General features: G+C 66.6%; 101 protein-coding genes, 2 tRNA genes and 4 pseudogenes (2 of these 107 only partly in view). 51 read left to right on the top strand and 56 right to left on the bottom strand.

The features are described 5' to 3' along the window. The 3 genes from dcd to APZ15_RS17450 all read left to right on the top strand — a co-directional run. On the top strand, positions 1 to 541 hold the 3' portion of the coding sequence (dcd, locus tag APZ15_RS17460) for a dCTP deaminase (protein WP_006398615.1). Its footprint begins 29 nt before the window's first position; 541 of the gene's 570 nt are visible here — the last part of the coding sequence; the start codon falls outside the window, past its left edge; its stop codon occupies positions 539 to 541. 81 nt (positions 542 to 622) lie between these two features. Beyond that, the gene (locus APZ15_RS17455; RefSeq protein WP_021163792.1) at positions 623 to 2,902 is read left to right on the top strand and encodes an arginine/lysine/ornithine decarboxylase; all 2,280 of its coding nucleotides are present in this window, start codon (positions 623 to 625) and stop codon (positions 2,900 to 2,902) included. Next, positions 2,902 to 3,729, top strand: coding sequence for a lysozyme inhibitor LprI family protein (locus tag APZ15_RS17450; RefSeq protein WP_027786737.1), 828 nt, complete (start codon positions 2,902 to 2,904; stop codon positions 3,727 to 3,729). Before APZ15_RS17455 ends, APZ15_RS17450 begins: the two co-directional genes overlap by 1 nt. An 82-nt stretch (positions 3,730 to 3,811) precedes the next feature. On the opposite strand, the gene APZ15_RS17445 is transcribed toward APZ15_RS17450, so the two are convergent. The 3 genes from APZ15_RS17445 to APZ15_RS17435 all read right to left on the bottom strand — a co-directional run bounded on the left by APZ15_RS17445 (position 3,812) and on the right by APZ15_RS17435 (position 6,947). Then, the gene (locus APZ15_RS17445) at positions 3,812 to 4,495 is read right to left on the bottom strand and encodes an HAD family hydrolase (protein WP_027786738.1); all 684 of its coding nucleotides are present in this window, start codon (positions 4,493 to 4,495) and stop codon (positions 3,812 to 3,814) included. Between the two features lie 94 nt (positions 4,496 to 4,589). Then, positions 4,590 to 5,999, bottom strand: coding sequence for an argininosuccinate lyase (argH, locus tag APZ15_RS17440; RefSeq protein ID WP_027786739.1), 1,410 nt, complete (start codon positions 5,997 to 5,999; stop codon positions 4,590 to 4,592). 138 nt (positions 6,000 to 6,137) lie between these two features. Further along, the gene (locus tag APZ15_RS17435) at positions 6,138 to 6,947 is read right to left on the bottom strand and encodes a helix-turn-helix transcriptional regulator (RefSeq protein WP_027786740.1); all 810 of its coding nucleotides are present in this window, start codon (positions 6,945 to 6,947) and stop codon (positions 6,138 to 6,140) included. Positions 6,948 to 7,165: 218 nt separating this feature from the next. Between APZ15_RS17435 and APZ15_RS17430 the strand changes: the two genes are divergently transcribed. Then, positions 7,166 to 7,918, top strand: coding sequence for a class I SAM-dependent methyltransferase (locus APZ15_RS17430; protein ID WP_027786741.1), 753 nt, complete (start codon positions 7,166 to 7,168; stop codon positions 7,916 to 7,918). A 135-nt stretch (positions 7,919 to 8,053) separates the two neighbouring features. Here APZ15_RS17430 and ppc read toward each other — a convergent pair whose 3' ends face one another. Further along, positions 8,054 to 11,068, bottom strand: a complete 3,015-nt coding sequence (gene ppc / locus APZ15_RS17425) for a phosphoenolpyruvate carboxylase (RefSeq protein WP_027786742.1) — start codon at positions 11,066 to 11,068, stop codon at positions 8,054 to 8,056. Between the two features lie 207 nt (positions 11,069 to 11,275). Here ppc and hemC point away from each other — a divergent pair, with 207 nt between their 5' ends. Genes hemC through APZ15_RS17410 form a run of 3 tightly spaced genes read left to right on the top strand, consistent with a single transcriptional unit; the run spans position 11,276 to position 15,440 of the window. Further along, positions 11,276 to 12,280 (top strand): hydroxymethylbilane synthase, encoded by a 1,005-nt coding sequence (hemC, locus tag APZ15_RS17420; protein ID WP_027786743.1) that lies wholly within the window; start codon positions 11,276 to 11,278, stop codon positions 12,278 to 12,280. Further along, on the top strand, positions 12,280 to 14,250 hold the full coding sequence (hemDX, locus tag APZ15_RS17415; protein ID WP_027786744.1) for a fused uroporphyrinogen-III synthase HemD/membrane protein HemX: 1,971 nt from the start codon (positions 12,280 to 12,282) through the stop codon (positions 14,248 to 14,250). Before hemC ends, hemDX begins: the two co-directional genes overlap by 1 nt. A gap of 2 nt (positions 14,251 to 14,252) precedes the next feature. After that, positions 14,253 to 15,440: a heme biosynthesis protein HemY gene (locus tag APZ15_RS17410; protein ID WP_027786745.1), complete on the top strand. Its 1,188-nt coding sequence runs from the start codon at positions 14,253 to 14,255 to the stop codon at positions 15,438 to 15,440. Between the two features lie 114 nt (positions 15,441 to 15,554). Here APZ15_RS17410 and APZ15_RS17405 read toward each other — a convergent pair whose 3' ends face one another. The 5 genes from APZ15_RS17405 to APZ15_RS17385 all read right to left on the bottom strand — a co-directional run bounded on the left by APZ15_RS17405 (position 15,555) and on the right by APZ15_RS17385 (position 21,136). Then, complete coding sequence (locus tag APZ15_RS17405) at positions 15,555 to 16,781, bottom strand: alpha/beta fold hydrolase (protein WP_027786746.1); 1,227 nt, start codon at positions 16,779 to 16,781, stop codon at positions 15,555 to 15,557. Then, the gene (locus APZ15_RS17400) at positions 16,778 to 17,191 is read right to left on the bottom strand and encodes a helix-turn-helix domain-containing protein (RefSeq protein ID WP_027786747.1); all 414 of its coding nucleotides are present in this window, start codon (positions 17,189 to 17,191) and stop codon (positions 16,778 to 16,780) included. The genes APZ15_RS17405 and APZ15_RS17400 overlap by 4 nt, the downstream gene beginning before the upstream one ends. A gap of 225 nt (positions 17,192 to 17,416) precedes the next feature. Continuing rightward, entirely contained in the window at positions 17,417 to 18,721 is a 1,305-nt protein-coding gene (locus APZ15_RS17395) for an MFS transporter (RefSeq protein ID WP_027786748.1), read from the bottom strand. Between the two features lie 125 nt (positions 18,722 to 18,846). Further along, positions 18,847 to 19,605 carry an SDR family oxidoreductase gene (locus APZ15_RS17390; RefSeq protein ID WP_027786749.1) on the bottom strand — a complete coding sequence of 253 codons (759 nt, stop codon included), beginning with the start codon at positions 19,603 to 19,605 and terminating at the stop codon, positions 18,847 to 18,849. Positions 19,606 to 19,696: 91 nt separating this feature from the next. Further along, positions 19,697 to 21,136, bottom strand: coding sequence for an aldehyde dehydrogenase family protein (locus APZ15_RS17385; protein WP_027786750.1), 1,440 nt, complete (start codon positions 21,134 to 21,136; stop codon positions 19,697 to 19,699). 233 nt (positions 21,137 to 21,369) lie between these two features. Between APZ15_RS17385 and ppa the strand changes: the two genes are divergently transcribed. Continuing rightward, positions 21,370 to 21,897: an inorganic diphosphatase gene (ppa, locus tag APZ15_RS17380; protein WP_027786751.1), complete on the top strand. Its 528-nt coding sequence runs from the start codon at positions 21,370 to 21,372 to the stop codon at positions 21,895 to 21,897. Between the two features lie 56 nt (positions 21,898 to 21,953). Here ppa and APZ15_RS17375 read toward each other — a convergent pair whose 3' ends face one another. Both APZ15_RS17375 and APZ15_RS17370 read right to left on the bottom strand, forming a co-directional pair. Continuing rightward, a complete protein-coding gene (locus APZ15_RS17375; protein ID WP_027786752.1) occupies positions 21,954 to 22,817 on the bottom strand; it encodes a GIY-YIG nuclease family protein in 864 nt (287 codons plus the stop codon). Between the two features lie 49 nt (positions 22,818 to 22,866). Next, a complete protein-coding gene (locus APZ15_RS17370; RefSeq protein ID WP_027786753.1) occupies positions 22,867 to 23,901 on the bottom strand; it encodes a helix-turn-helix transcriptional regulator in 1,035 nt (344 codons plus the stop codon). Positions 23,902 to 24,050: 149 nt separating this feature from the next. Between APZ15_RS17370 and APZ15_RS17365 the strand changes: the two genes are divergently transcribed. Next, positions 24,051 to 26,309: a glycoside hydrolase family 3 C-terminal domain-containing protein gene (locus tag APZ15_RS17365; RefSeq protein ID WP_027786754.1), complete on the top strand. Its 2,259-nt coding sequence runs from the start codon at positions 24,051 to 24,053 to the stop codon at positions 26,307 to 26,309. An 85-nt stretch (positions 26,310 to 26,394) separates the two neighbouring features. Here the strand turns inward: APZ15_RS17365 and APZ15_RS17360 are convergent, their stop codons facing one another. After that, on the bottom strand, positions 26,395 to 27,573 hold the full coding sequence (locus APZ15_RS17360; protein ID WP_027786755.1) for a GNAT family N-acetyltransferase: 1,179 nt from the start codon (positions 27,571 to 27,573) through the stop codon (positions 26,395 to 26,397). Between the two features lie 111 nt (positions 27,574 to 27,684). Between APZ15_RS17360 and APZ15_RS17355 the strand changes: the two genes are divergently transcribed. Both APZ15_RS17355 and APZ15_RS17350 read left to right on the top strand, forming a co-directional pair. Then, on the top strand, positions 27,685 to 29,394 hold the full coding sequence (locus tag APZ15_RS17355) for an NAD+ synthase (protein WP_027786756.1): 1,710 nt from the start codon (positions 27,685 to 27,687) through the stop codon (positions 29,392 to 29,394). 83 nt (positions 29,395 to 29,477) lie between these two features. After that, on the top strand, positions 29,478 to 29,816 hold the full coding sequence (locus APZ15_RS17350; RefSeq protein ID WP_006398637.1) for a P-II family nitrogen regulator: 339 nt from the start codon (positions 29,478 to 29,480) through the stop codon (positions 29,814 to 29,816). Positions 29,817 to 29,952: 136 nt separating this feature from the next. On the opposite strand, the gene APZ15_RS17345 is transcribed toward APZ15_RS17350, so the two are convergent. Further along, positions 29,953 to 31,032, bottom strand: coding sequence for a porin (locus APZ15_RS17345; protein WP_034195856.1), 1,080 nt, complete (start codon positions 31,030 to 31,032; stop codon positions 29,953 to 29,955). Positions 31,033 to 31,595: 563 nt separating this feature from the next. Beyond that, positions 31,596 to 32,522, bottom strand: coding sequence for a LysR family transcriptional regulator (locus APZ15_RS17340; RefSeq protein ID WP_027786758.1), 927 nt, complete (start codon positions 32,520 to 32,522; stop codon positions 31,596 to 31,598). Positions 32,523 to 32,655: 133 nt separating this feature from the next. On the opposite strand from APZ15_RS17340, the gene APZ15_RS17335 reads away from it, so the two are divergent. Continuing rightward, positions 32,656 to 33,153 (top strand): GNAT family N-acetyltransferase, encoded by a 498-nt coding sequence (locus tag APZ15_RS17335; RefSeq protein WP_021158490.1) that lies wholly within the window; start codon positions 32,656 to 32,658, stop codon positions 33,151 to 33,153. Positions 33,154 to 33,229: 76 nt separating this feature from the next. Here APZ15_RS17335 and APZ15_RS17330 read toward each other — a convergent pair whose 3' ends face one another. The 4 genes from APZ15_RS17330 to APZ15_RS17315 all read right to left on the bottom strand — a co-directional run bounded on the left by APZ15_RS17330 (position 33,230) and on the right by APZ15_RS17315 (position 36,451). Continuing rightward, entirely contained in the window at positions 33,230 to 34,009 is a 780-nt protein-coding gene (locus APZ15_RS17330; RefSeq protein ID WP_027786759.1) for an ABC transporter ATP-binding protein, read from the bottom strand. Positions 34,010 to 34,027: 18 nt separating this feature from the next. Then, entirely contained in the window at positions 34,028 to 34,741 is a 714-nt protein-coding gene (locus APZ15_RS17325; protein WP_027786760.1) for an ABC transporter permease, read from the bottom strand. After that, complete coding sequence (locus tag APZ15_RS17320) at positions 34,738 to 35,427, bottom strand: ABC transporter permease (RefSeq protein WP_027786761.1); 690 nt, start codon at positions 35,425 to 35,427, stop codon at positions 34,738 to 34,740. Before APZ15_RS17320 ends, APZ15_RS17325 begins: the two co-directional genes overlap by 4 nt. 241 nt (positions 35,428 to 35,668) lie before the next feature. Then, entirely contained in the window at positions 35,669 to 36,451 is a 783-nt protein-coding gene (locus tag APZ15_RS17315) for an ABC transporter substrate-binding protein (RefSeq protein WP_021158492.1), read from the bottom strand. Positions 36,452 to 36,820: 369 nt separating this feature from the next. Between APZ15_RS17315 and APZ15_RS17310 the strand changes: the two genes are divergently transcribed. Further along, positions 36,821 to 37,516 carry a pirin family protein gene (locus APZ15_RS17310; protein ID WP_027786762.1) on the top strand — a complete coding sequence of 232 codons (696 nt, stop codon included), beginning with the start codon at positions 36,821 to 36,823 and terminating at the stop codon, positions 37,514 to 37,516. A gap of 73 nt (positions 37,517 to 37,589) precedes the next feature. Here the strand turns inward: APZ15_RS17310 and APZ15_RS17305 are convergent, their stop codons facing one another. Beyond that, entirely contained in the window at positions 37,590 to 38,141 is a 552-nt protein-coding gene (locus APZ15_RS17305; protein ID WP_027786763.1) for a Spy/CpxP family protein refolding chaperone, read from the bottom strand. A 224-nt stretch (positions 38,142 to 38,365) separates the two neighbouring features. Here APZ15_RS17305 and APZ15_RS17300 point away from each other — a divergent pair, with 224 nt between their 5' ends. Then, entirely contained in the window at positions 38,366 to 39,091 is a 726-nt protein-coding gene (locus tag APZ15_RS17300) for a response regulator (RefSeq protein WP_021158495.1), read from the top strand. Next, positions 39,075 to 40,391 carry an ATP-binding protein gene (locus tag APZ15_RS17295; protein ID WP_027786764.1) on the top strand — a complete coding sequence of 439 codons (1,317 nt, stop codon included), beginning with the start codon at positions 39,075 to 39,077 and terminating at the stop codon, positions 40,389 to 40,391. The genes APZ15_RS17300 and APZ15_RS17295 overlap by 17 nt, the downstream gene beginning before the upstream one ends. A 42-nt stretch (positions 40,392 to 40,433) precedes the next feature. Here the strand turns inward: APZ15_RS17295 and APZ15_RS17290 are convergent, their stop codons facing one another. Beyond that, positions 40,434 to 40,700 (bottom strand): double-stranded DNA-specific endonuclease, encoded by a 267-nt coding sequence (locus tag APZ15_RS17290; RefSeq protein ID WP_027786765.1) that lies wholly within the window; start codon positions 40,698 to 40,700, stop codon positions 40,434 to 40,436. A 509-nt stretch (positions 40,701 to 41,209) separates the two neighbouring features. On the opposite strand from APZ15_RS17290, the gene APZ15_RS17285 reads away from it, so the two are divergent. The 9 genes from APZ15_RS17285 to APZ15_RS17245 all read left to right on the top strand — a co-directional run bounded on the left by APZ15_RS17285 (position 41,210) and on the right by APZ15_RS17245 (position 52,667). Further along, positions 41,210 to 42,967, top strand: a complete 1,758-nt coding sequence (locus tag APZ15_RS17285; protein ID WP_027786766.1) for an ABC transporter permease — start codon at positions 41,210 to 41,212, stop codon at positions 42,965 to 42,967. A gap of 22 nt (positions 42,968 to 42,989) precedes the next feature. Then, a complete protein-coding gene (locus tag APZ15_RS17280) occupies positions 42,990 to 44,327 on the top strand; it encodes an ABC transporter ATP-binding protein (protein ID WP_027786767.1) in 1,338 nt (445 codons plus the stop codon). 510 nt (positions 44,328 to 44,837) lie between these two features. Continuing rightward, positions 44,838 to 47,837, top strand: coding sequence for a type VI secretion system tip protein TssI/VgrG (locus APZ15_RS17275; protein ID WP_027786768.1), 3,000 nt, complete (start codon positions 44,838 to 44,840; stop codon positions 47,835 to 47,837). Between the two features lie 95 nt (positions 47,838 to 47,932). Next, positions 47,933 to 48,619 (top strand): ankyrin repeat domain-containing protein, encoded by a 687-nt coding sequence (locus APZ15_RS17270; protein ID WP_226127849.1) that lies wholly within the window; start codon positions 47,933 to 47,935, stop codon positions 48,617 to 48,619. Positions 48,620 to 48,716: 97 nt separating this feature from the next. After that, positions 48,717 to 49,532: a DcrB-related protein gene (locus APZ15_RS17265; RefSeq protein WP_027786769.1), complete on the top strand. Its 816-nt coding sequence runs from the start codon at positions 48,717 to 48,719 to the stop codon at positions 49,530 to 49,532. A gap of 12 nt (positions 49,533 to 49,544) precedes the next feature. Continuing rightward, positions 49,545 to 50,888, top strand: coding sequence for a PAAR domain-containing protein (locus tag APZ15_RS39430; RefSeq protein WP_196487810.1), 1,344 nt, complete (start codon positions 49,545 to 49,547; stop codon positions 50,886 to 50,888). 5 nt (positions 50,889 to 50,893) lie between these two features. After that, positions 50,894 to 51,364, top strand: coding sequence for a hypothetical protein (locus APZ15_RS17255; RefSeq protein ID WP_027786770.1), 471 nt, complete (start codon positions 50,894 to 50,896; stop codon positions 51,362 to 51,364). A 64-nt stretch (positions 51,365 to 51,428) separates the two neighbouring features. Then, positions 51,429 to 51,911, top strand: coding sequence for a tetratricopeptide repeat protein (locus APZ15_RS17250; RefSeq protein ID WP_048028495.1), 483 nt, complete (start codon positions 51,429 to 51,431; stop codon positions 51,909 to 51,911). Between the two features lie 66 nt (positions 51,912 to 51,977). After that, positions 51,978 to 52,667: a hypothetical protein gene (locus tag APZ15_RS17245; protein WP_034195742.1), complete on the top strand. Its 690-nt coding sequence runs from the start codon at positions 51,978 to 51,980 to the stop codon at positions 52,665 to 52,667. Positions 52,668 to 52,736: 69 nt separating this feature from the next. On the opposite strand, the gene APZ15_RS17240 is transcribed toward APZ15_RS17245, so the two are convergent. Both APZ15_RS17240 and APZ15_RS17235 read right to left on the bottom strand, forming a co-directional pair. Next, positions 52,737 to 53,231 (bottom strand): hypothetical protein, encoded by a 495-nt coding sequence (locus tag APZ15_RS17240; RefSeq protein WP_027786773.1) that lies wholly within the window; start codon positions 53,229 to 53,231, stop codon positions 52,737 to 52,739. Then, positions 53,228 to 53,779 (bottom strand): hypothetical protein, encoded by a 552-nt coding sequence (locus tag APZ15_RS17235; protein ID WP_027786774.1) that lies wholly within the window; start codon positions 53,777 to 53,779, stop codon positions 53,228 to 53,230. The genes APZ15_RS17240 and APZ15_RS17235 overlap by 4 nt, the downstream gene beginning before the upstream one ends. Before the next feature lie 288 nt (positions 53,780 to 54,067). Here APZ15_RS17235 and APZ15_RS39425 point away from each other — a divergent pair, with 288 nt between their 5' ends. From APZ15_RS39425 to APZ15_RS17225, 3 genes are all read left to right on the top strand, one after another. Next, on the top strand, positions 54,068 to 54,265 hold the full coding sequence (locus tag APZ15_RS39425) for a hypothetical protein (protein ID WP_060063454.1): 198 nt from the start codon (positions 54,068 to 54,070) through the stop codon (positions 54,263 to 54,265). Between the two features lie 141 nt (positions 54,266 to 54,406). Then, on the top strand, positions 54,407 to 55,828 hold the full coding sequence (gene otsA, locus APZ15_RS17230; RefSeq protein WP_027786775.1) for an alpha,alpha-trehalose-phosphate synthase (UDP-forming): 1,422 nt from the start codon (positions 54,407 to 54,409) through the stop codon (positions 55,826 to 55,828). Then, the gene (locus tag APZ15_RS17225) at positions 55,821 to 56,414 is read left to right on the top strand and encodes an AAA family ATPase (protein WP_027786776.1); all 594 of its coding nucleotides are present in this window, start codon (positions 55,821 to 55,823) and stop codon (positions 56,412 to 56,414) included. The genes otsA and APZ15_RS17225 overlap by 8 nt, the downstream gene beginning before the upstream one ends. Before the next feature lie 24 nt (positions 56,415 to 56,438). On the opposite strand, the gene APZ15_RS17220 is transcribed toward APZ15_RS17225, so the two are convergent. Further along, the gene (locus APZ15_RS17220; protein WP_034195743.1) at positions 56,439 to 57,806 is read right to left on the bottom strand and encodes an MFS transporter; all 1,368 of its coding nucleotides are present in this window, start codon (positions 57,804 to 57,806) and stop codon (positions 56,439 to 56,441) included. A 159-nt stretch (positions 57,807 to 57,965) separates the two neighbouring features. Beyond that, the gene (locus tag APZ15_RS17215) at positions 57,966 to 58,346 is read right to left on the bottom strand and encodes a DUF5594 family protein (protein WP_027786778.1); all 381 of its coding nucleotides are present in this window, start codon (positions 58,344 to 58,346) and stop codon (positions 57,966 to 57,968) included. A 117-nt stretch (positions 58,347 to 58,463) separates the two neighbouring features. Between APZ15_RS17215 and APZ15_RS17210 the strand changes: the two genes are divergently transcribed. Continuing rightward, a complete protein-coding gene (locus tag APZ15_RS17210; protein WP_021158522.1) occupies positions 58,464 to 58,865 on the top strand; it encodes a hypothetical protein in 402 nt (133 codons plus the stop codon). 215 nt (positions 58,866 to 59,080) lie between these two features. Here APZ15_RS17210 and APZ15_RS17205 read toward each other — a convergent pair whose 3' ends face one another. Continuing rightward, positions 59,081 to 59,386, bottom strand: a complete 306-nt coding sequence (locus tag APZ15_RS17205) for a hypothetical protein (RefSeq protein ID WP_021158523.1) — start codon at positions 59,384 to 59,386, stop codon at positions 59,081 to 59,083. A 143-nt stretch (positions 59,387 to 59,529) separates the two neighbouring features. Here APZ15_RS17205 and eco point away from each other — a divergent pair, with 143 nt between their 5' ends. Then, positions 59,530 to 60,030 (top strand): serine protease inhibitor ecotin, encoded by a 501-nt coding sequence (gene eco, locus APZ15_RS17200; RefSeq protein ID WP_021158524.1) that lies wholly within the window; start codon positions 59,530 to 59,532, stop codon positions 60,028 to 60,030. A gap of 36 nt (positions 60,031 to 60,066) precedes the next feature. Here eco and APZ15_RS17195 read toward each other — a convergent pair whose 3' ends face one another. Beyond that, entirely contained in the window at positions 60,067 to 60,681 is a 615-nt protein-coding gene (locus tag APZ15_RS17195) for a TetR/AcrR family transcriptional regulator (RefSeq protein WP_021158525.1), read from the bottom strand. A gap of 115 nt (positions 60,682 to 60,796) precedes the next feature. On the opposite strand from APZ15_RS17195, the gene APZ15_RS17190 reads away from it, so the two are divergent. Further along, positions 60,797 to 61,537 (top strand): SDR family NAD(P)-dependent oxidoreductase, encoded by a 741-nt coding sequence (locus APZ15_RS17190; RefSeq protein WP_027786779.1) that lies wholly within the window; start codon positions 60,797 to 60,799, stop codon positions 61,535 to 61,537. 52 nt (positions 61,538 to 61,589) lie between these two features. On the opposite strand, the gene APZ15_RS17185 is transcribed toward APZ15_RS17190, so the two are convergent. After that, entirely contained in the window at positions 61,590 to 61,922 is a 333-nt protein-coding gene (locus APZ15_RS17185; RefSeq protein WP_027786780.1) for a hypothetical protein, read from the bottom strand. Between the two features lie 213 nt (positions 61,923 to 62,135). After that, positions 62,136 to 62,212: transfer RNA gene (locus tag APZ15_RS17180), tRNA-Met, on the bottom strand. 240 nt (positions 62,213 to 62,452) lie between these two features. Here APZ15_RS17180 and APZ15_RS17175 point away from each other — a divergent pair. Next, positions 62,453 to 62,788 (top strand): hypothetical protein, encoded by a 336-nt coding sequence (locus tag APZ15_RS17175; protein ID WP_048025383.1) that lies wholly within the window; start codon positions 62,453 to 62,455, stop codon positions 62,786 to 62,788. A gap of 255 nt (positions 62,789 to 63,043) precedes the next feature. On the opposite strand, the gene APZ15_RS17170 is transcribed toward APZ15_RS17175, so the two are convergent. Further along, positions 63,044 to 63,118 (bottom strand) — tRNA-Arg (locus tag APZ15_RS17170). Between the two features lie 150 nt (positions 63,119 to 63,268). Next, a complete protein-coding gene (locus APZ15_RS17165; protein ID WP_006398668.1) occupies positions 63,269 to 63,451 on the bottom strand; it encodes a rubredoxin in 183 nt (60 codons plus the stop codon). 200 nt (positions 63,452 to 63,651) lie between these two features. On the opposite strand from APZ15_RS17165, the gene APZ15_RS17160 reads away from it, so the two are divergent. From APZ15_RS17160 to APZ15_RS17140, 5 genes are all read left to right on the top strand, one after another. After that, a complete protein-coding gene (locus APZ15_RS17160) occupies positions 63,652 to 64,056 on the top strand; it encodes a DUF4399 domain-containing protein (protein WP_027786782.1) in 405 nt (134 codons plus the stop codon). A gap of 209 nt (positions 64,057 to 64,265) precedes the next feature. Then, a complete protein-coding gene (locus APZ15_RS17155) occupies positions 64,266 to 66,215 on the top strand; it encodes an ATP-binding cassette domain-containing protein (RefSeq protein ID WP_027786783.1) in 1,950 nt (649 codons plus the stop codon). Between the two features lie 242 nt (positions 66,216 to 66,457). Then, positions 66,458 to 68,440 (top strand): DNA topoisomerase IV subunit B, encoded by a 1,983-nt coding sequence (gene parE, locus APZ15_RS17150; protein ID WP_027786784.1) that lies wholly within the window; start codon positions 66,458 to 66,460, stop codon positions 68,438 to 68,440. A gap of 69 nt (positions 68,441 to 68,509) precedes the next feature. Beyond that, positions 68,510 to 70,831: a DNA topoisomerase IV subunit A gene (gene parC / locus APZ15_RS17145; protein WP_021158533.1), complete on the top strand. Its 2,322-nt coding sequence runs from the start codon at positions 68,510 to 68,512 to the stop codon at positions 70,829 to 70,831. A gap of 250 nt (positions 70,832 to 71,081) precedes the next feature. Beyond that, positions 71,082 to 71,540: a CopD family protein gene (locus APZ15_RS17140; RefSeq protein ID WP_021158534.1), complete on the top strand. Its 459-nt coding sequence runs from the start codon at positions 71,082 to 71,084 to the stop codon at positions 71,538 to 71,540. A gap of 49 nt (positions 71,541 to 71,589) precedes the next feature. Here the strand turns inward: APZ15_RS17140 and APZ15_RS17135 are convergent, their stop codons facing one another. Continuing rightward, the gene (locus tag APZ15_RS17135) at positions 71,590 to 72,474 is read right to left on the bottom strand and encodes a LysR family transcriptional regulator (protein ID WP_027786785.1); all 885 of its coding nucleotides are present in this window, start codon (positions 72,472 to 72,474) and stop codon (positions 71,590 to 71,592) included. A 113-nt stretch (positions 72,475 to 72,587) separates the two neighbouring features. On the opposite strand from APZ15_RS17135, the gene APZ15_RS17130 reads away from it, so the two are divergent. After that, entirely contained in the window at positions 72,588 to 73,034 is a 447-nt protein-coding gene (locus APZ15_RS17130; protein WP_027786786.1) for a multidrug/biocide efflux PACE transporter, read from the top strand. A 48-nt stretch (positions 73,035 to 73,082) separates the two neighbouring features. On the opposite strand, the gene APZ15_RS17125 is transcribed toward APZ15_RS17130, so the two are convergent. The 7 genes from APZ15_RS17125 to APZ15_RS17095 form a co-directional block, all read right to left on the bottom strand. After that, entirely contained in the window at positions 73,083 to 74,291 is a 1,209-nt protein-coding gene (locus APZ15_RS17125; protein ID WP_027786787.1) for a chromate transporter, read from the bottom strand. Between the two features lie 196 nt (positions 74,292 to 74,487). Then, entirely contained in the window at positions 74,488 to 76,827 is a 2,340-nt protein-coding gene (locus tag APZ15_RS17120) for a bifunctional diguanylate cyclase/phosphodiesterase (RefSeq protein ID WP_027786788.1), read from the bottom strand. Positions 76,828 to 77,045: 218 nt separating this feature from the next. Next, positions 77,046 to 77,927, bottom strand: a complete 882-nt coding sequence (locus APZ15_RS17115) for a PhzF family phenazine biosynthesis protein (protein ID WP_027786789.1) — start codon at positions 77,925 to 77,927, stop codon at positions 77,046 to 77,048. Positions 77,928 to 77,940: 13 nt separating this feature from the next. After that, a complete protein-coding gene (locus APZ15_RS17110) occupies positions 77,941 to 78,399 on the bottom strand; it encodes a RidA family protein (RefSeq protein WP_006478174.1) in 459 nt (152 codons plus the stop codon). 42 nt (positions 78,400 to 78,441) lie between these two features. After that, positions 78,442 to 79,623 carry an aminotransferase-like domain-containing protein gene (locus tag APZ15_RS17105; protein ID WP_021158541.1) on the bottom strand — a complete coding sequence of 394 codons (1,182 nt, stop codon included), beginning with the start codon at positions 79,621 to 79,623 and terminating at the stop codon, positions 78,442 to 78,444. Positions 79,624 to 79,775: 152 nt separating this feature from the next. Next, positions 79,776 to 80,684 carry a DMT family transporter gene (locus tag APZ15_RS17100; RefSeq protein WP_027786790.1) on the bottom strand — a complete coding sequence of 303 codons (909 nt, stop codon included), beginning with the start codon at positions 80,682 to 80,684 and terminating at the stop codon, positions 79,776 to 79,778. 54 nt (positions 80,685 to 80,738) lie between these two features. Continuing rightward, positions 80,739 to 81,431, bottom strand: coding sequence for a VOC family protein (locus APZ15_RS17095; RefSeq protein ID WP_027786791.1), 693 nt, complete (start codon positions 81,429 to 81,431; stop codon positions 80,739 to 80,741). A 230-nt stretch (positions 81,432 to 81,661) separates the two neighbouring features. Between APZ15_RS17095 and APZ15_RS17090 the strand changes: the two genes are divergently transcribed. The 4 genes from APZ15_RS17090 (at position 81,662) to APZ15_RS17075 (ending at position 86,262) form a co-directional block, all read left to right on the top strand. Next, a complete protein-coding gene (locus APZ15_RS17090) occupies positions 81,662 to 83,122 on the top strand; it encodes an aminotransferase-like domain-containing protein (protein ID WP_027786792.1) in 1,461 nt (486 codons plus the stop codon). A 157-nt stretch (positions 83,123 to 83,279) separates the two neighbouring features. After that, positions 83,280 to 85,178 (top strand): molecular chaperone HtpG, encoded by a 1,899-nt coding sequence (gene htpG, locus APZ15_RS17085; RefSeq protein ID WP_027786793.1) that lies wholly within the window; start codon positions 83,280 to 83,282, stop codon positions 85,176 to 85,178. Between the two features lie 8 nt (positions 85,179 to 85,186). Beyond that, a complete protein-coding gene (locus APZ15_RS17080; RefSeq protein ID WP_027786794.1) occupies positions 85,187 to 85,786 on the top strand; it encodes a chorismate--pyruvate lyase family protein in 600 nt (199 codons plus the stop codon). Continuing rightward, entirely contained in the window at positions 85,786 to 86,262 is a 477-nt protein-coding gene (locus tag APZ15_RS17075; protein WP_027786795.1) for a DNA-deoxyinosine glycosylase, read from the top strand. Before APZ15_RS17080 ends, APZ15_RS17075 begins: the two co-directional genes overlap by 1 nt. Before the next feature lie 10 nt (positions 86,263 to 86,272). Here the strand turns inward: APZ15_RS17075 and APZ15_RS17070 are convergent. From APZ15_RS17070 to APZ15_RS17060, 3 genes and pseudogenes are all read right to left on the bottom strand, one after another. Then, a pseudogene (locus APZ15_RS17070) lies at positions 86,273 to 87,168 on the bottom strand (DDE-type integrase/transposase/recombinase). A gap of 144 nt (positions 87,169 to 87,312) precedes the next feature. Next, entirely contained in the window at positions 87,313 to 88,137 is an 825-nt protein-coding gene (locus tag APZ15_RS40990; RefSeq protein ID WP_134256331.1) for a hypothetical protein, read from the bottom strand. After that, on the bottom strand, positions 88,134 to 89,084 hold the full coding sequence (locus APZ15_RS17060; protein ID WP_080981913.1) for a toll/interleukin-1 receptor domain-containing protein: 951 nt from the start codon (positions 89,082 to 89,084) through the stop codon (positions 88,134 to 88,136). The genes APZ15_RS40990 and APZ15_RS17060 overlap by 4 nt, the downstream gene beginning before the upstream one ends. Before the next feature lie 302 nt (positions 89,085 to 89,386). Between APZ15_RS17060 and APZ15_RS17055 the strand changes: the two are divergent. Beyond that, positions 89,387 to 89,742: pseudogene (locus tag APZ15_RS17055) on the top strand (DNA-deoxyinosine glycosylase); the annotation flags it as partial. Positions 89,743 to 89,790: 48 nt separating this feature from the next. Here the strand turns inward: APZ15_RS17055 and APZ15_RS39410 are convergent. The 3 genes and pseudogenes from APZ15_RS39410 to APZ15_RS39400 form a co-directional block, all read right to left on the bottom strand. Beyond that, on the bottom strand, positions 89,791 to 91,305 hold the full coding sequence (locus APZ15_RS39410) for a patatin-like phospholipase family protein (protein WP_080981912.1): 1,515 nt from the start codon (positions 91,303 to 91,305) through the stop codon (positions 89,791 to 89,793). A 149-nt stretch (positions 91,306 to 91,454) separates the two neighbouring features. Continuing rightward, positions 91,455 to 91,709 (bottom strand): annotated as a pseudogene (locus tag APZ15_RS39405) (hypothetical protein). Between the two features lie 89 nt (positions 91,710 to 91,798). Further along, positions 91,799 to 92,017 carry a YlcI/YnfO family protein gene (locus APZ15_RS39400; protein WP_088611344.1) on the bottom strand — a complete coding sequence of 73 codons (219 nt, stop codon included), beginning with the start codon at positions 92,015 to 92,017 and terminating at the stop codon, positions 91,799 to 91,801. Positions 92,018 to 92,170: 153 nt separating this feature from the next. Here APZ15_RS39400 and APZ15_RS17050 point away from each other — a divergent pair, with 153 nt between their 5' ends. The 3 genes from APZ15_RS17050 (at position 92,171) to mctP (ending at position 95,076) form a co-directional block, all read left to right on the top strand. Then, complete coding sequence (locus APZ15_RS17050) at positions 92,171 to 93,088, top strand: class I SAM-dependent methyltransferase (RefSeq protein ID WP_027786797.1); 918 nt, start codon at positions 92,171 to 92,173, stop codon at positions 93,086 to 93,088. Between the two features lie 198 nt (positions 93,089 to 93,286). Further along, on the top strand, positions 93,287 to 93,529 hold the full coding sequence (locus APZ15_RS17045; protein WP_027786798.1) for a DUF3311 domain-containing protein: 243 nt from the start codon (positions 93,287 to 93,289) through the stop codon (positions 93,527 to 93,529). After that, complete coding sequence (gene mctP / locus APZ15_RS17040; protein ID WP_027786799.1) at positions 93,526 to 95,076, top strand: monocarboxylate uptake permease MctP; 1,551 nt, start codon at positions 93,526 to 93,528, stop codon at positions 95,074 to 95,076. The genes APZ15_RS17045 and mctP overlap by 4 nt, the downstream gene beginning before the upstream one ends. A gap of 61 nt (positions 95,077 to 95,137) precedes the next feature. On the opposite strand, the gene APZ15_RS17035 is transcribed toward mctP, so the two are convergent. From APZ15_RS17035 to APZ15_RS17015, 5 genes are all read right to left on the bottom strand, one after another. Continuing rightward, on the bottom strand, positions 95,138 to 95,593 hold the full coding sequence (locus APZ15_RS17035) for a VOC family protein (protein WP_027786800.1): 456 nt from the start codon (positions 95,591 to 95,593) through the stop codon (positions 95,138 to 95,140). A gap of 242 nt (positions 95,594 to 95,835) precedes the next feature. Continuing rightward, the gene (tal, locus tag APZ15_RS17030) at positions 95,836 to 96,789 is read right to left on the bottom strand and encodes a transaldolase (protein ID WP_027786801.1); all 954 of its coding nucleotides are present in this window, start codon (positions 96,787 to 96,789) and stop codon (positions 95,836 to 95,838) included. A 156-nt stretch (positions 96,790 to 96,945) separates the two neighbouring features. Further along, on the bottom strand, positions 96,946 to 98,157 hold the full coding sequence (locus APZ15_RS17025) for a benzoate/H(+) symporter BenE family transporter (protein WP_027786802.1): 1,212 nt from the start codon (positions 98,155 to 98,157) through the stop codon (positions 96,946 to 96,948). 56 nt (positions 98,158 to 98,213) lie between these two features. Then, positions 98,214 to 99,389 carry a vWA domain-containing protein gene (locus APZ15_RS17020; protein ID WP_027786803.1) on the bottom strand — a complete coding sequence of 392 codons (1,176 nt, stop codon included), beginning with the start codon at positions 99,387 to 99,389 and terminating at the stop codon, positions 98,214 to 98,216. Positions 99,390 to 99,415: 26 nt separating this feature from the next. After that, positions 99,416 to 100,258 carry an AAA family ATPase gene (locus APZ15_RS17015; protein WP_021158556.1) on the bottom strand — a complete coding sequence of 281 codons (843 nt, stop codon included), beginning with the start codon at positions 100,256 to 100,258 and terminating at the stop codon, positions 99,416 to 99,418. Positions 100,259 to 100,493: 235 nt separating this feature from the next. Between APZ15_RS17015 and APZ15_RS17010 the strand changes: the two genes are divergently transcribed. Both APZ15_RS17010 and APZ15_RS17005 read left to right on the top strand, forming a co-directional pair. After that, a complete protein-coding gene (locus tag APZ15_RS17010; RefSeq protein WP_021158557.1) occupies positions 100,494 to 100,853 on the top strand; it encodes a c-type cytochrome in 360 nt (119 codons plus the stop codon). A 38-nt stretch (positions 100,854 to 100,891) separates the two neighbouring features. After that, on the top strand, positions 100,892 to 101,251 hold the full coding sequence (locus APZ15_RS17005; protein ID WP_027786804.1) for a c-type cytochrome: 360 nt from the start codon (positions 100,892 to 100,894) through the stop codon (positions 101,249 to 101,251). Between the two features lie 99 nt (positions 101,252 to 101,350). Here the strand turns inward: APZ15_RS17005 and APZ15_RS17000 are convergent, their stop codons facing one another. Continuing rightward, complete coding sequence (locus tag APZ15_RS17000) at positions 101,351 to 101,785, bottom strand: DUF1841 family protein (RefSeq protein WP_027786805.1); 435 nt, start codon at positions 101,783 to 101,785, stop codon at positions 101,351 to 101,353. Positions 101,786 to 102,068: 283 nt separating this feature from the next. On the opposite strand from APZ15_RS17000, the gene APZ15_RS16995 reads away from it, so the two are divergent. Further along, positions 102,069 to 102,998 (top strand): DMT family transporter, encoded by a 930-nt coding sequence (locus APZ15_RS16995; protein ID WP_027786806.1) that lies wholly within the window; start codon positions 102,069 to 102,071, stop codon positions 102,996 to 102,998. Between the two features lie 143 nt (positions 102,999 to 103,141). On the opposite strand, the gene nth is transcribed toward APZ15_RS16995, so the two are convergent. After that, the gene (gene nth, locus APZ15_RS16990; RefSeq protein WP_027786807.1) at positions 103,142 to 103,786 is read right to left on the bottom strand and encodes an endonuclease III; all 645 of its coding nucleotides are present in this window, start codon (positions 103,784 to 103,786) and stop codon (positions 103,142 to 103,144) included. After that, entirely contained in the window at positions 103,783 to 104,766 is a 984-nt protein-coding gene (rsxB, locus tag APZ15_RS16985) for an electron transport complex subunit RsxB (protein WP_027786808.1), read from the bottom strand. Before rsxB ends, nth begins: the two co-directional genes overlap by 4 nt. A 156-nt stretch (positions 104,767 to 104,922) precedes the next feature. Between rsxB and APZ15_RS16980 the strand changes: the two genes are divergently transcribed. Next, the gene (locus APZ15_RS16980; RefSeq protein ID WP_021161256.1) at positions 104,923 to 105,555 is read left to right on the top strand and encodes a TetR/AcrR family transcriptional regulator; all 633 of its coding nucleotides are present in this window, start codon (positions 104,923 to 104,925) and stop codon (positions 105,553 to 105,555) included. 87 nt (positions 105,556 to 105,642) lie between these two features. On the opposite strand, the gene APZ15_RS16975 is transcribed toward APZ15_RS16980, so the two are convergent. After that, the gene (locus APZ15_RS16975; protein ID WP_027786809.1) at positions 105,643 to 107,121 is read right to left on the bottom strand and encodes a polyhydroxyalkanoate depolymerase; all 1,479 of its coding nucleotides are present in this window, start codon (positions 107,119 to 107,121) and stop codon (positions 105,643 to 105,645) included. 211 nt (positions 107,122 to 107,332) lie between these two features. After that, positions 107,333 to 109,162 carry a glycoside hydrolase family 15 protein gene (locus APZ15_RS16970; protein WP_027786810.1) on the bottom strand — a complete coding sequence of 610 codons (1,830 nt, stop codon included), beginning with the start codon at positions 109,160 to 109,162 and terminating at the stop codon, positions 107,333 to 107,335. Between the two features lie 166 nt (positions 109,163 to 109,328). On the opposite strand from APZ15_RS16970, the gene APZ15_RS16965 reads away from it, so the two are divergent. After that, positions 109,329 to 110,573: a lactonase family protein gene (locus tag APZ15_RS16965; RefSeq protein ID WP_027786811.1), complete on the top strand. Its 1,245-nt coding sequence runs from the start codon at positions 109,329 to 109,331 to the stop codon at positions 110,571 to 110,573. Between the two features lie 94 nt (positions 110,574 to 110,667). Here APZ15_RS16965 and APZ15_RS42705 read toward each other — a convergent pair. Further along, a pseudogene (locus tag APZ15_RS42705) lies at positions 110,668 to 112,299 on the bottom strand (DNA translocase FtsK); the annotation flags it as partial. Positions 112,300 to 112,423: 124 nt separating this feature from the next. Here APZ15_RS42705 and APZ15_RS42700 point away from each other — a divergent pair. Beyond that, entirely contained in the window at positions 112,424 to 112,870 is a 447-nt protein-coding gene (locus APZ15_RS42700) for a hypothetical protein (RefSeq protein WP_254696079.1), read from the top strand. 15 nt (positions 112,871 to 112,885) lie between these two features. Here APZ15_RS42700 and APZ15_RS42695 read toward each other — a convergent pair whose 3' ends face one another. Beyond that, positions 112,886 to 113,099: the 3' end of a hypothetical protein gene (locus APZ15_RS42695; protein WP_138976509.1), read on the bottom strand. Its footprint extends 611 nt past the window's final position; only the last 214 of its 825 coding nucleotides appear in the window; the start codon falls outside the window, past its right edge — the gene reads right to left on this strand; its stop codon occupies positions 112,886 to 112,888.

Raw genomic sequence — 113,099 nt, 5'->3', positions numbered from 1 at the left:
GCGCATGGCCGAAGAGCACAAGATGATCGAGCCGTTCGTGCCCGATCAGGTTCGCGCGTCCGAGGACGGCCGCCGGATCGTCAGCTACGGCACGTCGAGCTACGGCTACGACATCCGCTGCGCGGACGAATTCAAGATCTTCACGAACATCAACTCGACGATCGTCGATCCGAAGAACTTCGACGAGGGTTCGTTTGTCGATTTCAAGGGCGACGTGTGCATCATCCCGCCGAACTCGTTCGCGCTGGCCCGCACCGTCGAATATTTCCGCATCCCGCGCACCGTGCTCACCGTCTGCCTCGGCAAGTCGACCTATGCGCGCTGCGGGATCATCGTCAACGTGACGCCGTTCGAACCCGAGTGGGAAGGCTACGTCACGCTGGAATTCTCGAACACCACGCCGTTGCCCGCGAAGATCTACGCGAACGAAGGCGTCGCGCAGGTGCTCTTCTTCGAAAGCGACGAAGTGTGCGACGTGTCGTACGCGGATCGCGGCGGCAAGTATCAGGGGCAGCGCGGTGTCACGCTGCCGAAAACCTGATCTGGTTGCATAACGTCTCACCAGTTTCCGGGTGACCGCTGCGCGTGACGCGCCGCGGTCGTTCTTTTTGGAGAATCGCCCATGAAGTTTCGTTTCCCCGTCGTCATCATCGACGAAGATTTCCGCTCCGAGAACATCTCGGGCTCCGGCATCCGGGCGTTGGCCGAAGCGATCGAGAAGGAGGGCGTCGAAGTCCTCGGCCTCACGAGCTACGGCGATCTGACGTCGTTCGCGCAGCAGTCGAGCCGCGCGTCGTGCTTCATCCTGTCGATCGACGACGACGAACTCATGCTCGGCGAAACCGGCCCGGACGGCGAACTGCCCGAACTCGCGACCGCGATCATCGAGCTGCGCGCGTTCGTCACCGAAGTGCGCCGCCGCAACGCGGACATCCCGATCTTCCTGTACGGCGAAACGCGCACGTCGCGCCACCTGCCGAACGACATCCTGCGCGAGCTGCACGGCTTCATCCACATGTTCGAGGACACGCCGGAGTTCGTCGCGCGCCACATCATCCGCGAGGCGAAGGTCTATCTCGACTCGCTCGCGCCGCCGTTCTTCAAGGAACTGGTGAAGTACGCGGACGAAGGCTCGTACTCGTGGCACTGCCCGGGCCACTCGGGCGGCGTCGCGTTCCTGAAGAACCCGCTCGGCCAGATGTTCCACCAGTTCTTCGGCGAGAACATGCTGCGCGCCGACGTCTGCAACGCGGTGGACGAACTCGGCCAGCTGCTCGACCACACGGGCCCGGTCGCCGCGTCCGAGCGCAATGCGGCGCGCATCTTCAGCGCGGACCACCTGTTCTTCGTGACCAACGGCACGTCGACGTCGAACAAGATCGTCTGGCACGCGACGGTCGCGCCCGGCGACATCGTGCTGGTCGACCGCAACTGCCACAAGTCGATCCTGCACGCGATCACGATGACGGGCGCGATTCCGGTGTTCCTCACGCCGACGCGCAACCACTTCGGCATCATCGGGCCGATCCCGCGCGACGAGTTCAAGCCGGAGAACATCCGCAAGAAGATCGAGGCGAACCCGTTCGCGCGCGAGGCGATGCGCCAGAACCCGGACATGAAGCCGCGCATCCTGACGATCACGCAGAGCACGTACGACGGCGTCGTCTACAACGTCGAGATGATCAAGGACCTGCTCGGCGACCTGCTCGACACGCTGCACTTCGACGAAGCGTGGCTGCCGCACGCGACGTTCCACGACTTCTATCGCGACATGCACGCGATCGGCGATGGGCGTCCGCGCACGGGCGCGCTCGTGTTCGCGACGCACTCGACGCACAAGCTGCTCGCGGGCATCTCGCAGGCATCGCAGATCGTCGTGCAGGATTCGGAGAACCGCACGTTCGACAAGCACCGCTTCAACGAGGCGTACCTGATGCACACGTCGACGAGCCCGCAGTACGCGATCATCGCGTCGTGCGACGTCGCGGCCGCGATGATGGAGCCGCCGGGCGGCACCGCGCTCGTCGAGGAATCGATCGCCGAGGCGATCGATTTCCGCCGCGCGATGCGCAAGGTCGACGCCGAATACGGCGACGACTGGTTCTTCAGCGTGTGGGGCCCGGACGAGCTGTCGGCAGAAGGCATCGGTTCGCGCGACGACTGGATGCTGAAGCCGAACGACCACTGGCACGGCTTCGGCCCGCTGGCGGAAGGCTTCAACATGCTCGACCCGATCAAGGCGACGATCATCACGCCGGGGCTCGACGTCGACGGCGAGTTCGGCGAGACGGGCATCCCCGCCGCGATCGTCACGAAGTACCTGGCCGAGCACGGGATCATCGTCGAGAAGACCGGCCTGTACTCGTTCTTCATCATGTTCACGATCGGCATCACGAAGGGCCGCTGGAACTCGATGGTGACCGAGCTGCAGCAGTTCAAGGACGACTACGACAACAACCAGCCGCTGTGGCGCGTGCTGCCGGAATTCGTCGCGCAGCATCCGCGCTACGAGCGTGTCGGCCTGCGTGACCTGTGCACGCAGATCCACGACGTGTACCGCGCGAACGACATCGCCCGCCTGACGACCGAGATGTACCTGTCGGACATGGAACCGGCGATGAAGCCGTCGGACGCGTTCGCGAAGCTCGCGCACCGCAAGATCGACCGCGTGCCGCTCGACGAGCTCGAAGGCCGCGTGACGAGCATCCTGCTCACGCCGTACCCGCCGGGCATTCCGCTGCTGATTCCGGGCGAGCGTTTCAACAAGACGATCGTGAACTACCTGCGGTTCGCGCGCGACTTCAACGAGCGCTTCCCGGGCTTCCACACCGACATCCACGGCCTCGTCGCGGAAGAGGTGAACGGCCGCGTCGAGTACTTCGTCGACTGCGTGCGCGACTGATGGCGACGCACGGACGAATCCAGGCGATGCGTGCGGCGGTGGCCGCGCTCGTCGTCTGGGCGGCAGGCGCGTCGGGGCTGGCGGGCATGGGTGTCGCGCACGCGGAAGTCGCGGCGGCCGACCCGATCGACGTCGCGATGCGGCAATGCCTCGCGCGGCGCGACCGGTCTTCGCCGGCCGGCCAGATCCAGTGCATGGGCGAAGCGCAGCAGCAGTGGCAGGCCGTGATGGACGGCGCATACCAGCGCCTGTTGAAGGATGCGCCGGCCGACGCGAAGCGCGGCTGGCAGGACAGCCAGCGCCGCTGGCTCACGTGGCGCAAGGATGAAGTGCATCTGCTGAAGGCCGTGTACGACACCACGCGCGGCACGTCGTACGCGATGTCGAGTGCCGACCTGCAGCTGCAGCCCGTGCGCGATCGCGCGCTGGCGCTGCGCGGCGCGGCCGATCGCTATGCACCGCCGCCCGCCGCCGTGCCAGTGGCGGCCACGAGCGGCGCGCAGGGCGGCACGAGCGCGGCCCAGGGTGGGGCCCGGCCGAACGGCAAGCCGGCGAACGCGCCGCGCGATCCGGCCGTGCGCCGCGTGCGCCCGTGCGAACAGGACGCCGCGTGCGAGCACGCGCTGTTCGACCTGAACCGCTATTACCAGAAGCTGCGCCGCAAGATGCCTGCGCATTCGGCCGCGACGCTCGTACGCGCGCAGCGCGCGTGGGTCGGGTTCCGCGATGCGACGGCGCCGCTCGTCGGCGAGGACGGCCGCGTCGACCTGATCGGCGCGCGCATCGCGACGATGAAACGGCTGTCGGAGACGGCGGGCAACAAGTAAGCGCAACCGCGATGCCGGTTGTTCGGCGATAGGGCAAAACGGGCACCTTCGGGTGCCCGTTTTGCATTGGGTGGCACGCGATCTAAGCGGGCCGTCGCGTATCGTGCCCGCCGAACCACGACGGCACGAGCGCAAGCGCATCGTCGAGCGAGGCCAGCACGTGCAGGCTCAGCGCGACGATCTCGGGCGTCGGCGCCTTCAGGTCGGGCACGGTGACGACCGATGCGCCCGCGCCGGCGGCCGACTGCGCACCGAAATCGCTGTCCTCGAACGCGACGCATGCGTGTGCCGGCACGCCGAGGCGTTCGGCCGCGAGCCGGTAGACGGCCGGGTCGGGCTTGCCGCGCGCGACTTCGTCGCCGCCCGCGATCGCGCGGAAGAACGGCAGCACGCCGACCGCGTCGAGCCGCGCGCGGATCACCTCGCTCGCGGACGACGACGCGACCGCGCAAGGAATGCCGGCTTGCGCGAGCGCGTCGAGCAGCGCGAACGCGCCGGGCTTCAGCGGAAACTTCGGATGCGGTTCGGGCGCCGCGAGCTGCTCGCGCACGCGGGTGCGCACCGCGTCGAACGTATCGGGGTTGCCGATCAGCCGCGCCAGGATCACCTGGCCTTCGGCGAACGAGCGACCGACGATCTGCAGGTAGTCGGCGGTGGTCAGCGTGACGCCGTGCGCATTCGACACGTCGATCCACGTGTTCATGATGGTCCGCTCGGAATCGACGAGCAGGCCGTCCATGTCGAAGAGTGCGGCGGAAAAGGTCATCGGCGGCATTCGGGAAGCGGGGAAGGCGATGGGCGGCGCGACGGCCGCCCGAATGAAAAACGGACGCCGATGGCGTCCGTCCGGAACAGCGGGCTTACCGGCCGAGCGCGGCGCGGGCTGCCTTGACCGCCGCACGCACCTGGTCGGGTGCGGTGCCGCCAGGGTGATTGCGGCTGGCGACCGAACCTTCGAGCGTCAGGTAGCCGAACACGTCTTCGCCGATCAGGTGCGCGACGTTCGGCAGTTCCTGCTTCATCTCGTCGAGCGTCAGGTCGGCCAGGTCGATGCCACGGTCGTCGCAGATCTTCACGGCGTGCGCGACGGCTTCGTGCGCATCGCGGAACGGCAGGCCGCGCTTCACCAGGTAGTCGGCGAGGTCGGTGGCGGTCGAGAAGCCCTGCAGGGCGGCCGCGCGCATCGCGTCCGGCTTCACGGTGATGCCGGCCACCATCTCGGCGAAGATCCGCAGCGTGTCGGCGACGGTGTCGACCGTGTCGAACAGCGGTTCCTTGTCTTCCTGGTTGTCCTTGTTGTACGCGAGCGGCTGGCCTTTCATCAGCGTCAGCAGCGCCATCAGGTGGCCGTTCACGCGGCCCGTCTTGCCGCGCGCGAGCTCGGGCACGTCCGGGTTCTTCTTCTGCGGCATGATCGAGCTGCCGGTGCAGAAGCGGTCGGCGATGTCGATGAAGCCGACGCGCGGGCTCATCCACAGCACGAGTTCTTCGGAGAAGCGCGACACGTGCGTCATCACGAGCGCGGAAGCCGCCGTGAATTCGATCGCGAAGTCGCGATCCGACACCGCGTCGAGCGAGTTCGCGCAGATGCCGTCGAAGCCGAGCGTCTTCGCCACGGCGTGACGGTCGATCGGGTAGCTCGTGCCGGCGAGCGCGGCCGCGCCGAGCGGCAGGCGGTTCACGCGGGTGCGGCAGTCGCGCATGCGCTCCGCGTCGCGCGAGAACATCTCGACGTACGCGAGCAGGTGGTGGCCGAACGTGACGGGTTGCGCGACCTGCAGGTGCGTGAAGCCCGGCATGATCGTGTCGGCGTTCTGTTCCGCGAGGTCGAGCAGCGCGCCGCGCAGGTCGTTCAGCAGGCCGCCGATGCGGTCGATCTCGCCGCGCAGCCACAGGCGGATGTCGGTGGCGACCTGGTCGTTGCGCGAGCGGCCCGTGTGCAGGCGCTTGCCGGCATCGCCGATCAGCGCGGTCAGGCGCGCCTCGATGTTCAGGTGGACGTCTTCCAGGTCGAGCTGCCATTCGAATTCGCCGCGCTCGATTTCTCCCTTGATCTGCGCCATTCCGCGTTCGATCGCGGCCAGGTCGTCGGCGCTGATGATCTTCTGCGCGGCGAGCATGTTCGCGTGCGCGAGCGAGCCGGCGATGTCGACGAGCGCGAGGCGCTTGTCGAAAAACACCGACGACGTGTAGCGCTTGACCAGCTCCGACATCGGTTCCGAGAAGCGGGCCGACCAGGCCTCGCCCTTTTTGTGCAGTTGGGACGTCATGGCGATTCTTCGAAGGGGATGTTGGGCGGCGTGCGCCGCCGAGGGAATCCCGCGATTCTAACATTCGCGGGCCTGCCCGCCGCGGCGCGCAGCCGTTCGCGGCGGCCCGCCGGCCGTGGTCCGCGCGGGCCGGCCCGTTCAGTCGCGCACGAGCACGACCAGCTTCAGGTCTTCGCGGTGCGCGGGTTTCAGCGTGATCTGCTGGTACACGAGGCGGCCGTCGGCCGGATGGTCGAATTCGCGCAGGCCGCCTTCGCGTTCGAACACGTCCTGCGATGCCCAGTACTGCGCGAAGGCGTCGCTGCCGGCGGTCAGTGCGTCGATCAGCGCACGCGTGGGCGCGTCGGTCAGGTGCCGGATCGAATCGGCGCGGAATTCGGCCGCGAGCCGCCGCGCCCGGGTTTCCCAGTCGACGATCAGCGTGCGCGCGGCCGGCGACATGAACGTGAAGCGCAGCAGGTTGCGGTCGTGCTCGCCGTCGAGCCAGCCGGAAAAGAGCGCGGCGGCCGGTGCGTTCCACGCGAGTGCGTTCCATTGCCGGTCGAGCACGTAGGCGGGCGTCGCGATGGCCGCGACGGTCGCGGCGAGCGTCGGCGGCAGGTCGCCGCCCGCGACGTCGGGCTCGGCCGGGTCGCGCTGCGCGGCCAGCTCGAACAGGTACACGCGCTCGGCCTTCGACAGTTGCAGCGCGACGGCGATCCGCGCGAGTGCGTCGGCCGACGCGGACACGGGGCGGCCCTGTTCGATCCACGTGTACCAGGTGGGGCTGACGCCGCAGAGCTGCGCGACTTCCTCGCGCCGCAGCCCCGGCGTGCGGCGGCGCGGGCCGGGCGGCAGGCCGACGGCCTGCGGCGACAGCCGCTCGCGGTGGGCGCGGATGAATTCGCCGAGCGCACGGGCGGGCGTGGCATCGAGCGGCGGGACGGGGACGGATGACGGCTGGTTCATGCGGAAACGGCGAAGTGGAAGCGGGGATGCGGCAACGATCAGACGGGTGTATCGAATACCAGAATAACTGCTTAACTTGTACTGGTACAGGCGCGGGCCTATTGTAGCGGCTCGCGCGCTGCCAGGGGAGCGGGCGTCCCACAAAACGTGTTGCATGGGGCCGGAATGCGCACTGACGCATCCACGCCGGCCGATTGCGCAAAAGAAAGGAGAGAACGATGAAACACCACGACCAGGTCGCCGACGCATTCGGCACGACGGCCGCCGCCTACCTGACGAGCACGGTCCACGCGACGGGCGCCGACCTGCAGACGCTCGCCGACGCGGTGCGCGCGACGCCCGATGCCGCGGTGCTCGATCTCGGCTGCGGCGCCGGCCACGCGAGCTTCGCGGTCGCGCCGCACGTGCGCGACGTGGTCGCCTACGATCTCGCCGCGCAGATGCTCGCGACGGTCGACGCCGCGGCGCGCGAGCGCGGGCTCGCGAACATCCGTACGCAGCAGGGCCCGGCCGAGAAACTGCCGTTCGAGACGGCGACGTTCGACTGGGTCGTGAGCCGGATGAGCGCACACCACTGGCACGACATGCGCGCGGCGCTCGCCGAAGTGCGCCGCGTGCTGAAGCCGGGCGGCCGCGTGCTGATGATCGACATCGCCGGCAACGACCATCCGCTCCTCGATACGTACCTGCAGGCCGCGGAAGTGCTGCGCGACGCGTCGCACGTGCGCGACTACCGCGCGGACGAATGGCTCGCGATGTTCCGCGATGCCGGCTTCGACGCGCACGTGCACAGCCGCTGGCGGCTGCCGATCGATTTCGATACGTGGGTCGCGCGCATCCGCACGCCGGCCGACAGCGTGACCGGCATTCGCGCGCTGTGGGCGCATGCGCCCGACGAGGTGCGCGGCTATTACGCGGTGCAGCCCGACGGATCGTTCGAGCACGACGCGCTGCTGATCGACGCGCACTGAGCGTGCGGTGCGCCGGCACGGTTTCGTCGACGCCCGCAAGCATGAAAAAAGCCGCGATACGCCACCGTGCATACGGTGGGTATCGCGGCTTTCACGTCGCCGGCCGGCGCGGCATCACGCCGCGCCGCATGCGGATCAGCCCGTGTTGCGCAGGCCGGCCGCGATCCCGTTGATCGTCAGGTGAATCCCGCGGCGCAGCCGCGCGTTCGTGTCGCCCGCGCGGTGGCGCTTGATCAGCTCGACCTGCAGGTGATTCAGCGGATCGAGATACGGGAAGCGGTTCTTGATCGATCGCGCGAGCAGCGGGTTGGTCGCGAGGCGGCCTTCGTGCCCGGTGATTTCCGCCAGCGCCTGCGCTGTGCGCTCCCATTCCGCGACGATCCGCTCGAACACGTGCTTGCGCAGCTTGCGGTCGGCGACCAGTTGCGCGTAGCGCGACGCGACCGCGAGGTCGGTCTTCGCCAGCACCATGTCCATGTTCGACATCAGGTTCGAGAAGAACGGCCAGGTCTTGTTCATCTTCTTCAGCAGCGCGACGCGCTTCGTGCGCTCGGTTTCATCCTGCGCGCCGTCGAGATATGCACTCACCGCGCTGCCGAAGCCGTACCAGCCCGTCAGCAGCAGCCGGCACTGGCCCCACGAGAAGCCCCACGGAATCGCGCGCAGGTCCTCGATCTTGCGCTGCTTCGGATCCTGCAGCTTGCGCGAGGCCGGGCGGCTGCCGATGTTCAGCTCGGCGATCTCGGTGATCGGCGTCGACGAGAAGAAATAGTCGGTGAAGCCCGGGGTTTCGTAGACGAGCGCGCGGTACGCGGCCATCGCCGAATCGGACAGCGTCTGCATCGCGGCCTCGAACGCCGGCAGCTGCGCGGGCGCGTTGTTCTGCGGCAGGAGCGTTGCCTCGAGCGTCGCGGCGACGACCGTCTCGAGGTTCCGGCGGCCGATCTCCGGGTTCGCGAACTTGCTCGCGATCACCTCGCCCTGTTCGGTCAGGCGGATCTGGCCGTTCACGGTGCCCGGCGGCTGCGACAGGATCGCCTGGTAGGTCGGGCCGCCGCCGCGGCCGACCGTGCCGCCGCGGCCGTGGAACAGCCGCAGCGTGATCTTGCGGTCGCGGAACAGGTCGACGAGCGCGAGTTCCGCGCGATACAGCTCCCAGTTCGACGTGAGGAAGCCGCCGTCCTTGTTGCTGTCCGAATAGCCGAGCATCACTTCCTGCTCGGCGCCCTGGTGCGCGATCAGCGCGTCGATGCCCGGCAGCGCGAAGTATTCGCGCATGATGCGCGCGGCGTCGCGCAGGTCGGGAATCGTCTCGAACAGCGGGATCACCATCAGGCTGTTGCGGGCGTTGCCGCCGGGCACGCCGAGCGCGCCTTCGAGCAGGCCCGTTTCCTTCTGGAGCAGCAGCACCTCGACGAGGTCGCTGACGGTTTCCGTATGCGAAATGATGTAGTTGCGTACCGCGCGCGGGCCGAATTGGGCGCGCACGTCGCGCGCCTTCTCGAACACGCCGAGTTCGCTCTGGGCGAGCGCGGAGTATTCGAGGTACGGCGAGCGCAGCGGACGCGGATCGGCGAGCGCGGCGAGCAGCACGCGCAGCTTGTCTTCCTCGGCGAGCGCCGCGTAGTCGGCCTCGACGCCCGCGCGCGCGAACAGCTCGGCGACCACGGCTTCGTGGATGTCGGAGCTCTGGCGCAGGTCGATGCTCGCGAGATGGAAGCCGAACACTTCGGCCGCGCGCACGAGCGGCGCGAGGCGCGGCGCGGCGAGCGACGTGCCGTGGTGTTCGTCGAGCGATGCGGTCAGCACCTTCAGGTCGGCGACGAACGCTTCGGAATCCGCATACGGGATCGCGCGCACGGGCGGCGCGCCGCGGCCCGCGCTGCGCACGGGCACCGTGCCTTCGCCGAGACGCACGCGCGCGCTTGCGGCGAGCCGCGTGTAGATGCCGATCAGCGCGCGACGATACGGCTCGTCGACGCGGTGCGGCGACTGGTCGGGCGACGCGGCCGCGAGCGCCTTCACGGCGTCGTTCGCACCGACGAGCAGGTTCGACACGGACAGTTCGGCGCCGAGCTTGTGCACCTGTTCCAGATAGTGCTCGAGGATCACCGCGGCCTGGCGGTTGATCGCTTCGTCGAGCGTCGACGCGGTCACGTTCGGGTTGCCGTCGCGGTCGCCGCCGATCCAGCTGCCCATCTGGAAGAACGCGGGTACGCGCGCGGACAGGCCGTGCTCGGCGAGCGCGGCCTCGATGTCGCCGTACAGCGCGGGCAGTTCGTCGAGGAACGTCGCGCGGTAGTACGACAGCGCGTTCTCGATTTCGTCGCCGACCGTCAGGCGCGCGTCGCGCAGCATGCGGGTCTGCCACAGCGTGGTGACGCGTGCGCGCAGCATCGATTCGTTGTACTGGCGCTCGCGGCTGGTCAGCTCCTGGTCGCGCTCGGCGAGCAGGCGTGCGATGTCGTGCTGCGCGTCGAGGATGCTCTTGCGCTGCACTTCGGTCGGGTGCGCGGTCAGCACCGGCACGATCAGCGCATCGTCGAAGAAGCGCTGCAGCAGTCGCTTCGACGCATTGCCGGTCGTTTTCAACTGCTCGAGTGCGTACGCGACGGTGCCGGGCTGCGACGCGGAGCCGGCCAGCGCGTGGATGCGGCGGCGGCGGTTGTGGTGGCGGTCTTCCGCGATGTTCGCGAGGTGCGAGAAATAGCTGAACGCGCGCACGACGCTCACCGTCTGCTCCGGCGTCAGCTTGCGCAGCTTTTTCTCGAGCGTCTGCGCGGCTTCGCTGTCGTCCTCGCGGCGGAACTTGACGGCGGTCTGGCGGATCGTCTCGACGACGTCGAACACGGTGTCGCCTTCCTGCTCGCGCACGACGTCGCCGAGCAGGCGGCCGAGAAAGCGGATGTCGTCGAACAGCGGGCCGTCCTTGTCGTCGCGCGTGCGGGTGCCAGCCTTCGTCGCCCCGGCCGTGCGGGCGGCCGGGCCGGCGGCTTTCGCCGTGCGTTTTGTCTGACGTATCGGGTCTTTCGGTTTCGTTGCCGTTTTCGCACGGCCGTTCGCGGCGGTGGCGACGGTGTCCGTCGAGGCGTCGGAGGAGGACAGGGCAGCATTGCGGCGCGCCGTACGCGCCGATCCGGAAGACTTCACGATGGGTTTCCTTGGGAAAGCTCGAGTCAAAAGGAACTGCGGAAACTGCGAAACTGCGGTCAAGCAACCAGCTACGTGCGGCACATCCGCACATCGGCGCCGCGACCCGCCCGGCGGCAGGCCGGACGCAGGCTCCGGGCCCGGGCGGGCGGGGGCGTGCGTGCTACCATTGTTCGATCTTCAATCCCGTCCTTCGATGTTCCAGCAATGAATTCCGAGACTCCTGCGGCCGGGCCGCAACAGGCACAGCCGCCCGCGACGTTGACGATTGCTTCGCGCGAGAGCCGCCTGGCGATGTGGCAAGCCGAACATGTGCGTGATGCGCTGCGCAAATTATATCCAGCTTGTGACGTGAAAATCCTCGGAATGACGACGCGCGGCGACCAGATTCTCGATCGCACGCTGTCGAAGGTCGGCGGCAAGGGCCTGTTCGTGAAGGAACTGGAGGCCGCGCTGGCCGACGGCCGCGCCGATCTCGCCGTGCATTCGCTGAAGGACGTGCCGATGGCGCTGCCGGAAGGCTTCTCGCTTGCCGCGATCATGGAGCGCGAGGACCCGCGCGATGCGTTCGTGTCGAACGACTACGCGTCGCTCGACGCGCTGCCGGCCGGTGCCGTGGTCGGCACGTCGAGCCTGCGCCGCGAGGCGATGCTGCGCTCGCGCTACCCGCACCTGGACGTGCTGCCGCTGCGCGGCAACCTCGACACGCGCCTGGCGAAGCTCGATCGCGGCGATTACGCGGCGATCATCCTGGCGGCCGCCGGCCTGAAGCGCCTCGGCCTCGAAGCGCGGATCCGCGCGCTGCTCGACGTCGACGCGAGCCCGCCCGCCGCGGGCCAGGGCGCGCTCGGCATCGAGATCGCGTCGCACCGCGACGACGTCGCCGCGTGGCTCGCACCGCTGCACGACCCGCAGACCGCGCTCGCGGTCGAGGCCGAGCGGATGGTGTCGCGCGCGCTCGGCGGCAGCTGCGAGGTGCCGCTCGCCGCGCATGCGGTGTGGCGCGCGGGCGAGCTGTACCTGACGGGCCGCGTGTCGACGACCGACGGCAAGCGCGTGCTGACCGCCGAGGAGTGCGGGGCCGTCATGAGCGTCGCCGATGCGCTCGCGCTCGGCCGCGCCGTGTCCGACGAACTCGAGGCGCAAGGCGCGCTCGAGATCGTCCAGGCGCTGCTCGCGGGCTCGCAGGCCGCCGGCAAGGGCGACGCCTGATGGCGGGCGGCGCGCGCGCGTTCACCGCTGTCCTGACGCGCCCGGACGGCCAGTCCGGCGCGCTCGCGTCACAACTGGCCGAGGCCGGTTGCGACGTGCTCGAATTCCCGTTGATCGATATTGCGCCCGTCGACGATCCGGCGCCGCTCGACGCCGCGTTCGCGGCGCTCGCCGATTACGCGCTGGTGATTTTCGTGTCGCCGAACGCGATCGACCGCGCGCTCGCGCAGTACGGCGCGATCTGGCCGAACGCGCTGCCGGTCGGCGTGGTCGGGCCCGGCAGCGTCGCGGCGCTCGAGCGTCACGGCATCGCGGCGCCCGCGCATCGCGTGATCGCGCCGCAGGCGCCGGCCGACGGCGGCGTACCCCATTACGATTCGGAAAGCCTGTTCGCGTGCATCGAGGCCGAATTCGGCGGCGCACCCGCGCTGGCGGGCAAGCGCGTGCTGATCGTACGCGGCGACGGCGGGCGCGAATGGCTCGCCGACCGGCTGCGCGAAGCCGGCGCGGACGTCACGCTCGTCGCCGCGTACCGGCGCGTCGTGCCCGAGCCGCGCGTCGGCGCGTGGGAGCGCGTGCATGCGCTGCTCGACGGCGAACCGCATGCGTGGCTCGTCACGAGCTCGGAAGGCGTGCGCAACCTGCACGAACTCGCACGGACGCATCTGAACGATGCCGAGATCGCCGCGCTGAAGCATGTGCCGCTCGTCGCGCCGCATCCGCGAATCGAGCAGACCGCGCGCGCATTGGGTTTTGATAGGATTACGCTGACCGGCGCGGGCGATGAGCGCATCGTCCGCGCGTTTCGAACGATGGCCGACGAGGCCGTCCAACCGGCGACAGCCGCACCGGTGACTAAACGCATGACAGATACCAACGATTCCAAAAGCGTCGCTTCCCAGCCGGCCGCTGCATCCGCACCGCCGTCCCGTCCCGCCTATATGGCGTCCGAACCGCCCGCGCGCCGCGGCGGCAGCGCGGTGCTGTGGTTCGTCGTCGTCGTGCTCGGCTGCGCGGCGGGCGTCGGCGGCTACGCGCTGAACCGCAAGATCGACCGGCTCGACGGCACGTTCGTCGCGCGCCAGAAGGCGCTCGACGCGCAGACGGCCGAAACGCGGATGAAGACCGAGCAGGCGCTGGCGAGTACGCACCAGGTCGACACGCAGCTCGCGCAGCTCGACGGCAAGCTCGCCGACGCGCAGAGCGCGCAGCAGGCGCTGCAGCAGCAATACCAGGACCTGTCGCGCAACCGCGATGCGTGGATGCTCGAGGAAGTCGACCAGATGCTGTCGAGCGCGAGCCAGCAGCTTCAGCTGACCGGCAACACGCAGCTCGCGCTGATCGCGCTGCAGAATGCCGACGCGCGCCTCGCCACCTCGCAGAGCGCGCAGGCCGTCACGGTGCGCAAGGCGCTCGCGCTGGATATCGAGAAGCTGAAGGCCGCACCGGCGGCCGACCTCACGGGCCTCGCGATCAAGCTCGACGACGCGATCGCGAAGATCGACGCGCTGCCGCTGTCCGGCGAGGCGATCGTCCCGCACGAAGCGCCGAAGGCCGCGCCGGCCGTGGCTGCATCGTCGGCCGTGGCCGGCGAGCCGCGCTGGAAGGTGTGGTGGCGCGACTTCTCGGCCGGCCTCGGCCAGCAGCTGAAGGGGCTCGTGCAGGTGCGCCGGATCGACAACGCGGACGCGATGCTCGCGTCGCCCGACCAGGGTTACTTCGTGCGCGAGAACGTGAAGCTGCGCCTGCTGACCGCGCGCCTGTCGCTGCTCGCGCGCAACGACGGCGCGATGAAGGCCGACCTGCACGCCGCGCAGGCGTCGCTCGGGAAGTATTTCGACCAGGCATCGAAGGACACGCAGACCGTCGAGGATCTGCTCAAGCAGGTTGACGGCGCATCGCTGACGGTCGCGGTGCCGAACCTGAACACGAGCCTGAACGCCGTTCAGCAGTTCAAGAGCCGGGGGTAACGATGACGCTTCGAGGAATCGTCTGGCTCGCGGTCCTGTTCGCGATCGCCGCTGCGCTCGCCACCGTCGGCCGTTTCGACGCGGGGCAGGTGCTGCTCGTCTATCCGCCGTACCGGATCGACGTGTCGCTGAACCTGTTCGTGATCGCCATCGTCGTGCTGTTCATCGTCGTGTATGCGCTGCTGCGCATCGTGCGCAACATCTGGCGCATGCCGCAGCGGGTCGCCGCGTATCGTGCGCGTTCGCGCAACGAGAAGGCGCAGGCATCGCTGCGCGACGCGATCGCGAACCTGTACGCGGGCCGCTTCTCGCGCGCGGAGAAGGCCGCGCGTGAAGCGCTGTCGGTCGACGCGAATCAGGGCGCGGCGAGTCTCGTCGCGGCGACTGCCGCGCACCGGATGCACGAGTACACGCGTCGCGACGACTGGCTGTCGAAGGTCGACGCACCCGAGTGGCAGGACGCACGGCTGCTCGCCGCGGCCGACATGCGCGCGGACGCGCGCGATGCCGACGGTGCGCTCGCCGCGCTGGCCGACCTGCAGGCGGGCGGCAAGCGTATCCATGCGCAGCAGGTTGCACTGCGCGCGCAGCAGCAGCTGAAGAACTGGGCCGAGGTGCTGAAGCTCGCGAAGGCGCTCGAGAAGCGCGAGGCGCTGCATCCGGCCGCAGCCGTGCGGCTGCGCCAGCAGGCTGCGGAAAACCTGCTGCGCGAACGCCGGCACGACCCGGACGCGCTGCTCGACGTGTGGCAGTCGCTGTCGCCGGTCGAGCGCCAGTCGCCGCGTCTCGCCGATCTCGCGGCCGATCTTCTCGTTCCGCTCGAGCGCCGCAACGAAGCGCGCCGCATCGTCGAGGACGCGCTTGCCCACAACTGGGATGCGCGCCTGCTGCGCCGTTACCCGGATACGGCCGGCGCCGATGCGCTGCCGCTGATCCAGAAGGCCGAAGGGTGGAAGAAGGATCACCCGGAGGATGCCGACCTGCTGTTCGCGCTCGGCCGCCTGTGCCAGCAGCAGCAGCTGTGGGGCAAGGCGCAGTCGTTCCTCGAATCGGCGCTGAAGCTCGCCGACAACGAGGCGCTGAAGGTGCGTGCGCATCGTGCGCTCGCGCGCCTGTTCGAGCATCTCGGCGAAACCGACAAGGCCGCGAAGCACTACCGCGAAAGCGCGCTCGCGATCACCGTGGTCTGACGCGGGCGGCGTGGCCGCCTGCGGCAGGCGGCCCGCGCAACCCGCGCAAGAAAGCCCCGAATGCCGGAAGGCCTTCGGGGCTTTTTTTCGTCCAGGGCGGGCCTGGACGACACGTCATGCGCCTAGCTTGCGCAGCAGGTCGTCCTCGCTGGCGACGAACCACACCGATTGCCCGCGATTCGATTCGCGCACGAGTGCGCGGAACGCTTCGCTGCGGGTGAGCCAGCGCTCGATGTCGCCGACCACGCCGAGCCTGACGCCGTAGTTGACGAGTTTCTGCAGGACGGCGCCCGCGAGGCCGCTTTCGAGCCGGTAGAAGTCGTCGTGCAGCGCGTCCGCGGGCACCGCGATCCAGTCGGCTTCGTGCTCGTGCGCGAGGGCGACGAGGTCGAGCGCATCGCTTTCCCGCTGCACGACGGCGGCGGAGGGATCACGGACCAGCACGCGGCGGCCGGCTGCCTGAACGATTCGGTGGGGCATGTCGATGGTTTCCGTCGACGCGAGAAACGCGAGTACGGTGTCGCGTTGCCCGCGGATGAAGTGGGGCTGCTCGGGAAGAAACAGGATCTGCGCGTGCGGCACGAGACGCGTCAGGCGCTCACGCGTGTCGCGCGAGTCGAGCATCACGTCGCGGCCGCCGACGATCGCCAGCGTGGGCACCGACAGCGTGCGCAGCACGTTGTCGGCGAACACCGGAATCGGCTCGATGCGCGGGCGAAACCCGCGATCGACGGCGTGCATCAGCGCGAGCGTGTCACGCTCGGCCGCCGTCGACGCGGGCGGCAGGCGGCCGAGCACGCGCCGTCGCACGCACGCGCGCCCGGCATCGCCGAGCAGCAACAGCGGCAGCGCCCACCACAGAAACCGCTTCTGCCGGCCGATGCCGGACGGGCAGAGCAGCGCGAGCCGCGTCACGCGTGCCGGCCGCCGCAACGTGAAGTCGAGCGCCGTTCGCGCCCCGAGCGAGATGCCGACGAACGCGGCACGTGACACCTGCAGGCCGTCCAGCACGTCGTCGAGCCACTGCGCATGCGCGTCGCCCTCAAGCGGCAGTCGCGACGGCGCGCTCGGTCCTGCTTCGCCGATCACGTCGATCGCATGGAGCCGGAAGTGAGTCGACCATTGCGCCGCGTAATGCTGCCAGCTCGCCGCCGTCGTCTGCGCGCCGTGGATCAGCACGACCGGCGGCGCGTGCTCGGGGCCGCAGGTGATCACGTGCGTCGCGCCATGGCGCGTCTGCACCGTGACGCGCCGATGCCCGGCCGGCCAGTGCGACAGCGCGGCGTCGTAAGCCGCGCGAATGGCGCGTGCATGGCGCGGCGACCTGAAGATCGCGCTCATGTCCCGCTTTGCTGCAGCAGCGCCTCGAGCGACGACATCAGCACGGCCGTGTCGGCCGGCGTCGCGGCGACGATGATCTTGACCTGGCTCGCGGCGGGATCGAACGTGACGTCGATCCGCACGGGGTCGACGTACGACGTGCGACCGGACGCCATCGCATGCAGCGATCGCGACAGGTACTGGTGCAGCGACTGCGACGCGTCCGGAATGTCGACGATGCTGGTGACGCGCACCGCACGCGGCACGGGCGCGGGCGGCTCGGTTTGCGCGAACGCGGCGAGGTCGGTGTCGAGGATGCGGTAGGCGCGGCCGACCCGCGTCGCACGCAGCTTGCCCTCGCGGATGAAGCGCAGGACGGTCTTCGGGTGGAGGCGCAGGCGGGCGGCGGATTCGTCGACGGTATGGAACATGATCGGCTCGTGATGCTCAATATGATCCCTATTGTTCCATGAAATTGGGATCTTTAGGGTGTATTGTGGATATTATGGCATCAGCACTGGCGGGATGCCGAGCCGGCATCGTCCGGTCGGCACGCATGTGGAAGCAGAAACGCCCCGCTGGCCGGAGGGTTCCGGCCAGCGGGGCGTTTCCGGGGCGGATCGTCCGCCGGCAGGGGGGCGCCGATGCGCCCCGCGTCATTTGTCGACCAGCCGCTTCGGCACCGACAGCGCGAGCAGCCCGCCGAGCACGAGGAACCCGGCGAGCATGTACATGCCCGAATCGTTGGCGCCCGTCGCCTGCTTGAGCCAGCCCATCAGGTACGGGCTCAGGAAGCCGGCGAGGTTGCCGATCGAGTTGATCATCGCGATGCCGGCCGCGGCCGCCGTGCCGCCGAGGAACGCGGTCGGCAGGCTCCAGAACAGCGGCAGCGTGGTCAGGATGCCGATCGTCGCGAGCGTGAGGCCGAGCATCGCGAGCGCGGTCTGGTGCGCCCAGACCACCGACAGCACGAGCCCGAGCGCGCCGATCGCGGCCGGAATCGCGACGTGCCAGCGGCGTTCGCGGTGCCGGTCCGCGCTGCGCGCGATCAGGATCATCGCGACCACCGCGGCTGCATACGGAATCGCCGACAGCAGGCCGATCATGAACGTGTCGGTCACGCCGGTGGCCTTGATGATCGTCGGCAGCCAGAAGCCGACGCCGTAGAGCCCCATCACGAACGAGAAATAGATCAGCGCCATCAGCCACACGCGCGGGCTCGACATCACGGTGCCGAGCGGCAGGTCTTCCTTGGTCGCTTCCTCCGCGTCGACGTTGCGGGTGAGCAGCGCCTTTTCCTCGTCGGTCAGCCACTTCGCCTTCGAGATCCGCTCGTCGAGCGAGAAGAACACGAGCACGCCGGCGAGCACCGACGGGATGCCTTCGAGCAGGAACAGCCATTGCCAGCCGTGCCAGCCGCTCACGCCGTCGAATGCCTTCAGGATGAAGCCCGAGATCGGCCCGCCGATCACGCCAGACAACGCGACCGCCGTCATGAAGAACGTCGTCATCCGGCCGCGCCGGTGCGCGGGATACCAGTAGGTGAGGTAGAGGATCACGCCGGGGAAGAAGCCTGCCTCGGCGACGCCGAGCAGGAAGCGCATCACGTAGAACATCGCGGGCGTCGTGACGAACATCGTCAGGATCGAGATCACGCCCCACGTCGCCATGATGCGGGCGATCCACACGCGCGCGCCGACCTTGTGCAGGATGATGTTGCTCGGCACTTCGAAGAGGAAATAGCCGAAGAAGAAGATCCCGGCGCCGAGCCCGTAGACGGTGTCGCTGAGATTCAGGTCGCTCGCCATCTGCAGCTTCGCGAAGCCGACGTTCACGCGGTCGAGATACGCGACCACGTAGCACAGCAGCAGGAGCGGCACGAGCCGCCACGACACCTTGCGATAGGTTGCTTCCTCGAATGCGCCGGACGAGCCCGGCAGCGATTGCGTCGATGTTGCCATGTTGTCTCCTGTCCTTGTAATTGGCCGGAGAAGGCGTATCGGTGCCTGGTCCGGAGTCGTGCGAAGCCATGCGCGTGTGCCGCGGCGGTTGCCGGCCGCGGCACGCCGCGGCAAGGGGGATACGGCTAGATGCAGCGCCCGCCGTCGACTTCGAGACAGACGCCCGTGATGAACTCGGCCTCGTCGGATGCCAGGTACAGCGCCGCGTTCGCGATGTCCTGCGGCGTCGAGAAGCGGCCGAGCGGGATCGTCGCGAGGAAGCGGCTGCGGTTCTCGGGGGTATCCTCGCAGCCCATGAACTCCGTCATCAACGCGGTTTCGCCGAGCACGGGGTTGATGCAGTTCACGCGGATGCGGTCGGCGCCGAGTTCGGCCGCGAGCGACTTGCTCGCGGTGATCATCGCGCCCTTCGTGCTGTTGTACCAGACGAGGCCCGGCCGCGGCCGCACGCCGGCCGTCGACGCGACGTTCACGAACACGCCGCCGCCCCGCTCGCGGAAGTACGGAACGAACGTCTGCACGCACCAGAACAGGCTTTTCATGTTGACCGCGTACACGCGGTCGAATTCGGCTTCCGACACGTCGAGCACCGGCTTGTTGCGGTGCGTGGTGCCCGCGTTGTTCACGACGATCTGCACCGCGTGGAAATCGTCGAGCGTCGCCTGCAGCAGCGCGTGCCAGTCGTCCTGCCGCGACACGTCGCCGGCCACCGCGATTGCCTTGCCGCCCGCGAGCGCGATCTCGCTCGCGACACGCTCGGCCGCTGCTCCGTTCAGGTCGTTGACGACGACGTTCGCGCCTTCGCGCGCATACGTCTTCGCGATGCCTTCGCCGAATCCCGAGCCGCCGCCCGTGACGATGGCCGTCTTGCCGCTCAACCGCATGGTGTGTCTCCTATGCTGGATTTAGTGTCGTCGTGCTTCGGCATGCGGCCGCGCGCTGCCGGCCGCATGCCGCGTCCTGCTTGCCGCGTGTTCAGCCGTGCCGGATCGCGATCGTTTTCAGCGCGGTGAAGCCGTACAGTGCCTCGAAGCCTTTCTCGCGGCCATGCCCCGAATGGCCGACACCGCCGAACGGCAGCTCGACGCCGCCGCCCGCGCCATAGTTGTTGATGAACACCTGGCCGGCCCGCAGGCGCCGCGCGATACGCATCTGGCGTGCGCCGTCGCGCGTCCAGATGCCCGCGACGAGGCCGTACGGCGTGCCGTTCGCCAGCGCGACGGCTTCGTCTTCGTCGACGAAACGCATCGCGGCGAGCACGGGGCCGAACACTTCCTCCTGCGCGAGCCGGTGCGACGGCGGCACGTCGCGCAACAGCGCGGGTGCCTGGTAGAAGCCGCTTTCGGGCGCCTCGGCGACGACCTGCCCATGCGCGGCCATCGGAATGCCGTCGTGCTGCGCGTCGGACAGGAAATCCCACACGCGCTGCTGCTGCTTCGCGTTGATCAGCGGGCCGCAGTCGAGGTCGGCGCGGCTCGGGCCGACGCGCAGCCCGTTGAACGCGGTGGCGAGCCGCTCGACGAGCGGCTCGTACACCGCGCGCTCGATCAGCACGCGGCTGCCGGCCGAGCAGGTCTGCCCGCCGTTCTGCACGATCGCCGACACGAGCACGGGCAGCGCCGCCTCGAGGTCGGCATCGGCGAACACGATCTGCGGCGACTTGCCGCCGAGTTCGAGCGTGACGGGTACGTGGTTCTCGGCCGCCATCTGCGTGACCAGCTTGCCGGTGGCCGGGGAGCCCGTGAACGAGATATGGTCGATGCCGGGATGGCGCGCGAGCGCGGCGCCGGCCTCATGGCCGTAGCCGGTGACGATGTTGAGCGCGCCGGCCGGCAGCCCGGCCTCGGCAGCCAGCTCGGCGACGCGCAGCAACGACAGGCACGCATCCTCGGCCGGCTTGACGACGCATGCATTGCCGGCCGCGAGCGCGGCGCCGACGCTGCGCCCGAAAATCTGCATCGGGTAGTTCCACGGCACGATGTGGCCCGTGACGCCGTGCGGCTCGCGCACCGTCAGCACGGTGTAGCCGGCTTGGTAGGGAAGGGTTTCGCCGTGCAGCTTGTCGGCCGCGCCTGCGTAGAACTCGAAGTAGCGCGCGAGCGCGGCGGCATCCGCGCGTGCCTGCTTGAGCGGCTTGCCGGTGTCGCGTGCCTCGATCGTGGCGAGTTCCTCGAGGGAATCGGCCACGCGCGCCGACAGCCGCATCAGCACGCGGCCGCGCTCGGCGGCGCTTTTGGCGCCCCATGGGCCCGCGAACGCGTCGCGGGCCGCGGCGACCGCACGCTCGATGTCGGGCGCCGTGCCGCGGGCAATGGCTGCGAACGGCTGGCCGTCGGACGGATCGACGACCGCGATGGTTTCCAGTTGCGCAGGCAACGTCCATTCGCCTGCGATGAAGTGCTTCGCCTCTTCCATGCGTGCTCCTGTCTTCGCGTCGACCGCCGACGGCGCTCCGGCGCCGACGCCGATTCCATGCAACGCGGCCGGTGGTACGACGGCCGGACATCGGGAACGATTATCGCGCCGATCGTCATCCGGACGCCACCGGTCGATTGGCTATAATGGCGCATTCCGTTGGGGGACGCCTGCGGCGATGCATCGGCCGCGGCGCCCTGTCCCGAATTCCCATCGACCTACAGAGAGTGCTCATGAGCTTCAACCATGTTCCGGCCGGCAAGGACCTGCCGCAAGATTTCAACGTGATCATCGAGATTCCCGCGCAAAGCGACCCGGTGAAGTACGAGGCGGACAAGGAACTGGGCCTCCTCGTCGTCGACCGTTTCATCGGCACGGGCATGCGCTATCCGGTGAACTACGGCTACATCCCGCAGACGCTGTCGGGCGACGGCGATCCGGTCGACGTGCTGGTGATCACGCCGTTCCCGCTGCTGGCCGGCTCGATCGTGCGTTCGCGCGTGCTCGGCATGCTGCAGATGACCGACGAGTCGGGCGTCGACGCGAAGCTGGTCGCGGTGCCGCACGACAAGGTCTGCCCGATGACGGCCAACCTGAAGTCGATCGACGACGTGCCCGAGTACCTGAAGGACCAGATCAAGCACTTCTTCGAGCAATACAAGGCGCTCGAGAAGGGCAAGTGGGTGAAGGTCGAAGGCTGGGCCGGCATCGAAGCCGCGCACAAGGAAATCGCCGACGGCGCAGCGAACTACAAGAAGTAAGCCGGCTGGCCGGCCTCGCGGCCGGTTCGTTCGGAACGCAAACCGCGCGTGTCTCGTCAGGAGGCCGCGCGGTTTTGTTTTGTGCGCGGGGTGGCCTTCTTTCGGGGGCGCGCGGGGGCCGGCGCAGGCAGGGCGGTGGCGTTCGATGCGCTTCTCGCACGATTCGCGCGCGTGGCGCGGCCGGTGGCGGTGACCGGATTCGCCGGGGTTTCGACCGTGTCGGTGGTGGTCTTTGTTGCCGATGCACGGCTGCGCGCCGGCGCGGCAGCAACGTCGGTGCGTGGTTTGGCGACGGACTTGCCGCCGGCTGCCGGCGCTTTCTGCTTCGGTGCGGCCTTCGTGGCCGCCTTGCCGCGAGACGATCCCTTTTTCACTTCGGCCGCGTCGTCGGTCTTCACACGCTTCGTGGCAGGCGTGGCCTTGGTCTTCTTGGGCGCCTGCGCGGCCTGTCCGCGCTTCACGGTTTTTGCGGGCACGGACGCTTTCCCGTCATTCCCGGCCTTCGCGGCTTTCTTGACGGGCTTGTCCGTTTCAGCGGCCTGCGTCGCGATGTCGACAGACTGCGCCTTCGCCTTCTTCCGCCCGCGCTTACCGGCCTTCAACCCTGCCTTCAACCCGGCCGCATCGACGTTCCCGTCGATCGGCATCCCGGCCGGCAACACCGACTCGAGCGTCCGGATCCCGGCCGCCAGTTCGCGTTTCTGCGCGGCCGTGAGCCGCTTCACCCAGTACTCGGCACGCGATGCGATCGACCGGTCGGGCAGCGGGAACGACGCGAGCACCGCGCGCGGCTTGCGCGAGCGCGTATAGCGCGCGCCCTTGCCGGACGCGTGCTCGTCGAAGCGCGCGGCGACATCGGTCGTGATGCCCGTGTAGACGCTGTCGTCGGCGCATTCGATCAGGTACAGAAACCAGGACATGGCAGGGCGGCGGGATGCGAAGCCGCCAGTGTCTCAGAAAAGGCGCGCGTCAACGCCATCGATCGCCGTGCCTGTCGCGAAAACGGCTCGGCGCCGCGCCGAGTTCGCGCGTGAAGAAGCGCGTGAACGCGCTCGTCGAACGGAAGCCGACGCGCACGCCGATCTCGCCGATCGGCAGTTGCGTATTCAGCAGCAGGTCGCGCGCCTCGCCGAGCCGCGCCTGCGCGACGAGCGCATGAAAGCCGACCGCCTCGCGATGCAGCCGCCGGCGCAGCGTCCAGCGCGACATCGCGAAGCGCGTGCACACGTGCTGCATCAGCGTGTCGGTCGGTACATCGGCTTCGTCGGCGGTACGCAGCCAGTCGCGCACGCATTGCTCGACCGACGAGCCGAACGTCGAGCGCACGCGTACACGCTCGCGCGCGGCGTCGGCCGCGTGACGCTGAATGCCGGCGAGCGGCGCGTTGTAGCGTTCGAACGGCGTGTCGAAGTGCGCGGAGCGCAGCACGATGCGGTTGTGCGCGGCATCGAACGACATCGGTGCGCCGAGCATGTCGCGCAGCGCGGCGGCGGGTGCGAATGCGCGGCCGGCGAAGGCGGCGTCGTCGACGCACACGTGCGGATCGTACAGGCGGGCGAGCGCGGCGAGGATCGCGAGGTTCGCGAACGCGCTGCCCGCGTGCCGGCCGTCGCCTTCGTTCACGTATTCGAGCGCGATCGCGTCGCCGTTCTCGTGCGCGAAGACCCAGTCGACGTTGCCGATCAGCTCGCGATAGTGCAGGTAGCCGTGCAGCGCGTCGCGCAGTGTCGCCGCGTTGCACGTGACGCCCGCGAGTTCCGGGAACGGCGCGAGCCACGGCACGACCTGCGGCGGCGGGCAATGCCACGACAGCGGCCATGCGCTCGTGAGCCGCATCGCGGCGACGTGCCGGTCGCCCGCGATGCGGCGCGTGTCGTCGGCAAGCTCGGCCGGACCGATGCCGAGCGTGTCGTAAAGCGGTGCGAGATCGATGCCGTTCGCGCGCGCGTCTTCGCACAGCCAGCGGTAGATCCGCACGGATACCGATTTCTGTTGCAACTCCATGTCTGTCCCCTTCGTCATGCCGTTCGGGTTTGTCCCCGCTGCGAGAGGTCAACGCATGCTCCTGCCGGTCAAGCGTGGTGACCGGTCAATTTTTAGACTCGGACGCTGGAGTGTGGCGACAAGTACAACAGAACGATTCAGGAGGATCAATGAAAACTTCGCTGTTCCGGTGTTCGACGATTGCGTCCGCGTGCGCGCTCACGGTGCTGCTCGCGTCGTGCGGCGGCGACGACATCCACGCGGGTCCGGCCGCGCCGCCCGACCCCGATGCCGCGGCCGACCAGCGCGCGGCCGCGCTCGTCGCGCAACTGACGACCGACGAGAAACTGCAGCTCGTGCACGGCACGGGCCTGCCGGCGCTCGACCTGGGCGGCCCGTTCCCGGCCGACGCACTCAATGGCGCGAGCTACATCCCGGGCGTGCCGCGGCTCGGCATTCCGGCCGTCAGCAGCGCCGATTCGGCGGGCGGCGTGAACGTGAAGAACGCGCGCGTGACCGCGCTGCCCGCACCGGTCGCGCTCGCGGCAACGTGGGACCCGGCGCTCGCCGGCACCTACGGCACGCGCATCGCGCTCGAACTGCGTGCGCTCGGGTTTGCGGAAGGGCTCGGCGGCGGCGTGAACCTCGCGCGCGAGCCGCGCAACGGCCGCACGTTCGAATACATGGGCGAGGATCCGGTGCTCGCGGGTACGCTGAGTGCCGCGCGCACGCAGGCGACGCAGGCGCAGAAGGTGATCGCGACGATCAAGCATTTCGCGTTCAACGACCAGGAAAGCAACCGGATGACGATCGATTCGGTCGTCGACGAGCGGACCATGCGCGAGGCCGAACTGCTCGCGTTCGAGATCGGCGTGAAGGATGGCCAGCCGGGCAACGTGATGTGCTCGTACAACAAGCTGAACGGCGTGTACGCGTGCGAGAACCCGTATCTGCTGACCACGGTGCTGAAGAACGAATGGGGCTTCAAGGGCGTCGTGCAGTCCGACTGGGGCGCGACGCATTCGACAGTCGCGGCCGTGCAGGCGGGGCTCGACGAGGAGGAGCCGGGCGCGGCGGACGACAACAACGCGCCGCTCGGCTCGTTCTTCAACACGAAGCTGCGTGCGGCGCTGCAGGCCGGCAGCGTGTCGGCCGCGCGGCTGAACGACATGGTGCAGCGCAAGCTGCGCACGCTGATCCGCATCGGCGTGATGGACGCACCGCCGAAGCCGGGCGGCGCGATCGACGAAGCGGCCGGCAACGCCGATGCGCTCGCGATCGCGCGGCAATCCGCGGTGCTGCTGAAGAACGCGGCCGCGCCCGGCGATGCGCAGCCCGTGCTGCCGCTGGCGGCCGGCGCGCTGAAGTCGGTCGTCGTGATCGGCGGGCATGCGGACGCGGGCGTGCTGTCGGGCGGCGGCTCGGGCGCGGTGCCGGCGATCGACGGCAATGCGGTGATGACTTGCCAGCAACCCGCCGACACGCTGTTCGGCGGCTGTGCGACGTGGTACAAGTCCGCGCCGCTCGCGGCGATTCGCGCGAAGGCGCCGAACGCGGCGGTCAGCTACCTCGACGGAACCGACGCGAATGCCGCGGCGAGCGCGGCCGCGCAGGCCGATGTCGCGATCGTGTTCGCGACGCAGTGGCAGACGGAAGGGCTCGACCTCGCGAGCCTGTCGCTGCCCGATGCGAAGGCTGATCCGTACAACCAGCAATACGACCAGAACGCGCTGATCGCGGCGGTCGCGGCGAAGGCGAAGCGCGTGATCGTCGTGCTCGAGAACGGCAGCCCCGTGCTGATGCCGTGGCTCGCGAACGTGCATGGCGTGCTCGAAGCGTGGTATCCCGGCGCGCAGGGCGGCCAGGCGATCGCCGATCTGCTGTTCGGCGATGCGAACCCGTCGGGCCGGCTGCCGCTGACGTTCCCGAAGCAGGAGGCCGACCTGCCGCAGCCGGCGATCGATCCGTCGCGCACGCAGACCGTCTACACGGAAGGGCTCGCGTACGGCTATCGCTGGTTCGACGCGAAGGCGATCGAGCCGCTGTTCCCGTTCGGCTACGGGCTGTCGTACACGACGTATGCGTTGTCGGCGATGTCTGCGCGGGCCGATGCGGCAGGCAACGTGACGGTCGGCGTGACGGTGACGAACACCGGCGCGCGGGCCGGCGCGCAGACGGTGCAGATCTACGCGGCACTGCCCGCGTCGCTCGGCGAACCGCCGAAGCGCCTCGTCGGCTGGACCAAGGTCGCGCTGCAGCCGGGCGAGGCGCGTACCGTCAGCGTTGCGGTCCCGGCTCAGCGCTTCGCGGTGTGGGATGCGAATGCGCATGCGTGGCGGATCGCCGCGGGCAGCTACGGGCTGTCGGCGGCGGCTTCGTCGCGTGACCCGCAGGCGCAGTCGACGACGGTGACGCTCGCCGCGCACTGAGCCGGGCGGCCGCGCGGCACGCGGCGAGGCCGGTCGTGGTCTCGCCGCATTCCGGTACGTACCGGCACGTTCCGGCGCGCAGTCGTTACCCGGCGCCGCGCCGGAACGGATCGTGTTCGCGCAATTCGTCGACGTACGCGTGGATATGCTCGGTCTCGCGTTCGAGAAAGCGCGCGACGGCGTCGGAGAATGCCGGGTGCGCGAGCCAGTGCGCGGAGTGCGTGACGGTCGGCAGGAAGCCGCGTGCGAGCTTGTGTTCGCCCTGCGCGCCGCCTTCGAACGTGTCGAGCCCGGCCTCGATGCAGAATTCGAGCAGCTGGTAGTAGGCCGTTTCGAAATGCAGGCACGGCACGTGCTCGACCGCTCCCCAGTAGCGGCCGTACAGCGTGCCGCCGCCGTTCTCGCCGCGCCGGTAGACGGCGAGTGCGCTCGCGATCGGCTGGCCGCCGGCTTCCGCGATCACGAGCAGCAGGTTCTCGGGCATCGTCGCACCGATCGTGCGGAAGAAGTCGAGGTTCAGGTACGGGCTCGAATAGTGTTCGCGATAGGTCTGCCGGTAGCAGCGCGAGAAGAAGCGCCAGTCGGCGTCGGTGATCCGGTCGCCGGTCAGCCGCCGGAACGTCACGCCCGCCTCGTGCACCTTGCGCCGCTCCGCGCGGATGTTCTTGCGCTTCTTCTGCTCGAGCGTGCCGAGGAAATCGTCGAAGTGGCGGTAGCCGTCGTTGATCCAGTGGAACTGCACGCCTTCGCGCAGCATCATGCCCATCGATTCGAGGAGCGCCGCTTCGTCGCCGGTCGGGAACAGCACGTGCAGCGACGACACGTCGCTCTGCTCGGCGAATGCGAGCAGCGTGGCCGCGAGCCGGCGGCGCGCATCGTCGTCGGCCGCGAGCAGGCGCGTGCCCTGCACGGGCGTGAACGGCACCGCGCACAGCAGCTTCGGGTAGTAGGGCAGGTCGTTGCGCTGGTACGCGTCGGCCCAGGCCCAGTCGAACACGTATTCGCCGTACGAATGCTGCTTCGCGTAGACGGGGGCGGCGGCCGCGAGGCGGCCGGTGCGCTCGTCGGTCAGCGTGACGAAATGCGGCGACCAGCCGGTATCGTCGACCGCGCAGCGCGCGACGTGCAGCGCGTCGAGGAATTCGTGGCGCAGGAAGGGCGTCGGCTGCGCGTCGCGGGCGAGCAGCGCGTTCCATTCGTCGGCCGGCACCTCCGCGGGGGACGACAGGATGCCCGTGCGATAATCGATGCGTTCGTGTTTCAAGCGTGAATCCGTACCGTTCTGTGTCGCCGGATGCGAGGGCCTGCGCGGGCCCGCACCGGGACGATTTCGTCAGCCGTTCAGGGCGCGCCGCCGGGCTGCGCCAATCCCGCCATGAAGACCCGACTCGCTCTCGCCCAGATCAACGTCACCGTTGGCGATTTCGCCGGCAACGTCGCGCGGATCGTCGCGGCCGCGCGCGCCGCGCACAACGATGGTGCGCAGCTGATGATCGCACCCGAACTTGCGCTGTCCGGCTATCCGCCGGAAGACCTGCTGCTGCGGCCGGCGTTCTACGCGGCGGCGGCGGCCGCGCTCGACGCGCTCGCCGGCGCCTTGAAGGCGTTCGACGGGCTCGCGGTGCTGGTCGGCCATCCGTTGCGCGGCGCGCCGGGCGGCGATCCGCATGCGCCAGCCGTCGATGGTAATGCAAACCGCCCGATCGAGCGCGGCGTGCCGCCCACCGATACCTACAACGCGGTATCGCTGATCGTCGGCGGCGAGATCGTCGGCACCTACCGCAAGCAGGACCTGCCCAACACCGAGGTGTTCGACGAGAAGCGCTACTTCGCGACGGACGCCGAGCCGCTCGTGTTCGAGCTGAACGGCGTGAAGTACGGCGTGATCATCTGCGAGGATGCGTGGCATGCATCGGCCGCGCAGATCGCGAAGGCGGCCGGCGCGCAGGTGCTGCTGATCCCGAACGGCTCGCCGTACCACATGAACAAGGAAGCGGTGCGCGTCGACATCCTGCGCGCGCGGATTCGCGAAACCGGGCTGCCGATGGTGTACGTGAACCTCGTCGGCGGCCAGGACGAACTCGTATTCGACGGCGGCTCGTTCGTGCTCGACGCGCAGGGCGCGCTCGTCGCGAGGATGCCGCAGTTCGACGAAGGGCACGCGATCGTCGAATTCGACGGCGCGCGGCCGCTGCCCGGTGCGATCGCGCCCGAGCTGTCGACCGACGCGCAGGTGTACCGCGCGCTCGTGACCGGCGTGCGCGACTACATCGGCAAGAACGGCTTTCCGGGCGTGCTGATCGGGCTGTCGGGCGGTGTCGATTCGGCGCTGGTGCTCGCGGTCGCATGCGATGCGCTCGGGCCCGGGCGCGTGCGCGCGGTGATGATGCCGTCGCGCTTCACGGCCGACATCTCGACCACCGACGCGGCGGACATGGCGCGGCGCGTCGGCGTGCGCTACGACGAGATCGCGATCGCGCCGATGTTCGACGCATTCCGCGCATCGCTCGCGGGCGAGTTCGCGGGCCGCGCGGAAGACGCGACGGAAGAGAACATCCAGGCGCGCATCCGCGGCACGCTGCTGATGGCGCTGTCGAACAAGTTCGGCTCGATCGTGCTGACGACCGGCAACAAGAGCGAGATGGCGGTCGGCTACTGCACGCTGTACGGCGACATGGCCGGCGGCTTCGCGGTGATCAAGGACATCGCGAAGACGCTCGTGTACCGGCTCTGCCGCTATCGCAACGCAACGGCCGACTATGCCCTGCGCGACGTGATCCCCGAGCGGATCCTCACGCGAGCGCCGTCGGCCGAGCTGCGCGAGAACCAGACCGACCAGGACAGCCTGCCGCCGTATGACGTACTCGACGCGATCATGCGGATGTACATGGAAGAGGATCGGCCGCTCGCCGAGATCGTCGCGGCCGGTTATGCGCAGGCGGACGTCGAACGCGTGACGCGGCTCATCAAGATCAACGAATACAAGCGCCGCCAGGCGCCGATCGGCATTCGCGTCACGCATCGCGCATTCGGGCGCGACTGGCGCTACCCGATCACGTCACGTTTTACCGAACGCCTCGACTGAGCCGTGCTGGGCCGCATGCGGCTCGCAGGCTTACAATCGGGGTCGCGATTTTTCATCCAAACGAGCATTGGGGGACAACCACCATGAAACGCATCACTGCCATCATCAAGCCGTTCAAGCTGGACGAAGTCCGCGAAGCGCTCGCCGAAGTGGGTCTCACGGGCCTGACCGTGACGGAAGTGAAGGGCTTCGGCCGCCAGAAGGGGCATACCGAGCTGTATCGCGGCGCCGAATACGTCGTCGACTTCCTGCCGAAGATGAAGATCGAGGTCGTCGTCGCGGAAGCGCAGGTCGACCAGGTGATCGACGCGGTGATCGGCGCGGCGCGCACCGGCAAGATCGGCGACGGCAAGATCTTCGTGTCGGATGTCGAGCGCGTGATCCGCATCCGCACCGGCGAAGAGAACGAAGCGGCCGTCTGAGCGCCGTATTCGTCAGCGGGCCGTTTCAGGCCCCGCCAATAAAAAACGGTGCGATACCCGGTTGGGTACCGCACCGATACGCGCCTCTCGCAGCAGCGTGGAAAGTGTTGCCGAATCGTTCTTTGACGGCGCCTGATCAGAACAGGTGCTGGATGCCGGCGTAGACGCCGGTCTGGCTGCCGCCCGGATTCGGGTTGCCCGTCGACACGGCCGTACCGGCGCCGTTCGCGTTCAGGCCGAAGTTGGCGTTCTTGCTGTTGCGCACCGTCGCGACCTGCAGGTCGAACAGCGTGCGCTTCGAGATGTTGTACGAGCCGCCGACGGTGTAGATGTTCGCGTTGCCGCCGCCGTGGTTCGCGTTCACGTGATACACGGCCGCGATCAGCGCCGCTGCCGGCGTTGCCTGCCACGTTACGCCGCCCCAGACCTGCTGGGTGCCCGTCACGCCGGCGTTCACTGCCGGGCCGCCGCTGCCGTCCGCGCGCGAGGCCTGGTAAGCGGCCTGAACCTTGAACTGGCCGAGGAACACGTTCACGCCCGCGAAGTATTCACGCGAGTAGTTGAACACGTCCGAGAAGCGGCCGTTGCTGTCGCGCGTTTCGTCGTAGATGCCGCGCAACTGGAACAGCGAATTCGTATAGGTGACCTGTGCGCCGGCTGCACGGCCCGGTTGGCCGGCCGTCGTGTTGCCGTTGAAGCTGGTCGAGTTGGAGAACGAGAACTGGCCGTAGAAGTCGAGGCCGTAGAACTGCGGCGACTGGTACGACACGTTGTTGCTGGTCTTGTTCCAGTTGCGGCCGCGCACCAGCGAGGCCGTCGACCAGGCCGACTGGCCGAACGGGTCGAAGTCCCACACGCCGTTGGCGATCGCGAGTTCACGACCCAGCAGCAGCGTACCGTAGCGGTCGTTCGAGATACCGACCGTCGCATAACGATCCCAGATCGAGCCGCTGAAGCCGCCCGTCATCGTGTTGAACGCACCTTCGAGGTGGAACAGGATCTTGTTGCCGCCGCCGATGTCTTCGGTGCCCTTCAAGCCCCACAGGCTGGTGCCCCAGTCGCCGCTTTCCGCGCGCACCTGGTGGCCGTTTTGCAGGCCGTTCAGGTACTCGAGGCCGGCATCCAGGCGACCATACAGCGTGACGCTGCTCTGCGCGTGCGCCGTCACCACCCCAGCAGCCATCAGCGCGGCCGCGACCAAAGCTTTCTTCATCATCTCCTCCATACCCTGTCAAAAAGTCAACCCAGACTGCACGAGATGCCCGGAGCGCGAGCGCCGGGCAAAAGCGGGATAACCAGGGAGACCTCGTGCAGGGCCGGTAAGCGCAGCACGCGGGCAAGCGGACGGAAAACCGTTGAGCGGTCCCGCGCAGCCGGGTCGGCCTGCGGGGTCTCCTTGTAGTGTCGTGAAGCTAAACTACATTTCACGAACTTCGTTTTGCTACTTTGGTTACTAATTTAGCAAAAATACAATTTTGTGGCGATGGAAATCGTTGTTTGACTAACACCTGTCGCCAAATTGCCATGCAACACGGTGGGCAACAGGTGCGCCGAGGGTTTGCAATTAACGGAAAACCCTTGTCCCACAAGGGAGACACGGCTTTCGCAAACATGGATCAAGGATTGCCACTATTGACGTTGCAGGGGGCGCGGGCGTAAGCGCCATACAAGAGGAATTGGTAAGTATTTCGTAATGATTGGGCGGGCACCGGACGTCGCCGGCCCGTGCCTGTCGCGCTGGCACGGCAACGCGCGACGCGGTGCGCCGGCGCGCTCCGGTCAGGCAGGCTCCGGCCTCGCTTCGAGCAACTGCGTGCGAATCCAGCGATGCGCATCGGTGCGCGCGTGCTTCGCGTGCGAGTAGACCTTCACGGTGTAGCGCGGGATCTCGAACGGCGCCGGAAAGATGCGGATCGGCGCCGCGTGCCGCAGCGCCTGCGCGGCGCGGTTCGGCACGGTCATCAGCAGCGCGGATTCCGCAATCACGAACGGCGCGGCCAGCACGGTCGGCAACTGCACGGCGACTTGCCGTGCGAGGCCGAGCCGGTCGAGCACGTGGTCGACGACGCCGCGCGACTCGTTCCACGGCGTGACGACCACGTGGCGTGCCGCCAAGTACTGGTCGAGCGTGAGCCGCCGGCGGACGTCCGGATGCGCGGCGCTCGCGATGACGACGTAGTCGTCGGAGAACCAGTCGAAGTCCTCGATGCCCGGCGCGTCGGCCGCCGATTCCTCGTGGTAGCCGAGCGCGAAATCGATGCGGCCGGCCGCGAGTTCGTCGACGGAAATCTTCCGGTCGGAATGCACGACGCGGATCCGCAACCGCGGCGCGACCTGCTGGATGCGCGCGAGAAACGCCGGCAGCACGGCGAATGCCGTGTAGTCGGTCGCCGCGAACACGAACGTGCGGTCGCTTTGCGCGGGATCGAAGCGGCGCGCGCGGGCAAGCCCCTTCGACATCGCGTCGAGCGCGTCGCCGGCCCAGGTGGCGATGTCGTCGGCGCGCACGGTCGGCTGCATCTCGTTGCCGAGGCGCACGAACAGGGCATCGCCGATCGCGTCGCGCAGCCGCGCGAGCGCGTGGCTCAGCGCGGACGGGCTCAATGCAAGCTCGTGCGCGGCCGCGGCGACGGACCGGTGGCGGTACAGCGCGTCGAACACGAGCAGCAGGTTCAGGTCGAGACGGCGCAGATCGGGATGCATCATGTTCAGGTCACGATGAAAAACCTGCACTTCCTGCAGGCGCCGCGTGAACGTAGCATGACGATCTGATTGGCGCCAGCGCGGCTGCGCGGCGCCGCTTTCCGTTTCAAGTCCGGGCCGGAGGAGGGCTCATCCCGTGCAAATCGACATTCGTTCCGCCACCGTCGCCGACGTGCCGCAGATCCTGCGTTTCATTACCGAACTGGCCGTCTACGAGAAGGCGGAGCACGAAGTGGTCGCGACGCCCGCGTCGCTCGAGCGCAGCCTGTTCGGCGACGGATCGCCGGCGCGCGCGCTGATCTGCGAGGTCGACGGCGAGCCGGCCGGCTTCGCCGTGTATTTCTTCTCGTATTCGACGTGGCTCGCCCGGCAGGGGCTGTATCTCGAGGACCTGTACGTGTCGCCGCGTTTTCGCGGCGCGGGCGCCGGGCTGCGGCTGCTGAAGGCGCTCGCGCGGATCGCGGTCGAGTCGGGTTGCGGGCGTTTCGAGTGGAGCGTGCTCGACTGGAACGAGCCGGCGATCCGCTTCTACGAGAGCGTCGGCGCGGCGCCGCAGAGCGAATGGGTGCGTTACCGGCTCGCGGGCGACGAACTGCGCGCGTTTGCCGACAGCGCGCCGGTGAGCGCCGCATGAACGCCACCTAAATGCCACGTAAACGCAAAACGGGCGCCGCGAGGCGCCCGTTCGAACGTCGTGCGTTTCGTGCGCGTTACTTGAGGCTGCCGGACAGGAACCCGCGCAGGCGTTCGCTCTTCGGGTTCGCAAACACCTCGGACGGCACGCCTTCTTCCTCGACGCGGCCCTGGTGCAGGAACATCACGTGGTTCGACACGTTGCGCGCGAAGCCCATCTCGTGCGTGACGACGATCATCGTGCGGCCTTCCTCGGCGAGCTTCTGCATCACCTTCAGCACTTCACCCACCAGTTCCGGGTCGAGGGCCGACGTCGGTTCGTCGAACAGCATCACGTCCGGATGCATCGCCAGCGCGCGCGCAATCGCGACACGCTGCTGCTGGCCGCCCGACAGGTGTGACGGATACTGCTTCTCGACGCGCGGCGCGAGGCCGACTTTCTCGAGATACGCGCGCGCACGTTCCTCGGCTTCCTTCTTCGGGATGCCGAGCACGTTCACGGGCGCTTCCATCACGTTCTCGATCACGTTCATGTGCGACCAGAGGTTGAAGTGCTGGAACACCATCGACAGCTTGGTGCGCACGCGCTGCAGCTGCTTCGTATCGGCCGCGCGCAGCGCGCCCGTCTTGTCGAGCGCGGTGCGCACTTCCTCGCCGTCGACGAAGATTCGGCCCGCATTCGGCTGCTCGAGGAAGTTGATGCAGCGGAGCATCGTGCTCTTGCCGGAGCCGGACGAGCCGATCACGCTGATCACGTCGCCCGAGTTCGCCTTCAGCGACACGCCCTTGAGCACTTCGTTGTCGCCGTATCGCTTGTGCAGATCGTCGACGAAAAGCTTCTGAGTCTGGGAATTCATCAATAGTCCTGCGAAAACTTACTTGCCTTGCGGGCGCAGATACGCGAGCCAGCGACGCTCGGCCTGGCGGAACAGCCACACGAGCGTGAACGAGATCACGAGGTAGAGCAGGGCGGCGATGCCGAACGCATGGAACGACATGTAGGTCGCCGAGTTCACGTCGCGGGCGATCTTCAGGATGTCCGGCACGGTCGCGGTGAAGGCGACGGTGGTCGCGTGCAGCATCAGGATCACTTCGTTGCTGTACAGCGGCAGCGCACGGCGCAGTGCCGACGGCAGGATCACGCGGCGATACATCGTGAACGTGGACATCCCGTAGGCACGCGCGGCTTCGATCTCGCCGTACGACGTCGCCTTGATCGCGCCCGCGAAGATCTCGGTGGTGTACGCGCAGGTGTTCAGCGTGAACGCGAGCAGCGTGCAGTGCATCCCGTCGCGGAAGAACGCGTCGAGCATCGGCGTGCCGCGCACGGCCTGCAGGCTGTAGAGGCCCGTGTAGCAGAGCAGCAGCTGCACGTAGAGCGGCGTGCCGCGGAACACGTACGTGTAGAGCCATACGGCGCCCGACAGCCACTTCTTCTTCGACACGCGCGCGACGGCGAGCGGCACCGACAGGCAGAAGCCGAGGCCGATCGACACGACCAGCAGCCACAGCGTGATCGCGACGCCGGTGATGCGGTAGCCGTCGGTGTAGAGGTAGTTGCGCCAGTATTCTTGGATGAGGTCGATCATAGGTCAGCCTTGCGGACGCCGGTCGAGTAGCGCTTTTCGAGCCACATCAGCACGAAGTTCGAGATCGTCGTGATCGCGAGGTAGACGGCACCCGCGATCAGCGTGAAGAAGAAGAACCGCAGCGTGCCCTTGCCGGCGTCCTGCGACGCCTTCACGACATCGGCCAGGCCGATGATCGACACGAGCGCGGTCGACTTCACGAGCACCTGCCAGTTGTTGCCGATGCCCGGCAGCGCGAAGCGCATCATCTGCGGGAACATGATCCGCGTGAACACCTGCCAGCTGGTCATCCCGTACGCGCTGCCGGCCTCGAGCTGGCCGCGCGGCACCGACAGGAACGCACCGCGGAAGGTCTCGGTGAAGTACGCGCCGTAGATGAAGCCGAGCACGAGTACGCCGGCGAGGAACGGGTCGATGTCGATCTGGTCCCAGCCGAGCGCGTCGGTCGCCATGTTCAGCCAGATCTGCAGGCTGTAGAACAGCAGCAGCATCAGCACGAGGTCGGGCACGCCGCGGATCAGCGTGGTGTAGACGGTGCCGACGCCGTTCGTGAAGCGGTTGCGCGACAGCTTCGCGCCCGCGCCGAGCAGCCCCAGCAGGAACGACAGCGCAAGCGAAAGCACCGCCAGTTTGACGGTTTGCCAGGTGCCCGCGAGGATCAGCGGGCCGTAACCTTGTAGAAACATATGTGGTCCCTGGTGTGGTCCCTAGTGGGGTCCCGTAGGGCGCACGCGGTGCGCCGCGAAAGACGCGCCCGCCAAGCTGCGCGGAACGCCCCGTGCGTATCATGACCGTCCGCCCCGGCATCGGTGCCGGGCCAGCCCGTCGCGCGAGCGGCGGGCGAGGGGGCGGGCGGCGCGTGGTCGACTGCCTGTACTGCCCGGACACGGGGCCGCCCCCGCATCCGTTGCCTCTTCTTTTCGACGCTCAGCGGGCCGAAGCCGAATAGACGCTGAACGCGAAATACTTGTGCGACAGCCGGTCGTACGTGCCGTCCTTGTGCATGTCGGCCAGCGCCTTGTTGATCTTGAGCTTCAGGTCCGTATCTTCCTTGCGCAGGCCGATCGCGGTGCCGTCGCCGATCGTTTTCGGATCCTTCACTTCCGGCCCGGCGAACGCGAAGCCCTTGCCGCGCGGCGTGCGCAGGAAGCCGTAGTCGGCTTGCAGCTCGTCCTGCAGCGTCGCGTCGAGGCGGCCCGAGCCGAGATCGGCATAGACCTGGTCCTGGTTCTGGTAAGGAATGATCGTCACGCCCTGCGGCTCCCAGTACGCCTTCGCGTAGGTTTCCTGCGTCGAGCCCTGCTCGACGCCCACGCGCTTGCCCTTCAGCGAGGCGATCGTCGGCAGCAGCGGCGAACCGGCCTTCGCGATCATCCGCGCCGGCGCGTCGTATACCTTGTCGGAGAAGTCGATCTGTTCGCGGCGCTTGTCCGTGACGGTCAGCGACGACACGATGACGTCGTACTTCTTCGCCTTCAGCGCCGGGATGATCCCGTCGAGATCCTGCGCCACCCACACGCATTTCACGTTGATCCGCTTGCAGATTTCCTTGGTGAGATCGACGTCGAACCCGACGATCTCGCCGCTCGGCGCGGTCGACTCGAACGGCGGGTAGCTGGCGTCGACGCCGATCCGCACGGTCTTCCACTCCTTCGCGAAGGCGCTGCCCGCCACGAGGGCGAGGGCGGCGCACAGGGCGGCCTTCTTCATTTCGATCCTTCTGTTGCTGACTTTCCGGGGGCGCTCGCGGCCGGTCGGACCGGGCGCCGCGGCGTATTCTAGACGGCCAAAATTCGCCGATCGGCGCTCTGGCGATGGCGGCCGCCGGAACGGCGAACGCCAAAAGGGCGGTATTTTACCCGAACGCGATACCCGGAAACCGGCAATCCGGGCCGACCGATCGATTCTTCGAGGCATTGATCCGGCTGTTGCGATAATCGTCGCATTCGCAGCGGGCATTGGGTCAATTGCATCCGCAGATGCAACGATGCAGTGCGCGAGCGGTGGATTGTGGCGCGATTGGCACACTCATACAGTGACGGCATACCAGAACAGCGCCTCTCACGGAGTGTCCGTCCCATGTTCCAGATCCGCCGCGCCGCCGATCGCGACCAGCGCAGCCATGGCTGGCACGAATTCCTTCACAGCTTTCCTTGCGCGTCCGGCCGGAGCGGGCCGCCGGTCTTCGGCGCGTTGCGCGAACTGAACGAGGAATGCATCGCGCCGACCCGCGGCTACGGGATGCGGCCGTACCGGGATGCGGAAATCGTCACCTACGTGCTCGACGGCGCGCTCGCGCACCGCGACAGCCTCGGCAACGGGGCAATCGTGCGTGCGGGCGGCGTGCAGCGCTTGAGCGCCGGCACCGGCGTCATGCTCAGCGAAGCCAACGCGTCGTGCGACCAGCCGCTGCGCCTGCTGCGGATCTGGCTCGCGCCGGCCGGGGCGGGCGGCCGGCCCGGCTACGCGCAGACGCGCTTTGCCGACGGCGAGAAGCGCGGGCGGCTGCGGCTCGTCGCGGCGCCGGACGGCGGCGGCGGCGCGCTGCCGTTGGGCGCGGACGCACGCATCTTTGCGGGACTGATCGACGGCGACGAGGCGGCGGCGTTCGACCTGCCGGCCGGGCGCCGCGCCTATGTGCACGTGGTGCGCGGCGACGTCGCGGTGAACGGCCGCGCGCTGGCCGCGGGTGACGGCGCGCGGATCGGCGGCGTGGACGCGGTGGCGTTCGCACGCGGCCGGGCGGCCGAGGTGCTGCTGTTCGACGTCGCCTGAAACGCAAAAGGGGACGCAGGGCGGTGCCCGCGTCCCCTTCGAGGATGCCGCTCCGCGGAGCGGCCCCGCCGGCTTACTGCGCCGGTGCCGACGCGGCCTTGGCCGCGCGATGCTGCTGCCAGCGCTCCTTCATCTTCTCGTGGCGCTGTTCCATCTTCGCGAACTGCTGCTTGAGCGCCGTGCTGACCGTGGTCTTCTGCTGGTCGTTCAGGCCGTTGTAGAACGCGAGCCACGCGGCGGACGTCTGCTCGCGCAGTTGCGCGTTCTGCTGCTCGGCCTGCTGGCGCGCGGCGTGCATCGCGCTGAGATCGAGGATCGGCTGGTTCTGCTGCGCCTTGAACTGCTCGCGCATCTGCTCGTGGCTCTTGCGCATCGCGTCATGGTTCTGCTTCATCGTGTTGACGGCGGCCTGCCACTGCTGTTCCTGCGATGCGTTGAGCTTCAGCTGGTCGTGCAGTTTCATGATCACGCCGAACGGGCCGCCGTCGTGCCCGCCGTGCATCTGGTGGGCGCCGGGGCCGCCCGGAGGCGGCATGTCGCCGGGTTGCGCGGCGTGCGCGGTGCCGAATGCGAGAGCGAGCACGGTGGCGGCCGCGATGGCCACGCGGGAAGTCTTCTTATACATTTCAGAAACTCCTTGTATCCAAAGGGTCCGGCGATGCGGTGCCGGGAAAGCCGTGTACCGCATCCGGTAAGACGCAGGTTAGCGAGGCAGGCCCCGGCCGATGTTACGTGGCGCGGTGGCCGGGTTACCGCGCATTACAGTTCCCTTGCGCGGTAACCCGCAGTAACCCTTTCGTCCCTTTGTTTCGTTCTTCGACTCCGCCCTCGCGCGGTAAACTTCGAGCCATGACTACCCAGATCCTCATCGTCGACGACGACCAAGAACTCCGAGACCTGCTGCGCGACTATCTCGTGCGCCAGGGGATGGAAGTGTCCGTGCTGCACGACGCGGCGACGCTCGAGAAACGCCTCGAGCGCGAGCGGCCCGACCTGATCGTGCTGGACCTGATGATGCCGGGCGTCGACGGCCTGACCGCGCTGCGCCAGTTGCGCGCGGCCGGCGACGACATCCCCGTGATCATGCTGACCGCGCGGGCGGACGACGTCGACCGCATCGTCGGGCTCGAGCTCGGCGCGGACGATTACCTCGGCAAGCCGTTCAACCCGCGCGAGCTGCTCGCGCGCGTGCAGGCCGTGCTGCGCCGCCGCCGCGCGACGCCGTCGGCGGCGGCGCCCGAGCAGCGCGAGCCGTTCGGATTCGGCCGCTTCGTGCTCGACTTCCAGGCGCGTACGCTGTCGGTCGACGGCAAGCCGGCCACGCTGTCGAGCAGCGAATTCGCGCTGCTGAAGATTTTCGTGAACCATGCGCTGCGCACGCTCACGCGCGAGCGGCTGCTCGAGCTGCTGCACGGGCCCGAGTACGACGGCACCGACCGCGGCATCGACGTCCAGGTGTGGCGCCTGCGCCGCATTCTCGAAACGGATCCGTCGACGCCGCGCTTCATCCAGACGGTGCGCGGGCGCGGCTACGTGTTCGTGCCCGACGGCGAGGCCCATGCGCAAACCCATTGATTCACTGTTCGGGCGGCTGGCGCTGCTCGTCGTGGGTGTCCTGCTCCTGTCGCACTTCGCGTGGTTTTTCGCGATGCGGCTCGAGCGCAGCCAGATGCAGACGCGCTACGCGGTCGAAGAGGCCGCGTTCCTGGTCGACGCGGTGCGCCAGCACGTCGAGCGCACGCCCGACCAGCCGTTGCCGTCGCGTGTGCGGCTCGTGGCGCCGGACAGCGCCGACGTGCCGAACGGCGATCCGTCGAGCCTGCCGGCGGCGCTCAGGCGGTTCCGCGACGACGTGAGCGAGCGGATGCCGCCCGGCACGCGCGTCGAGCTCGGCGCACCCGGCCATCCGCCGGTGCTGTGGGTGAAGGAGCCGACCGACCGCAACTGGATCGTGGTGCCGGTGCAGCCGCTGCGGCCGCCGCGCTCGCTCGACCGGATGCTGCTGTGGCTCGGCACGATCTTCTCGGCCGGCGTGATTGCCGCACTGTTCGCGGCCTGGCAGCTGCAGCAGCCGTTGCGTTCGCTTGCGCGCGCGGTCGCACGCTTCGGCCGCGGCCAGCCGGTGCCGCCGTTGCGCGAGCGCGGCCCGCGCGAGCTGCGCCAGCTCACGCACGGCTTCAACCAGATGGTGGAACAGGTGTCGCAGGCCGAGAGCGACCGTGCGGTGATGCTGGCGGGCGTGGCGCACGACCTGCGCACGCCGCTTGCGCGGATGCGGCTGCGAGCGGAAATGATGGACGACGTCCGGCTGCGCGATGGCGTCGTGCGCGACGTCGATTCGATGTCGCACATCGTCGACCAGTTTCTGGTGTTTGCCCACGGCGGGTCCGATCGCAGCGAGCCGGTGCCGGTCGATCAGGCGTGCGAGCGGATCGCACGCAGCTATCGCGCGGTCGCGCCGAACGCGCCGACGGTCCAGACCCGGCTCGACGCCGATCCGGGCTTCCGCCTGCCGACGGCGACGCTCGACCGGATCCTGTCGAACCTGCTGGACAACGCGCATGCGTACGGTGCGCCGCCCGTGCTCGTCGAGACGGCACGCACGCCGGCCGGCTATGTGCTGTCGGTCAGCGACAGCGGCGGCGGGATCGCCCCGCGCGATCTCGCGGCGGCGACGCGGCCGTTCGTGCGGCTCGATCCCGCACGCGGCGGGAACGGCCACAGCGGGCTCGGGCTCGCGATCGTCGAGCGGCTCGTACTCAGGCTGGGCGGGGCGTGCGACATCGGCAACCGCCCCGAAGGCGGCCTGCGTGTCGCGATGACGTTCCCGTTCGAGGCCGTGCCGAAGGAAGAACCCCACGCACAGGCCGCATGAGCGGCTGCGGCGCCGGCCCGGCCGGGCTGGCGCCGCGTGGCATCATTCGCCGAACAGCGTGCCGAGCGTCTCGGCCGCGTTGCTGTCGATGGTGTTGTAGGTCACGCTGGTGGCCTCGAAGATGTAGACGGTCGTATACCGGCCGAGGCGCTCCAGGATTTCTTCCTGCAGCGATTCAGGCACGACGTTCATGTTGAGGTACCATGCCGTCGACGACAGCCGCGTCTGGAACGACCCGTATTCCTGCATCAATTCGTAGAACGCGTCGGCATCCTGATCGCGGCAGACGATCACCAAGTTTCCTGCCATTCCCTTTCCTCCCGCTCGTCGATCGATCCCCAGGGCCTGCGGACACCGGGAACGCGCATGCGTTGCCATCGGTACGGCCGCAACCGACCCCAGGGGCCAGCCCCGATCATACCCGCTTAGTCGTATCGGGCTGATGACGCCCGACATGGTTTGCGCGTGCGTGCGGCGGGCGGGTTCCCGGCCGGGCCGGATCACGGCATAATTCGGGCCTGCGTGCCGGCCGAAGGAGTGCGGCCGGGCTGCTTGTACCGCGCACCCGTCATTCGCCCGCGCGCCAGGCACGATCCGTGCGCCGCCTGCGCCGTTCCCGGACGGTTGTACCTGAAATACAGGTTGGTGTAGTGTCGTGCCGTCGCGGGCCGGCACGTCCGGCGCGCGGCAGCGCGTGCACGCACGGCGCACCGCGCTCGCGCGCGATCGTCAGTCAATCGAATTACCGCACCCGTGCGCTTTGCCATGAATCAACATCGACTGCCGGCTTCGTTCGGCCTTACCGGGGAGGGCGCCTGATGAACGTCGGATTCTTCAATCCGAACCGGACCGCCAACGCGTCCGCATGGCGTGTTCTGCCGAACCGGTGGGATTTCATCGCGTTTCCGCTGATCATCTGCCTGATCGCGATGGCGGTCGTCGGTTTCCACGAAACGATGGCGCCGATCGGCACCCTGCAGACGCAGAAGATCTCGCTCGACCCGTCGAACCTGCCCGAATACGCGCTGCGCACCACGCTGCGGATGCTCGCCGCGATGGTCGCGTCGCTCGCGTTCACGCTCGTCTACGGCACGCTCGCGGCCAAGAGCCGTCGTGCCGGCATGGTGCTGATCCCGATCCTCGACATCCTGCAGTCGGTGCCGGTGCTCGGCTTCATCTCGTTCACCGTCACGTTCTTCCTCGCGCTGTTCCCGAGCCGCGTGCTCGGCGCCGAGCTCGCGGCGATCTTCGCGATCTTCACGAGCCAGGCGTGGAACATGACGTTCAGCTTCTACCAGTCGCTGCGCACGGTGCCGCGCGACCTCGACGAAGTGTCGCGAGGCTTCCACCTGACGTCCTGGCAACGCTTCTGGAAGCTCGAAGTGCCGTTCTCGATGCCCGGCCTGATCTGGAACATGATGATGTCGATGTCGGGCGGCTGGTTCTTCGTCGTCGCGTCGGAGGCGATCACCGTCGGCAACCAGACCATCACGCTGCCGGGCATCGGCGCGTATCTCGCGCAGGCGATCTCCGACAAGAACTTCGGCGCGATCGGCTGGGTGATCCTCACGATGACCGTCGTGATCCTCGCGTACGACCAGTTCCTGTTCCGCCCGCTGATCGCGTGGGCCGACAAGTTCCGGATGGAGAACACCGCGTCGGGCGACGCGCCGCAATCCTGGCTGCTCGACCTCGTCCGCCGCACGCGCCTGATTCATCAGCTGCTCGTGCCGGCCGGCTGGTTCTTCGCGAAGGCCGCGCGGATTCCGCTGCGCCTGCCGCTGTCGGGCGCGATGCGCTTCACGCTGCCGAAAGTCGAGAAGAAGGCGTCGCGCACGGTCGACATCGCATGGGCCGCGCTCGTGCTGCTCGGCACGGCCTATATCGTGTGGCGCGTCGTCAGCTTCGTGTCGACCGGCGTGACGATGGCCGAGGTCGGCCATGTGGTCATGCTCGGGCTCATCACGCTGCTGCGCGTGGTCGTGCTGATCGCGATCGCATCGGTCATCTGGGTGCCGATCGGCGTGTGGATCGGGTTGCGCCCGCGGCTCGCCGAGAAGCTGCAGCCGCTCGCGCAGTTCCTCGCCGCGTTCCCGGCGAACCTGCTGTTCCCGGTGTTCGTGATCGTGATCGCGCGCTTCCACCTGAACGCCGATATCTGGCTGTCGCCGCTGATCGTGCTCGGCACGCAGTGGTATATCCTGTTCAACGTGATCGCCGGTGCGACGTCCTACCCGAACGACTATCGCGAAGCGGCGACGAACTTCCGCATCCGCGGCTGGCAGTGGTGGCGGCAGGCGATCCTGCCCGGCATCTTCCCGTACTACGTGACCGGCGCGATCACCGCATCGGGCGGCGCGTGGAACGCGAGCATCGTGTCGGAAGCCGTGCAGTGGGGCAATACCAGGATCGAGGCGCACGGCCTCGGTGCCTATATCGCGCAGACCACCGCCGCCGGCGACTTTCCGAAGATCATCCTGGGCATCGCCGTGATGTCCCTGTTCGTTACCCTGTTCAACCGCCTGCTGTGGCGTCCGCTGTATGCCTTCGCCGAAGCGAAGCTGCGGCTCGACTGAGACCGATTGAGAGCGAAACGCGATGCACAATCCGAATGCTGTAAACGCCCCCGTCCAGACGAACCAGCCGCCGCGCCTCGGTGAGGAAATCCTGCGCGTCGACCACGTCTGTCGCGGCTTCAACAAGACGCAGGGCGAGCTGCTCGTGCTCGACGATGCGAACCTGTCGCTGCGCGAAGGCGAGATCGTCGGCCTGCTCGGCCGTTCCGGCTCGGGCAAGTCGACGCTGCTGCGCATCATCGCCGGGCTGATCGAGCCGACCGGCGGCGAGGTGACCTACCTCGGCAAGCCGCTGCGCGGCCCGGCCGAAGGCGTCGCGATGGTGTTCCAGACCTTCGCGCTGTTCCCGTGGCTCACCGTGCTGCAGAACGTGGAAGCCGGGCTGGAAGCGCTCGGCGTCGGCGCGCGCGAGCGGCGCGAGCGTGCGCTTGCCGCGATCGACCTGATCGGTCTCGACGGTTTCGAGAACGCGTACCCGCGCGAGCTGTCGGGCGGCATGCGCCAGCGCGTGGGCTTTGCGCGCGCGCTGGTCGTCGATCCGACGATCCTGCTGATGGACGAACCGTTCTCCGCGCTCGACGTGCTGACCGCCGAGACGCTGCGTACCGACCTGCTCGACCTGTGGACGCAAGGCCGCATGCCGATCAAGTCGGTGCTGATCGTTACGCACAACATCGAGGAAGCGGTGTTCATGTGTGACCGGATCCTCGTGCTGTCGTCGAACCCGGGCCGCGTGATCGCCGAGATCAAGGTGCCGTTCAAGCATCCGCGCAACCGGCTCGACCCGGCGTTCCGCAAGCTGGTCGACGACATCTACGCGAAGATGACGGCCCGCCAGACCGGCGAGGCGACGAAGAAGGGGCTGGAGCTCGGCAGCTGGCTGCCGCAGGTGTCGACCAACCTGATGGCCGGCCTGATCGAGACGCTCGCGATGGCGCCGTACCACGGTCGCGCGGACATGCCGGAAATTGCGCGCACGCTGCATCTCGAGGTCGACGACCTGTTCCCGATCGCCGAAGTGCTGCAATACCTCGGCTTCGCGGACGTGCGGGAAGGGGACGTGTTCCTGACGCCGCCGGGGCGCGTGTTCGCGGAATTCGGCACGCAGGAGCGCAAGCTGATGTTCGCGGATCACCTGTTGAAGCACGTGCCGCTGGCCGCGCGGATCAAGAAGGTGCTGAACGAGCGTCCGGGCCATCGCGCGCCGCGCGTGCGCTTCGAGCAGGAGCTGGAGGATTTCCTGTCGGACGGTGCCGCCGAGGAGACGCTCGACGCGGTGATCGACTGGGGGCGTTACGGCGAGATCTTCTCGTACAACGACCAGACGGAGATTTTCAGTCTCGAGGACGTCGAGACCTGAAGCCGGCGGGACGATTCCTGCGCATCCGGCCGGAATCGCCCGGATGCTCCCAGCGGCCTGATGCGGCCGTCGCGGGCCAAGGGCTGCGGCCCGACCCCGGCGTTCGCAACGGGCGCCCGGCCATGGATACTTGATTGTCGGATCGTGCGCCTGCCGGAAGCGCTGCGAATGGTGTTCGGCGACGATGCCGCGTCCAGTTTCACTCTTCGGCGACAACGCTTCGTTCACCTCGGACACCGTTCTCCACTTCACCACGTATTGAATGCCTGCCGCGTCGGTGCGGTGTGCTTCGACGCGCGATCACGCTCGTCGATCGGCAATAGATATTAGGGATTGATCTGCTGATCGATCGGGCTGCTTTCTGCACTGAACATTAAATCCTGACAAGTGGTTATGAATTTCCCTACGGTTTGATATATTTGGCGCCACCAAGGCGGCTGAGAGCGCCTTGTTGGTGCGATAGCGTCCAGATCGCGGCGGGTCCGCCCGACAAAAAGAACGAGGTTAATGATGAGTTTCGCAGCAAACGGAAACCCTGACGGGATGGGCGGGGGCGGTGCAGCCTTGGCCGGCGGTTTGAGCAACCTGGGTTCGCTTGCCGGCATGGCGGGCCAACTGGGCGCGCTGACGGGTATGCCTGGCGCGGGGCTGCTGGGCGGTGCCGCGAGCGCGGTGCAACTGGCGCAAACTGGCTTGTCGCTGATGGGCAAGGCTCCCGAATCGATCGTCGAGGCCATCAACAGCCTCACGGGCGCGCTTCCGCGCCTGACCCAGGACAATCGCTTCATCACGATCGAAACGCCGCTCGGCCCGGACGTGCTGCTGGTCAGCGCGGCGGTCATCGACGAGCACGTCAATCAGCTGACTGAAACACATCTCGACCTGCTTTCCCACCGCAACAATATCGAACCGCAGGAAATCGTCGGGCAGCGGGTCAAGATCACGCTCGAGCCGCAGAGCCGCAATTTCAGTCTGACGCGCGTCGTGACGTCGGCTGCGGATATTGAGACGAAACGATATTTCGACGGTTACGTTGCGTCGTTCGGCCGCGTCGGAAAATCGGGTTCGGTGACCCGCTACGAAATGTCGGTCGTTCCGTGGTTCTGGTTTCTCACGCGCTCCACCGATTGCCGGATCTTCCAGAACCAGACGCCGCAGGACATCCTGAGCGACATTTTCCGCGAGATGGGTTTTTCGGATTTCGAGTTCACGATGCAGGGCGAACGTCCGAAACTCGAATACATCGTCATGTACGACGAGTCGTACTACAGTTTCTGCTCGCGCCTGATGGAGCAGGAAGGGCTGATCTGGACGATCCGCTACGAACAGGACAAGCACATCCTCGTGATCGGCGACACCAACGCGGTGTTCCAGCCGATTCCGAACCTGAAGACCATTCCGTACGAAGCCAGTAGTGCCGCCAGCGAGCAGAACGGCATCGATCGATGGGACGAGGCGTTTAGTTTCCGCGTCGGCAAGATCACGTACCGCGACTTCAACTATAACCAGCCGTCGTCGCAACTGATGCATGTCGAGGTGCCGACCGTCAATCTGAAGCACCCGAACATCCAGACGACCGAGCGTTATCAGTTCCATTCGCTGTATGACCACGGCGACGACGGGCAGCGCTACGCGTGCTACGCGATGGAAGCGGAAGAAGCGCTCGCACATCGTTTCAACGGTGCCGGTCATGCGCACGGGATGACGACGAGCGGGCGGTTCACGCTGGTCAATCACGGCACGTCCGCCTACAACAACAAGGACTTCGTAATCCTTCGCGTTCGTCACCAGGTGGCGAACGACTATACCCAGCAGACCTCGAAACTGCCGTACCACAACACGTTTACGTGCCTGCCGATCGACATCCCGTTCCGACCGGAGCGACGTACGCCCAAGCCGCACATGCAGGGTACCCAGTCGGCGATCGTGGTCGGGCCGAAGGGCGAGGAAATTCACACCGACGGCAGCCGGGTCAAGCTGCATTTCCTGTGGGACCGGCGCGGCAAGCTCGACGGTTCCGATTCGATGTGGGTGCGTGTATCGCAACCATGGGCGGGCAAGGGCTGGGGCGGCTCCGCGATCCCGCGGATCGGCCAGGAGGTGCTCGTCTCGTTCAATCAGGGCGATCCGGACAACCCCATCGTCGTCGGCCGTGTGTTCAACGGCGATTCGGGCAACCCGTATCACGGCAGCGGCGGCCAGACGATGGGGATGCGCAGCCAGACGCACAAGGGCGAGGGCTTCAACGAGCTGCGGTTCTCGGATGTGAACGGCGCGCAGGAAGTCTTTCTGCATGCGCAGAAGGACATGAAGACGATCGTCAAGGACAGCGAATCGCACACGGTCGAGTCCGGCGCTCGGAACGTGTCGGTGCTGAAAGGCGACGAGAGCAAGCATGTCGCGGAAGGCAGCCTGTCGGAAAAGATCGCGAAGGCGCGCTTCACGACGGCCAACACCGTCGGCGTGCAGGCGTTGGCGGGCGATGCCGGCCCGGGCAAGCAGAGCTATCAGGCGACGGACGAGATCGAGCATCGGGTCGGTGCGAGTATCGTGACGCTCAAGCCGGACAGCATCAAGCTGTCCCACGGCGCATCGAGCATCCTGATTAATCAGAGCGGCATTTTCCTCGATGGCCCGGTGATCCACCTGAACCAGGGGTTGTTCGTGACGCCCGAGCAGGCGATGGCGATCGAGTGGGCCAATCAGCAGGCGATCATCGCGGCGGGTCTCGCCTCGGCCGATCCGAAGGTGCAGGCCGCGGCACGCAAGCTTCAGGCGACGGTCAAGGCGCAGCAGTTGGCCAAACTCGCGGGAGCCGTGTATGCGCCGGGTACGGCGCCGCCGGGATGGAAGAACGTGTCGAACGATCCGGAAGTTCTCAAGAAGTTCGGCTTGAGGCCGCAGGACTTGCAGATTCCCGGCAGCAACTTCGGTGCGCAGGCGTACGTGCCCGATCCCGCGGTGTTCGGCGACAGCATGAAGCCTGCTCTGGCCTTCAAGGGAACGCAGCCCACGGTCAAGGAAGACTGGTCGAACAACCTTAATCAGGGATTGGGCGACAACTCTCCGTACTACGATCGAGCGGTGACCATCGGCAAGAAGATCTACGGCTCCGGCAATGCAGGCGGCCTCGATCTCACCGGTCATTCGCTCGGCGGCGGCTTGGCTTCGGCGGCGTCCCAGGCCAGCGGCGCGGGCGCGACGACGTTCAACGCGGCCGGCCTCAATTCCGAAACGCTGCCGATGTACGGTGCAGCACCTCAGGCGTCGGCCATCACGAACTATCGGGTCGATGGAGATATCCTGACCGGGGTGCAGGAAGGCAGGCTGGGCCCGATCAGCGACGTGACGTCGGAATTGATGCCCAAGGCCGTCGGTGAGCAGATCACCATTCCGGGCTCCAGTTTGACGACCGTTCAGCGCCACATGATGGGGCAGGTGACGAGCGGACTGGAAACGACCGTTGCCGATCAGCAGGCGTCGTTGCTGAGTCAACTTCAGGGACATTGATGAAATACAGCAAGGTCATTGCCGCGGGCGCGGTTGTCGCGGTAATCGGTTTGTCGTCGCCGTTCTGGTGGCCGACTCATGCACAGGAAACAAAAATGGCAGACTTCAAGCGTTACCCGCCCGAAGACTTTTTCTCGGGATCGCAACTCGAGCTGGCGCGTGCCATTCGCGACGGAAATCTCGAGCAGGTCAAATCGCTTGCGACGCATATCGATCTGGCTGCGCCGGGCAACAAGAAGGCCACCCTGTTGTCGTTCGCGGTGCAGGAGGCGATTCCGGTGAAGACGGACACCTCGAACGTGCACTTCCAGATCATCAGCGAACTGGTTCGGGACGGCGCGAAGCCCGAACAGCCGTTCGGCGAGAACGGTGCGAACGTGGCATATCTGGCTGCGCGGGCAGACACGCCCAACCTGCTGAAAGCGTTGCTGGCCGGCGGCATGAGCCCGGATCTCAAGTACGACGGCGATACACCGCTGCTGTTCGCAACCTGCAAGGACACGCTGTTGCCGCAAATGCGCGTGCTGGTCGAACACAAGGCCGACGTCAATCTGCGGGACTCGATGAAGGAAACCGCGCTCTACGAAGCGACGCGCCTGCGGCAGTGGGACGTCGTCGATTATCTGCTCGCGCATGGTGCCGATCCGTCGGTGAAGAACGACAACGGCCTCGCCTATTCGAAAGTCCTCGGCGACGAACTGCAGCAGACGCCGAAAGGCTCGCCGCAGCTGAGTCGCATCGAAGCCATTCACAAGCGTTTGGTCACGGCTGGCGTGCAGTAACGCAAGCCGCAGACGGCTGCGCCGGCTGCGGCTGTGCCGCGGGCGAACAGTTTCAATCCGGCGCCTGCCCCGACGGGCGGGCCGAACCGAGAAGAGCATGTCCGAATATCAGATGAACGATGCCGTCATTCAGTTGCCGGCGCACTTCAAAGACAAGACGATCCACCTGTTCACGGTAGACGAAGCAGGAAGCAGCGGATTTACCTTCGTGGTGTCGCGCGCGCCGATGGAGCCGGACGACACGGTCGATACGTTCGTGACGCGATTGGTTTCGGAGATGCGCAAGTCACTGCCGCGTTTCGAATTGAAGCATCTGGAAAACCGCGAAATCGACGGCGAAACCGCGCGCGAAATCGATTACCAGTGGGTGTCGGAAGGCTCGGCGCTGCATCAGCGCCAGACGGTCGTGATGTCGCCGAAAGCGGGGCGCGAGCGCATGGCGATCAGTTTCATCGGTACCTGTCCGAAGTCGTTCACGGAGGACAAGAGCAAGGAATACAAGAGCCTGCTCGCGAGTGTCGTGTTGACGCGGCCCGAGCGGGCGGCCTTCGCGCCGAGGGTGCTCGGCCAGGACGAGGCCGGCATCGTGTTCGTGCTGCACGAGCCGAGTGCGACGCTGTACGCGCTCACCGGCATGGCCGAACTGTACCGCCACGACGTCACGGAAATGTTCGAAGACACCGCGTTCTTCGGCCCTGGCGGCGAGCCGCTTGCGCTGCAGCCTGCGCCGCACGGGCAACCGGCGTGGCGAGCCGTGGATGGCCGTCAATTCGCGCTATGGACGACGGATTCGCGCGAGCACGCGTCGCTCGGTGACCGGCTGGGTGACGTGGCGGCGGTGAAAGGCATGGTCGGCATGCAGAACGTCGAGGCCGTACGGGCTTATCTGACCGCGGTTGCGAACGCGGGCTGACGGGGAACCTGCGTGGATACATTGCTTGCTGCTGCGCGGTTCGGCGATCCGATTGCGCATACGGCGTCCAAGGGGTGGATGATCGCCGGGATGATTGCCGGCGCGGTGATTGGCGCCGTGGCGGTGGTCGCAACCGGCGGTGCGGCGTTGACGGTGATTGCCGCGGTCGCCGCAGGGGCTGCCGCTGGCGGCGGACTGGGCGAAGTGCTGGGCACGATGTCGTGGGCGCCGCGGCACGTCACCGGAAGCCTGATAAAGGGCTCGCCCAACGTCTTCATCAACAGTCGCCCGGCGATACGGGCCATTTTGAGCCTCGGGCTGTGCAGCGACCACGCGGGTCCGCCGCAGGTGGTCGCGCAGGGTTCGTCGACGGTGTTCATCAACAGCCAGCCGGCGAGCCGCAAGGAAGACCGGATGATGTGCGGCGCGTTGATCAACGACGGATCGCCGAACGTGTTCATCGGTGGCCCGGCAGTCGGGGAGTTCAATCCCGAGATCCCGGCGTGGGTGAACTGGACGATGGCTGCGGTGGGCATTGCTGCCGCGGCCGTTCTTGCAGGGCCGGCGCTGGCGTTTCTCGGCGCGGCCGGCGGCTTTCTCGGCGGCGAAGTTGGCGGCTGGCTGGGCGGAAAGATTTTCGGCGAGGGTTCGGACGGGCAGAAGTGGTCGATGCTTGGAGGAAGCTTGCTGGGCGGGTTCGGGGCGGCGAAGGGCGCCGGGCTCGTCAGCGGGGCGAGGGGAGCGGGCTCTGCAGCTGGCGAACTGTCGGCGCTGGAAGCAGCCGAAGGTGCCGCAGGGGCGACGGAGCAGCCGACGATTTCACTGTTCGGTGTGCGTGGTGGCGGGCGGGTGTCCGATGTCGAAGGCGGGATGCATCCGTATCAGTACACTGGCCACGTCGGGTATTCGCTGGACGGCGGCAAGACGATATGGGGCTTTGGCCCTGCAACGGGCGATGCGAGCGCGGCGGAAGTGTTTGCTAATCTGAAAGGATCGGGCAGCTACCCCGGGATGATTACCGCGGATCAAGATGCATTCATCGCGATCGCGAAAAATCCGATGGCTGCCCGTGGCGGTGGCGGAGCGCTACAGACCGTGTACGAGCAAAAGATACCGGTCACGCAGGAGCAGTACGAATCGATACTGGCGGCGCACGAGGAACTGGTTGCGCGCGGGCCGATGGATGACATTCGGTATCAATGGCCACCCAAGTCTGGCGAATGGCCGGAAAACAACTATAACTGCGCGACGTTTCCAGGTCGCCTCGGCATTCCCATTCCCGAAGGGACAGGGAAATTGCAGAACTACATGCCGGAGCTCGAGAAAGTGGGTACGCCTTGGATGCCAGGGAATTAAATCTTATGAACATGTCAGAGAGCCTCTATTCTGTCGCTGCTGGTATGCACGATCTGGTGGTCGTGTCCGTCATCGATTCGCCGAGTCCGCACGTTTTTCGCGCAAAAATCGAGCAGATCTATTCCTGCGGGAAGGGCATCACGCCGGATCGTCTCGGAACGGAGTTCGAGTTTTACAGCGGGCCTGCGACGTGGGGGAACGTACCGCTCCAGATCGGGGAGCGGGCGTTGCTCTTCGTGCATCAGGTGTCCGGTGTGTTTAACGAATATCCATGGCGCGGCCACATGGTTCTGGAGGAAATTGACGGTGAATCGTACGCCCGATTACAGATTCCCGAGTTGTGGTTGAGGGACGATCTGCCGGAAGCCGTGAAAGCTGCGGCGGCTCCTCATCCAACCAGGCGAAACGCATCGATTGTCAGGTTCGGTGCGCTCGAGAACTACCTGAAAGGGCTCATCGAGAAAGCGGTTCGCTGAGCCGGGGCGGCTTCCGGACAGCGAAGCGGATAATGCGCGTGCGAAGTTTTTGGAGCTGAATTGAATGACCGATAAGAACCCCGATTTTTCACCGATGCGCATGCGGGCACGCGGATTCGTGTCGCAGGGGCGCATCGAGGATGCGCTCGGACTGTACGGCGACATCCTGAAGGTGGCGCCGGAAGACGCGGCGACGTATGCCGATCGCGGCACGACCTTCGCGATGATCAAGAAGACAGCGCTCGCGCTGAACGATCTGAACCGGGCCATCGAGCTGGGCTACACGGATCCGTCGGCGTATTGCACGCTCGCGACGATTTACCTCGAAGGCGGCGCCTACCAGAAGTCGCTCGATTACTTCGACAAGGCGCTGAAGCTCAATCCCGACCAGCCTTTCGTCTATTTCAATCGCGCCAGGGCATACGAGACGCTGGGTGATATCAACGCGTCGATCGCCGATCTCGAGCGGTGCCTGACTTACGACCCGGACGATGCGCTGTCCGCGAAGATCAAGGAAAGGGTGGCGCAGCTTCGCGCGCGTCTGTAACGGCTGCCTCCGGATGTGAAGTGTGCGGTACCCGGCCCGGAAGAGTCCGGGCGAATTGAGGGAGTAATGATGTTGAAGCGGGACAGCTTGCCGTATTCCGTGCTGCCTTCCTCGTTGGCAGCATTGATCTCAGAGACTGATTTTCTGACGGCGTTCGAGAATGCGGAGTCGCAAACCGTCATCGTTTGGTATGTCGACGCGCGAATCGGTCGTCAGCACGAAATCGAGTTTTCCCCGAGGCTAGGACGTCTACTGTCGCGCGGCGAGCGCGAAGCGCAATTTCCGCCGGAGCGTCAGATGGTGCTGCAAGACGGGATCCGCGTGCACGTAGGCAATAGGCTCGAGGCCGATACCGACGTTCGCTATGAAACCTATACCGCACACGATCCGGTGACGTCGTCGAAGCTTGCCGTCGGCGAACAGATGTTCTTTGTGCCGTTTCTGGACGAGCCCGAGCCGGTCGTTCGGCAGGCAATCGAACGAGCAAAGTTCCCGAATACGTATGCGGGATGGAGCGCAATCGAGCGCACTCGTTATTGGGTGGGCGTGCTGTATCGTGCGCGACGCCAGACGGGGGAGTCGGGTATCAACGAAGACGAAGCCTTTCGGCCCGCAGTGTTGAAGCACATGAGGGCGGTGGATCCTGATGTCGATGGCATGCTTGCGGCGGTGCTTGCCGAACTGAGTCGAATGGAAATGATCGCCCCGGATATCATGCGGGCTGCGTTCAATCGACGTACAGGCGCGTCGATCTGATCGCCCGGACCACCAGTGTGTCCGATGAGCGACGCGCATTGATTGACCGACGCGCCGCACACCGCACCGCTACTGCAAATTCCCCCACCGATCGACGGCCGGCTCCGCCGACGCCCACTTCCAGTGCGTGCCTTGCTGGCACGCATTCGCGAAATACCAGTCGGCCTTGTCGCCGTCCTTCACCGAAAACGCGAATTCCTTGCACAGCGCGAGCGCCGACGAGTACGCGCGCGTGACGCGCACTTCGCCTTCGCCGTTTTCGAGCGGCAGCGTGTTCTTCACCTTCCACGGCTTCACTTCGCCGACGGCGAGACTGCCGGCCGTCTTCGCGATCGCGTCCTGCTGATTCTGATGGAGTTGTTTCATCGTGCGGTTCACGGCTTCGTCGGTCGCGGCCTGCACGGCGATCCCGACGCCGACGCCGACCGCCGGGTTCGCGGTGACGAGGCCCGTCGCCGCACCGGCAAGCGCGCCGCTCGCCGCGCCGACCGACCCGCAGCCCGACAGCGTGGCCGCCGCCGCGCACAGCGCGCCGACGGCCGCGATACGGATCGCGACGCTCATTGCAGCGAGCCCCAGCGTTCGGTCGCCGGTTCCGCCGACGCCCATTTCCACACGGGGCCGTCGCGGCAGATCGTGGCGACGTAGAACGCCGATTGCGCGGCCTTGTCGGCCTTTGCGGGCGTGTCGACCGCGAACACGATTTCCTTGCAGTCGAGCGGGCCGATGCTGATCATCCGGCTGACCGTCACGCGACCCTGTTCGTCGTCCTCGATCGGGAACGAGTGGTGCGTCGACCACGGCGCGACGCCGCCCACGTCGAGCGGGCCGGCCGCCTTCGCGATCTGTTCCTGTGTGTAACGGTGTGCGACGCGCTGCGAGTACTGGACGCCCGCACGCGCACCGGCGACGGCGCCGAGGCCGATGCCGGTCGCGACGGCGGCGTTGTTGGTGACCTTGGAGGCGATCGCGGCACCCGCGATACCGGCGCCGGCTGTCGCGCCCTCGCTGTACAGCGAGTTGCAGCCGGACAGCAGTGCGGCCGTGGCGATCGCGGCCAGCACGACGCGCGCCGGAATGGCCCGGCGCGGCGATTCGAAACGAATGTTCATCCCTGAGTGCAAGTCCTGTCTGGGTGAGCGGCAACGCGTGCGCGCCCTCATGCCGCGTCATTGTTTCGCAATTGTCATAGGAAAACTGCAAAGCTTTGACAAATCGCCGGACGGCATTCCGCGCGCGTACGCGCGGCGTTATTGTCGGACAGGTGGATCGTGAGGGGTCGAAACGTTACAAATTGAAGGTAATTGTTACTTTGGCGTGCAAGGAAGCGACCTAGACTTTTCAGTTATGGAATGTTTCTACGACGGCCTCGGGCCGCGCCGCACATGAGACACCCGGCCATGCGACGTTCGAAACGGTTTTCGCCCCGGCCGCCCGACGCAGGGGCGGTCCGCCCGCATTCGCAGACCGACGCGCCATCGGCACCGCCTGCCGGCGCGCCCGGCGAGACGCCGTCCGACGGCGATCACAACCAGGGCGGTGCCCGCCCGGAAGGGCTCGACTATCAGCGGGATCTCGGTCAGGAGCAGGACGCCTGATGTCGTTGCCGTCGTATTCCGCCGCTGCCTTTCACACCTGCATTTCTCACGTCTGAATCGCCGCACGGCCGCCTTCGGGCAGCCGTGCCAGCCTTGGCGCGCGCCGCGCGCCAGCCCATCGAATCGAGGAGGGAAAGCCGCATGAGCAGATTGATCGTGGTATCGAACCGTGTCGCCGCCGGCGAGGACACGCGCCCGAGCGCCGGCGGCCTGGCGGTCGGCGTGATGGACGCGCTGAAGGAAACGGGCGGTGTCTGGTTCGGCTGGAATGGCGAGATCGTCGGCGCACCCGACACCGCGCCGGCGATCCAGCGGGACGGCAACGTGACCTATGCGACGGTCGGGCTGACCCGGCGCGACTACGACCAGTATTACCGCGGCTTCTCGAACGCGACGCTGTGGCCGGTGTTCCATTACCGCGGCGATCTCGCGCGCTTCGACCGCCAGGAGTACGCGGGCTATCTGCGCGTGAACGCGATGCTGGCGAAGCAGCTTGCCGCTTTGCTGCGTCCCGACGACCTGATCTGGGTGCACGACTATCACCTGCTGCCGTTCGCGCATTACCTGCGCGAACTCGGCGTGAAGAATCCGATCGGCTTCTTCCTGCACATCCCGTTTCCGTCGCCCGACATGCTGCGTCTCGTGCCGCCGCACGAGGAACTCGTGAAATTCATGTGCGCATACGACGTCGCGGGCTTCCAGACCGAGGCCGACAAGCAGGCGTTCACCGACTACATCGAGCGGCGCGGCATCGGTGCGGCGAGCGACGACGGGATGCTGCATGCGCACGGGCGTGTCGTGAAGGTCGCCGCCTATCCGATCGGCGTTTATCCCGACGCGATCGCGCAGGCGGCCGTCCAGTACGGCGCGCGCAAGCCGGTGAAGATGCTGCGCGAGGCGCTCGACGGCCGCAAGCTGGTGATGAGCGTCGACCGCCTCGATTATTCGAAGGGGCTCGTCGAGCGCTTCCAGGCGTTCGAGCGGATGCTCGCGAACGCGCCGGGCTGGCAGGGGCGCGTGTCGCTCCTGCAGATCGCGCCGCCGACGCGTTCCGACGTGCAGACCTATCAGGACATTCGTGAAACGCTCGAAGGCGAGGCCGGCCGCATCAACGGCCGCTTCTCGCAGCTCGACTGGACGCCGATCCAGTACCTGAACCGCAAGTACGAGCGCAACCTGCTGATGGCGTTCTTCCGGATGTCGCAGGTCGGCTATGTGACGCCGTTGCGCGACGGGATGAACCTCGTCGCGAAGGAGTACGTGGCATCGCAGGATCCGGCCGATCCGGGCGTGCTCGTGCTGTCGGAGTTCGCGGGCGCGGCGGCCGAGCTGACCGGCGCGCTCCTCGTCAATCCGTACGACCTGTCGCAGATGGCCGAGGCGCTCGAGCGCGCGCTGTCGATGCCGCTCGCGGAGCGGCAGGCGCGCCACGAGGAGAACCTCGCGCGGCTGCGCGGAAACGACCTGTCGGTCTGGCGCGATACGTTCGTCGCCGACTTGCGCAGTGTCGCGGCCGCCGCGTCGGTCACGCGGCGCGCGGGCCGGCGGGTCGTGCATGCGTGAGGTCGTACAGGGGCGCGGCGCCGCCGACGACACGAGCGACGACGCCATCCGCCGCTTCTTCGTCGTGACCGGTGGCCCGGGTTCGGGCAAGAGCACGCTGCTCGATGCGCTCGAGCGCGCCGGTTACGCGCGCTCGCAGGAAGCCGGGCGGGGCGTGATCCGCGACCAGATGGCGATCGACGGTCACGCGTTGCCGTGGCGCGACCCGGCCGCGTTTGCCGAGCTGATGCTGAGCTGGGAGATGCGCTCGTACGATCTCGCGCGGCATGCGCGCGGGCCCGTGTTCTTCGATCGCGGCGTGCCGGACGTGATCGGCTATCTGCGGCTGACGGGGCTGGCCGTGCCCGCGCATGCGGAGGCCGCGGCCAACCGTTTCCGCTATGACCCGCGCGTGTTCATCGCGCCGCCGTGGCCGGACATCTATGCGCAGGACACCGAGCGCCGGCAGGATTTCGCGGAAGCCGTGCGCACCTACGACGCGATGGTCGCGTGCTACACGTCGTACGGCTATCGGCTGATCGAACTGCCGCGCGAGAGCGTGCAGGCGCGCGTGCGTTTCGTGATGGACGCGCTCGACGCCGAATGACGCGCGGGGCGGCGCGCGACGGTATCAGGTTGCCGCGTCCGGTCGCGGCGACGCGATGCGCAGCATGCTGACGAGCGCGGCCACCGCCGCGAATGCCGCGGCGACATAGAGCGCAATCGTCGGCCCGCGATCGGGGACGAGCCCGAAAATCAATGCGACGAGCGCGGCGCCGAGCGTCTGCCCGGTCAGCCGCGCGGTGCTCAGCATGCCACCCGCGCCACCGCTGCGTTCGCGCGGCGCCGACGACAGCATCGCGCGGTTGTTCGGCGACTGGAACAACCCGAAGCCCGCACCGCACAGCGCCATCCGCCACACGATGTCGACGGTGCCCGGGTGCGCGCCGATCGTCGCGAGCGACAGCAGCCCGGCCGCGAACAGGGCGAGCCCGATCCCGCCGAGGATGCCCGCCGAATAGCGATCCGACAGCACGCCCGCGAGCGGCGCGGCGAACACGATCACGAGCGGCCAGGGCGTCATGTAGAGGCCCGTCTCGACCTGCGAGAAACCGAGCGAGTGCTGCAGCCAGAACGGCAGCGCGACGAACGCGAGCATCTGCGACGTGAACGACGCCATCGACGTATAGATCGACAGCGCGAACATCGGGATGCGCATCAGGTCGACGGGCAGCAGCGGCGCCGGCTGCGACAGCTGGCGCTTCACGAAGAAGTAGCCGACGACGAACGCGACGGCCAGTTCGGCCGCGACGTACGCATGGCCTTCGCCGTGGCCGAGCCCGTCGACCGCCGTGATCAGCAGGCCGAACACGCACGCGTTCATCAGCGCGCTCGGGAAATCGTACGGCGCATCGTGCAGCGGGTTGGACGGCAGCGCGCGCAGGCTGCCGATCACCGCGGCGATGCCGATCGGCACGTTGACCGCGAAGAGCCACGGCCACGATGCGAACGACAGGATCGCGGACGCGACCGTCGGCCCGATCGCCGACGACAGCGCCACGACCATCGCGTTGATCGACAGCCCGCGCCCGAGCATCGACGACGGGTAGATCATCCGCACGAGCGCCGCGTTGACGCTCATGATGCCGGCCGCGCCGAAACCCTGGATCACGCGCATCACGGCCAGCATCGGCAGCGAGCCGGCGAGCGCGCAGCCGAGCGACGCCGCGGTGAACAGCGCGAGCCCCGCGACGTAGATGCGGCGATAGCCGATGCGCTCGCCGAGCGAGGCGAGCGGCAGCAGCGTGATCGTGACCGCGAGCTGGTATGCGTTGACGATCCAGATCGATGCGGCGTCGGACGCGTGCAGGTCGCGCGCGATCGTCGGCAGCGCGACGTTTGCAATAGCGCCGTCGAGCACGGCGAGCGTGATGCCCAGTGCGACGCAGAGGATCGCCCAGTAGCGTTGCGGAAGCGGCAGGCCGGTATCGGCGTTCATGGCGGGAGCAGATGCGTGGTTGTCCGCGCGCCCGGCTGCCGGTTGCGTGCGCAACCATGCGGAAGGGTGGAGGCGGCGATGAGCGGCCCGGCCGGCGCAACTGCACCGGGGCGTGGCCGGCCGAGTGTATCACCGGGCCGCATGGCGCGACGTCGGCACTCAGCCTTCGAAGTCGAGGCCGCCGAGCCGCACGAGCGGGTCGGCCTGCGTGCGCGACAGGAGATCGATGTCGCGCGCGCCCTGCCATGCGCCCAGTTTTTTCGGGAGGGCGGCCAGGTAGTGCTCGAAGTGCCGCGGGCCGTCCGGCTCCATCAGCCGCTCGATTTCGTCGGTGTCCCAGGTCAGTTCGAGATTCAGCGGATGCTCGAAGCCGCTGACATGCTCGTGCGGCGCGCTGCGGATCTGCACGCGCGTCGGATGCCCGTGGCCGCCATACGGGACGACGTCGGTCAGCACGTGATCGGCGAAGAAGGCGGCGATCGCCTGTGCGATGCGCGGGGCGAATTCTGTATCGAAACGGCGGGCGGTTTCGGGCTGCATGAAGGCGTCTCCTGTATGCCGAAAATCCTAGCATGGCGGCGCCGCGTTTCGGTGTGCGTGATAGCGGTAATCGCGCGTTACCACTTGCTGCATCTATTACGGCCGCCTGCCGCCACAATGCATCGCATCCAGTACCACTTCGCGTGGGAGCCCATCATGAAAAAAATTGCCGCAGTGTGTGTCCTCGCCGGTTCGCTTGCCGTGGCGGGTCCGGCGTCCGCGCATGGCCGCGACGGCGGCGCTGTCATCGGCGCATTGATCGGCGGCGCGGTGCTGGGCGCGATCGTGACGTCCGCGATGAATCCGCCCGTCGCGTATCAGGCGCCCGTGTACCAGGCACCGGCCTATCAGCCGCCGACGTACTACCAGGCACCCGCGTACCAGCAGCCTGCCTATCCGACCTACCAGCAGGCGCAGTATCAGGACGACGGCCCGAACTATTGCTACGACCGCTACCAGCGCGCGTACGTGTGCGGCGCGCCGGTGCGGGGCGGCTACGCGCAGCCGGCCGGGTGGTAAGCGAGCGGATGCGTGACGCGTGAACGGTCGGTGCCGGGCGACCTGCGTCGCCGACGTTCGCTTTGCCGCACCGGACGACAAAAGGCCCTCGCTTCGTGCGAGGGCCTTTGTCTTTTGCGCGGGAGTCCGTTCGTCTGCGTAACGCACGACCGGCAAGACCGGCACGACCGCTCATCGGCGGGCCGTGCGCGGATACAAACGGTTGCAATTGTGCGTCAGTGGCGATGGCCGCCGCCTCCGCCGCCATCGTTCCAGTCGCCTCGGCGTCCGCCGCCGTGCCCCCAGCCGTTGCCGCGGTTGCCGCGATCGCCGTCCCAGCGATGGTAGTCGCGCCGGCCGCGATCCCAGTCGCGTCCGCCGCCACCGCCCCAGATGTTGACCGTGCCGTACACGGGGGACGGCGCGTAGGCGTAGCCCGGGTCGGAATAGTAGGGCTGGCCGTAGCCGTATCCGGCGTCCGGGGCGACGACGCAGCCGGCCAGCAAGGTCGCGACGCCGGCGGCAGCAATGAGCTTCAGCATGATGTTCTCCGTTGGTTCCCGTATAAGTACCGCGCAAGGGGATTGCCAGCTGTTTGCAATTGTGTCGTCAAATTACAGCGCCGTAAGGTCATGCGACGAAAGTGTTAGCATCCGGAGCTCATTTGTTTTCCAGGAGTACCTCGATGAAATTCGCGATCCGGGCCGCGCTGGCCGCCTTGTGCGTGACGACTGCCGCCGCCTGCGTGGCCGCGCCTGCATCGGCGCCCGCCGTGCCGGCCGAGTCGATCAAGATGTTTCCGCAGGCAGCGGCCGGCCAGCAGCGCGTCGTGATCGCGCTGCCCGCGCTCGAGAACGAAGGCGATGCGCGCGTCGAACTGATGATCGGCAAGACGTTGCAGACCGACTGCAACCAGCAGTGGTTCGGCGGCGAGCTGACCGCCGAGGACGTGAAGGGCTGGGGCTATACGTACTACCAGCTCACCGACGTGAAGGGCCCGGCGTCGACGCTGATGGCGTGCCCGGGCCAGGCGCCGCAGCAGCGGTTCGTGCAGGTGCGCGGCGATGGCCAGCTGCTGCGCTACAACAGCCGCCTGCCGCTCGTCGTCTATGTGCCGGACGGTTTCGAGGTGCGCTATCGCGTGTGGCATGCGTCGAAGGACGTGCAGCACGCTGAAAGGCAGTAACGCGCGGGTGCGGCCGTGCGCGGCGGAGTCCTGCCGCTACGCGCCGCCCATACCGACGAGCGCTGGCCATGCGGCCAGCGCAGCCATCGCGACGGCCTCGAGATCGCGACGGCTCGCACCATCGCGGGCCTGGATCGACATCCCCTGCTGGACGGTTACGTAGTACCGCGCGATCGCGTCGAGGTTCGCGTGCGCCGAGATCTCGCCGGTCGCGACACCTTGCCTGAGGCGTTCGCGCAGGCTCTCGACCGTGCCCTCGCGCATCGCGATCAGCGTTTGCCGAACCGTATCGGAGCGCTCGGCCGGATGCAGCGCCGACAGCACGACCAGGCAGCCAGCCGGCTTCGACCGCCGCGTGAACACGCGTGCGGTATCCATCAGGTAGTTCCGCACGGCGTCGTGTGCGCTGCCGGCCTCCTCGACGCCCCCCCAGATTTCTTTTCCCTCCGTTGCGCGGTAGTGCTCGAGCGCCTGCCGGAACAATGCTTCCTTGCTGCCGAACGCCGCATACAGGCTCGGCGATGCGATGCCCATCGCGGCCGTCAGGTCGGTCATCGACGCGCCCTCGTAGCCGAGGCGCCAGAACACCTCCATCGCGCGTTCCAGCGCCGCTTCCTTGTCGAAGCTCCTCGGTCGGCCCCGTTCAGCCATTGCGTCCGTTCCTTCGTCGATATCTGTGTCGATCGATAAAATAAATCAATTGACTGTGCCGCGCAACTTGCCACATTCTGTGCCGGTCGTTACATAAATGAGGAAAGGAACCGACATGAATCGACTTCAGGGCAAGCGTGCACTCATCACGGGCGGCAGCCGCGGCATCGGTGCGGCGATCGCGAAACGGCTGGCGGCCGACGGCGCGGACGTCGCGATTACCTACGAGAAATCGGCCGAGCGGGCGCAGGCCGTCGTTGCCGGCATCGAGGCGCTGGGCCGGCGCGCCGTCGCGATCCAGGCCGACAGCGCCGATCCGGTGGCCGTGCGCGACGCAGTGGATCGTGCCGCGGAGGCGTTCGGCGGTCTCGACATCCTCGTCAACAACGCGGGGATTTTCCGGGCCGGCGGGCTGGACGATCTCACGCTCGACGATATCGACGCGACGCTGAACGTGAACGTGCGCGCGGTGATCGTCGCGTCGCAGGCGGCGGCGCGGCATCTCGGCGAGGGCGGGCGCATCGTGTCGACCGGCAGTTGCCTCGCCACGCGCGTGCCCGATGCGGGGATGAGCCTCTATGCGGCGAGCAAGGCCGCGCTGATCGGCTGGACTCAGGGGCTCGCGCGCGATCTGGGCCCGCGCGGCATCACGGTCAACATCGTGCATCCGGGGTCGACGGATACCGACATGAACCCGGCCGACGGCGAACACGCCGGCGCGCAGCGTTCGCGGATGGCGATCCCGCAGTACGGCAAGGCCGACGACGTCGCGGCGCTCGTCGCGTTCGTCGTCGGGCCGGAAGGGCGGTCGATCAACGGGACCGGGTTGACGATCGACGGCGGCGCGAACGCGTGATCGCGTGATGGCGGGACGCCCGGTGTGAGTTGACCGGGCGGCGTTGCGTTCGTTATCGGCAGCCGAGCCGTTGATGCTCGGCTTCGAGATCGGCGCGCTTGTCGTAAGCGCGCAGTTCGTTGCGCAGCTTGCCGTCCGGGCCCATCCTGCGCACGACCTTCTGGCCGCGGTCGGGGGTGTGCGTCACGGCGTCGATGCCGGCAGCCAGTTCACGGCAGCGTGAGTCGGAGGAGGTTTTTTCCGGGCGCGGTGCCGCTGCGTTCGCGACGTTGGCGATGCCGGGGCTGACATAGCGCCGCTTCGCGGGCGCGGTGATAGTGTCGGCGGCGTTCGCCGTGCCGGTAATCGCGGAAAGCGCGGCGAGTGCCGCGATCGTTCGAATCATTACGGAAGTCCGGATGCTGAAGAAGGTTCGGAATTCTACGCAATGTCTGACGTGAGGCTGCGGCGATCGGGCAAGATGCGATCGTGTGTCGCAGGTGGTGCCGGCGGCTGAATGTTCCGCAGTTTGTCGGCGATGCCGGCCAGGCGGTGCGCACGCAGCAGTGCATGCGGAAAGCAAAAAGCCCGCTTGCTTTCGCAAAGCGGGCTTCGGTATTGGTTGCGGGGGTAGGATTTGAACCTACGACCTTCGGGTTATGAGCCCGACGAGCTGCCAGACTGCTCCACCCCGCGGCGCGAAGTGTACTTGGGCTGATGCCGAGAGTCAAACGATCTTTGATTTGTGTCGAATGGAAGCCGTGGTTCACCGGCAGGCTCGGCACGCATCGTGAAGGCCGCACAGAAGGGTGAGCTGCCCACGAAAGGCCAAACTTGGCCGATCGACAACGGTCGGTAGATCGTCAAAAATCACGATTCGCTCCGCACACCGTGAAGAGCCGTATTTGAATGAAAAAAATAATGGAGTAGGTTCGAATGAGCTTTCACACTCAGGTTTCGGTTCATCCGTTCGATGGTGAGCCGTTGAATGTTGCCAGTGTCCGTGAGGAACTCTTGAGGTTTCTTGACGAATATTCGCTAAGCCACGACGTATTGACCAACCTCACCGAAGCATGTGGTTCGGCTCTACCAACGTCAACTCTCTTCTTTCTGAACAGCATGGCGATCGTCATGCTGTTCGACAAGTTGGCTTCATGCCTGCCGAACGCGTCGTTCGCGGTAAAGGGCTCCGGCGAGGATCACCGCGATATATGGGTGCGAGAGTATGCCGACGGAGTGGCTACGTTCGAAGCCGGGCCGTTCGACGAGTAAGCTGGCGGCAGTCCAACATCGTCGCGCCTCGCCCGTCGCCGGCGGTGGGGCGGAAAGGGCGAGTTGGGGCGCGGCCAGTGTTGATGCGTTAGCGAGCTGACGCGATAACTGCGCGTCCGTGAGAGGTGTGGTTGGTATCTGCTGATACCAACGAAAATCGCAAGAGTCTCGGGTACGGCTGGGAGGCAGAGTGGCGCCAGACGGGGGCGAAGCGGGGAGATTCTTGTGAATCCGGGGGATGGCTGAGAGCTTGGCTGGTCCCCCCGACAGGAATCGAACCTGTATCTAGCGCTTAGGAGGCGCTTGTTCTATCCATTGAACTACGGGGAGCGCCATGTCCGGGTGCTCGCACAAAAAACGCGAACCGGACGGCAGTGTGGACAGCGCGCAGAGTATAGCAAACGCGCGGCGCGTCGGCGGGGTGGAATGCACGCCGACGCGCGCGATCGCGCAATCAGCCGCGATCAGAACATCGTCGAATCAGAAATCGACGACAACAAAATCTTCCTTGCCCACGTCGCACAGCGGGCAGCGCCAGTCGGCGGGAATGTCGGCGAAACGGGTGCCGGGTGCGATGCCTTCGTCGGGCAGCCCTTCCGCTTCGTTGTAGACCCACCCGCAAATCAGGCAGACCCAGCTCTGGTATTCGGTGACTTCGCTCATGTGGCGCTCGGTAAAAATGGAAATCCGGTGATGCCGTCCGCGGCCTGGCCGGCGGACGAAAGGCGCAATGGTACCGGAATTTCGCCGAACGGCTCCGCAACGTCGTTTTAAACGTACGCATCGCGAACAACGCAACCGGAACACGCATGCCGTACGTGCGGTGTATGCTTCCCGGGCTGTCCAACCATAAGGAGAATGCGATGCTGAACAAAAAGTGGATCGCGAGTGCGGTATGCGTGGCGGCGATGGCCGTGTCGACGGTCGCGCGGGCCGAGGCGCGCGTGTTTTTCGAAGCGCCGAGAGACGGCGCGACGGTGTCGAATCCGGTGCTCGTGAAGTTCGGGCTCGAAGGGATGGCGCTTCGGCCCGCCGGCGACATGACGCCGGATACCGGCCATCATCATCTGCTGATCGACGGCCGGCCGATTCCGAAGGGCGACGTGATTCCCGCTGGCGAACGTTCGCTGCACTTCGGCAAGGCGCAGACCGAAACCGAGCTCAGGCTGCCGCCCGGCCAGCACACGCTGACGCTGCAGTTTGGCGACGGCGCGCACCGCTCGTACGGTCCCGAAATGAGCTCGACGATCTCCGTGAACGTCAAGTAAGCACGCATATCCGCGAGGGCGGCCGTGCCGTCCTCGCGACGGAGTGAGCCCGCGCCAGCGGGCGCGGGTGCCCGCCGCACGCGCGGCACTCGACCTCCGGCAACCGGCCCGCGCGAGCGGTCCTGCACCTTATCCGTCCGGCCATACCGGTGCCGGCGCCCGCGACCGGTACAATGGGCGCTTCCGATTTCTCTCTTCGCCGTCTCCCCATGTCGCTCTATTCCATTACCGGCGCGCAGCTCGCGTTCGGTCACGTCGCGTTGCTCGATCACGCGGATTTCTCGCTGGAAGCCGGCGAGCGCGTCGGCCTGATCGGCCGCAACGGCGCGGGCAAGTCGTCGCTGCTGAAGATCGTCGCCGGGCTCGCGAAGCCCGACGACGGGCTGGTCACGCGCCAGCAGGAGCTCGTGACCGTCTATGTGCCCCAGGAGCCCGAATTCGAGCCGGGTGCGACGGTGTTCGATGCGGTCGCGTCGGGGCTCGCGCACACGCGTGAAGTGCTCGAAGAATACGACTCGATCGCGCACCGCCTCGCGGATACGCCCGAAGGCGCCGAACACGATGCGTTGCTCGCGCGAATGAACGCGCTGCAGTCGTCGCTCGACGCGCACGACGCGTGGAACTGGCGCACGCGCGTGTCGATGACGCTCGCGCAGATCGGCCTGGCGGACGTCGACGCGCGCGTCGACGCGCTGTCGGGCGGGATGCAGAAGCGGGTCGCGCTGGCGCGCGCGCTGGTGCTGCAGCCTGACGTGCTGCTGCTCGACGAACCGACCAACCACCTCGACTTCGACGGCATCCGCTGGCTGGAAGAGCTGCTCGTCGCGCAGCGTGCGGGCCTGCTGTTCATCACGCACGATCGCGCGTTCCTCGACCGCGTCGCGACGCGCATCGTCGATCTCGACCGCGGCCGGCTGTTGTCGTACCCGGGCAATTTCTCGGCGTACCAGACGCGCAAGGCGCAGCAGCTCGAAGTCGAGCGCGTGGAAAACGAGAAGTTCGACAAGCTGCTCGCGCAGGAGGAAGTGTGGATCCGCAAGGGGGTCGAAGCGCGCCGCACGCGCAGCGTCGGCCGCATCGCGCGGCTCGTGCAGATGCGCAACGAGCGCGCGGAGCGCCGCAATTCGCAGGGCAACGTGAAGCTCGACGTCGCGCAGGGCGAGAAGTCCGGCAAGATCGTCGCGGAGCTGACCGACGTGACGAAGCGCTACGGCGGCCGCACGGTCGTCGATCGCTTCTCGACGACGGTGATGCGTGGCGACAAGATCGGCTTCATCGGCCCGAACGGCGCCGGCAAGACGACGCTGCTCAAGCTGATTCTCGGCGAACTGAAGCCCGACGAAGGCACGGTGCGCACCGGCACGAACCTGCAGGTCGCGTATTTCGACCAGATGCGCGCGCAGCTCGACCAGGAAAAGAGCCTCGCGGATACCATCAGCCCCGGCAGCGAATGGGTCGAGATCGGCGGCGTGCGCAAGCACGTGATGAGCTATCTCGGCGATTTCCTGTTCGCGCCGGAGCGCGCGCGTTCGCCGGTGAAGTCGCTGTCGGGCGGCGAGCGCAACCGGCTGCTGCTTGCGCGGCTGTTCGCGCGTCCGGCCAACGTGCTGGTGCTCGACGAACCGACCAACGACCTCGACATCCCGACGCTCGAACTGCTCGAGGAGCTGCTGGCCGACTACGACGGCACGGTGCTGCTCGTCAGCCACGATCGCGCGTTCCTCGACAACGTCGTGACGTCGGTGATCGCGTCCGAGGGCGACGGCAAGTGGCGTGAATATGTCGGCGGCTTCACAGACTGGCAGATCCAGAGCGCGCGCGCGGATCAGCTCGCGCAGCAGGAAGCCGCGAAGCGTGCGGTGAAGGAAGCGGCGCCCGTCAAGGAGGAGCCGGCAAAAAGCGCCGCGGGCCGCAATGCGCAGCGCACGGTGAAGCTGTCGTTCAACGAGCAGCGCGAGCTCGATTCGCTGCCGGAGAAGATCGCCGCGCTCGAGGAGGAGCAGAGGACGATCAATGCCCGGCTCGAAGACGGTTCGATCTTCGCGAAGGATCCGCAGGAAGGCACGCGCCTGACCGAGCGGTTCGCGGCGATCGACGACGAATTGCTCGCGGCGCTCGAACGGTGGGAAACGCTCGAGGCGAAGCGCAAGCCGGCGTAATCCGCATGACGCGTCGCGCGGCCGGCGGCCGCCGCGCGCGATTGCGCGATTGGCGCGCCACGCGGAACCAGTAAAATACCGCGCGTCCCGGGCAGCGCAGCCAACGCCGCGCGCCCGCTTTCGGAGCAGTCCAAGCACACCGTTGTTTCGATTCGCTTTTTTACGGAACTCAACGTTTTGTCCACGACGTTATCCACACGAGGTGTGGACAACGTCCCGATGAATGACGAAATTCAGCGCCTATGTCAACGAAGAAACCCAGCGCGGCCTATAGCGAAGCATCGATCAAGGTGCTCAAGGGTCTCGAGCCGGTCAAGCAGCGGCCCGGCATGTACACCCGTACCGAGAATCCGCTGCACATCATCCAGGAAGTCATCGACAACGCGTCCGACGAAGCGCTCGGCGGCTACGGCAAGCAGATCACGGTCACGCTGCACGCCGACCAGTCGGTCTCGGTCGAAGACGACGGCCGCGGCATCCCGTTCGGCATGCACCCGGAAGAGGGTGTGCCGGTCGTCGAGATCGTATTCACGCGCCTGCACGCGGGCGGCAAGTTCGACAAGGCCGCGGGCGGCGCCTATACGTTCTCGGGCGGCCTGCACGGCGTCGGCGTGTCGGTGACGAACGCGCTCGCGACGCGCCTCGACGTCACCGTCTGGCGCGACGGCAAGATCGCGGAACTCGGCTTCGCCGAAGGCGATGTGGTGAAACCGCTCGCGACGCAGGGCGCGGGCCGCGGCGAAAAGAAATCCGGCACGCGCGTGCAGGTGTGGCCGAATCCGAAGTACTTCGACTCGCCGAACCTGCCGCTCGGCGAGCTGCAGCGCCTGCTGCGCTCGAAGGCCGTGCTGCTGCCGGGCGTCGAGGTCGTGCTCGTCAACGAAAAGAGCGGCGAGCGCCAGACGTGGAAATATGAAGACGGCCTGCGCGGCTACCTGCTCGACGAAATGAACGGCAGCGAGTTGCTGATCCCGTTGTTCGAAGGCGAGCGTTTCGCCGATTCGCGTTCGGGCGACGACACCTTCGCCGAAGGCGAGGGCGCGTCGTGGGTCGTCGCCTGGAGCGAGGAAGGTTCGCTCGTGCGCGAGTCGTACGTGAACCTGATCCCGACGCCGGCCGGCGGCACGCATGAATCCGGCCTGCGCGACGGTCTCTACCAGGCGGTGAAAAGCTTCGTCGAACTGCACAACCTGCAGCCGAAGGGCGTGAAGCTGCTCGCGGAAGACGTATTCGCGCGCGTGTCGTTCGTGCTGTCGGCGAAGGTGCTCGATCCGCAGTTCCAGGGGCAGATCAAGGAGCGCCTGAACAGCCGCGACGCGGTGAAGCTCGTGTCGTCGTTCTCGCGTCCGGCGCTGGAGCTGTGGCTGAACCAGCACGTCGAGCACGGCAAGAAGCTCGCCGAACTCGTGATCAAGCAGGCCCAGGCGCGCACGCGCGCGGGCCAGAAGGTCGAGAAGCGCAAGAGCTCGGGCGTCGCGGTGCTGCCCGGCAAGCTGACCGACTGCGAAACCGAGGACATCACGCGCAACGAGCTGTTCCTCGTCGAGGGCGACTCGGCGGGCGGTTCCGCGAAGATGGGCCGCGACAAGGAATACCAGGCGATCCTGCCGCTGCGCGGCAAGGTGCTGAATACCTGGGAAACCGAGCGCGACCGCCTGTTCGCGAACAACGAGGTGCACGACATCTCGGTGGCGATCGGCGTCGATCCGCACAGCCCCGATGAAAGCGTCGACCTGTCGAACCTGCGCTACGGCAAGATCTGCATCCTGTCGGACGCGGACGTCGACGGCTCGCACATCCAGGTGCTGCTGCTCACGCTGTTCTTCAAGCATTTCCCGCAACTGATCGAGCGCGGCCACGTGTGCGTCGCGCGGCCTCCGCTGTTCCGCGTCGATGCGCCGGCACGCGGCAAGAAGGCGGCGCAGAAGCTCTATGCGCTCGACGAGGGCGAACTGGAAGCGATTCTCGACAAGCTGCGCAAGGACGGCGTGCGCGAGACGCAATGGAGCATCAGCCGCTTCAAGGGGCTCGGCGAAATGAGCGCCGAGCAGCTGTGGGATACCACGATGAACCCCGACACGCGCCGCCTGATGCCGGTGAAGCTCGGCGAACTCGACTACGAGGCGACCGTCGCGCGCATGACGATGCTGATGGGCAAGGGCGAGGCAGCCGCGCGACGCGGCTGGCTCGAGGAAAAGGGCAACGACGTCGAAGCGGACATTTAAGCCGGGAATCCGCGCGGCCGGGCATGACGCCCGGCCCGGCCTCACGCCACTTACGAATACGGAATTCAGATGGACGACAACACCTCCGATCTCTTTGCCGACTCCGGCGCGCCAGAGAGCGATGCGCTGACGCTCGGCAACTACGCGGAGCAGGCGTATCTCAGCTACGCGGTCAGCGTCGTGAAGAGCCGCGCGCTGCCCGACGTGTGCGACGGCCAGAAGCCGGTGCAGCGCCGGATCCTGTTCGCGATGAACGAAATGGGCCTCGGCCCGGACGCGAAGCCGGTGAAGTCGGCGCGCGTCGTGGGCGACGTGCTCGGTAAATACCACCCGCACGGCGACCAGTCGGCGTACGACGCGCTCGTGCGTCTCGCGCAGGATTTCTCGCTGCGCTATCCGCTGATCGACGGGCAGGGCAACTTCGGCTCGCGCGACGGCGACGGCGCGGCGGCGATGCGATACACCGAAGCGCGGCTCACGCCGATCTCGAAGCTGCTGCTCGACGAGATCGACCAGGGCACGGTCGACTTCATGCCGAACTACGACGGCTCGTTCGAGGAGCCGAAGACGCTGCCGAGCCGCATGCCGTTCGTGCTGCTGAACGGCGCGTCGGGTATCGCGGTCGGTCTCGCCACCGAAATCCCGTCGCACAACCTGCGCGAGGTCGCGGCGGCGGCGGTCGCGTTGATCCGCAATCCGAAGCTCTCGCATGCGGAGCTGATGAACCTGATCCCCGGCCCGGATTTCCCGGGCGGCGGCCAGATCATCTCGAGCGACACGGAAATCGCGGCGGCCTATGAAACCGGCCGTGGCAGCCTGAAGGTGCGCGCACGCTGGAAGATCGAGGATCTCGCGCGCGGCCAGTGGCAACTGGTCGTCACCGAGCTGCCGCCGAACACGTCGGGCCAGAAGGTGCTCGAGGAAATCGAGGAGCTGACGAACCCGAAGCTCAAGCTCGGCAAGAAGACGCTCACGCCCGAGCAGCTCAACACGAAGAAGGCGATGCTCGACCTGCTCGACGCGGTGCGCGACGAGTCGGGCAAGGAAGCGGCGGTGCGGCTCGTGTTCGAGCCGAAGTCGCGCACGATCGACCAGACGGAATTCGTGAACACGCTGCTCGCATACACGAGCCTCGAGTCGAACGCGACGCTGAACCTCGTGATGATCGGCGCCGATGGCCGGCCGGGCCAGAAGGGCCTGCTGACGATCCTCGACGAATGGGTGAAGTTCCGCCAGCTGACGATGACGCGCCGTTGCCGCCATCGTCTCGCGAAGGTCGACGACCGCATCCACATCCTCGAAGGGCGGATGATCGTCTTCCTGAACATCGACGAGGTGATCCGCATCATCCGCGAGTCGGACGAGCCGAAGGCCGCGCTGATGAGCGCGTTCGGCCTCAGTGAACGGCAGGCGGAAGACATTCTCGAAATCCGGCTGCGCCAGCTCGCGCGGCTCGAGAAGATCAAGATCGAGAAGGAACTCGAAGCGTTGCGCGACGAGAAGGCGAAGCTCGAGGAGCTGCTCGCGAACGAAAACGCGATGAAGCGGCTGATGATCAAGGAGATCGAGGCCGACGCGAAGCAGTACGGCGACGATCGCCGCACGCTGATCCAGCAGGAAAAGCGCGCGACGTTCGAGGCGAAGGTGGTCGACGAACCGGTGACGGTGGTCGTGTCGCAGAAGGGCTGGGTGCGTGCGCTGAAGGGCCACGGGCTCGACCCGGCCGGCTTCACGTTCAAGGCCGGCGACCATCTGTACGCGGCGTTCCAGTGCCGCACGCCGGACCGCCTGATCGCGTGGGGCAGCAGCGGCCGCGTGTACTCGGTCGACGTGTCGGTGCTGCCGGGCGGGCGCGGTGACGGCGTGCCGGTCACGTCGCTGATCGAGCTCGAATCGGGCTCGCACCTGATGCACTACTACGCGGCGCCGGCCGACCAGCAACTGCTGCTCGCGTCGAGCAACGGTTTCGGCTTCCTCGCGAAGGTCGGCGACATGGTGAGCCGCGTGAAGGCCGGCAAGTCGTTCATGACCATCGATGCGGGCGCGGTGCCGCTCGCGCCGATGCCGGTGCTGCCGAACGCGACGCAGGTCGCGTGCCTGTCGAGCGGCGGCCGCCTGCTGGTGTTCGGGATGGACGAGATGAAGACGCTGTCCGGCGGCGGTCGCGGCGTGATCCTGATGGCGCTCGACGACAAGGAAACGCTCGTTCAGGCGCTCGCGATCGATCCGGCCGGCGTCGTGCTGATCGGTACCGGCCGCGGCGGCAAGGCGCAGGACGAGACGCTGTCGTACGCGGGGCTGGCGCCGCACGTCGGCAAGCGCGCGCGCAAGGGCCGCGCACCGGAGACGAAGCTCAAGGTCGTCAACGAGCTGCGTCCGCTGCTCGGCTGACGCGACGCACGATCGATCGGCCGGTTCGGCCGTGATCGAAGGCCGCACCTCCGCTTCGGCGGGCGTGCGGCCTGTTCTTTTTGAGCGGGGATTCGGGTAAGCAAGCGTGGCGCTGTCACGCGGAACTTGCAAAATAGTGTGAAATCGCGCCTGGGGTCTGAACCGGGCGGCGACAATCCGGTCGAACGTCGCTCGATGCCGCGTGCGACGCGGCCGTTCGCCGTACCCCACTCCTCACAGGATTGCCGTCATGTCCCATGCTGTCTCCGTCGCGCTGTTTCTTCATCTGCTGGCCGTCGCCGTGTGGGTGGGCGGGATGGTCTTCGCCAACTTCTGCCTGCGTCCGGCGCTGTCCGACCTGTCGCCGCAGCTTCGGTTGCCGCTGATCGAAGGCGTGTTCGGCCGCTTCTTCAACTGGGTGTCGGGCGCCGTGATCGTGATCCTGCTGTCCGGCGGCTTCCTGCTCGTGGAATTCGGCGGCGCGCACGCAACGTGGTCGCTGCATGCGATGGCCGGGCTCGGCGTCGTGATGATGCTGATCTTCGGGCATATCCGGTTCGCGCTGTTCCCGCGCATCCGTCGTGCGGTGCAGGCGCAGAAGTGGCCCGACGGCGCGCGCGCGGTGAATACGGTGCGCCTGCTCGTCCTCGTGAACCTCGTGCTCGGCGTCGTGACGATCGGCGCGGCGGTGTTGTCGCGCGGTTTCTGACCTGTCGGTGCCGGCCGGCGCGCAGCCGCCGGCGCATCGGCCTGCGTCGCTACGCGGCCAGCATCGCATCGAGCAGCCATGAGCCGACCGGGCCGAGCGGCCGGTTGCGCGACCAGACCGCATCGACCCGCACGCGGCGCGGCCAGCCGCGCGCACGCAGTTCGCACAGGCGATCGCGCGCAAAGTGGTCGACCATCCAGCGCGGCAGTTCGGCCCAGCCGAACCCCTGCACGGCCATCTCCAGCAGCATCAGGTAGCTCGGCGCCAGCCAGTGGTGCGTGCCGACGACGATCCGGTCGCCGGTGCCGCGACCTTCCGGTTTCACATAGGTATTGAGGCGCAGTTCGCGCACGTCGCGCAGCGCGGCGTGCGGCACGTCGGCGTCGCCGTATTCGGCGAGCGCGTGCATGCGGCCGACGAACAACCCGATCTCCGATTCCTCCGCGATCGTCGCCGCGCCGATGTCGGCCGGGTAGGCCGCGCGCGCGGCCATCAGCCCGAGCTGCGCGCGTCCCTGCTGGATCAGGTCGAGCACGTCGTCGTGCTCGGCGATCTGGCATTCGAACTCGAGCGCCGGAAAGCGCCGCTCGAGTGCCATCAACGTTTCCTCGTAGCGCTTCGACTGGTACGTATCGGACACGACGAGCGTCAGCCGCGCTTCCTCGCCGCGCGCGAGCCGCGCGGCCGTGCGGTCGATTGCCGCGCCGGCCTCGAGTGCGCGCTGCACCTGCGGCAGCAGCGCCCGCCCGGCGTCGGTCAGCGTCGGCGCGCGCGTCGAGCGGTCGAACAACTGCACGCCGAGATCGATCTCGAGGTTCGCGATCGCCTCCGACACGGTCGACTGGCGCTTGCCGAGCTTGCGCGCGGCGGCCGTGAACGAACCGAGCAGCGCGGCTTCGGCGAATGCGAGCAGGGCTTCGGGGGCGTGGCGCATGCGGCGCTCCTGATGGCGTTATATCGGAAAAACCGATGATATCAAACTGGATTCATACGGTTGTGCCGATCAAAATGGCGGCCATCAACGAAGCAGACGAATCGGAGGGAATCATGAAACAGGTCAACAAAACGGTGACGGAACGGTTGCTGCATGCACTGACGTTCGAACTGGTCGCGATCGCGCTGTGCGCGCCGCTCGGCGCGTGGCTGCTCGACATACCGGTGTCGCACGTCGGTGTGCTGACGGTGATGGTGTCGCTGATCGCGATGGCGTGGAACATGGCGTTCAATACGCTGTTCGACCGCGTCGAGCGACGCGCGGGGTGGTCGCGCACGCTCGGCGTGCGGATCGCGCATGCGGCCTTGTTCGAGCTCGGCCTCGTCGTGCTGGTGGTGCCGGTCGCCGCGTGGTGGCTGAACGTGAGCCTCGTCGAGGCGCTGCTGCTCGACCTCGGTATCGTGCTGTTCTTCCTGCCTTACACGTTCGCCTTCAACCTTGCGTACGACGCGCTGCGCGCCCGCTGGATGGCACGCCGGGTCGCGGTGCAGGCAGGGTGAGGACGGGCGAATGCCGGTCAAGGCCGACGGGGCGGTGGCGGCCGCCCGTCAGCGCGCGGCGGCCCACAGCCACACGCCGCACGCAACCGCGACCGTGCCGTACACGGCATAGACGGGCACCTTGAAGCGCGCGAAGCAAAGCGTCGCGAAGGCGCCTGTCAGCCAGTAAACGGGGTCGGCCGGTTCGCGGTGCAGGATCCTCACGACCGCGACGACGAGAAAACCCGTGGTCGCCGCGCGCAGCAGGCGCATCCCGTGCTCGAAACGCGAATGGCGCTTGAGCCGGGACAGATGGTTCTGCGCAAACACGACGAGGCAGCCCGACGGAATGAACAGCGCGGCCGTCGCGAGCAGCGCGCCGACCCAGCCGTCGGTCAGGTAGCCGAGAAACGGCACGACGTTCAGCAGCGGCCCGGGCGCGACGGGCGACAGCGCGAACGCAAGCGTGAAGTCGTGATCGGAGATGCCGGTTGCCGGCGTGACGAACAGCGTCTTGAGCACGGGCAGCGCGGAAAAGCCGCCGCCGAACAGCGTCATGCCGGCGCCGGCGAGGCGCGGCCACAGCAGCGTCGCCTGGTAATCGCCGGGCAGCGGCACCGCGAACAGCGTGACCAGCACGCCGAGCAGCACGAGCAGGTTGCGGTCGCGGGCCGACAGCGTGAAATCGACCGCGTCGCGCTGCGGCGGCCCGGTCAGCCAGCCCGCCGCGAATGCGGCGAAAAGAATCCCGACGAAAGCGGCCGGATTATGCGCGAAAGCAAGCAGAATCGTCGACAGCGCGGCGATCAGCTGTTCGCCCCGTGTGCGCGCGAGCGAGCGCAACTGCTTGACCCACGTCACGCCGATCAGTGCGGCGAGCACCATCCCGAAGTGATTGATCAGCATCGGCGCCGCCAGCGAGCGCACGAATGGCGTGCGATAGAAGATCGCGAACAGCGTCATCAGGATGGAGAAGGGCAGCACGCTCGCGATGCCGGCAACCCATGCGCCGACGCGGCCATGCAGTATCTGGCCGACCTGTACCGCCACGTTGCAGCCTACGGGGCCCGGCACGAGCCAGGCCAGCGCGACGAGATCGCCGAATACGTGAGGCTCGATGCGCTGCAGCCGCTCCACGTAGTGGCGTTCGAGCTGCGCCATCATCGAAAGCCCGCCCCACGAGACCGCCGAAATGCTGGCGACGACCTTGAACAGGTCCCACAGGGAAGCCTGTGCCTGTTCGACATCAGCGGTCGCTTCGATTTCGACGGTTGTCATCTTGGTGGTATGGGCTCGGGGCCCGATCTCTCGCGTATGGCCATGCCGGCGGCCCGCCGACACGTTGCCCCTCCCGATTGTCCGCCGCGCATCGTGACACGACCATGAGCGAAAACGCTAGTTCATGAACCGGACAATCGGATCGGAAAACGAAACAATGACGGTGCACGCCACGCCCGCCACGGCTACGGTGCGCTTACGCGCCCGTGCTGCCCGTCGCGCGGTGCGCGATCACGTTCGGTGAATCGCTGCGCACGCCGAAGCGTGCGATCAGCGCGGGAATCGCGTCGGCCGGCACCGGTCGCGAGAACAGGAAGCCCTGCGCCTCGATTTCGCCGAGCGCGGACAGCCACGTGATCTGCTCCTCGGTTTCCGTGCCCTCGACGACGACGGTCAGCCCGAGCGAGCGCGCGAGATGCACGATCGACGACACCATCACGCACACGCTGCGATCGTTCGGGATCGCCTGCACGAACGAGCGGTCGACCTTCAGCGTGTCGACTGAGAAGCGGTGCAGGTACGACAGCGACGAATAGCCGGTGCCGAAATCGTCGAGTGCGATCCGGATGCCGAGTTTCTTCAGTGCGACGATCTTCTCGGACACGAGCTCCGGATATTCCATCATCGCGGTTTCGGTGATCTCGATTTCGAGCCGGTTCGCGTCGATGCCGGTTTCCTGCAGCGTGCTCGAGATCGTCTCGATCAGATCGCCGCGCCAGAACTGCACCGGCGAGATGTTGACCGCGAGCGTCAGCGTATCGTGGCCCTCGTCGCGCCAGCGTGCGATCTGCTCGCACGCGGTACGGATCACGAAGTCGCCGATCGGCACGATCAGGCCGGTCGATTCGGCAATCGAAATGAATTCGTTCGCGGAGATGATCCCGTGCTCCGGGTGATCCCAGCGCGCGAGCGCCTCGAAGCCGGTGATGTGGCGGTGCGTGAGGTCGATCTTCGGCTGGTACGCGAGAAACAGCTGCCCCTCGGCGAGCGCGACGCGGAGTTGCTGCTCCCAGCGCATCAGGTGGTCGGCGCGGTGCGACAGGTGCGGCGCGTAGAACTGGTAGCAGTTCTTGCCGGCGTCCTTCGCGCTGTACATCGCGAGATCGGCCTTCTTCAGCAGGTCGATCTCGCTTTCGTTCGCGACCGTGTGCAGCGCGATGCCGATGCTCGCGTGCAGGACGAACGAGCTGCCGCGCACGTCGAACGGCTCGCTGAACATCCGGATGATCGCTTCCGCGAGCCGCACCGCGCGCCGCTCGACGTCGTCGCCCTTCATCACGACGACGAACTCGTCGCCGCCGATCCGCGCGAGCGAGCCTTCGTCGCCGACCGCATCGGCCAGGCGCGACGCGGTCATCTGCAGCACGATGTCGCCGGCGTTGTGGCCGAGCGTGTCGTTGACGGTCTTGAAGTTGTCGAGGTCGATGAACAGCAGCCCGAGCCGCGACAGGCTCGTCGGCATCGACACGTCGTTGCGCAGCCCGCGCAGCGTCGCATAGCGGTTCGCGAGGCCGGTGAGCAGGTCGTATTCGGCGAGCTGCGTCATTTCCCGCTCGCGGCCGAGCAGCTTGCCGATCAGCCCCGTCGCGACGCCGAAGAACGCGAGCATCGCGAGCGTGATGAAGCTCGTCATCAGCAGGTAGACGTTGCGCGTGTGGTAGTAGTCCGCGAATTCCTCGGTCTGCGACAGCCCGACCATCACCGCGAGCGGGTAGCCGTCGAGGTGGCGGTACGACACGATGCGCGTCACGCCGTCGATCGGGTCGATGATCGTGCCCGTCACGCGCTCGGCGATCGGGTAGACGCCCGACGCCGAAAACGCGCCCGGCGCGTTGCTGACCGAGCCCGTGCGCCGCGCGAGCACGCCGCCCGTATCGGACACCACCGCGATCACGCCTTCCTTGCCGATCGCCGCGTTGTTGTAGAAGTCGTTCGTGAAGTAGCTCGGGTCTTCCGACACGACGACGATGCCCGCGAAGCTGCCGTCCGGGTTGTTCAGGCGGCGTGTCATCTGCAGCGTCCAGTGGCTCGATACGCGGCCGAGCACGGGCTTGCTGATGAAGAGGCGGTCGTCGTTGTGCGCGAGGTGGACCTTGAAGTGCTCGCGGTCGGACAGGTTGATCGGCTGCGGATGCAGCTCGGCCGTGTTCGCGAACAGGATGCCCTTCGCGTTGACGAGCGACACCTGGATCAGCGTGTCGCTCGGCACGACGCCTTTCTCGACGGCGCTCGCGAGGTTGAAGCGCGCGGGGGACTTCTCGAATTCGAACTTGACGAAGCGGGTGATCTGGTCGACCTGGTGGATCGCCTTGACCGTATGCTGCTCGAGCGCGGAGGACAGGATCGCCGCGGAAGCCGCCGCCTCCTTGTAGGCGCTGTCCTTTTCCACCGAGAGACGCGCGATGATCACAGCCCACAGCAGCGCAAGCGCCAGCATCCCGAGCAGCGGGATCGCAAATAGCGCACGCCGGCGCGATTTGCGCGGCGCGCGAAGCGGCCGGGTCGGCGGCGTGTGGTTGGACCGGGCGGAGCTCATCGAAGAGGGTGGCGTCCTGCTCGCGTGCGCCATCCGTCAGGATGGCTGGCTATGGTTCGGGTTGTCCCGACGTCTGTTCGTTCGCGGGACACGCAACCATGGACAGACCTCCGAAACAACGGATTAGGCCCGATATTACTGGCTGGAACGTTTTTGCGATAGTTGGGCGAAGCGTAGGGGGCGCCGGGCGGGCCGGCGCCATCGCACATCGCGAAATGTCACACGGGTGACAGGAAGGTGCCGTCGACGACCGTGACGACATGGCCGCCGATCCAGGTGGTGCCGTCTTCGGCATAGCTGACGAAGATGCGGCCGTCGCGGCCGATCGCCGTACCCTGGCGGGCCGTATACGACGGGCCGGGGGGGCGCTCCTGCCGCGTCAGCAGCCCCGCCAGTGCGGCGTTTGCGCTGCCGGTGACGGGATCCTCGCCGAAGCCGAAGTTGCCGCCCGTCATCAGGCAGCGGATTTCGAACGTCGCGGGGCCGCCTTCGGCGTGCGGTGCGTAGACCGCGAGGCCGTCCATGCCGTAACGGTGCGTGAGCGCCTCCAGCGCGGCCGGATCGGGCGACAGGCCGATGCATGCGTCGGCCGACTTCAGCCGCACGACCAGCCACGGCGCGCCGTTGTCGACCGCGCACGGCTCGGCTTCCAGGTCGATCGCGTCGCTGCGCAGCGCGGCAGCCAGCGCCGCGTAGTCCGAACGGTCGAGCGGCGTGACGCGGGCCGGCGGCGCGGCGAACGCCCAGCCGTCGGCCTGCTCGCGCAGCGCAACCAGACCGACCCCGCACTGCTGGATCAGCCGGCCCGGCGTCCGCGGCCGCGCGCCGCTTTCCAGGAACGCATGCGCGGTGCCGAGCGTCGGGTGGCCGGCGAACGGCAGTTCACCGGCCGTCGTGAAGATCCGGACGCGGTAGTCGGCTTCCGGATCGGTCGGCGTGCAGACGAACGTGGTTTCCGACAGGTTCGTCCAGCGGGCGATCTCGAGCATGGCGTCGTCGCCGAGCGAATCGGCGTCGAACACCACGGCGAGCGCGTTGCCCTTGAACGGCACCGACGTGAACACGTCGACCTGCTTGAAGCGGACGAGACGGCCGGGCACTGCGTTGCGCCCGTTACGCAACTTCGGCGATCAGCTCGATCTCGACGCACGCGCCGAGCGGGATCTGCGCGACGCCGAAAGCCGAGCGTGCGTGCTTGCCCGCGTCGCCGAACACTTCGGCGATCAGTTCCGACGCGCCGTTCGTCACGACGTGCTGTTCGGTGAAGTCGAGCGTCGAGTTGACGAGGCTCATCAGCTTGACGATGCGCGTGACCTTGTTCAGGTCGCCGGTGTGCGCGTGCAGCGTCGCGAGCAGGTCGATCGCGATCGAGCGCGCGGCCGCCTTGCCGTCTTCCGTCTGAAGATCCGCGCCGAGCTTGCCGGCCCAGACCTTGCCGTCCTTCTTCGCGATGTGGCCCGACAGGTAGACCGTATTGCCGCTTTGCGCGCTCATCACGTAGGCGGCGGCCGGTGCGCCGGCGGTCGGGAGCTCGATGCCGAGCGACTTCAGCTTGTCGTAGACGTTAGCCATGGATTCGATTCCTCGTAGAGAGTCGTGACAGGAAAAAGGGGATCAGAGGCGCTCGCGCAGCAGCTTGCCGAGGCGAGCGACGCCTTCCTCGATCTTCTCGGGCGGCACCGTCACGAACGACAGGCGCAGCGTGTTCTGCTGCGCGTTGTCCGCGAAGAACGGCGCGCCCGGCACGAAGGCGACGTGGTTGTCGACGGCCGCGGCGAGCAGCTTCATGCTGTCGATCTGCGCGGGCAGGTTCACCCAGATGAACATCCCGCCTTCCGGCCGGTTCCACGTGACGCCTTCCGGCATGTGGCGCTCGAGCGAGCCGAGCATCGCGTCGCACTGCGCGCTGTACAGCTCGCGGATCGTCGGGATGTGCTCGTCGAGGAAACCGTCCTTGATCACTTCGTGCGCGATGCGCTGCGTGAGCGTCGGCGTATGCAGGTCGGTGGCCTGCTTGGCCTGCACGAGCTTGAAGTGGAGTTCCTCGGGCGCAATGATGTAGCCGATCCGCAGGCCCGGCGCGAGCACCTTCGAGAACGTGCCGAGGTGCACGATATGATCGGGCGCCATCGACAGCATCGTCGGCAGCGGCTCGCCGCGGTAGTTCAGCGCGCCGTACGGATCGTCTTCCAGCACCGGGAACGGGCTCGACTGCGCGAACGCGGCGAGCGCGCGGCGGCGCTCGACGGGCAGGCGGCGGCCGGTCGGGTTCTGGAAGTTCGGCTGCGCGTACAGCAGGCGCGCGCCTTGCGTGAGTTCCGGCGTCAGGCCTTCCGGCAGCAGGCCCTGCTCGTCGGTCGGCACCTGCACGTAGCGCGGCTCGTACAGCGAGAACGACTGCAGTGCGCCGAGGTAGGTCGGGGTTTCGACGAGGATCGGGCTGCCCGGATCGACGAGCGCCTTGCCGAGCAGGTCGAGCGCCTGCTGCGAGCCGGTCGTGATCAGCACCTGCGACACGCGCACGCTATAGCGCTCGGCGATCCATTCGCGCAGCGGCAGGTAGCCTTCGGTTGCGCTGTACTGGAGCGCGGCGGCCGGCGCGTCGCGCAGCACGCGATCGGCGGCGGCGCGCATGCGTTCGGCCGGGAACGTCGCGGGGGCGGGCAGGCCGCCGGCGAACGAGATGACCTCGGGGCGTTCCGTGACCTTCAGGATTTCGCGGATCGCAGAGCTCGTCAGCTTGCGGGCGCGTTCGGAAAGCTGCCAGTGCGGCGGATGCAGGTCGCTCGGATTCATAGTCTCCTCGTTCGGATATCGTGGTCAGTCAAGAAAGGTCGTTCGGGCAAATCGCTTCGACGCTGCCGGGTGGGCATGCGCGAGCGCGATCGAGCCTTCGCGGCCGGGTGGGCAAAACCGATCAGGCAAAACGTCCATTATGGCGCACCTGTTCAGCCGGCGCGAGCCGGTTGCGCGGCCGTGGCGACCGCCGAGCGGCGCCCGAGCACCACGGTGGCGATCACCGCGGCCGCGAACAGCCACGTGGACGACGTGACCGTTTCGCCGAACAGCAGCGCGGAAAAGGCGATCGTGAAGAAAATCTGCAGCAGTTGCACCTGGCCCACGCGCGCGATGCCGCCCATCGCGAGCCCCGCGTACCACGCGAAAAAGCCGATGAATTGCGAAAAGAGGGTCACGTAGCCGAAGGCGAGCCACGTGCGCAGGGCGAGCGGGCCCGGATGCGCGGCATGCTGCATCCATGCGAGCCAGCCGACCGGCAGCACGAGGAACGGCGCGGACACGACGAGCGCCCAGCAGATCACCTGCCAGCCGCCGATCTGGCGCGCGAGGCGCGCGCCTTCCGCATAGCCGAGCGCGCCGATGCCGACCGCGACGAGCATCAGCGCGTCGCCGGCCTGCACGGTGCCGCCGCCGTCGCGCAGCGCGAACGCGATCACGAGCGCGCTGCCGGCCACCGCGCTGGCCCAGAACGCCTTCGACGGCCGCTCGTGCGACAGCCATGCCGCGTACAGCGCGACGAACAGCGGCTGGAGGCCGTTGACCACCGCGCCGTGCGACGCCGGTACCGATTTCATCGCCCACGCGGAGAACACCGGATACGCGATGATCACGCCCGCCGACGTGATCGCGAGGCTTTTCAGTTGCGCGCGGGTCGGCAGCGGCTCGCGGCGCCACCACAGCAGCAGGCCGGCCGGTACGGCGGCGGCGAGCGCGCGGCCGAGCCCGTTGAGCAGCGGATGGAGTTCGAAGACGACGATCCGCGTCATCGGCAGCGTCAGGCTGAAGATCATGACGCCGATGAGGCCGAGCAGCATGCCTCGGGTTTCGCGCGAATTCATGGGGTAAGTGTCTCCGTGTTGCCGGTATTGGGGTGGGGGCGGGGCGGCGGGAGCTCAGCGCAGCGTGCGCGGGCCCTGCGGCGTGTCGAATTCGGCGACGAGCGCGGGCGGGCCGTCGGCGGCTTCGAGGTCGAGCAGATGGGCGGCGCCGAGCCAGTCGAGCTGCTCGCGGACAGCGTCGGCACGCGGGTGGATGCCCTTGAGCGCCTTCAGCGCGATGCCGTTATCCGGCAGCGACTCGGCCGGGTGGCGCGGGCTGTCCCACTGGATCAGCGACGGCACGAGCCCGTCGCCCGCGCCTTGCCACGCGGGGAATGCGCCGTCGTCGGGCACGGTGAGGCCCCAGCTCAGGTCGCCGCGCCGCATCGCGACGACCGGCGCGATGCGTGCCGGGTACTGGCTCTGCCACAGCGCGAGCTGGCGCGGACGGTCGACGCGCGCGACCCAGTGCGCGAGAAACGGGCCTTGCGCGAGCCGCGCTTGCATGGCCGGCTCGTCGAGCGCGAACAGCCGGGCGCGCGGCGGCTCGGCGCCGTCGTTCGGCGCCGGCGCGTCGGGGTCGATCGCGATCACCTCGAGATACAGCCCGCCCCACGCGCCGAACAGCGCATTGTGGGTCCGCATCAGCGGGTGGCGGCCGCCGCCGGCCGGTTCGATGCCGAGCGCGTCGGCGACATGGCGTACGCCTTCGTTGAGCGTGCGCGCGGCGATCACGAGATGGTCGAGTGTCAGGGAGCGGGCTGGCATGAACGTCGGTTGGGAAGCGAAAGTGTCATGGTGGGCAGGCGAGGCGCCGGGCGGTGGCCGAACCGGCCGGCGTACCGGCCGCGATGCGGGCCGGTGGGCGCTGTGCCGGGTGCGGCGGTGCCGGAACGGCAGCCGCACGGTCGCCAGTCCGGTCAACTGTAATCGTCGCTACCGGCACAGTAACGGTACAATCGGCGCGATAGCCTTCGGTACAGTTGGAGCTGCCGCCCATGTCCACCGTCCCACTCGCCCAGATTCCCGCGCCGCACGATACGGCCACGCTCACGCTCGTCGACCAGCTGGTCCAGTGGGCGCGGCGGCGTATCGACGAACGCGTGTTCCGGCCCGGCATGCGGATGCCGTCGATCCGCAAGCTCGCGCTCGACAAGAGCGTATCCCGCTTCACCGTCGTCGAGGCCTATGAGCGGCTCGTCGCGCAGGGCTATCTCGACTCGCGGCGCGGCTCGGGTTTCTACGTGCGCGAGCGCACGGCCGCCGGCCCGCAGCCGGCCGACAGCGTCGCGCGCGTGGCCGAGGCCGCGCCGGTGCACAACACGATCGACGTCGTCTGGCTGCTGCGCAACATGCTGCACACCGTCAGCCCGGAAAAGGGGCCGGGTCTCGGCTATCTGCCGGGCCGCTGGCTCGACGGCGAACTGATTACCGGCGCGCTGCGCGCGCTCGGGCGCCAGTCCGGCGCGCAGATGCTCGGCTTCGGCACCGCGCAGGGCTTCCTGCCGCTGCGCCAGCAACTGCAGACGCGCCTCGCCGAAGTGGAGATCGGCGCGAAACCCGAGCAGATCGTGCTCGTCTCGGGGATCACGCAGGCGATTGACCTGATTTCGCGGATCTACATGCGGCCTGGCGACGCGGTGATCGTCGGCGATCCGGCCTGGTTCCAGATGTTCGGGCGTTTCGCGGCGCAGGGCGCGCAACTCGTCGGGATGCCTTACACGCCCGACGGCCCCGATCTCGACGCGCTCGAAACCCTGGTGCAGATGTGGCGGCCGAAGATGCTCGTGATCAACTCGGTGCTGCAGAACCCGACCGGCACGTCGCTGTCGGCCGCGCAGGCGTTCCGGATCCTGAAGCTCGCGGAGGCGTACGACTTCCTCGTCGTCGAGGACGACGTGTACGGCGACCTGTGCCCGCCGAGCTATCCGGCTACGCGCCTCGCGAGCCTCGACCAGCTGAAGCGCGTGATCTACCTCGGCAGCTATTCGAAGACGCTCGCGGCGAACCTGCGGGTCGGCTATGTCGCGTGCGCGCCGGAGATCGCAAAGGCGGTCACCGACCAGAAGATGCTGGTCGGGATGACGACGCCCGAGCTCAACGAGCGCGTGCTCTACAAGATCCTGACCGAAGGGCATTACCGGCGCCACGTCGAGCGGCTGCGCGCGCGGCTCGACGGCGTGCGCGACAAGACCGCGCGGATGCTCGAGCGCACCGGGCTCGGCCTCTTCACGATGCCGGCGGCCGGGATGTTCCTGTGGGCCGACACGGGCGTCGACTCCGACGCGCTCGCGGCGGTCGCGCACGAGGCCGGCTTTCTGCTGACGCCGGGCAGCCTGTTCTCGCCGCAGCAATCGCCGTCGACGTGGATGCGCTTCAACGTCGCGAACTGCGGCGATCCGGCGCTGCCGGGGCTGCTGTCGCGCTATATCGATTCGGCCGTACGCCGCGCGTCGTGACCCGGCACGGCACGCCGGCCCTTGAAATCGGGCGTGCGATCCCCAGATACGCGCGCAAACCGCTTGCGCCAGGCGGTGGCCCTTCAGGGCCGTCCGGCATCGCGCGCCGGGCGCCTGCGCCACACCATTCAAGTTCAAGTAAGAGGAAACAGCATCCATGGCACATGAAACGATGAGCTTTCAGGCAGAGGTCAAGCAACTTCTCCACCTGATGATCCATTCGCTCTACAGCAACAAGGAAATCTTCCTGCGCGAACTGGTGTCGAACGCGTCCGACGCGGCCGACAAGCTGCGTTTCGAAGCGCTCGCGGACAACGCGCTGTACGAGAACGATCCGAACCTGCGCATCCGCATCGGCTTCGACAAGGCCGCCCGCACGATCACGATCGAGGACAACGGCATCGGCATGAGCCGCGACGAGGCGATCGCGAACCTCGGCACGATCGCGCGTTCGGGCACCAAGGAATTCTTCACGAAGCTGTCCGGCGACCAGCAGAAGGACGCGGCGCTGATCGGCCAGTTCGGCGTCGGTTTCTACTCGGGCTTCATCGTCGCGGACAAGATCACCGTCGAGACGCGCCGCGCGGGCCTGCCGGCGAACGAAGCCGTGCGCTGGGAAAGCGCGGGCGAGGGCGACTTCACGATCGACGCGATCGAGCGCGCGCAGCGCGGCACGACGATCACGCTGCACCTGCGCGAAGGCGAGGATGATCTGCTGTCGTCGCACCGCCTGAAGTCGATCATCCAGAAGTATTCCGATCACATCGCGCTGCCGATCCTGATGCAGAAGGAAGAGTGGGATCAGGAAAAGGGCGAGATGGTCCTGAAGGACGAGGACGAGACCGTCAACCAGGCGAGCGCGCTGTGGACGCGTTCGAAGAGCGACGTCACCGACGAGCAGTACACGCAGTTCTACCAGCACATCGCGCACGACCACCAGGATCCGCTCACGTGGACGCACAACCGCGTCGAGGGCCGCAGCGAATACACGCAGCTGCTGTTCGTGCCGGCGCACGCGCCGTTCGACCTGTGGAACCGCGACTACCGCGGCGGCCTGAAGCTGTACGTGAAGCGCGTGTTCATCATGGACGACGCCGAGCAGCTGCTGCCGCAATACCTGCGCTTCGTGAAGGGCGTCGTCGATTCGGCCGACCTGCCGCTGAACGTGTCGCGTGAAATCCTGCAGGAAAGCCGCGACGTGAAGGCGATCCGCGAAGGCGTGACCAAGCGCGCGCTGTCGATGCTCGAGGAACTCGCGAACGCGGAAGAGGATGCCGGCAAGGAGAAGTACAAGACGTTCTGGGGCGCGTTCGGCCAGGTGCTGAAGGAAGGCCTCGGCGAGGATCACGCGAACCGCGAGCGCATCGCGAAGCTGCTGCGCTTCGCGTCGACGCACGGCGACACCGACGCGCAGGACGTGTCGCTCGCCGACTACGTGTCGCGCATGAAGCCCGAGCAGAGCAAGATCTACTACGTGACGGCCGACACGTGGCAGGCCGCGAAGAACAGCCCGCACCTTGAAGTGTTCCGCAAGAAGGGCGTCGAGGTGCTGCTGCTGACCGACCGCGTCGACGAATGGATGCTGTCGTTCCTGCATGAATTCGACGGCAAGCCGCTCGCGAGCGTGGCGCGCGGCGACCTCGACCTCGGCGAGCTGAACGACGAAGAGAAGAAGGCGCAGGAAGAAGCGGGCGAGGCGATCAAGCCCGTCGTCGAGAAGATGAAGGAAGCGCTCGGCGACAAGGTGAAGGAAGTGCGCGTCACGTTCCGCCTGACCGATTCGCCGTCGTGCCTCGTCGCCGACGACAACGACATGAGCGGCTACCTGCAGCGGATGCTGAAGGCGGCCGGCCAGAATGCGCCGGCGATGCAGCCGATCCTCGAGATCAACCCGGAGCACGCGCTCGTCAAGCAACTGAAGGCCGACAGCGCCGATTTCGGCGACTGGGCCCATCTGTTGTTCGATCAGGCGCTGCTGGCCGAAGGCGGCATGCTGGACGATCCGGCGAGCTTCGTGAAGCGGACCAACGCGCTGCTGCTGTCGCGCACCGCGTGAACGCGCGCTTGCGATTCGACGGCGGGCAGGCCGGCTGGCGCGAGACGCCGCGGCCTGGCTGCACGCTCGACCAGCGCGACTGGCTGACGCGCAGCGGATCGCTGACCGCGCACCTCGCGCGGCTCGGCCGCGTGAACGTGCGGGTGACGCGCGAGGCCGTCGACTGCCCGTGGTTCGACGAGCCGGACGCGCTCGCCAGTTCGCCGCGCGCGCCGATGTGGGTGCGCGAGGTGATCCTGTCGGTCGACGGCACGCCTTTTGTTGCCGCGCACAGCATCGCGCCGCTCGCGGCCAGCAAGGGCGTGTGGCAGGCAATGCGGCGGCTGCGCACGCGGCCGCTGGCCGAGTTGCTGTACAGCGATCCGCAGGTCGAACGTTCTGCGCTCGTCAGCCGGCGCGTGATCGCCGGCCATCCGCTGTATGCGCTCGCGAGCCATGCGCTGGGCGCGGGCGTGCGCGCGCCGCATGCGTTTGCCGCGCGACGCTCGGTGTTTCAGCGTCACGGCAAGCCGTTGATGGTCACCGAATGCATGCTGCCGGCGCTGTGGCGTCATCTCGATGCGCACGGCGACGGGCCCCGGTCCGTCGGGCCGCGTGGAGTCGCGTGATGCTGCAGGGGTTTGCGCCGGTCGTCGGGCCGGATACGCACACGATGATCCTCGGCAGTTTTCCGGGCGAGGCGTCGCTCGACGCCGCGCAGTATTACGCGCATCCGCGCAACCAGTTCTGGCGGTTGCTGGGGGCGGTGCTCGGCGAGCCGACGCTTCATGACCTGCCGTACGATGCGCGGCTCGTGTGCGTGCTTTCGCATGGCATCGGCATCTGGGACGTCCTCGATGCATGCCATCGGAAAGGCAGTCTCGACTCGGCGATCCGGAATGCGAAGCCGAACGACTTCGATTCGTTGCGGGAACATGCGCCGTTGCTCAAGCGCGTGTGCTTCAACGGCAAGACGGCAGGGCGGTTCGCCGACGTGATCGGAGACGCGGGTTATGACACGCTCGTATTGCCGTCGTCAAGTCCAGCGAATGCGGTGCTGACGTTCGAGCAGAAGCTGTCGCGTTGGCGCGCAATTCGTTCTTGAATTTTGCAAGCTAGAGGTGAAGCGTCGTCAAGAGGTTGTTTTTCGACGCGGGAAGTCTGGCCATTGACGCAATTCAACCGATGGTGCTGTGGGCACGATGCAAGTTGTTGTGATGCTGCCGGCTTGCCACGGCGTCGCTGCGGTGGGCGGAGCTTTGGTAAGTCCAGACGTATGCTCACTCGCGCGAGGTTGATTGGATGAAGCGTTCAGCCTTACCGTTGGTCTGCAGACGATACGCCCTATGAATTTGTGCCGAATACCCAGATCCTAGCAGGCCCGAGCGAATTCGCATGAACGGAGCGCTGAGACTGCGTCGGTCAACAGCCTGCGGACGCGCACGCCGAGTTCTGCATACCAAGCCACGGCGTCACGCGAGAACTGCACGGCGCTGGCCCGTTTCTCATCCGGATGCATTGCCGTGAAGGCAATACGAGCGTGGTCATCTACGGCCATAAACAGATATTCCAAGCCGATACCATTCACTACCGAATCGCGCCGATCGCCCGTGCGCGAGGGCTGGGGCGTGCGATGCTGCCGAGCTTCTCAGTGTCGATGTGGAGAAAATACACCGGAGCCCCATGCTCGTATCGCTGGATCGGCTCGCTCGGCTGCAGATAGTTCAAACAAGACTATCCAGCACGAGCCAAGACCCCATCGGTGGGCGACGCAGAAACGCCGACCTCGCGTGCGATCTGACGCTGCAACAAGCGCTGCAGGCGCAACTCTACGATTAGCAGAGCCGTGGCCGGTGCGATCGCGCGAGGCGAACGGGCTGGTGAGAAGATGCGTCGGCCAGCGCAGCCGCACCGCTCGCCAAATAGCGTCCCAGCCATTTGCGTACATCACTCCCTGGTCGGCTGCCGCCTGCGGCAAAGTCAAACCGAATTCGATGATCTCCTGAGCCATCTCAAGTCGAAGGGCAAAGGCGAGTCTGGCGTCCTTATTGGTGTTCGTCCGGCTGGGTTCCTGGACGGTTGGGTGTTTGGCGACTTCCAGTCTCCCAGACTCAGTTCGGCTGAATCATTGACACAACCTATTGAAGCTTCACAGCTAGATCGCACCGAAGCGCTTGAGCAATTCCAGTTGCTTCTGTAGCTTTTCGATATCCAAACTGGAGTCGAGCGTGACGTTGACGTTGAAAACGGCCCGAGGCCCATGCTGGTTCGGCTCACCGGCGGGATCACTTGGCAGGGCTCCGTTCGCTCGTTCGGCGGCAGCGCTGCTCCCCGCAACAGTATCCGTACCTAAAGATTTGTTTCCCACATTATCTTCGTCTGACGGCGACTCAGAAATGTCTTGTTCGATCTGCCCAGGCTCCTTTATTTTTGTGTCCGTTTTGTCGAGATCGCTAGAAGCCTTATGAACGACGCGGTCACCATTGATTGTCACGAGCCCGGCGGTCACCATTCCGGACATGTAGAGTTCGACGCACGTCTCGGTTTCGTCAGGGTGGACCTTTAAATCGGACGCTCTTTGCTTGAGTTTCGCCTTGGCGACTGTGTCGCCGTGATATGTGTCGAACAGCCTCTTGAAAACCGTTGGGCGCAGCATCGCTTGCTGATAAAGCGGCGTAAGTTCTTCTGCTGGTGCAGACGCAATTCTTTTGGCCAATTCGTCTGCTGAAAACCCTGTCTTGACATCCCCTTTCAGAAAACCGTATTGCTTCATCGCAGACATACGTACTTCGCCGATACCCGACTTGGCCCCTACTACGCCCGACAGAATCACATCCTTCGGTTGGGCACTTGTATGAGTCTTGCTCACCAGCTTCTTTGCGTATTGCAATGCATCACTGAGTGCCACTCGTGGAAAGACAGTTCCTCCCTTGCGTCCACCCTTGGGCATCTGCCTGGGCTTCTTGCCAGCTGTGGTCATACGTCCCCCTTCATAGCCGTCAATAGATCCTCAAGGCCGGCTTTATACGACTTTGAAAAGTCGGCGTACTTTTTGTCAGCGATAATCGGTGGCATAGGTGTGTCATCCAGCCGAAGTGGAAGGATGTGAACCTTGCGTCGTTGCACCTCATTGACAAGCGCGTTGTTCAGTTCCTTTTGCACCCATGCAGACCCGGACGAATGTTCGCTCATGGCAATGAGAAAGAAGTCCGACCCAGCCAATCCCTGAGCTAACTTTTCTGGGATCGAGTCACCGACCCGGATCCGCTGTTCATCTAGCCACACATCGACGCCATTCGCGGTAAGGTCGCCCGCGAGTTGTCGAATGAACGGCTTATCCACGGAGCTATGCGAAAGGAACGCGATACGACGATCCTTCTCTTGCTGATGACGCTGCTCTTTCTTCTCCGTTGCTGCATCCACGAGATCTTCGGCAAGGATGTTGGGTTGAAGCGCGCCCAAAGTCTGGGCCCATTCTAACAACGGGTTAAGGTCAGACGCTACGAACGGAGAAATTCCGGCAATCGTGGCTGCTTTCCGAAGCGCCGCGTCAGTCGTGTCCCCCAACCGCAAGAATTGGCGAACACCAGTGAGCAGAGGCAGCCGAACCAATGCCTCTTTGACAACGGCCTCCTTCTGGTCCTTTGCCCCCTTGTATGGATACGGGAGGACTAGCGCGTAGCCAGACCCCACCACATCAGCGAGTCCGATTTGACATGCATTTTTGAGCAGTTTCCCTGCGGTACGTGGGTCGATGCCCGCGAACTGCGCCACTTGCGTCGTGCCCGGGGTGTCGAGCCAAGCAATAGCGTCAAGAACTACAAACAACGAGTCGAGTTTGGCTGGCTCGAATCGATGAGTCGAAGAACGGGCTGGCGCTGGCTTTCGGCTTTGTGTTTTTGCTGCTGGCGTTTTCTTCGCGGCCATGTTGGTCTTGATTCCCTTTGGATGCTTCCGACACGCTGGATTTGCAAGCAAATCCTACCGCATTCCGGAAAATGCGGAGCAAATTGCCAGCTTGGACGGAGATCGTTGAGTGCTCCCTGGACGAGGGAAATGCTTGAGACAGGGAGTCCGATAGGATGGCCATTGCCAGCACTGACCAGCCGCTTTGCAGCACGTGCGTCTGTTCGGATCCCGTCAAATGAATATCGGCATTATCTGTCTGGCGACTACCGATGGCGATTGCTTCTGGATGTCAAATCGGCCAAAACATCAAACCGCTCCAGCGATTGTTTGGGGCGGTGCTCGGCGAGCCACAGGCCATACGAACTGGCGTAAGACGCGCGGTTCGTGCGCGTGCTTGGGCATGGCATCGGCATCTGGGACGTGCTCGAATGCCTGCCATCGGCAAGGCATTCTCGACTCTGCGATCCGGCATGCGAAGCCGAACGACTTCGCGTCGTTGCGCGCGCATACGCCGTTGCTGACGAAGGTGTGCTTAAACGGCAAGACGGTGTGGCGGTTTGCTGACGTGATCGGCAAGGTCGGATACCAGACGTTCATACTGCCGTCGTCAAGTCCAGCGAATGCGGTTCTGTCATTCGAGCAGAAGCGGGAGCAGCGGTGGGTGATTCTAGGTTGATTGAAGGGCGAGCTAACGCTTTCAGAACACACTAACGAGTATTGGGCGTCAGAGTTTGCATGCACGGATCCTAGTGAATCTGGAGTGTTCGCGAACGGGGAACAGCGGGCCGAATTTGAGGAGCAGCGACACGATTAGAACTGCAGGCAGCAGGGGCGGCCCCACGATTGAACCAAGACCCTGCCGTACCCGGGAGAACCAACCGACGTTGCGCTTACGCCATTCGGCGTACGAGAAAAAGAGCCAGACACTCGACGCGGCCCACGCTATGAGTACAAGTATTTCCAAAGGAAATTTTTGCCACGATAGCGGTAGCTTTTGAACAATTCCAGCGAAGACTAACAAGGCGTAAAGCACAACGATTAGTGTTCCGGCGAGGGCCATATATATGGAGGCGAGCGACATTAAAATCGATGCAGTGGATGGCTTCCTGAATCCGGATGCAATTCCAAACTTTCCGCGTTCAAGCTCGTTTAATATGGATTTTCGAATCTTTGCTGATTGGTTTTTGTGATTATTTGAGGAATCTGCAGTATCTCCCAATACCATGAGGCGCCAAATATAACTTGCGTTCGGAATCGGTTCCTGAGGCGGCATGAAAGACGTCCCGCTTGCAGCCTGATATCCCGCTAAGTAGAGGAGATTTGCTTCGCAAAATGTGAAATCGTCAAGATCGGTTCGAACTGAGCGCAGTGCATTGCGCCACGCCTGGTTGTCTGGCCTCGACTCGCGGAGTGAAATAATCTGCATTTTTGTCGAACGAATTGCGTTCGTTCGATCCTGATCAAGTAACATATCCATTGCTCGCATCGGCGTACTCCATCCGTCGATATGGTCTAATGGAGCCGCTTCTGCTGACGCGTCTACGCATACTGCAGAAGTATCCGAAGTTGCGAGTTCGTGCACGCCGAGATTGTCGAGGATGCCACCGTCACCAAGTAATAGGTCGTTGAGCATTACTGGTTCAAAGATGCCGGGAAGGGCACTGGATGCTGCGATGGCGACGGGGATGTCCTTGTTGGACAGTTCGACGTAGTGGGCGTCGCTTCGATGCTGATGCTTGTTTTGTGCGCTCACTAGAAGCACGCGTTTGGGAGTAGTGTAGCTAGTAGCGGCGATTCGCCATTCGGGCATAGCCGTCAATGTTTGTTGTGACGAGGCATTTGCCAGATCTTTGAACCAGCGGTTCATCAGGCGAACGAGGGCTTTGGAGAATCCCCATTCGTGACGGACCAAACCTTGGCATAGCGCACGAAAGGAAGAAAGTATGCGCCCTCGAGGATTTCTTTTCGATTGATAATAGAGGGCTTGGCATGCGTGGATGGCACAGTCCGCGAGCTTTCTGTCATCTCTCCACGTCGATGGACCTGCTTTATGTATGGCTTGTAAAAAGAACGCCCCAGCGATTGAGCCGCCCGAAACAGTAATCAATACTTTCAGATCACGTAAGCGACCGGCTGCTGCAAGCGCATAAAGTGCGCCAAAATGAAAAAACGCTGCACGAAATCCTCCTCCCGAAAGAGAGAGATTTTGAATGGCGTCTTCTCGCGTCGATATGGTCATCTGTTTTTGAGTCTATCGATGGTTGTTCAGGAGTGAGCCGGTGAGATATTTCAACAAAATAATCAAGTGTTGACAAGATGTGGCGACATGTATCAAGCGCCATCAGGGATGTAGGTATATTCCATTTTCTATCATGACCACTTCGACGTTCAATCATCCTTGCCCCATCTCCGCAGGGTTTTTTCACCCTTTATCCACCATACAGCGATCAGCATAGCGAACAGCGCCACGATGCAGGCGTTATACGCGAACGGTGACTTGTGTGGCGGCAGCAGCCAAACGGTCGCAATTATTGCGATCACGAACAGCAGCATTACGCCCCAGCCCTGCCACGCAACCGGCGACCCTCATCCTCAGCCATAGCGTTTCTCCGGAAACCAGATTTTCTTGTCACTTGAGGCCATACGGTTCCTCGTCGTCTGACGGTTGTGACGCGAACAATTTGATCAGCAAGCTTACTCTTGGCGAACGCGGAATGCATCGAGGCGCCGTTCTAGTCGTGCGAGGAGAAAGACTGGTCAGTGTGCATTTCCTCATTACGGGACGCAGTGCCGCGCGCAATGAACGCGCTTTGAAGCCGGCGACGCTCGGTAGCTTTACGGATTGATTGCTTGATGAAGTTCGATAGTGTTTCGCCATCACATAGGACGCGTTTGGCCGTAGCAAGCAGTTCCGGCTCGACGCGGACGGATGGAAATGCGTCGGTTTTCATTAGGCAACGTCCTCCAACACGGTTGCGATGCACTATCGTCCACGCCGACCGATCGACGGAGCGTAACGGTGAGCCTGTCTTCGACAGTCGCTTCCTTGCACCAATGCTATCCTCTCGTCCGCTAAAACCAGCGTCACCCAGCGAGATTCAATCATGACCCGACTGATCAAGCGCGCGTCCGCCGAGGCGCGCGCGTTCAAGAATCGCAAGCCGTCCTCCTATAACGGCTCCGAAAAACTCCAGCCGCCGCGCGTGAAGCGCCGCCCGGACATCGACGAACACGACGACGTGCCCGTGCTCGAAGCGCCGCGCAAGCCGCGCTTCGCGCCCGTCACGTTCTCGGAAGAGGGCGGCGTGCGCTTCCTGCATTTCGGCACCGAGTGGGTACAGGGTGCGATGCGGATCTCGAAGCCGCTGCACATCGAGCTCGAATACGCGCAGCAGATGATGGCGTGGCTGCTGTTCCTCGAAACGCCCGGGCGGATCGTCCAGCTCGGGCTCGGCACCGGCGCGCTGACCAAGTTCTCGCACCACTTCCTCCCGCAGGCGAAGGTCGAGGCCGTCGAGCTGAACCCGGCCGTGATCGTCGCCGCGCGCACGATGTTCGCGATGCCGCCCGACGACGCACGTCTCGTCGTGCACGAAGCCGACGCGTGGGACTTCGTCAACGACCCGGCCAACCGCGGCACGACGGGCGCGATCCAGATCGACCTGTACGACGCGACCGCGCGCGGCCCGGTGCTCGACAGCGTCGCGTTCTACCGTGCGGTGCGCGGCTGCCTTGCCGACGCGGGCATCGCGACGATCAATCTGTTCGGCGACCATCCGAGCTTCGTGCGCAACATGAAGCACCTGAACGCGGCGTTCGATCATCGCGTGATCGCGCTGCCGGAAGTGCATGACGGCAACCGGATCGCGATCGCGTTCTCGGGCCCTGCGCTCGACGTGTCGTTCGCGCAGCTCGACGCGCGTGCGAAGCTGATCGAGGACACGCTGAAGCTGCCCGCACGCAAGTGGGTGAAAGCTTTGAAAGAAACGATCGGCGCGCGCGATACCTCGTTCGCGATCTGACGCTTCAGGCACCGGCGGCAGGCCGGTGCAACCACGCGGCAAGGGGCGGATCACCTCGGGTTCGCCCCCGCTTGACCGCGTGCTCGCGGCTCCTATACTGGCGCGAAGCCAGGGGAGCCGCAGCCTACCCGTTTTGCGCTCCTCTCGGCGCCGTACCCGCTCAACAAGATCGATAACCGGGAAAGAAGAGGAGACGTCATGGCTCACGATGCCGACGCCAACCGGGCCGCCAAGCGCTGGCTCTGGCTGCTGGTACTGCCGTTGATCGCGATGGTCTGGGTACCGTCGTACAGCAAGATCGAACCGCAGGTGTTCGGTTTTCCGTTTTTCTACTGGTACCAGCTGCTTTGGGTCTTCATCAGCGCGGTGATCACCGCGTTCGTGTACTTCAAGACCAAGAACGCGTGGAAGGCGAGCGGCCCGCAGGGAGGTGCACGATGAATCTCGGCGCAACCTTCGTCTTCGTCCTGCTGTTCATCGGCGTCACGATCATCGGTTTCCTGGCCGCGAACTGGCGGCGCGGCGATCTCGCCCATCTCGACGAATGGGGCCTCGGCGGACGCCGCTTCGGCACGATCGTCACGTGGTTCCTGCTCGGCGGCGACCTCTATACGGCGTACACGTTCGTCGCGGTGCCCGCGCTCGTGTTCGGCGCTGGTGCGATGGGTTTCTTCGCACTGCCCTATACGATCCTGATCTATCCGTTCGCGTTCGTCGTGTTCCCGAAGCTGTGGAGCATCGCGAAGCGGCACGGCTACGTGACGGCCGCCGACTTCGTCAACGCGCGCTACGGCAGCCGGATGCTCGCGCTCGCGATCGCGGTGACGGGCATCCTCGCGACGATGCCGTACATCGCGCTGCAGCTCGTCGGCATCGAAGTGGTGATCGGCGCACTCGGTTTCGACACGACCGGCTTCGTCGGCGACCTGCCGCTGATCATCGCGTTCGCGATCCTCGCCGCGTACACGTACACGTCGGGCCTGCGCGCGCCCGCGATGATCGCGATCGTCAAGGACATCCTGATCTACATCACGATCGCCGCGGCGGTCATCGTGATCCCGGCGAAGCTCGGCGGCTTCGGACACATCTTCGCGAGCGTGCCGCCGGCCAAGCTGCTGCTGAAGGCGCCCGACGCGATGAGCCTGAACGGCTACAGCGCGTACGCGACGCTCGCGATCGGCTCGGCGCTCGCGTTGTTCCTGTATCCGCACTCGGTCACGGCGATCCTGTCGTCGTCGTCCGGCAACTCGATCCGCCGCAACATGGCGATGCTGCCCGCGTACTCGTTCGTGCTCGGCCTGCTCGCGCTGCTCGGCTACATGGCGCTCGCGGCGGGCGTGAAGGACATGCCGCAGTACGCGCCGTACTTCAAGGCGTTCGGCCCGAACTTCGCGGTGCCCGCGCTGTTCCTCGAGTATTTCCCGTCGTGGTTCGTCGGCGTCGCGTTCGCGGCGATCGGCATCGGCGCGCTGGTGCCCGCGGCCATCATGTCGATCGCGGCCGCGAACCTGTACACGCGCAACATTCACCGCGAGTTCGTGAACCGCAACATGTCGCACGAGCAGGAGACGCACGTCGCGAAGCTCGTGTCGCTGATCGTGAAGGTCGGCGCGGTCGCGTTCATCCTCGGGCTGCCGCTGACCTATGCGATCCAGCTGCAGCTGCTCGGCGGGATCTGGATCATCCAGACGCTCCCCGCGATCGTGCTCGGCCTCTACACGCGCGTGCTCGACCATCGCGGCCTGCTGGCCGGCTGGGCGGCCGGCATCGTGTGCGGCACGTGGATGGCGATTTCGCTGAAGCTGGCCGGATCGATCTTCACGATCCACCTGTTCGGTCTCGCGATTCCCGGCTACGCGGCCGTGTGGTCGCTGGTCGTGAACCTGGTGGTGGCGGTGGTGGTGAGCGTGCTGGTGCGCGTGATGGGCATGGCGCATGCGGAGGATCGCACGCGGCCGGAGGACTATCTCGACGTCGTCGAAGGCTGAGACGGACGACGCGCGGTAACGAAAACGCCCGCCACCTCACGGTGGCGGGCGTTTTCCTGCGTCAGCCCTGCGCGCGTTTCGCGAGCTCCTCGCGCTGCGACAGGTCTTCGACGTTGACCATCCAGTGCACGCCGAAGCGATCCTTGGCCATCCCGAAGCCGAGCGCCCAGAACGTCTTGCCGAACGGCATCGTCACTTCGCCGCCGTCGGCGAGCGCATTGAACAGCTTCTGGCCTTCCTCGACCGTCTCCGGGTTCAGCGACAGCGAATAGCCGGCGTGCGCGGCGCCTGCCGGCTGGCTGCAGTCGCCGTCCGAGCACATGATCATCGAGTCGCCGATCGTGAAGCTCGCATGCATCACCTTGTCGCCCATCTCCGGCGCCATCGGGTAGTCAGGATTCGGCGGCGCGTCCTTGAAGTGCATCTTGAACATCGTCTTCGCACCGAGTGCCTTTTCGTAGAACTGAAGGGCTTCGTCGGCGCGACCGTAGAACGTCAGGTACGGTTGAACTTGCATCGTTGTCTCCTGTGATGAGCCGGCCTGCGCATCGGCGCGGGTTCGGCGTCGAACAAGACTGACCGGGAAAAGGGGGGCATCGGGAGGCGGCCGCCGCACCCGTGACGTGGATTGTAGTGCGCGTGCTTGACGATGGAATGAAAAATAAAAACGGCCGCGAACATGACGTTCGCGGCCGTATGCGTCGCGCTTGCTGACGGCTGTTGTCAGTGTTGCCGACAGCTGCTGACGCGTATCGCGGCTCAGCGCAGCGAGTCGATCAGCTTCTCGAGCTTCACCGCATCGGCGGCGAATACGCGGATGCCTTCGGCGAGCTTTTCGGTTGCCATCGCGTCGTCGTTCAGCTGGAAGCGGAACGCTGCCTCGTCGATCGCGACACGCGCGGCGGGCTTGTCGTGCAGCGCTTCCGGCGACAGCTTGCGCGTGACCGTCTCATTGCTGTCCTGCAGCTTCTGCAGCAAATCGGGACTGATCGTCAGCAGGTCGCAGCCGGCGAGTTCGGTGATCTGGCTGGTCGTGCGGAAGCTCGCGCCCATCACTTCGGTCTTGTAGCCGAACGTCTTGTAGTACGTGTAGATGCGGCGCACCGACTGCACGCCCGGATCGTTCGCGCCGCCGTCCTTCTCTTCATTCCACTCCGCGCCGGCCTGCTTCTTGAACCAGTCGTAGATGCGGCCGACGAACGGCGAGATCAGCTGCGCGCCGGCTTCCGCGCAGGCGGCGGCCTGCACGAGCGAGAAAAGCAGGGTCATGTTGCACTTGATCCCGTCCTTCTGCAGCACTTCGGCCGCGCGGATGCCTTCCCACGTCGACGCGAGCTTGATCAGGATGCGCTCGCGGCCGATGCCGGCTGCTTCGTACAGCTTGATGAGCTCGCGGCCCTTGTCGATCGAGCGCTGGGTGTCGAACGACAGGCGCGCGTCGACCTCGGTCGACACGCGGCCTGGGATCAGCTTCAGGATCTCGGTGCCGAATGCGATCAGCAGGCGGTCGATGATGAAGTCGGTGCTTTCGTTGCGATGATCGCGGACGGTTTTCTCGAGGATCGGTTTGTACGCGTCCTTCTGGACGGCCTTCAGGATCAGCGAAGGGTTCGTGGTCGCGTCCTGCGGCTGGTATTGCGCAAGCTGCTGGAAATCGCCCGTGTCGGCGACGACGGTCGTGTACTGCTTCAGCTGGTCGAGTGCGGTAGTCATGGCGATTCGGAAGAAGGGCGCAAGGCGCCGGGTTCTCACGGGCCGCGCGAGCGCGGCGGCGAAGCGAAGCGGCGCCGGGCGCCGCTTCCAAGCCATCATTCTAGGCCCGATTCGCGTCGAGCACGTTTTGGCATGGCCGGCGAGCGCCGTGCCGGATTATTCGGGGCGGCGCGCGTTCAGGATCACCTGCGTGACGATCCCCGCGACGAGCCCCCAGAAGGCCGAGCCGATCGACAGCAGCGTGAGGCCCGACGCGGTGACCATGAACGTGACGAGTGCGGCTTCGCGCTGCTTCACGTCCTGCATCGCGTTCGCGAGGCCGCTCATGATCGAGCCGAACAACGCGAGCGCGGCGACCGACACGACGAGCGCCTTCGGCAGCGCCGCGAACAGCGCGGCGATCGTCGCGCCGAAGACACCGGCGACCAGGTAGAACATGCCGCACCACACGGCGGCCGTGTAACGCTTCGCGTGATCCTCGTGCGCTTCCGGGCCCGTGCAGATCGCGGCCGTGATCGCCGCGAGGTTCACGCCGTGCGAGCCGAACGGCGCGAGCAGCAGCGATGCGAGGCCTGTGGTCGCGATCAGCGGCGACGACGGGGTCTGATAACCGTCCGCGCGCAGCACCGCGATGCCCGGCACGTTCTGCGACGCCATCGCGACGACGAACAGCGGAATGCCGATGCTGACGATCGACGCGATCGAGAACGCCGGCATCGTGAACACGGGCTTCGCGAACGCGATGTGAAAGCCGCTGAAGTCGAGCAGGCCGAGACCGCCGGCCACCGCCGTGCCGACGATCAGCGTCGTCGGAATCGCGTAGCGCGGCGCGAGCCGCTTGACGATCAGGTACGTGAAGAACATCGCGAGCACGAGCGCGGTCTGGAACTGCGCGGCGCGGAAGATCTCGATGCCGATCTCGAACAGGATGCCCGCGAGCAGGGCGGCGGCGATGCCGGCCGGAATCTTGCGCATCAGCGTGTCGAACAGCCCGCTCACGCCGACGGCCGTCAGCAGCACCGCGCAGACGACGAATGCGCCGATCGCCTCGGGGTAGGGCACGCCGGGCAGCGACGCGATCAGCAGCGCGGCGCCGGGCGTCGACCACGCGACGACGACGGGCGCGCGAAAGCGCAGCGACAGGCCGATCGTCGTCAGCGCCATGCCGATCGACAGCGCCCAGATCCACGACGAGATCTGCGCATCGGTGAGGTGGGCGGCGCGGCCGGCCTGGAACATCAGCACGAGCGAGCTCGTGTAGCCGGTCATCATCGCGACGAAGCCGGCGACGAGCGCGGACACGGACGTATCGGCAAAAAAACGGCGGCCGCCGGCGCGGCTGGCGCTCGCGGTGGGCGAGGGGTTCATGCTATCTCCGGGGGGGAGGCCGCTCGGAGGCGACCTTCGTGTCTTGGTGGGGGTCGTTACTTGCTGAGTGCGCGCATCGCGGTTTCGAGGCCCGCGAGCGTGAGCGGATACATGCGATGGCCGAGCAGGTCGCGGATCACCGCGACCGACTGCCGGTATTCCCATAGCCGCTCGGGCTCCGGGTTCAGCCATGCATGATGGGGGAACTGGTCGGCGAGGCGGCGCAGCCACACGGCGCCGGCTTCCGGGTTGTTGTATTCGACCGAGCCGCCGGGCTGCAGCACTTCGTACGGGCTCATCGTCGCGTCGCCGACGAAGATCAGCTTGTAGTCGGGCGTGAACTTGTGCAGCACGTCCCACGTCGCGGTGCGTTCCGAGTGGCGGCGGCGGTTGTTCTTCCACAGGTGGTCGTACACGCAGTTGTGGAAGTAGAAGAACTCCAGGTGCTTGAATTCGGCCTTCGCGGCCGAGAACAGCTCTTCGGTGCGCTTGATGTGATCGTCCATCGAGCCGCCGACGTCGAGCAGCATCAGCACCTTCACGTTGTTGTGGCGCTCGGGCACCATCCGCAGGTCGAGCCAGCCCGCGTTCGCGGCGGTGCTGCGGATCGTGCCGGGCAGGTCGAGCTCCTCGGCTGCGCCTTCGCGCGCGAAGCGGCGCAGCCGCCGCAGCGCGACCTTGATGTTGCGCGTGCCGATCTCGACGGAATCGTCGTAGTCGCGGTATGCGCGCGCCTCCCACACCTTGACCGCGGTGCGGTTGCCGTTCGACGGGCCGCCGATGCGCACGCCTTCCGGGTTGTAGCCGCCGTGCCCGAACGGCGACGTGCCGCCGGTGCCGATCCACTTGTTGCCGCCTTCGTGGCGCTCCTTCTGCTCGTCGAGCAGCGCCTTCAGGCGCTCCATCAGCTTGTCGAGGCCGCCCATCGCCTCGATCTGCGCCTTCTCCTCCGGCGACAGCTCGCGCTCGAGGCGCTTTTCGAGCCAGTCGAGCGGAATGTCGAATGCATCCGACGGCAGCGCGGACACGCCGTGGAAATACGCGCCGAACGCCTGGTCGAACTTGTCGAAGTACTGCTCGTCCTTGACGAGCGTCATCCGTGCGAGGAAGTAGAACGCGTCGATCGACGGCGAGATCAGCCCGGCCTTCAGCGCTTCGAGCAGCGTCAGGTATTCCTTCACCGAGACGGGCAGCTTGGCTGCGCGCAGCGCGTAGAAGAAATTGAGCAGCATGGCCGGGCCTTCGCGGGTGAGGGGGATTACCGGTTGTGCCGGTTCATGTACACGAGCCGCTCGAGCAGGCTCAGGTCCTGCTCGTTCTTCAGCAGCGCGCCCGCGAGCGGCGGCACGATCTGCTTCGCGTCCGCGCCGCGCAGCGCGTCGGCCGGGATGTTCTCGGCGAGCAGCAGCTTCAGCCAGTCGAGCAGCTCGGACGTCGACGGCTTCTTCTTCAGGCCCGACACGCCGCGCAATTCGAAGAAACTCTCGAGCGCGGCGCGCAGCAGCTCCTCGCGGATGTCGGGGAAGTGCACCGCGACGATCTTCTGCATCGTCGACGGGTCGGGGAACTGGATGTAGTGGAAGAAGCAGCGGCGTAGGAACGCGTCGGGCAGCTCCTTCTCGTTGTTCGACGTGATGATGACGAGCGGGCGGTGCTTCGCACGGACCGTCTCGCGCGTCTCGTACACGTGGAATTCCATCCGGTCGAGCTCGCGCAGCAGGTCGTTCGGGAATTCGATGTCGGCCTTGTCGATCTCGTCGATCAGCAGCACGCTCGGGTGCTCGGCATCGAACGCCTGCCACAGCACGCCCTTGACGATGTAGTTCGAGATGTCCTTCACGCGCTCGTCGCCGAGCTGCGAATCGCGCAGCCGCGACACGGCGTCGTATTCGTACAGGCCCTGCTGCGCCTTGGTGGTCGACTTGATGTGCCACTGCAGCAGCGGCATGTCGAGCGCGGCGGCCACTTCCTCGGCGAGCATGGTTTTGCCGGTGCCGGGCTCGCCCTTGATCAGCAGCGGGCGTTGCAGCGTCAGCGCGGCATTGACCGCGAGCTTCAGATCGTCGGTGGCGACGTAGTGCGAGGACCCTTCGAAACGCATGGCGGCGCTCTTCTCAATCGCGAAAAAAACCCAGTATAAGTCAGAAGGGCTGTCCGGTTGGGCCGCGCCCGCGTATCGTTGCGGGACTGTGGCGGGGGCGCCTTGTGGACGGGTTCCCCGCCGACGCGGTACAATCTGGCCGTTTTTTTTGGCCTGCGTGGCGACCGACAAGCAAAACGGCGCGGGCCGTTGCCGCTTCGGCGCCAGTTTCCCCTCAAGCTAGGTTACAAGAGCTATGAACAAATTCGTCGGCAAACACGTCGTTGTCGCAGCGCTCGTGGCGCTCGCGGGCAGCGCGCAGGCGGCCGGTGTGGTCGGCAACCCGAAGGACGGGGCGAGCAAGGTCGCCATGTGCATCGGTTGCCACGGCATCCAGGACTACCGCGCGGCGTACCCGGAGGTCTACCGGGTGCCTGTCCTCGGCGGCCAGAACCAGCAATACCTCGAGAACGCGCTGAAGGCCTACCGCAAGAAGGATCGTCACTTCCCGTCGATGAATGCGATCGCCGGTTCGCTGACGGACCAGGACATCGCGGATCTGTCGGCGTACTACGCCGCCCAGAAGGCCGACTCGAAGGACAACCCCTACAAGTAAGCGCGCGCCGCCGATCTCTCGGCGGGACAGGAGCATTCATGAACAACGCATTCAAGACGGCGGCGGTTGCACTGGCGGCCGGCCTCGCGATCGGTACCGCGCACGCGGCGGACATCACGAAGGGCAAGGAACTGGTCGAATCGCACAACTGCGCCGCCTGCCACGGCGCGCAGATGAACAAGCCGATCAACGCCGAATACCCGCGCCTCGCCGGCCAGCATGCCGACTACCTCGTGTGGGCGATGCGCCAGTACCAGATGGGCCTGACGAATCCGCTGCTCGGCCGCAACAACGCGATCATGCAGGCACAGGTGCAGAGCCTGTCGGTCAGCGACATGAAGGACATCGCGGCCTACATCGAGTCGCTGAAAGAGACCGATCTCGTGTTCAAGAAGTAAGCGCGACGGGCCCGGCGGGCCCGCGCAGCAAGGATACCCCGCCCTGGCGGGGTATTTTTTTGCCCGCGCGCCGGCGCCCGCGGGGCGCCGCGGCGGCGCTCAGTCGCGCGATGCGCGGCGCAGGATGCGCTGCAGGTACGCGTCGGTATCGGGCGGCGTGTTCGTGCGCTGGGCTTCCCAGATCGTCTCGCCGAGGCATTCCATGATCACGTGCTGCGCGTCGTGGGTCGAGTCGAGCTTCGCCGCGAGCTTGTCGTGCGCGGCGCGGATGCCGGGCGGCTGGTCGATCGACAGCTGCTCGCTGATCGCGAGATGCATCGACAGGTGCAGGAACGGGTTCGTGCGGCCTTCCTCGGGCGTGTACTCGCGCGCGGTGGCGCCATCGGCGTCGGCGAGTTCGTCGTGGTATTCGGGATGCTCGACGATCCAGTCGGCTGCCATCGCTTCCAGCGGCGTCAGGATCTCGCCGGCGCGCTGCTTGCGCCAGGTCTCGGTGAAAAAGCGACGCACTTCGTCGCGGCTTGGATTGAACATGGTGGGGAAACGTCGTGATTCGGACGGCTTGATGCCGCGTCGCGCATTGTACGCCGGGTCGGCGGGCGGCGCTGGCGGCGGGTTTGGCGCGATCGCGTGGCCGCAGCGGCGGGGGTTCCGCGGGCCTTGCGGGTGAGCGGCGCGGGCCGGTGGCGTGCGCCGCCGGTGCCGGGTAACGGGTAAGCGTGGGGTAAGCGCGGGGTAAGCGCGGGCTAGGCTCGCGGCCGCCGCGCCGTTACACTCCAACGCTTCCCGTCACCGCACCGTTCTCATCCGTTCCGTCATGACCGCCACCGCTCGCCCATCGTCCGCAGCCCTGCAGGGCACGCTCTACGTCGCGCTATCCGCCGCCGCGTTCGGCGCGATGGCGATCTTCGGCCGCTACGCGTATGCGGCCGGTGTCGACGTGCTCGGGCTGCTGATCGTGCGCTTCGCGATCGGCGGCGCGGTGCTCGCCGCGATCGCACGGCATCGCCGCGTCACGTGGCCGCGCGGGCGCTCGCTCGCGCCGCTCGTGGCGATGGGCGCGCTCGGCTACGTCGGGCAGTCGTTCTGCTACTTCAGCGCGCTGCAGCACGCGCAGGCGAGCCTTGTCGCGCTGCTGCTGTACCTGTATCCGGCCTTCGTCACGCTGCTGGCCGCGTGGTGGCTCGGCGAGCACCTCACGCGCGCGAAGGCCGTCGCGCTCGTGCTGTGCGTCGCGGGTTCGGCGCTGATGGTCGGCGGCGGGCATGGCGAGCCGCTCGGGATCGCGCTCGCGCTGGCCGCCGCGGTGATCTATTCGCTGTACATCGTCGGCGGCACGAAGGCGACGCGAGGCGTCGATCCGCTCGCGACCACCGCGATCATCTGCCTGTCGGCGACCGCGACGCTCGTGGCGATCGCCGTCGTGCGGACCGCGGCGTTCGGCGCGCCGCCGCGCTGGCCCGCGACGGCCGGCGGCTGGGCGTCGATGCTTGCGATCGCACTCGTGTCGACGGTCGCGGCGATGATCGCGTTCTTTGCGGGGCTCGAACGGCTTGGGGCCGCGCGCACGTCGATGCTGTCGACGCTCGAACCGGTCGTGACGGTCGCGCTGGCGGCGCTGCTGTTCGGCGAGGCGCTGTCGCCGCTGCAGTGGGCGGGCGGCGTCGCGATCCTGGCTGCCGTGCTGGCGCTGGTGCGCGCGGGTGGCGCGGCGGCCGACGATGCGACCGCGACCTCCAACGCATAGTCGGGAAGGGGAAAGCGGCGGCGCGGATGGCTACGCGCTGTCGCGGCCGCGGTTTGCCGGCGGAGGGCGGCCGGTGGGGCGTGCGTCGAGCGTCGGGCCGCATGGCGTCCGGCGGCTTGCGGCAGGCCGGCCGCGGTTGCGCGTCACTCGTTGGGCGGCGGGGTCTTCGGCTTGAATTCGCACAGCGGCTCGATCGCGCAATGCCAGCATTCGGGCTTGCGGGCCTTGCACACGTAGCGCCCGTGCAGGATCAGCCAGTGATGCGCGTCCTGCAGGAACTCCTTCGGCGTGAACTTCTCGAGCGCGGCCTCGACGGCGCGCACGTCCTTGCCCGGCGCGAGCCCCGTGCGGTTCGCGACGCGGAAGATGTGCGTGTCCACCGCGATCGTCGGCTGGCCGAACGCGGTGTTCAACACGACGTTCGCGGTCTTGCGGCCGACGCCCGGCAGGCCTTCCAGCGCTTCGCGATCGGCCGGCACCTCGCCGTCGTAGCGGTCGAGCAGGATCCGGCACGTCGCGACCACGTTCTTCGCCTTGGTCCGGTACAGGCCGATCGTCTTGATGTACTCGGTGACGCCTTCTTCGCCGAGTGCGACGATTTGTCGCGGGGTGTTCGCGACCGGAAACATCTTCCGCATCGCCTTGTTGACCGATACGTCGGTCGCCTGAGCGGACAGCATCACGGCGATCAGCAGCTCGAACGGCGTCGAGTATTCGAGCTCGGTGGTCGGATGCGGATTGAGGCTCTGCAGCGTTTCGTAGATCGCGCGTCGTTTGCTGGTGTTCATGGAGCGTTCTGGTCGGGCGGTGCGGACGGGCCGTCGTCGCCTGCGTCGTTTTCTTCGTCGTTGCCGCTCGCGGCCGCCGCTTCGGCGTCGCGTTGGGCCTGCTGTTCCGCGAGCCGCTTGCGGCGCGCCTCGGCGGCGTCGATCTGCGCCTGGACGGCCGCGCTCACGCCCTCGGTGTTCTTCGGCCCGGCACCTTGCCCGGACAGTTCTTCCTTCTTCTTGCGCGCACGCTCGAGCGCGGCGGCGATGATCGCGCGCTTCTTCGCTTCGGCGTCATCCGCAGCCGGTGCGGCGGATGGCGTTCCCGCGGAGGCCGCGGCCGGCTTCGCGGCGCTGGCCGCGCGGCGTGCGGCCGCGCGCGCTTCGGCGGCTTCGCGTTCGCGGCGCTGGCGCGCGAGCCGCAGGTCGTGGCGTTCGCGTGCGGCATCGGCCTGTTCCTGCGACCACGCGTCCCAGCCGGTGCGTTCGCCGGTCACCGGCAGCATCGCGATGCAGTCGACCGGGCAGGGCGGCACGCACAGGTCGCAACCCGTGCACAGCGACTCGACGATCGTATGCATCTGCTTCGGCGCACCGACGATCGCGTCGACCGGGCACGCCTGCATGCACAGCGTGCAGCCGATGCACAGGCTTTCGTCGATGAAGGCGACGGCGCGCGGATGCTCGCTGCCGTTCACGGGGTTCAACGGAATCACGGGCTTGCCGAGCAGGCCCGCGAGGCGCGCGATGCCTTCGGCGCCGCCGGGCGGGCACTGGTTGTAGTTCGCGTCGCCGGCGGCGATCGCCTCGGCGTACGGCCGGCAGCCGTTATAGCCGCACTTCGTGCATTGCGTCTGGGGAAGCAGATCTTCGATGCGATCCGCGAGTGTTTTGGAGTCGGTCACGGTGACAACGGGCGCAGCGGCGCCGAATGGCTCTCGGCCGCTTCGGGCGCGGCCGGAAAGGTTTGCCAAAGCTCGATTATCGCCGATTTCCCGCATTGCGCTGGACGCCGTCTGTGCGCATAATCGAACCGCTTTTTTGCAGGGGCTCAGCAGGAGGGCGGCCGCCCGCGGCGCGCCCGTTCCAGGGCGGCCGGCGCCGAGGCGGTGGGGGTGCCGGTCCGGATCAAGCGGCTCACATAGCAAAACGCCACCATGAATCAGCCAAAAATCAAAAGAGATCCTGAAGGTACGCGCCGCCGCATCCTGATGGCGGCAGCCGAAGAGTTCGCGAGTGGAGGGCTGTTCGGCGCGCGCGTCGACCAGATCGCGCGCCGGGCCGAAACCAACGAGCGCATGCTCTATTACTACTTCGGCAGCAAGGAGCAGCTGTTCACGGCCGTGCTCGAACACGCGTTCTCCGCGCTGACCGAGGCCGAGCGCGTGCTCGACCTCGACGGCGTCGCGCCGGTGGAAGCCGTCACGCGGCTCGCGCATTTCGTCTGGGACTACTACCGCGACCATCCGGAACTGCTCAGGCTCATCAACAACGAGAACCTGCACGAAGCGCGCTACCTGCACAAGTCGACGCGGATCCGCGAGATGATGTCGCCGATCGTCGCGAAGCTCGGCAACGTGCTGACGCGCGGCCAGAAGGCCGGGCTGTTCCGCACCGACGTCGATCCGCTGCGCTTCTACGTGACGCTGTCGGGGCTCGGCTACTACATCGTGTCGAACCGCTTCACGCTCGCCGCGACGCTCGGCCGCGATTTCACCGACACCGACGAACGCGCCGAGATGGTCCGCATGAACACCGAGTTGCTGCTCGCGTATCTGCTGCGTCGCTGACGCACCGGCCGGCTGAAGCGGTCGAAGGATGCAAAAACGCCGCCGTGCGCAGGCAACGGCGGCGTTTTTTCGTCGGAACGCGGTGCGTCAGGCGGCCTTGCGCGTACGCACGGCCTTGACGCGCGGGCCGCTGGCGGCGCGTTTCGCGGCCGGTGCGGCCTTGGCCGGCGCCGCTGCGACTGCCTTGGCGGGGGCCTTCGCGCGCGTGCGCTTCGCCGCGGTGGCGCGCGTCGTTTCGAGCGGCGCATGGCTGGCCGGCACGGCGGAGAGCGTCTTGGGCGCCGGCGCATCCGCGGCATCCTTCGTCGCGCCGTGCTTCGGCTCCGGCGCATGCTCGCGGATGAAGTCGCGCAGTTGCGGATAGATGATCGTGCGCCAGCGGCGGCCCGAGAAAATCCCGTAGTGACCGCACTTCTCGGCGGTCAGGCTGCGGCGCTGGTCCTGCGGGATGCCCGTGCACAGCTCGTGCGCGACGTGCGTCTGGCCGCTGCCGGAGATGTCGTCGAGTTCGCCTTCGATCGTCATCAGCGCGGTACGCTTGATGTCCTGCGGACGCACGCGCTCGCCTTCGACATCCCACGTGCCCTCTGCCAGCCGGAATTCCTGGAACACGATGCGGATCGTCTCGAGGTAATACTCGGCGGCCATGTCGAGCACCGCGTTGTATTCGTCATAGAACTGGCGGTGCGCTTCGGCGTCTTCCTCGTCGCCGCGCAGCAGGCTCTGGTAGAAATCCCAGTGCGACTGTGCGTGCCGCTCCGGGTTCATCGCGACGAAACCCGTGTGCTGAAGGAAGCCCGGATACACCTGGCGGCCTTCGCCCGGGTAGTTCGCGGGCACCGTGTGGATCACGTTGTTCTCGAACCACGCGGTCGAGTGCTGCGTGGCGAGCGAATTCACCGACGTCGGGCTGCGGCGCGCATCGATCGGGCCGCCCATCATTGTCATCGTGAGCGGCGTGTCCTCGCCGCGGCTCGCCATCAGCGAGATCGCCGCGAGCACCGGCACCGTCGGCTGGCACACCGAGATCACGTGCAGGTTGCGCGCGCCGATGTGACGGATGAATTCCTGGATGTATGCGATGTAGTCGTGCAGGTGGAACGGGCCGACCTCGACCGGCACCATCCGCGCGTCGATCCAGTCGGTGATGTACACCTTGTGATCCTGCAGCAGCGTGCGCACGGTGTCGCGCAGCAGCGTCGAGTGGTGGCCCGACAGCGGCGCGCAGACCAGCACGACCGGCTCGTCCTTCAGCTGCGTGACGGCATCGGCGTCGTCCGAATAGCGCTTGAAGCGCAGCAGCCGGCAGAACGGCTTCTCGACGATCGTCTGCTCGACGATCGGGATGTTGTGGCCGTCCTTGACGATCTGGTGAATGTTGAACTCGGGCTTCTCGTAATCCTTGCCGAGCCGGTACATCAGCTCGTACGCGGCGGCCATCCGCGGCGCGCCGGGCATCAGCGAGAACGGGCTGGACGGATTGGCGAACGATTTGGACGCGGCCTGGGCCCAGGCCGTCAGCGGGCTCAGCATGGCTCGCTGGAATTCGTGCAGTTGGTAAAGCATGCAGACTACTCCCGCGTGGGGGACGGTGCGCAAGGGCGGCGTGAGGCGTCGCGGCGTGCCGTGTGGGTCAGCGGCCGGCCATGTTGCACTGCAGCCGGACAATCGCGTCGATCATATCGGACAACGATGGGTGGTGCAATGCAACATTTCCCCGATTTTTCATCAAAGTTTTGCGATTTGACGTTCTCTGAACAAGCCGCTCGCGCCCCGTTCAGCGCCCCGTGGCGACGGCCGGCGCCGGCTGGCCGGCCGCGCGCGCCATCGCGTCCTCGTGGTGCATCAGGTTCATCGCGGTATGCACGAGCGCCACGTGCGAGAACGCCTGCGGGAAATTGCCGACGAGCCGCCCGGCCACCGGGTCGTATTCCTCGGCGAGCAGCCCGAGGTCGTTCGACAGCGAGAGCAGCCGGCTGAACAGGCGGTGCGCGTCGTCGATCCGGCCCAGCAGCGCATAGTTGTCGACCAGCCAGAAACTGCACGCGAGAAACGTGCCTTCGCCGGGCGGCAGGCCGTCGTCGTATTCGGTCGTGCGGTAGCGCATCACGAGCCCGTCGTGCAGCAACTCCCGCTCGATCGCTTCGACCGTGCCGACGATGCGCGGATCTTCCGGCGGCAGGAAGCCGAGCAGCGGCATCAGCAGCACGCTCGCGTCGAGTTCGTCGCTGCCGTAGCTCTGTGCAAACGCCCGTTTGCTTTCGTGCCATGCGTTGTCGCACACGTCCGCATGGATCTGCTCGCGCAGCGCGCGCCAGCGGTCGAGCGAGCCGGGCAGCCGGAACATCTCCGCCGACTTGATCGCGCGGTCGAACGCGACCCACGCCATCACCTTCGAGAACGTGAAATGGCGGCGGCCGCCGCGCGTTTCCCAGATGCCTTCGTCGGGCTCCTGCCAGATCTTCTCGAGATGGTCGAGCAGCGCGCACTGCACCGACCACACCGTGTCGTCGGCCTGCAGGCCGCCCACGCGCGCCAGGTGCAGCGCGGCCATCACCTCGCCGAACACGTCGAGCTGGAGCTGGTTCGCGGCGCCGTTGCCCACGCGCACCGGCTTCGAGTCCTGGTAGCCGGGCAGCCAGTCGAGTTCCATTTCCGGCAGCCGGCGTTCGCCGGCGATCCCGTACATGATCTGGATCTGTTCGGGCGAGCCCGCCATCACGCGGCCGAGCCACGTGCGCCACGCGCGCGCTTCGTCGTAGTAGCCGCCGCGCATCAGCGCGAGCAGCGTGATCGTCGCGTCGCGCAGCCAGCAGTAGCGGTAGTCCCAGTTGCGATTGCCGCCGATCTTCTCGGGCAGCGACGTGGTCGGCGCCGCGACGATCCCGCCGGTCGGCTCGTACGCCAGCGCCTTCAGCGTGATCAGCGAACGGCGCACGGCGGCCGCGTAGCGGCCCTGCACCTGGCAGCGGCCCGACCATTCGAGCCAGTAGTTCTCGGTGCGCGCGAGCATCGACAGCGGATCGCGTGCGGGCGGCAGCCGCATGTGCGACGCCGCATAGCTGAGCGAGAACGGCACGCGTTCATCGGCGTTTACGGTGAATTCCGCGAGCGTATGGAGGTTTTTGCCGGTGAGCGGCACCGGCGTGCGCAGCACGACGGTGTCAGGGCCCGCGATCGCCTTCATGCCGTCCTCGCGGGTCAGCTGCGTGACCCACGGAATCGAGAAACCGTAGTCGAAGCGCAGCACGAGCTCCATGCGCATCTTCATCGTGCCGTGGCGGCCGATGACGATCCGCACCAGCTCGGACCAGCCGTTGCCGGGCGGCATGAAGTCGACCACGGTGACGGCACCGTCGGCGCTTTCGTAGTCGGTTTCGAGAATCAGCGTGTCGCCGCGATAGCGGCGCGACGTGTGCGTGATCGCGGCATCGGCGGCCGGCGCGAGCAGCCAGCGGCCGTGCTCGGGGGTGCCGAGAAGCGCCGCGAAGCAGGCGCCCGAATCGAAGCGGGGCCAGCACAGCCAGTCTACGGAGCCGTCTTTGGCGACCAGCGCGGCGGTGTGGCCGTCGCCGACGAGGGCGTAGTCTTCGATCAGGGCAGGCATGGGCAGGCGATCCTTGGGTATTCGAGTTCACAATGCGGACGGCGGCGGCCAAGGCTTCACGCGCGGGCGCCGCGCCCCGTATACTCGGCCGGGCGGCGGAGCGCATGAACGGCCGGCGTTTCGTCCTATCTCAACACTTGAAGCGACTCGATGCAAGGAGGATTCAATGCCCAACCGTTTACGCGAGCGTGACGCACGCGCTTCGACACGAGGGTTCCCGCTTAGGCTCGCTCACTGGATGAAAGGTTTCGCGATCGTGCTCTCCCTTTCCGCGACCCATGCATTTGCGCAGCAATCGCCCGCTCCGGCCGACGGCGTGTACAACCTGCTCGTGGGCACCTACACGGGCGGCGGCAGCGACGGGATCTATGTTTACCGCTTCGATACGAAAACCGGCAGCGTCGCGCCGGTGTCGTCGGCGAAGACGGTGAATCCGTCGTATCTGTTGCCGAGCCGCGACGGTCGTACCGTCTACGCGGTCAACGAACTGCCCGGCGACGACGGGCCGGCGTCGCAGCGCGGCGGCGTCAGCGCCTTCCGCTTCGACGCGAAGACGGGCGCGCTGAGCTTCATCGACCGCGTGTCGTCGGAAGGGAACGATCCTTGCTATCTCGCGCTGTCGCCGGACGGCAAGTACCTCGTGACGGCCAATTACTCGGTCGCGAAGGACCCGGGCGGCAGCTTCGCGGTGTTTCCGCTGCGCGACGACGGCGCGGTCGGCCAGGCCGTGCTGACGGTGCACCACGAGGGCACGGGGCCCGTGAAGGGCCGTCAGGACGGCGCGCACGTGCATTCGACGGTGTTTTCGCCGGATGGCCATTACCTGTTCGTGCAGGATCTCGGCGCGGACAAGGTCTACGGCTACCGGTACACGGTGGACGGCAGCCGCGGGCTGATCAGCCCGACCGACACGCGCTACACGCCGGTCAAGGCGGGTTCGGGCCCGCGTCACATGGTGTTCAGCGCCGATGGCCGGTACGCGTACGTGACGAGCGAGCTCAATGCGGCGGTCGAGGTGTTCGGCTACCACGACGGCAAGCTGACGCCGGTCGAGACCGTATCGATGACCGCGCCGGGCTTCAAGGGCAAGGTCGGCGGCGGTGCGATCCACCTGTCGCCTGACGGCCGCTTCCTGTACGTGAGCAACCGCGGCGATGCGAACGACCTGGTGATCTACGCGGTGAACCAGGCCGACGGCCGGTTGAAGCCCGTCGGCCGCCAGTCGAGCCTCGGCAAGACGCCGCGCGAGTTCCTGATCGACCCGACCGGCAAGTGGCTGATCGTCGGCAACCAAGACAGCGATACGTTCTACGTGTTCAGCCGCAATGTGGAAACGGGGCAACTGGGCCCGAATCCGCAGAAGGTGGCGGTCGGCAAGCCGGTCGACTTCAAGCTGGTGCCGGTGCAGTAAATGACAAAGGGCGCTGCCGATGCAGCGCCCTTTGCTTTACGGGGCGGCCGGTTTCCCGGTGGCCCGCATCGGTGGACGGCCGCCGCCGCCGCGCTCAGTCGGCCGCGGCCGGCACGAGCACCTCGCGGCTGCCGTTGATGCCCATCGGCGACACCAGCCCGGCCGCCTCCATCTGCTCGACGAGCCGTGCGGCGCGGTTATAGCCGATGCGCAACTGCCGCTGCACCGACGAGATCGACGCGCGCCGCGTGCGCACGACGAAAGCGACGGCTTCGTCGTACAGCGGATCGGCCTCCGCGTCCGGCGCATCGCCGAACAGGTCCTGCGTCGCGCCGTCGGCGGCCGGGCCGTCGAGGATCCCTTCCTCGTACTGCGGTTCGCCGAACTGTTTCAGGTACTCGACGATCCGGTGCACTTCCTCGTCGGCGACGAATGCGCCGTGCACGCGCTGCGGATAACCGGTGCCCGGCGGCAGGAACAGCATGTCGCCCATCCCGAGCAGCGATTCGGCGCCCATCTGGTCGAGAATCGTGCGCGAGTCGATCTTCGACGACACCTGGAACGCGACGCGCGTCGGGATGTTCGCCTTGATCAGGCCCGTGATCACGTCGACGGACGGGCGCTGCGTCGCGAGGATCAGGTGGATGCCGGCCGCGCGCGCCTTCTGCGCGAGACGGGCGATCAGTTCCTCGATCTTCTTGCCGGCCACCATCATCAGGTCGGCCAGCTCGTCGATCACGACGACGATCAGCGGCAGCGTCGACAGCGGCTCGGGGTCCTCGGGCGTCAGCGAGAACGGGTTGCCGATCTTCTTTTCCTTCGCTTCGGCATCGCGGATCTTCTGGTTGAAGCCCGCGAGGTTGCGCACGCCGACGGCCGACATCAGCCGGTAGCGCTTCTCCATCTCGCCGACGCACCAGTTCAGCGCGTTGGCCGCGAGCTTCATGTCGGTGACGACCGGCGCGAGCAGGTGCGGGATGCCTTCGTAGACCGACAGCTCCAGCATCTTCGGGTCGATCATGATGAGCCGCACGTCCTCGGGTGTCGCCTTGTACAGCAGCGACAGGATCATCGCGTTGATCGCGACCGACTTGCCCGAGCCCGTCGTGCCCGCGACGAGCATGTGCGGCGCCTTCGCGAGATCGGTGACGACCGGATGGCCGGTGATGTCCTTGCCCATCGCGATCGTCAGTTGCGAGGCCGAGTGCTGGTACTGGCGCGACTCGAGGATTTCCGACAGGCGGATCATCTGGCGCTTCGCGTTCGGCAGTTCGAGGCCCATGCAGGTCTTGCCGGGAATCGTCTCGACGACGCGGATCGACGTGAGGCCGAGGCCGCGCGACAGGTCCTTCATCAGCCCGACGATCTGGCTGCCCCGCACGCCGAGCGCGGGTTCGATCTCGAAGCGCGTGATCACGGGGCCGGCCGATGCGCCGACCACCGTTACCGGCACCTTGAATTCCTGCAGCCGCTGTTCGATGACCTGCGCGGTTTGCGCGAGGTGTTCGTCGGTGATCGTTTCGATGTCGTCGGACGCGGGTTCGAGCAGGTCGAGGGTCGGCAGTTCGACGTTGAACGTCGCGGGCGCGTGGAATTCGAACGCGTTCGGGCGCGGCGGGCGGGCGGGGGTGTCGGGGGCCGGTGCGGGTTCGATTGTTGTGGCGGCGGTCGCTTCTGCCGGCAGGGCAGCGGGAATCGCCGGTACGGGCGTGACCGCCGCCGGTGCGGACAGGCTCGCGCCGGGGAATGTCGTGACGGGTTGCGGGGCAGCGGCTGCCGGTGTCGCGGCGACGTTCGGCACGTGCCAGCTTGCCGGCGACGAGGCCGGGGCGGGCGGGACTGCGAACGTCGTGGCTTCGATTGCGGCAGGTGCGGAAGCGATCGACGGAGTCGGTGTCGCGGCGGTTGTCCCGAAGGACGGCAGCGAGCCGGTCGGAGCGACGGGCGAGCCGGAGATCGGTTGCGCCGGAGTCGCTGCGGCGGACGTGATCGGTGCGACGGCGCCGGGCGACGGTGCAGTCGTGTCGGAAACGGCCGAAGGCACGGGCAGGCTTGCGGCCGGCTGCGGTGTGACCGCGCCGGAGGTGCCGAACGTGCCGAATGTCGTACCCGTCGATGAGCTTGCCGGGTTGGCCGGCGCCGGCGCCGGCGCGGGCGAGCCGGACGCTGTGTTCACGGGCATCGCAGCGACAGCCGGTGCGGGCGCGGTCGAACCGGATGTCGAAGCCGACGTGCCGGCCGTCGACGGAGTCACGACGGGCGATGTGGGCATCGATGCACGGGGGAACGAACCGTAAGTCGTGCCCGTTTCGCTAACCGGGGCTGTCGACGCAACCGATGCAACGGTCGATGTCGACGCGGCCGGCTGCGAAGGCGAAGCCGACGCAGTACCAGTTACGCCGACCGGGGATGCTGATGGGGCGGATGCAGGTGTCGGTGCCAATGCGGCCGGCTGCGAAAGCGAAGCCGACGCAGTACCGGTTACGCCGACCGGGGATGTCGATGGGGCGGATGTAGCGGTCGATG

The organism is Burkholderia cepacia ATCC 25416 (assembly GCF_001411495.1).
Taxonomy (GTDB): domain Bacteria; phylum Pseudomonadota; class Gammaproteobacteria; order Burkholderiales; family Burkholderiaceae; genus Burkholderia; species Burkholderia cepacia.
The sequence above is the reverse complement of the archived record's forward strand: the minus strand, read 5'-3'. Positions and strand labels throughout refer to the sequence as shown.

Coding starts and splice junctions, on each gene's coding strand:
- APZ15_RS17010 (WP_021158557.1), top strand. CDS start 100,494: ATGAACAAATTCGTCGGCAAACACGTCGTTGTCGCAGCGCTCGTGGCG.
- APZ15_RS17340 (WP_027786758.1), bottom strand. CDS start 32,522: ATGATGCATCCCGATCTGCGCCGTCTCGACCTGAACCTGCTGCTCGTG.
- APZ15_RS17130 (WP_027786786.1), top strand. CDS start 72,588: ATGAAACAGGTCAACAAAACGGTGACGGAACGGTTGCTGCATGCACTG.
- APZ15_RS17375 (WP_027786752.1), bottom strand. CDS start 22,817: ATGTCCTGGTTTCTGTACCTGATCGAATGCGCCGACGACAGCGTCTAC.
- APZ15_RS17090 (WP_027786792.1), top strand. CDS start 81,662: ATGTCCACCGTCCCACTCGCCCAGATTCCCGCGCCGCACGATACGGCC.
- APZ15_RS17020 (WP_027786803.1), bottom strand. CDS start 99,389: ATGCTGCTCAATTTCTTCTACGCGCTGCGCGCAGCCAAGCTGCCCGTC.
- APZ15_RS17005 (WP_027786804.1), top strand. CDS start 100,892: ATGAACAACGCATTCAAGACGGCGGCGGTTGCACTGGCGGCCGGCCTC.
- APZ15_RS17265 (WP_027786769.1), top strand. CDS start 48,717: ATGTCCGAATATCAGATGAACGATGCCGTCATTCAGTTGCCGGCGCAC.
- APZ15_RS17400 (WP_027786747.1), bottom strand. CDS start 17,191: ATGTTCCATACCGTCGACGAATCCGCCGCCCGCCTGCGCCTCCACCCG.
- eco (WP_021158524.1), top strand. CDS start 59,530: ATGAAATTCGCGATCCGGGCCGCGCTGGCCGCCTTGTGCGTGACGACT.
- APZ15_RS17095 (WP_027786791.1), bottom strand. CDS start 81,431: ATGCCAGCCCGCTCCCTGACACTCGACCATCTCGTGATCGCCGCGCGC.
- APZ15_RS17190 (WP_027786779.1), top strand. CDS start 60,797: ATGAATCGACTTCAGGGCAAGCGTGCACTCATCACGGGCGGCAGCCGC.
- APZ15_RS17210 (WP_021158522.1), top strand. CDS start 58,464: ATGCATCGCATCCAGTACCACTTCGCGTGGGAGCCCATCATGAAAAAA.
- APZ15_RS16965 (WP_027786811.1), top strand. CDS start 109,329: ATGCCCAACCGTTTACGCGAGCGTGACGCACGCGCTTCGACACGAGGG.
- APZ15_RS17175 (WP_048025383.1), top strand. CDS start 62,453: ATGAGCTTTCACACTCAGGTTTCGGTTCATCCGTTCGATGGTGAGCCG.
- APZ15_RS16970 (WP_027786810.1), bottom strand. CDS start 109,162: ATGCCTGCCCTGATCGAAGACTACGCCCTCGTCGGCGACGGCCACACC.
- APZ15_RS17390 (WP_027786749.1), bottom strand. CDS start 19,605: ATGCGGTTGAGCGGCAAGACGGCCATCGTCACGGGCGGCGGCTCGGGA.
- APZ15_RS39410 (WP_080981912.1), bottom strand. CDS start 91,305: ATGACCATATCGACGCGAGAAGACGCCATTCAAAATCTCTCTCTTTCG.
- APZ15_RS17035 (WP_027786800.1), bottom strand. CDS start 95,593: ATGCAAGTTCAACCGTACCTGACGTTCTACGGTCGCGCCGACGAAGCC.
- APZ15_RS17185 (WP_027786780.1), bottom strand. CDS start 61,922: ATGATTCGAACGATCGCGGCACTCGCCGCGCTTTCCGCGATTACCGGC.
- APZ15_RS17025 (WP_027786802.1), bottom strand. CDS start 98,157: ATGAACCCCTCGCCCACCGCGAGCGCCAGCCGCGCCGGCGGCCGCCGT.
- parC (WP_021158533.1), top strand. CDS start 68,510: ATGGACGACAACACCTCCGATCTCTTTGCCGACTCCGGCGCGCCAGAG.
- APZ15_RS17410 (WP_027786745.1), top strand. CDS start 14,253: ATGACGCTTCGAGGAATCGTCTGGCTCGCGGTCCTGTTCGCGATCGCC.
- APZ15_RS17385 (WP_027786750.1), bottom strand. CDS start 21,136: ATGGAAGAGGCGAAGCACTTCATCGCAGGCGAATGGACGTTGCCTGCG.
- APZ15_RS40990 (WP_134256331.1), bottom strand. CDS start 88,137: ATGACCACAGCTGGCAAGAAGCCCAGGCAGATGCCCAAGGGTGGACGC.
- APZ15_RS17120 (WP_027786788.1), bottom strand. CDS start 76,827: ATGAGCTCCGCCCGGTCCAACCACACGCCGCCGACCCGGCCGCTTCGC.
- APZ15_RS17370 (WP_027786753.1), bottom strand. CDS start 23,901: ATGGAGTTGCAACAGAAATCGGTATCCGTGCGGATCTACCGCTGGCTG.
- APZ15_RS17275 (WP_027786768.1), top strand. CDS start 44,838: ATGAGTTTCGCAGCAAACGGAAACCCTGACGGGATGGGCGGGGGCGGT.
- APZ15_RS17330 (WP_027786759.1), bottom strand. CDS start 34,009: ATGAATTCCCAGACTCAGAAGCTTTTCGTCGACGATCTGCACAAGCGA.
- APZ15_RS17240 (WP_027786773.1), bottom strand. CDS start 53,231: ATGAGCGTCGCGATCCGTATCGCGGCCGTCGGCGCGCTGTGCGCGGCG.
- argH (WP_027786739.1), bottom strand. CDS start 5,999: ATGACGTCCCAACTGCACAAAAAGGGCGAGGCCTGGTCGGCCCGCTTC.
- APZ15_RS17205 (WP_021158523.1), bottom strand. CDS start 59,386: ATGCTGAAGCTCATTGCTGCCGCCGGCGTCGCGACCTTGCTGGCCGGC.
- APZ15_RS17300 (WP_021158495.1), top strand. CDS start 38,366: ATGACTACCCAGATCCTCATCGTCGACGACGACCAAGAACTCCGAGAC.
- APZ15_RS17140 (WP_021158534.1), top strand. CDS start 71,082: ATGTCCCATGCTGTCTCCGTCGCGCTGTTTCTTCATCTGCTGGCCGTC.
- APZ15_RS17060 (WP_080981913.1), bottom strand. CDS start 89,084: ATGGCCGCGAAGAAAACGCCAGCAGCAAAAACACAAAGCCGAAAGCCA.
- APZ15_RS16995 (WP_027786806.1), top strand. CDS start 102,069: ATGACCGCCACCGCTCGCCCATCGTCCGCAGCCCTGCAGGGCACGCTC.
- APZ15_RS17105 (WP_021158541.1), bottom strand. CDS start 79,623: ATGAATCCGAGCGACCTGCATCCGCCGCACTGGCAGCTTTCCGAACGC.
- hemC (WP_027786743.1), top strand. CDS start 11,276: ATGAATTCCGAGACTCCTGCGGCCGGGCCGCAACAGGCACAGCCGCCC.
- APZ15_RS17355 (WP_027786756.1), top strand. CDS start 27,685: ATGAAGACCCGACTCGCTCTCGCCCAGATCAACGTCACCGTTGGCGAT.
- hemDX (WP_027786744.1), top strand. CDS start 12,280: ATGGCGGGCGGCGCGCGCGCGTTCACCGCTGTCCTGACGCGCCCGGAC.
- APZ15_RS17165 (WP_006398668.1), bottom strand. CDS start 63,451: ATGAGCGAAGTCACCGAATACCAGAGCTGGGTCTGCCTGATTTGCGGG.
- APZ15_RS17215 (WP_027786778.1), bottom strand. CDS start 58,346: ATGCAGCCCGAAACCGCCCGCCGTTTCGATACAGAATTCGCCCCGCGC.
- APZ15_RS17050 (WP_027786797.1), top strand. CDS start 92,171: ATGACCCGACTGATCAAGCGCGCGTCCGCCGAGGCGCGCGCGTTCAAG.
- APZ15_RS17135 (WP_027786785.1), bottom strand. CDS start 72,474: ATGCGCCACGCCCCCGAAGCCCTGCTCGCATTCGCCGAAGCCGCGCTG.
- APZ15_RS17280 (WP_027786767.1), top strand. CDS start 42,990: ATGCACAATCCGAATGCTGTAAACGCCCCCGTCCAGACGAACCAGCCG.
- APZ15_RS17155 (WP_027786783.1), top strand. CDS start 64,266: ATGTCGCTCTATTCCATTACCGGCGCGCAGCTCGCGTTCGGTCACGTC.
- APZ15_RS17075 (WP_027786795.1), top strand. CDS start 85,786: ATGCTGCAGGGGTTTGCGCCGGTCGTCGGGCCGGATACGCACACGATG.
- otsA (WP_027786775.1), top strand. CDS start 54,407: ATGAGCAGATTGATCGTGGTATCGAACCGTGTCGCCGCCGGCGAGGAC.
- APZ15_RS17255 (WP_027786770.1), top strand. CDS start 50,894: ATGAACATGTCAGAGAGCCTCTATTCTGTCGCTGCTGGTATGCACGAT.
- APZ15_RS17250 (WP_048028495.1), top strand. CDS start 51,429: ATGACCGATAAGAACCCCGATTTTTCACCGATGCGCATGCGGGCACGC.
- APZ15_RS17365 (WP_027786754.1), top strand. CDS start 24,051: ATGAAAACTTCGCTGTTCCGGTGTTCGACGATTGCGTCCGCGTGCGCG.
- APZ15_RS17045 (WP_027786798.1), top strand. CDS start 93,287: ATGGCTCACGATGCCGACGCCAACCGGGCCGCCAAGCGCTGGCTCTGG.
- APZ15_RS17160 (WP_027786782.1), top strand. CDS start 63,652: ATGCTGAACAAAAAGTGGATCGCGAGTGCGGTATGCGTGGCGGCGATG.
- APZ15_RS17450 (WP_027786737.1), top strand. CDS start 2,902: ATGGCGACGCACGGACGAATCCAGGCGATGCGTGCGGCGGTGGCCGCG.
- APZ15_RS17245 (WP_034195742.1), top strand. CDS start 51,978: ATGATGTTGAAGCGGGACAGCTTGCCGTATTCCGTGCTGCCTTCCTCG.
- tal (WP_027786801.1), bottom strand. CDS start 96,789: ATGACTACCGCACTCGACCAGCTGAAGCAGTACACGACCGTCGTCGCC.
- APZ15_RS17000 (WP_027786805.1), bottom strand. CDS start 101,785: ATGTTCAATCCAAGCCGCGACGAAGTGCGTCGCTTTTTCACCGAGACC.
- APZ15_RS17405 (WP_027786746.1), bottom strand. CDS start 16,781: ATGAGCGCGATCTTCAGGTCGCCGCGCCATGCACGCGCCATTCGCGCG.
- APZ15_RS17195 (WP_021158525.1), bottom strand. CDS start 60,681: ATGGCTGAACGGGGCCGACCGAGGAGCTTCGACAAGGAAGCGGCGCTG.
- APZ15_RS17110 (WP_006478174.1), bottom strand. CDS start 78,399: ATGGCTAACGTCTACGACAAGCTGAAGTCGCTCGGCATCGAGCTCCCG.
- APZ15_RS39425 (WP_060063454.1), top strand. CDS start 54,068: ATGCGACGTTCGAAACGGTTTTCGCCCCGGCCGCCCGACGCAGGGGCG.
- APZ15_RS17290 (WP_027786765.1), bottom strand. CDS start 40,700: ATGGCAGGAAACTTGGTGATCGTCTGCCGCGATCAGGATGCCGACGCG.
- APZ15_RS17270 (WP_226127849.1), top strand. CDS start 47,933: ATGGCAGACTTCAAGCGTTACCCGCCCGAAGACTTTTTCTCGGGATCG.
- mctP (WP_027786799.1), top strand. CDS start 93,526: ATGAATCTCGGCGCAACCTTCGTCTTCGTCCTGCTGTTCATCGGCGTC.
- APZ15_RS17285 (WP_027786766.1), top strand. CDS start 41,210: ATGAACGTCGGATTCTTCAATCCGAACCGGACCGCCAACGCGTCCGCA.
- APZ15_RS17455 (WP_021163792.1), top strand. CDS start 623: ATGAAGTTTCGTTTCCCCGTCGTCATCATCGACGAAGATTTCCGCTCC.
- APZ15_RS17235 (WP_027786774.1), bottom strand. CDS start 53,779: ATGAACATTCGTTTCGAATCGCCGCGCCGGGCCATTCCGGCGCGCGTC.
- APZ15_RS17350 (WP_006398637.1), top strand. CDS start 29,478: ATGAAACGCATCACTGCCATCATCAAGCCGTTCAAGCTGGACGAAGTC.
- APZ15_RS39400 (WP_088611344.1), bottom strand. CDS start 92,017: ATGAAAACCGACGCATTTCCATCCGTCCGCGTCGAGCCGGAACTGCTT.
- APZ15_RS17315 (WP_021158492.1), bottom strand. CDS start 36,451: ATGAAGAAGGCCGCCCTGTGCGCCGCCCTCGCCCTCGTGGCGGGCAGC.
- APZ15_RS17100 (WP_027786790.1), bottom strand. CDS start 80,684: ATGAATTCGCGCGAAACCCGAGGCATGCTGCTCGGCCTCATCGGCGTC.
- APZ15_RS17015 (WP_021158556.1), bottom strand. CDS start 100,258: ATGCGTTTCGAAGGGTCCTCGCACTACGTCGCCACCGACGATCTGAAG.
- APZ15_RS17435 (WP_027786740.1), bottom strand. CDS start 6,947: ATGAACCAGCCGTCATCCGTCCCCGTCCCGCCGCTCGATGCCACGCCC.
- APZ15_RS17325 (WP_027786760.1), bottom strand. CDS start 34,741: ATGATCGACCTCATCCAAGAATACTGGCGCAACTACCTCTACACCGAC.
- APZ15_RS17295 (WP_027786764.1), top strand. CDS start 39,075: ATGCGCAAACCCATTGATTCACTGTTCGGGCGGCTGGCGCTGCTCGTC.
- rsxB (WP_027786808.1), bottom strand. CDS start 104,766: ATGCGGGAAATCGGCGATAATCGAGCTTTGGCAAACCTTTCCGGCCGC.
- ppa (WP_027786751.1), top strand. CDS start 21,370: ATGAGCTTCAACCATGTTCCGGCCGGCAAGGACCTGCCGCAAGATTTC.
- APZ15_RS17430 (WP_027786741.1), top strand. CDS start 7,166: ATGAAACACCACGACCAGGTCGCCGACGCATTCGGCACGACGGCCGCC.
- APZ15_RS17225 (WP_027786776.1), top strand. CDS start 55,821: ATGCGTGAGGTCGTACAGGGGCGCGGCGCCGCCGACGACACGAGCGAC.
- APZ15_RS17445 (WP_027786738.1), bottom strand. CDS start 4,495: ATGACCTTTTCCGCCGCACTCTTCGACATGGACGGCCTGCTCGTCGAT.
- APZ15_RS17320 (WP_027786761.1), bottom strand. CDS start 35,427: ATGTTTCTACAAGGTTACGGCCCGCTGATCCTCGCGGGCACCTGGCAA.
- nth (WP_027786807.1), bottom strand. CDS start 103,786: ATGAACACCAGCAAACGACGCGCGATCTACGAAACGCTGCAGAGCCTC.
- APZ15_RS16980 (WP_021161256.1), top strand. CDS start 104,923: ATGAATCAGCCAAAAATCAAAAGAGATCCTGAAGGTACGCGCCGCCGC.
- APZ15_RS17345 (WP_034195856.1), bottom strand. CDS start 31,032: ATGATGAAGAAAGCTTTGGTCGCGGCCGCGCTGATGGCTGCTGGGGTG.
- htpG (WP_027786793.1), top strand. CDS start 83,280: ATGGCACATGAAACGATGAGCTTTCAGGCAGAGGTCAAGCAACTTCTC.
- APZ15_RS17310 (WP_027786762.1), top strand. CDS start 36,821: ATGTTCCAGATCCGCCGCGCCGCCGATCGCGACCAGCGCAGCCATGGC.
- APZ15_RS17125 (WP_027786787.1), bottom strand. CDS start 74,291: ATGACAACCGTCGAAATCGAAGCGACCGCTGATGTCGAACAGGCACAG.
- APZ15_RS17395 (WP_027786748.1), bottom strand. CDS start 18,721: ATGGCAACATCGACGCAATCGCTGCCGGGCTCGTCCGGCGCATTCGAG.
- APZ15_RS16975 (WP_027786809.1), bottom strand. CDS start 107,121: ATGCTTTACCAACTGCACGAATTCCAGCGAGCCATGCTGAGCCCGCTG.
- parE (WP_027786784.1), top strand. CDS start 66,458: ATGTCAACGAAGAAACCCAGCGCGGCCTATAGCGAAGCATCGATCAAG.
- APZ15_RS17305 (WP_027786763.1), bottom strand. CDS start 38,141: ATGTATAAGAAGACTTCCCGCGTGGCCATCGCGGCCGCCACCGTGCTC.
- APZ15_RS17220 (WP_034195743.1), bottom strand. CDS start 57,806: ATGAACGCCGATACCGGCCTGCCGCTTCCGCAACGCTACTGGGCGATC.